106 protein-coding genes and 1 tRNA gene (1 of these 107 cut by a window edge) are annotated in these 113,647 nt (G+C 63.4%); 67 read left to right on the top strand and 40 right to left on the bottom strand.

Features of this window, described 5'->3' with window-relative positions; translation table 11 throughout:
• The 7 genes from sctE to BI343_RS19060 form a co-directional block, all read left to right on the top strand.
• Positions 1-655: the final stretch of a type III secretion system translocon subunit SseC family protein gene (gene sctE, locus BI343_RS19090; protein ID WP_083341080.1), read on the top strand. Its footprint begins 806 nt before the window's first position; the window shows 655 of its 1,461 coding nt (coding positions 807-1,461); its start codon lies beyond the left edge, outside the window; its stop codon occupies positions 653-655.
• A 17-nt stretch (positions 656-672) separates the two neighbouring features.
• Entirely contained in the window at positions 673-1,275 is a 603-nt protein-coding gene (gene sseD, locus BI343_RS19085; RefSeq protein ID WP_071110932.1) for a type III secretion system translocon protein SseD, read from the top strand.
• A gap of 12 nt (positions 1,276-1,287) precedes the next feature.
• Positions 1,288-1,671, top strand: coding sequence for a type III secretion system effector protein SseE (gene sseE, locus BI343_RS19080; protein WP_043628938.1), 384 nt, complete (start codon positions 1,288-1,290; stop codon positions 1,669-1,671).
• Positions 1,647-2,339: a GNAT family N-acetyltransferase gene (locus BI343_RS19075; protein ID WP_071110931.1), complete on the top strand. Its 693-nt coding sequence runs from the start codon at positions 1,647-1,649 to the stop codon at positions 2,337-2,339. The genes sseE and BI343_RS19075 overlap by 25 nt, the downstream gene beginning before the upstream one ends.
• A gap of 4 nt (positions 2,340-2,343) precedes the next feature.
• Entirely contained in the window at positions 2,344-2,850 is a 507-nt protein-coding gene (locus BI343_RS19070) for a SycD/LcrH family type III secretion system chaperone (RefSeq protein ID WP_071110930.1), read from the top strand.
• A 14-nt stretch (positions 2,851-2,864) separates the two neighbouring features.
• Positions 2,865-3,848, top strand: coding sequence for a hypothetical protein (locus BI343_RS19065; protein WP_071110929.1), 984 nt, complete (start codon positions 2,865-2,867; stop codon positions 3,846-3,848).
• 312 nt (positions 3,849-4,160) lie between these two features.
• Entirely contained in the window at positions 4,161-4,553 is a 393-nt protein-coding gene (locus BI343_RS19060) for a hypothetical protein (protein WP_071110928.1), read from the top strand.
• Positions 4,554-5,281: 728 nt separating this feature from the next.
• Here the strand turns inward: BI343_RS19060 and BI343_RS19055 are convergent.
• From BI343_RS19055 to BI343_RS19040, 4 genes are all read right to left on the bottom strand, one after another.
• Positions 5,282-8,515, bottom strand: coding sequence for a transglycosylase domain-containing protein (locus BI343_RS19055; RefSeq protein WP_071110927.1), 3,234 nt, complete (start codon positions 8,513-8,515; stop codon positions 5,282-5,284).
• A 240-nt stretch (positions 8,516-8,755) separates the two neighbouring features.
• The gene (locus BI343_RS19050) at positions 8,756-10,459 is read right to left on the bottom strand and encodes a putative 2-aminoethylphosphonate ABC transporter permease subunit (protein WP_071110926.1); all 1,704 of its coding nucleotides are present in this window, start codon (positions 10,457-10,459) and stop codon (positions 8,756-8,758) included.
• A complete protein-coding gene (locus BI343_RS19045; protein ID WP_071110925.1) occupies positions 10,453-11,553 on the bottom strand; it encodes a putative 2-aminoethylphosphonate ABC transporter ATP-binding protein in 1,101 nt (366 codons plus the stop codon). Before BI343_RS19045 ends, BI343_RS19050 begins: the two co-directional genes overlap by 7 nt.
• Positions 11,554-11,633: 80 nt before the next feature.
• Entirely contained in the window at positions 11,634-12,656 is a 1,023-nt protein-coding gene (locus BI343_RS19040; RefSeq protein WP_071110924.1) for a putative 2-aminoethylphosphonate ABC transporter substrate-binding protein, read from the bottom strand.
• Positions 12,657-13,019: 363 nt separating this feature from the next.
• On the opposite strand from BI343_RS19040, the gene BI343_RS19035 reads away from it, so the two are divergent.
• From BI343_RS19035 to BI343_RS19025, 3 genes are all read left to right on the top strand, one after another.
• Entirely contained in the window at positions 13,020-15,830 is a 2,811-nt protein-coding gene (locus tag BI343_RS19035) for an ATP-binding protein (protein WP_071110923.1), read from the top strand.
• Between the two features lie 58 nt (positions 15,831-15,888).
• Entirely contained in the window at positions 15,889-17,496 is a 1,608-nt protein-coding gene (locus BI343_RS19030) for a GGDEF domain-containing protein (protein ID WP_071110922.1), read from the top strand.
• A gap of 78 nt (positions 17,497-17,574) precedes the next feature.
• Positions 17,575-19,209, top strand: a complete 1,635-nt coding sequence (locus tag BI343_RS19025) for a methyl-accepting chemotaxis protein (RefSeq protein ID WP_083341079.1) — start codon at positions 17,575-17,577, stop codon at positions 19,207-19,209.
• Here BI343_RS19025 and phnN read toward each other — a convergent pair whose 3' ends face one another.
• Genes phnN through phnF form a run of 3 tightly spaced genes read right to left on the bottom strand, consistent with a single transcriptional unit; the run spans position 19,210 to position 21,174 of the window.
• Positions 19,210-19,767 carry a phosphonate metabolism protein/1,5-bisphosphokinase (PRPP-forming) PhnN gene (gene phnN, locus BI343_RS19020; protein WP_071110920.1) on the bottom strand — a complete coding sequence of 186 codons (558 nt, stop codon included), beginning with the start codon at positions 19,765-19,767 and terminating at the stop codon, positions 19,210-19,212. It lies immediately after the preceding gene.
• Positions 19,757-20,452: a DUF1045 domain-containing protein gene (locus BI343_RS19015; protein ID WP_071110919.1), complete on the bottom strand. Its 696-nt coding sequence runs from the start codon at positions 20,450-20,452 to the stop codon at positions 19,757-19,759. The genes phnN and BI343_RS19015 overlap by 11 nt, the downstream gene beginning before the upstream one ends.
• Positions 20,452-21,174: a phosphonate metabolism transcriptional regulator PhnF gene (gene phnF, locus BI343_RS19010; protein ID WP_071110918.1), complete on the bottom strand. Its 723-nt coding sequence runs from the start codon at positions 21,172-21,174 to the stop codon at positions 20,452-20,454. Before phnF ends, BI343_RS19015 begins: the two co-directional genes overlap by 1 nt.
• Positions 21,175-21,667: 493 nt before the next feature.
• Between phnF and phnG the strand changes: the two genes are divergently transcribed.
• The 8 genes from phnG to BI343_RS18970 all read left to right on the top strand — a co-directional run bounded on the left by phnG (position 21,668) and on the right by BI343_RS18970 (position 27,934).
• On the top strand, positions 21,668-22,102 hold the full coding sequence (phnG, locus tag BI343_RS19005) for a phosphonate C-P lyase system protein PhnG (RefSeq protein WP_071110939.1): 435 nt from the start codon (positions 21,668-21,670) through the stop codon (positions 22,100-22,102).
• 2 nt (positions 22,103-22,104) lie between these two features.
• Entirely contained in the window at positions 22,105-22,677 is a 573-nt protein-coding gene (phnH, locus tag BI343_RS19000; RefSeq protein ID WP_169829049.1) for a phosphonate C-P lyase system protein PhnH, read from the top strand.
• Position 22,678: 1 nt separating this feature from the next.
• Positions 22,679-23,761 carry a carbon-phosphorus lyase complex subunit gene (locus BI343_RS18995; protein WP_071110916.1) on the top strand — a complete coding sequence of 361 codons (1,083 nt, stop codon included), beginning with the start codon at positions 22,679-22,681 and terminating at the stop codon, positions 23,759-23,761.
• On the top strand, positions 23,754-24,602 hold the full coding sequence (locus BI343_RS18990) for an alpha-D-ribose 1-methylphosphonate 5-phosphate C-P-lyase PhnJ (protein ID WP_071110915.1): 849 nt from the start codon (positions 23,754-23,756) through the stop codon (positions 24,600-24,602). The genes BI343_RS18995 and BI343_RS18990 overlap by 8 nt, the downstream gene beginning before the upstream one ends.
• Positions 24,603-24,755: 153 nt before the next feature.
• Entirely contained in the window at positions 24,756-25,529 is a 774-nt protein-coding gene (gene phnK, locus BI343_RS18985) for a phosphonate C-P lyase system protein PhnK (RefSeq protein WP_071110914.1), read from the top strand.
• 4 nt (positions 25,530-25,533) lie between these two features.
• Entirely contained in the window at positions 25,534-26,244 is a 711-nt protein-coding gene (phnL, locus tag BI343_RS18980) for a phosphonate C-P lyase system protein PhnL (protein ID WP_071110913.1), read from the top strand.
• A complete protein-coding gene (locus BI343_RS18975) occupies positions 26,241-27,377 on the top strand; it encodes an alpha-D-ribose 1-methylphosphonate 5-triphosphate diphosphatase (protein WP_071110912.1) in 1,137 nt (378 codons plus the stop codon). Before phnL ends, BI343_RS18975 begins: the two co-directional genes overlap by 4 nt.
• Positions 27,377-27,934, top strand: a complete 558-nt coding sequence (locus BI343_RS18970) for a phosphonate degradation HD-domain oxygenase (protein ID WP_071110911.1) — start codon at positions 27,377-27,379, stop codon at positions 27,932-27,934. Before BI343_RS18975 ends, BI343_RS18970 begins: the two co-directional genes overlap by 1 nt.
• Before the next feature lie 77 nt (positions 27,935-28,011).
• Here BI343_RS18970 and BI343_RS18965 read toward each other — a convergent pair whose 3' ends face one another.
• The 3 genes from BI343_RS18965 to BI343_RS18960 are packed head-to-tail and all read right to left on the bottom strand — an operon-like array spanning position 28,012 to position 29,608.
• Positions 28,012-28,494, bottom strand: a complete 483-nt coding sequence (locus tag BI343_RS18965) for a GNAT family N-acetyltransferase (protein WP_244886695.1) — start codon at positions 28,492-28,494, stop codon at positions 28,012-28,014.
• The gene (locus BI343_RS19895) at positions 28,495-28,692 is read right to left on the bottom strand and encodes a hypothetical protein (RefSeq protein ID WP_139165792.1); all 198 of its coding nucleotides are present in this window, start codon (positions 28,690-28,692) and stop codon (positions 28,495-28,497) included. It abuts the gene before it with no gap.
• Between the two features lie 40 nt (positions 28,693-28,732).
• A complete protein-coding gene (locus BI343_RS18960) occupies positions 28,733-29,608 on the bottom strand; it encodes an EAL domain-containing protein (RefSeq protein WP_071110910.1) in 876 nt (291 codons plus the stop codon).
• 206 nt (positions 29,609-29,814) lie between these two features.
• On the opposite strand from BI343_RS18960, the gene BI343_RS18955 reads away from it, so the two are divergent.
• From BI343_RS18955 to BI343_RS18935, 5 genes are all read left to right on the top strand, one after another.
• Positions 29,815-30,810 (top strand): sulfate ABC transporter substrate-binding protein, encoded by a 996-nt coding sequence (locus tag BI343_RS18955; RefSeq protein WP_244886694.1) that lies wholly within the window; start codon positions 29,815-29,817, stop codon positions 30,808-30,810.
• A 512-nt stretch (positions 30,811-31,322) separates the two neighbouring features.
• Positions 31,323-32,180: a sulfate ABC transporter permease subunit CysT gene (gene cysT / locus BI343_RS18950; protein WP_071110908.1), complete on the top strand. Its 858-nt coding sequence runs from the start codon at positions 31,323-31,325 to the stop codon at positions 32,178-32,180.
• Entirely contained in the window at positions 32,180-33,058 is an 879-nt protein-coding gene (cysW, locus tag BI343_RS18945; protein WP_071110907.1) for a sulfate ABC transporter permease subunit CysW, read from the top strand. Before cysT ends, cysW begins: the two co-directional genes overlap by 1 nt.
• Before the next feature lies 1 nt (position 33,059).
• A complete protein-coding gene (locus BI343_RS18940; protein WP_071110906.1) occupies positions 33,060-34,133 on the top strand; it encodes a sulfate/molybdate ABC transporter ATP-binding protein in 1,074 nt (357 codons plus the stop codon).
• Positions 34,130-35,059: a CysB family HTH-type transcriptional regulator gene (locus BI343_RS18935; RefSeq protein ID WP_071110905.1), complete on the top strand. Its 930-nt coding sequence runs from the start codon at positions 34,130-34,132 to the stop codon at positions 35,057-35,059. The genes BI343_RS18940 and BI343_RS18935 overlap by 4 nt, the downstream gene beginning before the upstream one ends.
• A 64-nt stretch (positions 35,060-35,123) precedes the next feature.
• Here BI343_RS18935 and BI343_RS18930 read toward each other — a convergent pair whose 3' ends face one another.
• From BI343_RS18930 to BI343_RS18915, 4 genes are all read right to left on the bottom strand, one after another.
• On the bottom strand, positions 35,124-36,416 hold the full coding sequence (locus BI343_RS18930; RefSeq protein WP_211269472.1) for an L-cysteine desulfidase family protein: 1,293 nt from the start codon (positions 36,414-36,416) through the stop codon (positions 35,124-35,126).
• Positions 36,417-36,557: 141 nt separating this feature from the next.
• Entirely contained in the window at positions 36,558-37,160 is a 603-nt protein-coding gene (locus BI343_RS18925) for a phosphatase PAP2 family protein (protein WP_071110904.1), read from the bottom strand.
• A 184-nt stretch (positions 37,161-37,344) separates the two neighbouring features.
• A tRNA-Asn gene (locus BI343_RS18920) sits at positions 37,345-37,420 on the bottom strand.
• A gap of 96 nt (positions 37,421-37,516) precedes the next feature.
• On the bottom strand, positions 37,517-40,456 hold the full coding sequence (locus BI343_RS18915) for an Rne/Rng family ribonuclease (protein WP_071110903.1): 2,940 nt from the start codon (positions 40,454-40,456) through the stop codon (positions 37,517-37,519).
• 527 nt (positions 40,457-40,983) lie between these two features.
• Between BI343_RS18915 and BI343_RS18910 the strand changes: the two genes are divergently transcribed.
• The 8 genes from BI343_RS18910 (at position 40,984) to BI343_RS18875 (ending at position 46,877) form a co-directional block, all read left to right on the top strand.
• A complete protein-coding gene (locus BI343_RS18910) occupies positions 40,984-41,922 on the top strand; it encodes an RluA family pseudouridine synthase (protein ID WP_071110902.1) in 939 nt (312 codons plus the stop codon).
• Complete coding sequence (locus BI343_RS18905; protein WP_083341078.1) at positions 41,922-42,578, top strand: HAD family hydrolase; 657 nt, start codon at positions 41,922-41,924, stop codon at positions 42,576-42,578. Before BI343_RS18910 ends, BI343_RS18905 begins: the two co-directional genes overlap by 1 nt.
• Positions 42,554-42,913 carry a Rieske (2Fe-2S) protein gene (locus BI343_RS18900; protein ID WP_071110900.1) on the top strand — a complete coding sequence of 120 codons (360 nt, stop codon included), beginning with the start codon at positions 42,554-42,556 and terminating at the stop codon, positions 42,911-42,913. The genes BI343_RS18905 and BI343_RS18900 overlap by 25 nt, the downstream gene beginning before the upstream one ends.
• Positions 42,914-42,956: 43 nt before the next feature.
• Positions 42,957-43,895, top strand: a complete 939-nt coding sequence (locus BI343_RS18895) for a S49 family peptidase (RefSeq protein WP_071110899.1) — start codon at positions 42,957-42,959, stop codon at positions 43,893-43,895.
• A gap of 16 nt (positions 43,896-43,911) precedes the next feature.
• Complete coding sequence (gene motD, locus BI343_RS18890; RefSeq protein ID WP_071110898.1) at positions 43,912-44,709, top strand: flagellar motor protein MotD; 798 nt, start codon at positions 43,912-43,914, stop codon at positions 44,707-44,709.
• On the top strand, positions 44,706-45,296 hold the full coding sequence (locus tag BI343_RS18885) for a malonic semialdehyde reductase (protein WP_071110897.1): 591 nt from the start codon (positions 44,706-44,708) through the stop codon (positions 45,294-45,296). The genes motD and BI343_RS18885 overlap by 4 nt, the downstream gene beginning before the upstream one ends.
• Positions 45,297-45,360: 64 nt before the next feature.
• Positions 45,361-46,395, top strand: a complete 1,035-nt coding sequence (locus BI343_RS18880; protein ID WP_071110896.1) for a quinone-dependent dihydroorotate dehydrogenase — start codon at positions 45,361-45,363, stop codon at positions 46,393-46,395.
• 20 nt (positions 46,396-46,415) lie between these two features.
• Complete coding sequence (locus BI343_RS18875) at positions 46,416-46,877, top strand: outer membrane lipoprotein (RefSeq protein ID WP_043628472.1); 462 nt, start codon at positions 46,416-46,418, stop codon at positions 46,875-46,877.
• Between the two features lie 46 nt (positions 46,878-46,923).
• On the opposite strand, the gene BI343_RS18870 is transcribed toward BI343_RS18875, so the two are convergent.
• The 3 genes from BI343_RS18870 to fur are packed head-to-tail and all read right to left on the bottom strand — an operon-like array spanning position 46,924 to position 48,795.
• Complete coding sequence (locus tag BI343_RS18870) at positions 46,924-47,679, bottom strand: arginyltransferase (protein ID WP_071110895.1); 756 nt, start codon at positions 47,677-47,679, stop codon at positions 46,924-46,926.
• Complete coding sequence (gene aat, locus BI343_RS18865) at positions 47,666-48,367, bottom strand: leucyl/phenylalanyl-tRNA--protein transferase (protein WP_043628409.1); 702 nt, start codon at positions 48,365-48,367, stop codon at positions 47,666-47,668. The genes BI343_RS18870 and aat overlap by 14 nt, the downstream gene beginning before the upstream one ends.
• Positions 48,364-48,795, bottom strand: coding sequence for a ferric iron uptake transcriptional regulator (fur, locus tag BI343_RS18860; RefSeq protein ID WP_043628406.1), 432 nt, complete (start codon positions 48,793-48,795; stop codon positions 48,364-48,366). The genes aat and fur overlap by 4 nt, the downstream gene beginning before the upstream one ends.
• Positions 48,796-48,892: 97 nt before the next feature.
• Here fur and BI343_RS18855 point away from each other — a divergent pair, with 97 nt between their 5' ends.
• The 5 genes from BI343_RS18855 (at position 48,893) to BI343_RS18835 (ending at position 52,530) form a co-directional block, all read left to right on the top strand.
• Entirely contained in the window at positions 48,893-49,288 is a 396-nt protein-coding gene (locus BI343_RS18855) for an outer membrane protein assembly factor BamE (protein ID WP_043628403.1), read from the top strand.
• Positions 49,285-50,091 (top strand): 4-hydroxy-tetrahydrodipicolinate reductase, encoded by an 807-nt coding sequence (dapB, locus tag BI343_RS18850; RefSeq protein WP_043628400.1) that lies wholly within the window; start codon positions 49,285-49,287, stop codon positions 50,089-50,091. The genes BI343_RS18855 and dapB overlap by 4 nt, the downstream gene beginning before the upstream one ends.
• A gap of 60 nt (positions 50,092-50,151) precedes the next feature.
• Positions 50,152-51,090 (top strand): FecCD family ABC transporter permease, encoded by a 939-nt coding sequence (locus BI343_RS18845; RefSeq protein ID WP_161793038.1) that lies wholly within the window; start codon positions 50,152-50,154, stop codon positions 51,088-51,090.
• Positions 51,083-51,880, top strand: coding sequence for an ATP-binding cassette domain-containing protein (locus tag BI343_RS18840; protein WP_071110894.1), 798 nt, complete (start codon positions 51,083-51,085; stop codon positions 51,878-51,880). The genes BI343_RS18845 and BI343_RS18840 overlap by 8 nt, the downstream gene beginning before the upstream one ends.
• A 182-nt stretch (positions 51,881-52,062) precedes the next feature.
• Complete coding sequence (locus BI343_RS18835; RefSeq protein ID WP_043628397.1) at positions 52,063-52,530, top strand: hypothetical protein; 468 nt, start codon at positions 52,063-52,065, stop codon at positions 52,528-52,530.
• Positions 52,531-52,667: 137 nt separating this feature from the next.
• Here the strand turns inward: BI343_RS18835 and BI343_RS18830 are convergent, their stop codons facing one another.
• The 6 genes from BI343_RS18830 to BI343_RS18805 form a co-directional block, all read right to left on the bottom strand.
• Positions 52,668-54,209, bottom strand: coding sequence for a SpoVR family protein (locus BI343_RS18830; protein ID WP_223253523.1), 1,542 nt, complete (start codon positions 54,207-54,209; stop codon positions 52,668-52,670).
• Positions 54,206-55,483 (bottom strand): YeaH/YhbH family protein, encoded by a 1,278-nt coding sequence (locus BI343_RS18825; RefSeq protein ID WP_043628396.1) that lies wholly within the window; start codon positions 55,481-55,483, stop codon positions 54,206-54,208. The genes BI343_RS18830 and BI343_RS18825 overlap by 4 nt, the downstream gene beginning before the upstream one ends.
• Before the next feature lie 147 nt (positions 55,484-55,630).
• Entirely contained in the window at positions 55,631-57,559 is a 1,929-nt protein-coding gene (locus tag BI343_RS18820; RefSeq protein WP_043628395.1) for a PrkA family serine protein kinase, read from the bottom strand.
• A 307-nt stretch (positions 57,560-57,866) separates the two neighbouring features.
• The gene (locus BI343_RS18815; RefSeq protein ID WP_106077241.1) at positions 57,867-58,184 is read right to left on the bottom strand and encodes a PilZ domain-containing protein; all 318 of its coding nucleotides are present in this window, start codon (positions 58,182-58,184) and stop codon (positions 57,867-57,869) included.
• Positions 58,171-58,728, bottom strand: a complete 558-nt coding sequence (locus tag BI343_RS18810) for an NUDIX domain-containing protein (RefSeq protein ID WP_043628394.1) — start codon at positions 58,726-58,728, stop codon at positions 58,171-58,173. The genes BI343_RS18815 and BI343_RS18810 overlap by 14 nt, the downstream gene beginning before the upstream one ends.
• The gene (locus tag BI343_RS18805) at positions 58,715-59,272 is read right to left on the bottom strand and encodes a DUF2062 domain-containing protein (protein ID WP_071110893.1); all 558 of its coding nucleotides are present in this window, start codon (positions 59,270-59,272) and stop codon (positions 58,715-58,717) included. The genes BI343_RS18810 and BI343_RS18805 overlap by 14 nt, the downstream gene beginning before the upstream one ends.
• Positions 59,273-59,460: 188 nt before the next feature.
• Here BI343_RS18805 and BI343_RS18800 point away from each other — a divergent pair, with 188 nt between their 5' ends.
• The 3 genes from BI343_RS18800 to BI343_RS18790 all read left to right on the top strand — a co-directional run bounded on the left by BI343_RS18800 (position 59,461) and on the right by BI343_RS18790 (position 62,641).
• Complete coding sequence (locus BI343_RS18800) at positions 59,461-61,245, top strand: acyl-CoA dehydrogenase C-terminal domain-containing protein (protein ID WP_071110892.1); 1,785 nt, start codon at positions 59,461-59,463, stop codon at positions 61,243-61,245.
• A 197-nt stretch (positions 61,246-61,442) separates the two neighbouring features.
• Positions 61,443-62,099, top strand: a complete 657-nt coding sequence (locus BI343_RS18795; protein WP_106077245.1) for a DUF5610 domain-containing protein — start codon at positions 61,443-61,445, stop codon at positions 62,097-62,099.
• 26 nt (positions 62,100-62,125) lie between these two features.
• Complete coding sequence (locus tag BI343_RS18790) at positions 62,126-62,641, top strand: DUF5610 domain-containing protein (protein ID WP_071110890.1); 516 nt, start codon at positions 62,126-62,128, stop codon at positions 62,639-62,641.
• A 278-nt stretch (positions 62,642-62,919) separates the two neighbouring features.
• On the opposite strand, the gene dcuC is transcribed toward BI343_RS18790, so the two are convergent.
• The 3 genes from dcuC to BI343_RS18775 form a co-directional block, all read right to left on the bottom strand.
• Positions 62,920-64,269 (bottom strand): anaerobic C4-dicarboxylate transporter DcuC, encoded by a 1,350-nt coding sequence (gene dcuC / locus BI343_RS18785; RefSeq protein ID WP_071110889.1) that lies wholly within the window; start codon positions 64,267-64,269, stop codon positions 62,920-62,922.
• A gap of 325 nt (positions 64,270-64,594) precedes the next feature.
• Positions 64,595-65,275: a YecA family protein gene (locus tag BI343_RS18780; RefSeq protein WP_043629840.1), complete on the bottom strand. Its 681-nt coding sequence runs from the start codon at positions 65,273-65,275 to the stop codon at positions 64,595-64,597.
• A 92-nt stretch (positions 65,276-65,367) separates the two neighbouring features.
• Entirely contained in the window at positions 65,368-67,056 is a 1,689-nt protein-coding gene (locus BI343_RS18775; protein ID WP_071110888.1) for an AMP-binding protein, read from the bottom strand.
• Positions 67,057-67,174: 118 nt separating this feature from the next.
• On the opposite strand from BI343_RS18775, the gene BI343_RS18770 reads away from it, so the two are divergent.
• On the top strand, positions 67,175-67,567 hold the full coding sequence (locus tag BI343_RS18770) for a MerR family transcriptional regulator (protein ID WP_043629837.1): 393 nt from the start codon (positions 67,175-67,177) through the stop codon (positions 67,565-67,567).
• A gap of 66 nt (positions 67,568-67,633) precedes the next feature.
• On the top strand, positions 67,634-68,140 hold the full coding sequence (locus BI343_RS18765) for a GNAT family N-acetyltransferase (protein WP_071110887.1): 507 nt from the start codon (positions 67,634-67,636) through the stop codon (positions 68,138-68,140).
• On the opposite strand, the gene BI343_RS18760 is transcribed toward BI343_RS18765, so the two are convergent.
• Positions 68,133-69,038: an EamA family transporter gene (locus BI343_RS18760; RefSeq protein WP_071110886.1), complete on the bottom strand. Its 906-nt coding sequence runs from the start codon at positions 69,036-69,038 to the stop codon at positions 68,133-68,135. The genes BI343_RS18765 and BI343_RS18760 overlap by 8 nt on opposite strands.
• 110 nt (positions 69,039-69,148) lie before the next feature.
• Here BI343_RS18760 and BI343_RS18755 point away from each other — a divergent pair, with 110 nt between their 5' ends.
• The 7 genes from BI343_RS18755 (at position 69,149) to BI343_RS18725 (ending at position 77,538) form a co-directional block, all read left to right on the top strand.
• Entirely contained in the window at positions 69,149-69,661 is a 513-nt protein-coding gene (locus BI343_RS18755; protein ID WP_071110885.1) for a MarR family winged helix-turn-helix transcriptional regulator, read from the top strand.
• A 19-nt stretch (positions 69,662-69,680) separates the two neighbouring features.
• The gene (locus BI343_RS18750) at positions 69,681-71,678 is read left to right on the top strand and encodes a pyridoxamine 5'-phosphate oxidase family protein (RefSeq protein WP_071110884.1); all 1,998 of its coding nucleotides are present in this window, start codon (positions 69,681-69,683) and stop codon (positions 71,676-71,678) included.
• A 127-nt stretch (positions 71,679-71,805) separates the two neighbouring features.
• A complete protein-coding gene (locus BI343_RS18745; RefSeq protein ID WP_071110883.1) occupies positions 71,806-73,473 on the top strand; it encodes a sensor histidine kinase in 1,668 nt (555 codons plus the stop codon).
• On the top strand, positions 73,470-74,216 hold the full coding sequence (locus BI343_RS18740; protein ID WP_071110882.1) for a LytR/AlgR family response regulator transcription factor: 747 nt from the start codon (positions 73,470-73,472) through the stop codon (positions 74,214-74,216). The genes BI343_RS18745 and BI343_RS18740 overlap by 4 nt, the downstream gene beginning before the upstream one ends.
• A 106-nt stretch (positions 74,217-74,322) precedes the next feature.
• Positions 74,323-75,546, top strand: coding sequence for an L-lactate MFS transporter (locus BI343_RS18735; protein ID WP_071110881.1), 1,224 nt, complete (start codon positions 74,323-74,325; stop codon positions 75,544-75,546).
• A gap of 359 nt (positions 75,547-75,905) precedes the next feature.
• A complete protein-coding gene (locus BI343_RS18730) occupies positions 75,906-76,646 on the top strand; it encodes a helix-turn-helix transcriptional regulator (RefSeq protein WP_071110880.1) in 741 nt (246 codons plus the stop codon).
• Position 76,647: 1 nt separating this feature from the next.
• Positions 76,648-77,538, top strand: coding sequence for a DMT family transporter (locus BI343_RS18725; protein WP_071110879.1), 891 nt, complete (start codon positions 76,648-76,650; stop codon positions 77,536-77,538).
• A 162-nt stretch (positions 77,539-77,700) separates the two neighbouring features.
• On the opposite strand, the gene BI343_RS18720 is transcribed toward BI343_RS18725, so the two are convergent.
• On the bottom strand, positions 77,701-78,666 hold the full coding sequence (locus tag BI343_RS18720) for an IS5 family transposase (protein WP_083340712.1): 966 nt from the start codon (positions 78,664-78,666) through the stop codon (positions 77,701-77,703).
• A 137-nt stretch (positions 78,667-78,803) separates the two neighbouring features.
• On the opposite strand from BI343_RS18720, the gene BI343_RS18715 reads away from it, so the two are divergent.
• Entirely contained in the window at positions 78,804-79,262 is a 459-nt protein-coding gene (locus tag BI343_RS18715; protein WP_071110878.1) for a hypothetical protein, read from the top strand.
• Between the two features lie 16 nt (positions 79,263-79,278).
• Here the strand turns inward: BI343_RS18715 and BI343_RS18710 are convergent, their stop codons facing one another.
• Positions 79,279-79,728 carry a YaiI/YqxD family protein gene (locus tag BI343_RS18710; RefSeq protein WP_071110877.1) on the bottom strand — a complete coding sequence of 150 codons (450 nt, stop codon included), beginning with the start codon at positions 79,726-79,728 and terminating at the stop codon, positions 79,279-79,281.
• 104 nt (positions 79,729-79,832) lie between these two features.
• Between BI343_RS18710 and BI343_RS18705 the strand changes: the two genes are divergently transcribed.
• From BI343_RS18705 to BI343_RS18660, 11 genes are all read left to right on the top strand, one after another.
• The gene (locus BI343_RS18705; protein WP_169829048.1) at positions 79,833-80,303 is read left to right on the top strand and encodes an NUDIX hydrolase; all 471 of its coding nucleotides are present in this window, start codon (positions 79,833-79,835) and stop codon (positions 80,301-80,303) included.
• 121 nt (positions 80,304-80,424) lie between these two features.
• Complete coding sequence (locus BI343_RS18700; RefSeq protein WP_071110875.1) at positions 80,425-81,594, top strand: isovaleryl-CoA dehydrogenase; 1,170 nt, start codon at positions 80,425-80,427, stop codon at positions 81,592-81,594.
• Positions 81,595-81,724: 130 nt separating this feature from the next.
• On the top strand, positions 81,725-82,069 hold the full coding sequence (locus tag BI343_RS18695; protein ID WP_071110935.1) for a nuclear transport factor 2 family protein: 345 nt from the start codon (positions 81,725-81,727) through the stop codon (positions 82,067-82,069).
• A 14-nt stretch (positions 82,070-82,083) separates the two neighbouring features.
• Positions 82,084-83,682, top strand: coding sequence for a carboxyl transferase domain-containing protein (locus BI343_RS18690; protein ID WP_071110874.1), 1,599 nt, complete (start codon positions 82,084-82,086; stop codon positions 83,680-83,682).
• 157 nt (positions 83,683-83,839) lie between these two features.
• Positions 83,840-84,625, top strand: coding sequence for an enoyl-CoA hydratase/isomerase family protein (locus tag BI343_RS18685; RefSeq protein ID WP_071110873.1), 786 nt, complete (start codon positions 83,840-83,842; stop codon positions 84,623-84,625).
• 111 nt (positions 84,626-84,736) lie between these two features.
• Complete coding sequence (locus BI343_RS19890; RefSeq protein WP_158248732.1) at positions 84,737-84,877, top strand: hypothetical protein; 141 nt, start codon at positions 84,737-84,739, stop codon at positions 84,875-84,877.
• Positions 84,867-86,822: an acetyl/propionyl/methylcrotonyl-CoA carboxylase subunit alpha gene (locus tag BI343_RS18680; protein ID WP_071110872.1), complete on the top strand. Its 1,956-nt coding sequence runs from the start codon at positions 84,867-84,869 to the stop codon at positions 86,820-86,822. Before BI343_RS19890 ends, BI343_RS18680 begins: the two co-directional genes overlap by 11 nt.
• Positions 86,823-86,853: 31 nt before the next feature.
• On the top strand, positions 86,854-87,342 hold the full coding sequence (locus BI343_RS18675; protein WP_071110871.1) for a tetratricopeptide repeat protein: 489 nt from the start codon (positions 86,854-86,856) through the stop codon (positions 87,340-87,342).
• Between the two features lie 50 nt (positions 87,343-87,392).
• Complete coding sequence (locus BI343_RS18670; RefSeq protein WP_071110870.1) at positions 87,393-88,286, top strand: hydroxymethylglutaryl-CoA lyase; 894 nt, start codon at positions 87,393-87,395, stop codon at positions 88,284-88,286.
• 62 nt (positions 88,287-88,348) lie between these two features.
• Complete coding sequence (locus BI343_RS18665) at positions 88,349-90,310, top strand: acetoacetate--CoA ligase (protein WP_043628846.1); 1,962 nt, start codon at positions 88,349-88,351, stop codon at positions 90,308-90,310.
• 304 nt (positions 90,311-90,614) lie between these two features.
• Positions 90,615-91,433, top strand: coding sequence for an HDOD domain-containing protein (locus BI343_RS18660; protein ID WP_169829047.1), 819 nt, complete (start codon positions 90,615-90,617; stop codon positions 91,431-91,433).
• Between the two features lie 122 nt (positions 91,434-91,555).
• Here the strand turns inward: BI343_RS18660 and BI343_RS18655 are convergent, their stop codons facing one another.
• The 8 genes from BI343_RS18655 to kdoO all read right to left on the bottom strand — a co-directional run bounded on the left by BI343_RS18655 (position 91,556) and on the right by kdoO (position 102,029).
• Positions 91,556-93,217: an ArnT family glycosyltransferase gene (locus tag BI343_RS18655; protein ID WP_071110868.1), complete on the bottom strand. Its 1,662-nt coding sequence runs from the start codon at positions 93,215-93,217 to the stop codon at positions 91,556-91,558.
• A gap of 246 nt (positions 93,218-93,463) precedes the next feature.
• The gene (gene rpmE, locus BI343_RS18650; protein WP_043624491.1) at positions 93,464-93,679 is read right to left on the bottom strand and encodes a 50S ribosomal protein L31; all 216 of its coding nucleotides are present in this window, start codon (positions 93,677-93,679) and stop codon (positions 93,464-93,466) included.
• A 108-nt stretch (positions 93,680-93,787) separates the two neighbouring features.
• Positions 93,788-95,161: a cysteine--tRNA ligase gene (gene cysS / locus BI343_RS18645; protein ID WP_071110867.1), complete on the bottom strand. Its 1,374-nt coding sequence runs from the start codon at positions 95,159-95,161 to the stop codon at positions 93,788-93,790.
• A gap of 117 nt (positions 95,162-95,278) precedes the next feature.
• On the bottom strand, positions 95,279-96,496 hold the full coding sequence (locus tag BI343_RS18640) for a 6-phosphofructokinase (protein WP_071110866.1): 1,218 nt from the start codon (positions 96,494-96,496) through the stop codon (positions 95,279-95,281).
• Positions 96,497-96,750: 254 nt separating this feature from the next.
• Complete coding sequence (gene ushA, locus BI343_RS18635; RefSeq protein WP_071110865.1) at positions 96,751-98,394, bottom strand: bifunctional UDP-sugar hydrolase/5'-nucleotidase UshA; 1,644 nt, start codon at positions 98,392-98,394, stop codon at positions 96,751-96,753.
• Positions 98,395-98,486: 92 nt separating this feature from the next.
• The gene (locus BI343_RS18630) at positions 98,487-100,169 is read right to left on the bottom strand and encodes a glutamine--tRNA ligase/YqeY domain fusion protein (RefSeq protein WP_071110864.1); all 1,683 of its coding nucleotides are present in this window, start codon (positions 100,167-100,169) and stop codon (positions 98,487-98,489) included.
• Positions 100,170-100,317: 148 nt separating this feature from the next.
• Positions 100,318-100,926, bottom strand: coding sequence for a GNAT family N-acetyltransferase (locus BI343_RS18625; RefSeq protein ID WP_211269471.1), 609 nt, complete (start codon positions 100,924-100,926; stop codon positions 100,318-100,320).
• Between the two features lie 251 nt (positions 100,927-101,177).
• Positions 101,178-102,029, bottom strand: a complete 852-nt coding sequence (gene kdoO, locus BI343_RS18620) for a Kdo hydroxylase KdoO (RefSeq protein WP_071110862.1) — start codon at positions 102,027-102,029, stop codon at positions 101,178-101,180.
• Positions 102,030-102,303: 274 nt separating this feature from the next.
• Between kdoO and BI343_RS18615 the strand changes: the two genes are divergently transcribed.
• The 3 genes from BI343_RS18615 to BI343_RS18605 all read left to right on the top strand — a co-directional run bounded on the left by BI343_RS18615 (position 102,304) and on the right by BI343_RS18605 (position 106,819).
• Complete coding sequence (locus tag BI343_RS18615; RefSeq protein WP_071110861.1) at positions 102,304-104,571, top strand: YgiQ family radical SAM protein; 2,268 nt, start codon at positions 102,304-102,306, stop codon at positions 104,569-104,571.
• Positions 104,572-104,864: 293 nt separating this feature from the next.
• Positions 104,865-106,340: a protein adenylyltransferase SelO gene (locus tag BI343_RS18610; protein WP_071110860.1), complete on the top strand. Its 1,476-nt coding sequence runs from the start codon at positions 104,865-104,867 to the stop codon at positions 106,338-106,340.
• An 86-nt stretch (positions 106,341-106,426) separates the two neighbouring features.
• On the top strand, positions 106,427-106,819 hold the full coding sequence (locus BI343_RS18605; RefSeq protein WP_071110859.1) for a hypothetical protein: 393 nt from the start codon (positions 106,427-106,429) through the stop codon (positions 106,817-106,819).
• Positions 106,820-106,825: 6 nt separating this feature from the next.
• Here BI343_RS18605 and BI343_RS18600 read toward each other — a convergent pair whose 3' ends face one another.
• Positions 106,826-107,335 carry a GNAT family N-acetyltransferase gene (locus tag BI343_RS18600; protein ID WP_071110858.1) on the bottom strand — a complete coding sequence of 170 codons (510 nt, stop codon included), beginning with the start codon at positions 107,333-107,335 and terminating at the stop codon, positions 106,826-106,828.
• 157 nt (positions 107,336-107,492) lie between these two features.
• Between BI343_RS18600 and BI343_RS18595 the strand changes: the two genes are divergently transcribed.
• The 4 genes from BI343_RS18595 (at position 107,493) to BI343_RS18580 (ending at position 111,304) form a co-directional block, all read left to right on the top strand.
• Positions 107,493-108,860: an HD-GYP domain-containing protein gene (locus tag BI343_RS18595; RefSeq protein ID WP_071110857.1), complete on the top strand. Its 1,368-nt coding sequence runs from the start codon at positions 107,493-107,495 to the stop codon at positions 108,858-108,860.
• Between the two features lie 150 nt (positions 108,861-109,010).
• The gene (locus tag BI343_RS18590; RefSeq protein ID WP_071110856.1) at positions 109,011-109,472 is read left to right on the top strand and encodes a hypothetical protein; all 462 of its coding nucleotides are present in this window, start codon (positions 109,011-109,013) and stop codon (positions 109,470-109,472) included.
• Positions 109,473-109,557: 85 nt separating this feature from the next.
• Positions 109,558-110,325: an HAD-IIB family hydrolase gene (locus tag BI343_RS18585; RefSeq protein ID WP_071110855.1), complete on the top strand. Its 768-nt coding sequence runs from the start codon at positions 109,558-109,560 to the stop codon at positions 110,323-110,325.
• A gap of 52 nt (positions 110,326-110,377) precedes the next feature.
• Complete coding sequence (locus tag BI343_RS18580; RefSeq protein WP_139165790.1) at positions 110,378-111,304, top strand: 2-hydroxyacid dehydrogenase; 927 nt, start codon at positions 110,378-110,380, stop codon at positions 111,302-111,304.
• A 104-nt stretch (positions 111,305-111,408) separates the two neighbouring features.
• Here BI343_RS18580 and BI343_RS18575 read toward each other — a convergent pair whose 3' ends face one another.
• Complete coding sequence (locus BI343_RS18575; protein WP_071110854.1) at positions 111,409-113,076, bottom strand: SulP family inorganic anion transporter; 1,668 nt, start codon at positions 113,074-113,076, stop codon at positions 111,409-111,411.
• Between the two features lie 185 nt (positions 113,077-113,261).
• A partial coding sequence (locus tag BI343_RS18570; protein ID WP_211269470.1) for a LytTR family DNA-binding domain-containing protein occupies positions 113,262-113,647 on the bottom strand: 386 nt, incomplete at its 5' end.

Here is a 113,647-nt window from a genome sequence, read left to right as displayed (position 1 = left end):
AGGCGCCGGCGAGCTGCTGGAAAACACCATCAAGCAGACCAGCGGCGCGGCCGGCAAGGAAGTGGCGCAGGAAGTCATCAAGGATGTCGCCAAACAGGTGGCCTCCGATGTGGCGGCGGAAGTCTCGGAGCAAATCGCCAAGAACATCGCGGAGCAGACTACCCGCTTCCTGGGCCAGGGCCACTTGCTGGAAGCCTTCAGCAAACAGGCCATAGAACAGATGGTGGCCCGCGCCGTGGAAACCGTGGCGGAAAAGGCCCTCAAGACCGGCGCCGAAACCACGGCCAAGGAGTTGACGAAGTCAGTGGTCAAGGAGGTGCAGCGCGAAGTGGTGAAAGCCGCGGTCCACGCCAGCCTGATGAGCGCCGCCAACACCGCCAAGGCCGTGACGCGCGCCAGCCTGCAAGGCGCCAACGGCGTCTTCCAGGGCGAAATCGCCAAGGAGCGCGCCGAGCTGCAAAAAGTCGTGCAGCAACTGATGGCGGAAAGCAACTTCATGCAGTTCATGCTCGACGAGTTCGAAAAGCTGAAAAAACGGGCCAAGGAAGACATCGGCAATCTGATGGACGGCGCCGGCAAGGCCCTGGCAGCCGGTTCGGAAGCCCAGAACAAGACCGGCGCCGTGCTCAGCAGCATCGCCGCCAATATCGCCTGACTTTCAAGGAGAAGTCTATGAACACCATCGCAAACACCAACGCAGCCGCCATCAATAGCGGCACGCCCTTACTCAGCGTGGACGGCAATCAAGGCGGCGACGCCATCGGCCAACTGAACGAACTGATGGTGCAACTGGGCCAACTGTTCGGCAAGCTGCGCGACCTGCTGCGTCAATACAACCAGATTCAGCAGAACAACGCCTTCCAGATGCAGAAAACCTCGTTCGATACCCGGATGCAGGCCATCGAAACCGAATTCGACGCCAAGAACAAGCAGGCATGGGCGCAGATCGGCACCGGCATCGCCCAGGGGCTGGCCGGCGCGGCCTCCGCTTTCGGCGCGGCGCAGGGCAGCTGGCTGGCTCACTCCGGCGATATCGGCAAGGGCATCGGCAGCATCGTCGACGGCAGCGTCGGCGTCGCCGTCAATCCGGAACTGCGGGAGGCGCAGGAAAAACAGGCCGAGGCGGATTACCAGCACGGCCTGGCCGAGCAACAGCTCAAGCGCGCCGACGAGACGCTGGAGAAAGCGCTCAAAGTATCCAGCGACCTGCGCGAGATCCTCAGCACGCTGACGCAGGCGCACGAGCGCTTGTCCAGCAGCGTGCGCATGTCGTAAGGGGGTTGGATCATGGACGATGTCACCCGCTTTCTGCAGGCCGATGGCCTGAAGCCGGCGCCGCAGAGCTTCCTGGGCAGCGATTTCATGCTGGGGCAGCGCGTGGACACCGGGCGCTATGCCCTCACCTATCGGCAGGAAGGCGAGCGTCTGGTGCTGTGCGATTTTTCCGCCCAAGCGCCCGACGGACAGGCCGTTCTCGCGCTGATGGCGCTGCTGCGGCGGCTGATCAAAGCCGTGCCGGCGCTGCGCTACGTCGATGCCATGATCCTGCCCGCCCCGCGCGACCCGGCGCTGGACCGGACGCGCCGCCGGCTGACCGAACTGATGCTGGCGGAAGGCGCGCAGCCGGTGCGCCTGGACGACGAGCTATGGCTGCGCTACCGCTGCCGCTAGCCTGCGCGTTGCGGCCCACGCCCTTGGCGCACGCCGACTACCCGCGCTACCGCGCGCTCTATGCCGACCCGCGCGTGGCGGCCCCGACGGGTTTGCCCGCGCTGGCCGACGAGGCCGAGGCAAGACGCTGGTTCCATGCCGCGCTGGCCTTGACTCCCGAGCAAGGGCGGATCATGGCTTTGCGCCTGGGCGGCCAGGGCGCGCTGGCTGGCGTGCTGCGTCTCACCGACTGGGACCGCGGCGCCGGCGTGCTGACGCTGGGCTACGCCCTGAGTCCCGAATGGTGGGGACGGGGCCTGATGCGGGAATGCTTGGCCGAAGTGCTGCCCTGGCTGTTTGACGGCGGCCTGGGCGCGCCGCTGCACCGCATCCAAGGCTGGGTGCTGAGCGACAACCATCCTTCGCGCCGGCTGCTCGCCAAACTGGGTTTCACCCACGAGGGCACGCTGCGCGGGGTGTTTCGCCTCGGCGCAAGCCGCCACGATGTTTGCGCCTATGGCTTGCTGATCGGCGACCGATCCGCCGCAATGCCAGCCCATCAGACGGCATATGCGCCGGACGGAGGCGCATCGACGACGGAATCGCCAAAACCCGAGCCATTTTGCCAAAGCCGCTCCCACCCCCATCCATCACACTCTAGCCCCATGCAAGGTGCTCAAAGGTCTTAGCCGTATGACGTCACTGAACATTCCCTTAACTGCCACGCCTGCCGAACAGGCCGAGGCCGCCGCGCGACGCTGCCTGGAAGTGCTGGAAGGCCGCGCCACGCTGGGCAATATCACGGGCTACAGCGCGGCGGAGCTCGAAGCCATCTATGAACGCGCTTATCGCGCCTGGAGCGCCGGCGACCTGGACAGCGCCACCGCCGACTTCGCTTTTCTAGCGCTGCAGCAACCGCTGGACCGCCGTTTCCTGTTCGCTTTCGCCTGCGCGCTGAAGCGGCATGGCGAGTTCCGCCACGCGCTGACTTTCTTCGGCTACGCCGTGGCGATGCAGGCCAATGATCCCTTCGCCACTTTTCATATCGCGGAATGCCTGCTGGCGATAAACGAGGTAGACGCCGCGCGCGACGCCCTGGATACCACCATCGCGCTGTGCTATGGCCAGGCGGACGCGGACCCGCGCTACGCCCGGCTGCGGCAGCGGGCGGAGAACATGCTGGACGACCTAAACCACTGATCAGGAATCTCGACATGGAAAATCCATCAATCAGCAGGCTTTCCTCTTCATCCATCAGCCATCTGGATGGCAATGCGAAAATCGACAATTCTCCGGGCATGGTGCTGGACGCCCCTGAAGACTTGGGCATCGCGCAACCGAATACCCAGAACCGGCCGGAAGCGCTGAGCCTGGCGGAGCTGGAAGACAAGGCCAAAACGGCCGACGCCGAAGCCAAAAAATGCGGCGTAGACATCGCCAAACGCGGCTTCTTCGCCAAGCTGCTGACCCTGGCCGCCGCCAGCGCGGTGCTGGTGGCCGCGGCCCTGGTCACCGGACTGACGGGCGGCGCCGGCATCCCGCTGCTGGCGCTGGCCGGCGTCGGCTTCGCCATGGCGGTGGGCGATGTGGCCTGCGCCGGCTACGACTGGTATAACAAAGCGCATGGCGGCGAAGGCATGGCGATGGGCGGCGACTCGCTGGGCAACTTCATGAATTGGCTGGCCACGAAATGCGGCGCTTCCGCCGATGCCGCCAAGAAAGTCGCCACTTATGGCTCTTTGCTGACGCGCGGGACGCTTGCGGTCGGCACCATCGCGGTCGGCGGCTTCCTGCCGGTGGCCACCACGGGCGCGCTGCACAGCGCCGGATTGGGCATTTCGATAGGCAGCGCGGCCTTGACAACGGCAAGCGGCATCCCGACCGCCAGCGCCGGCTTGCGCGGTGCCGACAAGCAAAAGCATGAAATGGAGGCCGCGGAGGCCAAAGCCAAACTTGCCATGATCAAGGCCAAGCCTGAACAGAAAAATCAAGCCGTTCAGACCGAGACCGTGCCCGTCCAGGACATGGCCACGCAGACCCGCCCGACGCCGGCCTTGGTTTCAACCGCTACCCAGGCCGAGCGGGCGCAGACACGCGACGCGGAAACCGAAACGATCCATTTGATCAGCCAGACTGTGCGGGAGACGCTGGAGAACAGCGCGCGCCTGTTGCAACGCAGCCGGTCGGCCTCCTTCTGATCGCGCGGTGGCCGGCAAGGCCCGCTGCATCGTTTCAAAACTGGAGGGTTGCTCAGCAGGCCTTAACACTATCGAGGGCCGCCTTGCGCAACCCTTTTCGTATTCATCCGATATCGGATGATCGGAAGAGAAACTATGATCAAAGCTCTGGTAAGAGATTTTCTCCTCCTCACTTGCATCCCGCCGCGGCGGGATTTTTTTTGCCCGCGGCGCCCTGCCATTCAATCCCCCGCCGGCCCGGCGCCTCCGGCGCTGGCGGCGTATCCGTGTACAATGTGCGCGACTTCAACCCTGCCTTCCCGGAGCATTTCGATGAAATCCATTCTGCTGCCCGTTGCCGCGCTGCTCATCGCCAGCGCCGCTTTTGCCGATGAGCCGGCCAAGCCGGTGATCACCGGCCATATCCTGCGTTTCGATTCCGCCTGCGATTTCACCGAGAGCAATGTTCGCATTCAACGCGACGCCATCCTGGTGGAGGCCTCGCTCAAATCCGAAGCCGCCGCAAGGATGAAGCAGGCCTCGCGCGACTTTCTCGGCCAGCCGGTGGTGATTGTGATCAACAACGTGCCGATCAGCGCGCCGATGATGGCGGGCCAAGTGTCCGTCGACAAGGCACGATTCTCCGTCGCCCGCGATGCCGCCGCCAAATTGCTGCCGTCCCTGCTGGAAACCACCTGCCATCAGGTGCAGCCGCAAGCCAAATAACCGCCTCGCCAACCTAGGGGCTGTTGACGTTTGGAGAGTGGATCGCGTTTGAGCTTCGCCAAACCCGCAGGGCCGGGCGCCTTTAGCGCCGACTCTTCGTTGTTCCGCGCTGGCAGAGAATGACTATGCGGCGCGCGAAACGCCTCGATTCGTCGCAAAACGCATCCCGGCGCGACCGCCCACCAAACGTCAACAGCCCCCAGCCCCGCTCCGCCCTTGGGCCAAGGCTCGCCGACGCAAACGACTCCGGGCTTGGGTTGGAGGCTCTCCATCCGGCCCTTCGTTGCGGTTTGATGCATGCTGCGCGCTTGGCTAGCCCTTCTCGCCTGGCCCAGTCGCAACCGCCACGGACAGCCCGCCTTGTTTTGACATCGTCTGCGGTTATGGATTGGCCTGCCGCACCAGCGCGCGGGCAGGGAGCGCGGGACAAGGGCAAAAGAAAAAAGCCGCACGCAGCGGCCGCAAAGGGGGTAGTTGACTAGACTTCCCTGAAGTCAAAAATTCAACTTAGAAGAATTTTAGCATGACATATGCAACTGGAAAATAACTATTTTCAAATAATATTGATTTCACAGAAAACACATGAATAAAAAACATGCGTGAAATCCGCAAGAACGAGATATTGCGCAGCCCATTTGAAATCAGCAATGTCGGCAATGCATGCAAGGCCTGTCTCCAAAAACGCCACCCCGTGGCGGCCCCCACGGGCAGAGCGCGCGGCCGGAAAGCTAACCTGAGCGCAGCCTGCGGTCATCGCGCCAAACTTTGGCGTTGACCGGCGCATCCACATGCTGCGGCTTCAGCAACTTGCATACCCCGTCCAGATTAGGCACCAGACATAAGGGCGTGCCGGAAGGCAGGCCGGCATCCGTCATGCCCTCCGCCACGCTGTCCGCGCTATGGCTGACGGCGTGGGCGCTCAGGTCCAGCTTGGGCATCAGCGTCGGCGCCAGCACTTTCAGCACCTGTACCGGCAAGGCGCTAGTGAACTTGTAGTCCGCCGCCTTGGGGCCGGCCACATAGGCGACGATGGTGCCGAAGTAATGATCGCCGATATAGAAGACAAAAGCGCCGGAGCGGCTGACCACGCGCGCCGAGGCCAAGCCGCCGCCGCGCGAGAAGGTCTTGAAGCGGTTGTCGCCGGTGCCGGTCTTGCCGCCTATCAGCGTATGTTCGCCGTCATGATCGAAGGCGCCCGAAACACGGTGGGCCGTGCCTTTATCCACCACTTCGGACAATACCTGCCGCACAAGTTGAGGAATTTCGGGCGGCAGCACCCGCACGCCCTTGGCGGTCGGCCGATCCAGCGAAGTCTCGTACGGCGTGGCGGAAGCAAAATGCATCTTGTCGATGTATACCGTCGGCAAGCGCACGCCGTCATTGGAGATGATGCCCATCAGCTCCGCCAGCGCCGCCGGCCTGTCTGCCGACGCTCCCAGCGCCGAGGCGTAAGACGGCACCAGCGAATCGAACGGATAGCCCATCCGCTTCCAAGCCGCGTGAATCTGGCGGAACGCGTCGATCTCCTGGATCTCCTTGATCCGCGTATCCTGGCCGGCCTTGTGTTTGCTGTTGAACAGCCATTGGTAGACTTCCTGGCGTTGCGCCGTGCTGGCCTGGATCATTTCGCTCCAACCCGCATCGGGGTGCGCATGCAGATACGCCACCATCCACAACTCCAGCGGATGGATGCCCGCCAGATAGCCGCGGTCGGCCAGATTGAAACGGTCTGGCCCCAGCTCGTCGTACAGTTTGGCCACCGCGCCGTCCTCCAGTTTGGACGGCGGCGTCTGATACTTGGCGATGAAAGCGGCCATGGCAGTGCGGTCAGCCTCGGGATGCACGCTGCGGAAGATCACCGCCAGGCGCTTGGCGCTGCGGCGGGCCTTCTCCACCAGTATCTCGTCGATCTGCTCCGGCGTCTTGCCGCGATATTTGTGATAGAAGCCGGCCATGAAAGTTTTGCTCTCGCGGTCTGCAAAGCGCTGCAGATATTCTCTTCGGCGTGGATCTGTCTGGTCGTCCAGCACTTCGCGGTCGTACCCTGGCGGATACATGTAATAGCGGACGATATCGCGCATCAGCCGGATATAAACCAGATTGACCGAATGCTGCGTGGCGTCGCGCAGCGTCATGATGCGGTTGTTGTCGCTCTTTTCGAAATTCTCAAAAGTATGGCGCCCGCCGCCGGTAAAGAAGCTTTCCCCCGGATTGGCGCTGTACTGGCGCTCCATCGACGCCGCCAGCATCGTAGCCAGGGTGCGGTCATCGGCCTGCTTCAGATAGTCTATCGCCCAGCGCCGCAGCACCGGCTCATGCTCGGTCGGCTTGATCCGGGCCAGCTCCTCCCGGCTGAGGCCGGCATACTGGCGATGCAAGTCGGCGATGATCTCAAGATAGGTGACCAAGGTGCGCAACTTGGAGGTAGAACCCAAGTCCAGCTTGGTGCCCTCGTTGATGTCGAAGGGCTGGTCGAAGTTGTCGGCCTGCACCCTCACCTTGTTGCCGGTGGGCGTGCGTTCGATCAGCGTGAAGCTATAGGTCACGCCGCCCGGTTCGCCCTGCTGCAGCAGGAATTTGTCGCCGAGCCCCACCGACTTGGCGTAGTCCGGATCGCGCAGTTTCAGCAGCAGATCCGTCACCTGTTGCTGCAGCTGCGAATCCAGCGTGCTGTTGACCGTCAGGTCCAGGTGATCCAGATCATACATGCGCGGCATGCCCAACATGCCGGACAGCTTGACGCGCACCGCGTTGGCGCCCTTGCGCTCCACCAGGGACGACGAAGTCGGCCGCACCCGCTCGCGCTGCTGGCGCAAGGACACCTGCAAGGCGGCATCGCGCAGCTCCGGCGTGATCACTTTGTCGCGCGCCATCAGCCGCAGGTAGGAATCGGTGATTTCTTCCAGCACCCGCATGTCGCCGTTGAGGTAGTAAGACGGACTGCGCTGCGAAATCATCAGGCTCAGCGCTTCCTTGAACACGGTGGCCTGCTCATTGACCGAATGCGGCGTATTGCTGGCCAGCGTGCTGTTCACTTCGTCGAAGGGCCGGCCATACCATGCCCACATGCCGTCCCCAATGCCGGATATCTCGCCGAAGCCCGCGCGCGCCGCCAGCGGCACAGTATTCAGATATGCCACCACCAGCTGCCGCCTGGCCACGCTGGTATCGGCGCCCTGCATATAGGCGCGGGCGGAGGCGGACAGCATCTGCCGCAGTTTTTCCTTTGGCGAGCCGGTGCGCCCGCCTGGCGAATGGCGGAATTTCTCGATCTGGGTCGCCAGCGTGCTGCCGCCTGCCGAATGATAGCCGGGCCGGAACAGGTGCAATGACTCGTCCGCCAGCGCCTTGGCGAAACGGGACCACTCCACTGCCGGGTTCTGCTGCGGATTGTCTTCTTCCAGCAGAGTGTGGTTTTCGATGTACAGCAGGCCGCTCACCAAGAGCCGCGGCAAGGCGTCGAAGTTGGGATAAACGCGCTGCGGATAAGTCGATTGATAAATGGGGCGCCCATAGCCGTCATACAGCAGCAAGCCGGACTGATCCTTCTCGCGGTACTGCGGAAAGATGCCCAGCTGGAACCACGGCGAGGCGACGCCATGATCGATCAGATGTATGAACTGCGGCGACTGGCGCGCCTGCGCGGAAATCTCAAAGCCCCTATCCTGCAAGCGCTTCATATAACCGGGCAGGCCGGCATAACCCATGCGGATATCGTAAGGCCCGCCAGGCTCGGGAAACCGCATATCCTTGCTCTTGCCCGGTGCCATCTGGTAAGTGGCGCCGCTGACAGCGTGGCTGAAAAACCACGACTGAAACCGCGAGGTATGCACTTCGTTCAGAAACAGCGAAATCCCCAGCCCGCACAGGGCCAGGAACAAGCCCGCTAGCACCCACCATGTCGTCGTCGAAGAAGATTTGCTCTTGCCCAATCCGATTTTGGCTTCAGGAGTATCTATCATTTTCCGCCGGCCCCCTGGGCCGCCCCCCACGCATGTACTGGAGAAAACTACTGGCCAGACCGAACTTCACCAACATGCCCCGCCGCACCGGGGCTTTCTCTCAATATCGGATAGCCGACGCGCTTTAGAAAGGAAGGAAAAGCTTGTTAAAGAAACTCCCGACGCGCGGCGGCTTCGATCCGAGCGACGGCATGCGTTGGAGGCTGCCGATCAGGGCTGTTGACAGCCGCCAAGCGCGCATCAAACACCGCGCCAATGCTGGTGCCGGCGCGCCAAGACCCGCTCCAGCCAAAGAATCAGCAGGGAGGCGATGGCCGATGTCAATACGATCAGCGTCGACATCGCCGCGGCGGCCGCGGTGTCGCCTGCGTCATCCATGGTCACAATCGCCACCGCCGCCAAGCTGCGCGCAGGGCTGATGATGAAAATCAGCGCCGATAGCGTGGTCATCGCCGACACAAACAGAAAACGCGCCACATCCAGCAGCGCCGGCAGGCATACCGGCAGCGTCACTCGCCTCAGCGTAGTCCAGAACGGCACCTTCAGCGAGGCTGCCACGGCCTCGAATTCGCCATCGAGCTGATTCAAGGCGGTGGCGACGGTCAGATGCGCCGTGGTGTAGAAGTGGGCGACGGTGCACACCACCATCAGCGCCATGCCCCCGTACAGGAAGTTCAGCGGATTATCCGGATGATTGAAGAAGAACACATAACCCAAGCCCAGAACCAGGCCCGGCACCGCCATAGGCAACATGGCGAAGAAACGCAGCAGGCCGCGGCCCAGCGGCGCCGCTTTCAGCTTTTCGCAAGCGTAGGCACTCAGGAAAACCAGCGCGCAGCCAATCAGCGCCGTCGCCGCCGCCATTTGCAGGCTATTGCAATACGCGGTCCAGCCGCCGCCGTCGACATCGTCAAAACGATAATGCGCCAGCGTGAACGACATATTGTATGGCCAGTAGTGGATGAAGGAGGCCGCCACGCCCATGCCCAGCATGGCCAGCAGCGGCAGCGAGATCAGCAGCAGCATGAGCGTGGCCGCCGCGTCGCGCCGGATATCGGGGGCCGGCGCATAGAGCACGGCGCGCGCGGTCAAGGCCGCCTGCTGCCGACGCGACAAGACGCGCTCGATGAAAAACGACAACACGGCGGGCAGCAACAGCATCAGCCCGACCACCGCGCCGCGCGGAAAGTTCTGCTGGCCGACCACCTGCTTGAACGCCTCCACCGCCAGCACATTGCAATCGCCGCCCACCACTTTGGGCACGCCAAAATCGGTCATCACCAGCGTAAACACCACCAGCGCCGACGAAACCAGCCCATAGCGGGCGCCCGGCAGCGTAATGGTGAGAAACTGGCGCAGCGAGCCTGCGCCCATCGCCCTGCCCGCCTCGAACAGCCTCGCATCGGCCGCCGCCAGCGCCGCAGACAGAATCATGACGGCATACGGGAAGGTATAGAATGCCTCGCCCAGCGCCACGCCCCAGAAGCCGTAGATGCTGCCGCCGTGCAGCCAGCTTTTCAGCAGGCCCTGGTTGCCGAACAGATACACCAGCGAGATCGCCGGCATCAGCGACGGCGCCAACAAAGGCAGCAGCGCGATCTGGCGGAACAGGCCGCGCCCCCAGGCGTGGCTTCGGCACAGCGCCCAGGCAAAGGCGAAGGCCAGCGGCACCACGATGGCCGACACCGTCAGCGACAGCAGCAGGCTGTTGCCTGCCGCGCGCATCAGGCCCGGCGAGTCCAGCACCTCGGCAAAATTGTCCAGGCCGGCGAAATCGCCATTCATGGTCAGCACCGACTTGCCCAGGATGAACAGCAAGGGCAGGCCCAGCGCCAGGGCCAACAGCACAACCAGCCCCCACACCAGCGCCGTCGCCGCCCATTTTTCCCTGTCCACGCGCGCCAGGCCGGCGGGGCGGACGATTCTTTGCGCCAGGCTCAGCATGCGGCCTCCCTGGAATAGGCGCGCAACAGCGAGGCCGGCAGCTCCACCGGCACAGTCTCGCCCGGCACCAGCGGCTGGCGGTTCAGCATGGACGGGCAGACCTCGGCCCGCAGCGTCACCCCGGGCATGCCCTCCGGCAGCAGGCGCACATGGGTCATCGCGCCGCCGAAGCCCACATCTTCGACTCGCGCCAGCAAGGTATTCGGCGCGCGTTCCCAACGCGGCTTGATGATGATGTCTTCGGGTCGCAGAAACAGCGTCAGGGCATCTCCCGCCGGCAAGTCCCGCTCCAGCGACAGCGCGCAGCCGCCGACCAAGACTTCGCGCTCGCCGCGTCGTTCCGCCGGCAGCCAGTTGGCCTCGCCGACGAATTCCGCCACGAAGCGGCTGGCCGGACTGCGGTAGATCTCGGCCGGCGTGCCCGCCTGCTCGATCCGGCCGGCGTTCATCACCACCACGCGGTCGGCGATGGCCAGCGCCTCCTCCTGGTCATGCGTCACCATCAGCGTGGTGACGCCCAGACGCTTCTGCAGGCCTTTGAGTTCCTCGCGCAGCTTGTCGCGCCCCCTCGCGTCCAGCGCCGACAAGGGTTCGTCCAGCAGCAGCAGGCCCGGCGAGGTGGCCAGCGCCCGCGCCAGGGCCACCCGCTGCTGCTGGCCGCCGGACAGTTGCGCCGGATATTTGCGCTCGGCGCCGGGCAGGCCAACGATGTCCAGCAGCTCGCGCACGCGGCGCGCATGGGCTTCCCTGTCGCGGCGCGGGGTCAGGCCGTAGGAGATATTGTCGGCCACGCTCAGATTGGGAAACAGCGCATAGCTCTGGAACACGATGCCGTAATCGCGCTTGGCCGGCGCTTCGCGGGTGATGTCGCGCCCCGACAGATGAATGGCGCCAGCATCGGGCAAGTCCAGTCCGGCGATCAGCCGCAACAAGGTGGTCTTGCCGCAGCCGGACGGCCCCAGCAAGCAGACGAACTCGCCCTTGCGGATGGAAAGGGATACGGCGTCCAGCGCGGTAAAAGCGCCAAAACGGCGGGTCAAGGCATGCGCGGACAAATGCTCGGACAGGCCGGATAGGCTATCGACCGGTTTCATCGGGTGCTCCAAAGTGCCTGAGGCAGGATGCATGGACAAATCAAAGCCGCCCCGCATGGGGGCGGCTGCAAGACGAGCGCTTATTGTTTCGGGGCGGCCTTGCTTTCATAGCGGCTGGACCATTCCTTCAAGATGGCGTCGCGGTTCTGGGCGGCCCAGCCAAAGTTGTTCTTGGACAGACGCTGCGAGTAATCCACCGGAATGAACGGGTTCTGCTTGGCCACGCCCGGCATAGCCAGCACGGCGTAGTTCTGCTCGTACAGCTTCATCGCCGGCAGGCTGACGGAGAAATCGGCCAGTTTTCTGGCTGCGGCCAGGTTCTTGGTGCCCTTGATGATGGCGGTGGCTTCCAGATCCCACCCCAGGCCTTCCTTGGGATAGATCAGGTCGATAGGCGCGCCTTTTTCCTTCAACTGCGCGCCGCGGTATTCAAAAGAAATCCCGATCGGGTACTCGCCGGCGGCGGCCATCTTGCACGGTTTGGAGCCGGAGTGGACGTACTGCGCCATATTGACGTGCAGCTTGTCCATATACTCCCAGCCCTTCTTCTCGCCCATCATCTGCAGCCAGGCGGAAACATCCAGATAGCCGGTGCCGGACGAAGCCGGATGCGGCATGACGATCTGGCCCTTGTAGGCAGGCTTGGTCAGGTCCGCCCAGCTTTCCGGCTTGGGCAGATTCTTCTTGGCGGCTTCGACGGTATTGAAGCAGATGGTGGCGGCCCATACGTCCATGCCGGTCCACTTCGGCGGCTTGGCCTTGTCGACGAACTGCGGGCTCAGCTTCTCCACGCCCTTGGGCGCGTAGGCTTGCAGCATGCCTTGCTGATCCAGGATCATCAGGCTGGTGGCGGCCAGGCCCCACACCGCATCGGCCTGCGGATTGTTCTTTTCCGACAACAGCTTGGCCGTGATCACGCCGGTGGACTCGCGCACCCAACGGATTTCAATGTCCGGGTTGGCCTTTTCGAACGCGTCTTTGTAGTCCTTGACCTGATCCGCTTCCAGCGCGGTGTAAACCGTCAATACCGTCTTGGCCTGGGCCTGCGGGGCAAACAGGCCGCTCAGGGCCAGACAGGTTGCTACAGCCATCAGCTTCTTCATCGACAACGCTCCTTTGTTTAGACGTATAGACAACTATCCATACACCGGCCCACTAAGAAAACTGCGGCTACTATGCCGATCTGCAATGACAGGTCCGTGAACGGAAGATGAAGTTTGTTTTGCCCAACTAGACCCATGCGCCGCAACATTCTTACGCGCAAACGCATTACGCAGAAATATCTATATTGACAATCAAGATAGCGCCAAGGGTTTGATCTAGAAATGCCAGGCAACCTCGGAAAGGACAACATGGCCGCACGCTGTCCGCCACGCGAATCCCTGCCGCTTCAAGGGCAAGCGCCTCAGGGCCATCCTCAGTTTCCTCGGCGCGGCCCTGCCCTGCGCCTGGAAGGCGTTTGATTGATGTCGCTCCGGCTCAAGACCATACTGGGTATCGCGCTGATCGAAATGATCTTGCTGGGCATGCTGCTGCATTTCAGCCTGGGTTTGCCGCATGACGCGGATGCCGCCGGGCTGCTAATAGGACGATGGCTGGCTTGGGCCGCGTTGCTGTTCTCGGCGCTGATTTCATTGCTGCTCGGCGTCTACCTGACCCGCCATTTGAACGTTCTGCGGCAGGCCGCGCAGAAGATCGCCGGCAGCGAGTGGGGGTGCCAGATCCCGGTTTCAGGCAAGGATGAGCTGGCGCTCACCATCTCCCTATTCAACCAGATGTCGCGCCGGCTGGCGGAGGAGCATGGCCGGAAGGAAGATGCCTTGCGCCAGGCTGCTCGGTCAACCGAACGCCTGCGGCAGCAGGATCGCTTGCTTGATGCCATCAACTACCTGCAAAGCCTATTCATAGGCAAGGCCGATCCAGAAACCATGTTCGGCTACGCCCGCGACATCCTCCTGCCATGGTTTGGCGCGGAGGACGGCTTCTTGTGCGAGGTGCGCAATGCGTCGAGCAAGCCGCAGTTTCGTCCGCTCACGCAGGCGCGGCATCCGCAGCAGCGGATGGATACTGCCTCCCTGCTCGACATCTGCCTGTACCGCCAACAAGATTGCCTGCTGGGCTTGCAGCAAAGCACCAGCGCGACGCTGTGCGAGAACAGCCACTTCCTGAGCATTCCCATTCCGCTGGCCTCTCGCGTCGTCGGCACTTTCACCGTGTTTTTTCCCTATCCCGTCACGCCCGAGCGCGGCAACGACATGCCACACCCCTTGCTGAACACGCTGGGCCAACTGATCCTGGCCAACCAGGATCTGCAGATGCTGGAACAGGCACAGTTGCAGCTGTCGCGGCAACAAATGCACCTGTCGTCGGTCATCGAAACCTCGATCGACGGCATCGCGACGCTGGACATCCTTGGCATCGTCGCCAGCGCCAATGCGGTGGCGGAGCGGATGTTCCAGCTGCCGCGCGGCGGCATGGTGGGCATGGCAATTCAGGAGTTGATAGCCCAAGACGGCCAAAACACTGTGCAATCCTTGCTGCACGACAACGGCGTCGCGCTGGGCAGCCTGCTGCAACTCACCGCCATCCGCGCCGACGGCACGACCTTCCCGCTGGAGCTGGCGCTGACCCGCATGCCGGACAACGGCGACGCCTGTTTCAACCTGACCCTGCGCGACATTTCGGCCCGCCGCGCCGCAGAACAGGAACTGCAGCGCGCTAAAGAGCAGGCCGATGCCGCCAGCCAAGCCAAGAGCGCCTTCCTCGCCACCATCAGCCACGAGATACGCACGCCGATGAACGGCGTGCTGGGCATGCTGGAACTGCTGCGGATGAGCGAACTGGACGCGGAGCAGCGGGACACGCTGGACACCGCGCTGGATTCGGCCAGCACCTTGCTGCGGCTGATCGACGACATCCTCGATTTTTCTAAAATCGAGGCCGATCAGCTGGAACTGGTCAAAACGCCCACCGCCATCCGGTCCTTGCTACAGCGTCTGCTCAGCCTATATGGCCGCTCTGCGGAACAGAAAAACCTGCGCTTCGATCTGGAGATCGATCCAAGACTGGCGCCGACGCTGCTGCTGGATCCGCTACGGCTGCGGCAGATCCTGCAAAATTTTCTCAGCAACGCGGTAAAGTTCACCGCCACCGGCAGCATCACGTTGCGAGTGTCGGTGCGGCAAGAAGCCGGCGACAGGCAAACGCTGTCTTTCGATGTCATCGATACCGGCATAGGCATCGCGCCGGACAAACTGGAAAAGCTATTCCAGCCTTTTACCCAGGGCGATTCGCATACAACCCGCCGCTACGGCGGCGCCGGCTTGGGGCTGGCCATCTGCCGCCGCCTGGCCGTCCTGATGGGCGGCGAGGTGCTGCTGCGCAGCGAGCCTGGCCGCGGCACACAAGCGACCCTCCTTCTCGCCGCCGAGGCTGTCGACATGCCGGAACCGGCGGCCGACGAGCAGGAAAAAACCGCGCGCGTCAGCGACCCGTCGGAACGCATCCTGCTGGTGGAAGACAATCCCACCAATCTGAAGCTGGCGATACGCCAGCTGGAAAAACTCGGCTACCACCCCGATACCGCCGAGGACGGGCAGCAAGCCTTCGAAAAATGGCGGCACGACGCATACCACTTGGTATTGACCGACTGCCTGATGCCGAATATCAGCGGCTATGAATTGGCGCGGCTGATCCGCAGCTACGAAGCCGAGCATCCATCGCGCAGGCGCACCCTCATCATCGCCTGCACGGCCGGCGCCACGCCTGAAGAATTGCAAAAGATCCGCGACTCCGGCATGGACGACTGCCTGGTCAAACCGCTTGCGCTGGATGCTTTGGCCTGCATGCTGGAAAACTGGCTGAAAAAACCGTCGCCCACGGCATCGGACGCGACGCCTCACGCCACCGCTGGACAGGAATACCACGCTCCGGTCGATCTGTTTGTGCTCATCATGCAGAGCCGCGGCAATCTCAAAACAGAAAATGATCTGCTAGCCGACTTTCTAAAAGAGGCCAGACGCCATCTCGCCCGCATCCGCGACGCCATCATCAGCGACAATATGCAGCACATCGCCGCCGCCCGCGATCTGTCCGCCGCGGCAAAGCAGATAGGCGCCCGGGATATCGCCGCAACCGCAGAACACATGGAACAGGCGGCCAGCGCCCTGCGCTCCGAGGCGGCGCCGAGACTGATGCTGCAATTGGAGGCAAACTGCCAGGAGGTGGAACAATGGCACGCGCAACGCGGCGCCCCCAAGGCCTTGAATCTGGAATGACGGCGCGGCGCTCGCGGGATTGGCTAACATTGGAAAACCCAGCGTCCGATAGGTTCAGATGAATATTCGCCCCCTTCTAGACAGCATCGTCACCCGGCTGCTCGCGCTTGCCCTGTTGATCGTCCTCACCGGGTCGCTGACGCGCTACTATGCCTTGAGCGCTTTCCTGCGCGAAGACCTTGGCAAGGTGGTGGAGGCGCAGCAGCTGGCGCTAGCCAATTACGTCGCCCATGACATCGATGAAAAGGTGACGCAGCGCGAAATGCTGCTGAACCGGCTGGCCCGCGACGTGCCCCGCCCCTTGCTGAAGGATCCGGCTCGCTTGGAACAATGGCTGCGTGGGCATTACGACTACCAGCCGCTGTTCTCCATCGGCATGCTGGTGCTAGGACTGGATGGCATGGCGATCGCGGACTACCCCATTGCGCCGGGCCGCCGGCAAATTTCGTTTGCCGATCGAGATTACTTCCACGCCGCGCTGTCCGGACGGTCCTACATCGGCAAGGCAACTATCGGCCGCGCAACCAAGGTGCCGGTTTTGCCGATGAGCGTCCCCATCCGGGGGGCAGATGGCCGCGTCCAGGGTGTGCTGGTAGGCGTCACCGCGCTGGGCGCGCCAGGCTTTCTGGAGCTGATGCAGCATAGCCGCATCGGCAACCATCAAGACAGCTTCCTGCTGATTTCCCTGCGCGACGGTCAATTCGTCGCCGCCTCGGAACCGGACATGATCCTGAAAGCGCTTCCGCCGCCCGGCGCCAATCCGCTGCACGACAAGGCCATGAGCGGCTGGCGCGGCGCCGGCATCACCATCAACGCCAAGGGCGTGGAGGAAGTCTGCGGCGTCGCCTCTGTGCCCAGCACCGGCTGGTTCGTCGTGGCGCGGATTCCCAGCAAAGAGGCCTTCGCCACCGTGGATAGGGTCAAGCAATTCACGCTGCGCAATACCTTGCTCGCGCTGGGCGTATTCACCCTCATAACGTGCTGCGGCATGTACATCGTGCTGCGTCCGCTTTTCGTGACCGCCCGCCACGCCGACCGGATGACTCGCGGCGAGCTGCCGCTGGAGCCGCTGCCTATCCACCGCAACGACGAAGTGGGCCACCTGATCTCCGCTTTCAACCGCCTGCTGCACAAACTCGACCGCCATCAGGTGGAGCTGGCCAGGCTAGCCCACCACGATCCCTTGACCGGGCTGCCCAATCGCGCGCTGCTGACCGACCGCCTGCAAGTGGCCCAGGCCCAGGCCAAACGCAAAGGCAACGCGCTGGCCTTGCTGTTCATGGACTTGGACGGCTTCAAAACCATCAACGACAAGCATGGCCACAAGGCTGGGGACAAGGTGCTGTGGCTGGTGGCGCAGCGGCTGTCGGCGATTGTGCGACAGACCGATACGCTGGCGCGCATCGGCGGCGATGAATTCGTGCTGCTGTTGAGCGACCTGGATGATAATGCCGAAGACATAGCTCGCACCGTGGCGGCAAAGTGTCTGGAAGCCTTCGCCGAGCCATTCCCGGCCGGCGGGGCCGATTGCGCGCTGGGCATCTCCATCGGCATCGCCATCGGCAGCGGCTTGAGCACGCCGGACCAGTTGCTGCAGGCGGCGGACCAGGCCATGTACCGGGTCAAGAAAACCGGCCGCAGCGGCAGCGAAACCATACGCGTGTAGCCGGCGCTTGCCCATCGTCATATTTCCGACGCAGTCCCGACCAACCACTACAGTTTTCCAATCCGCGAGAGCGCCCCGATGAGGTTACTGCAAACAATCAAGGTAGGTCCCCGACTCGCCGTCTCCTTCATGGTACTGCTGGCTTTTTTGCTGGCGATTGCCGCCAGCGTGTGGGGCGGGCTGGCCCGCATCGAACAGTCCACCCGCGTCATCGTCAGCGAAGACGCCAGTAAGCAACAGGCGGCGGCGGACCTGGACCGCTATTCGCAAAGCGCCGCGCTGCTGCTGCTGCAAATTGTATCCACACCGGAACAATCGCAGCGCGTGCCGCTATACGCGGCGATGGACGACGCCAACCGCAAAAGCAAGGACGCGCTGCAAAGACTGCAGGCGCTGCCATGGAGCGCGGAACAGGCCGGCGCCCTGCAAAAGCTGGCCGATCTGCGCGCGGCTTACGCCAAGGCCTTCGGCGACACGGTGGACCTGGTGGAGGCCAATGACCCGACCGCCCTGGCCAAGCAATACGGCAACCAGACGCGGCCGGCGCTGCAGGCGCTGCTCAGCGCCACCGCCGACCTGGCGGCCACGCAGCAAAAACACATGAATGCGGAAATGGCCGATGTGCTGTCGCTGATGGGCGCCACCCGCGGCCTGCTGCTGGGATGCTGCGTCGCCGCCGCGCTGGCGGGCTTGTTGCTCGCCTGGAGCGTCACCCGCAGCATCACCCGGCCGCTGGCGCACAGCGTGGCGGTATTGGGGCTGATGGAGCAAGGCGACCTGCGCGGCGAAGTCCGCGCCGCCGGCAATGACGAAACGGCGCAGATGCTGCGTCGGATGGGCCGCATGCAAACGGAGTTGGCCACCCTGGTGCGCGAGCTGCGCGCCTCGGCCGATGTGGTGGCGGACACTGCCTGCTCCACCCGCGGCAGCGCAGCGGAAGTGGCCGGCGGCGTGGAGCGCCAGCAATTGGAGATCCATCAGATCAACGGCGTCGTCGGCGCCTTCGCCGCCAAGCTGGACCGCGCCGCCGCCACCGCAGATCAGGCCAGACAGCAAGCCCGCAAGGCCGCCGAACTGGCGGACCGCGGGCAAAGCCTGATTGAAACCGCATCGCGCGAAATCAGCCTGATTGCCGAACAGATCCAGGGCAGCGCCGAGTCGGTGGATGCGCTGCGCCAGCGCGCCAATTCGATGCACGACATGATTGAGTCGGTGACCGACATCGCCGAGCAAACCAATATGCTGGCGCTGAACGCCGCCATCGAGGCCGCCCGCGCCGGCGAAATGGGCCGCGGCTTCGCCGTGGTGGCGGACGAGGTGCGCAATCTGGCCGGGCGCACCGCCCAGGCCACGCGTGAAATCAATCATGTGATCGCCGCGATGGACAGCCAGACGTCCGAGGCGATGGCGCGCATCCAACAAGGGCACCGCGAGATGGCGCGCGGCGTGGCGCTGATCAGCGAGATCGTCCAACCGTTGACCGAGTTGAAACTCGGCGCCACCGCCACGGTGGGCGAGTTGGATCGGCTGGCCGTCGATATCGAGGAACAAGTGCGGGAAAGCCAGGCCATCGCCGGCAGCGTGTCGAAAATCGCCCGCTCGGCCGACGAAAGCCTCAAAGCCAGCCAGGATGCCAGTCTCAGCAGCGGCCGGCTGCAGGAAGTCAGCGCCACGCTGCAAACGCAGATGCGGCGCTTCGTGGTGGACAACTGATCAGGCCGGCTGGCGCGCCAGCAGGGCCAGCAAACGCGCGCCGGCCTCGGCCAACTCGCCGTCGTTCCACAGCACCTCGCATTCGGGAGGCGGCGCGAAGCTGCCCGCCTCCACCAGCCGGCGAGCGATTTCCGCGGCGGACTCCCGGCCGCGCCCGGCCAAGCGCGCCGCCAACACTTCCGGACTGGCGGTGATCCATAGCGGACGCAAGGTGGGGAAACGCTGCGCCGCCAGCGGCAGCATAGAACGCGAACCGTTGACCACGACATCCAAGCCCTGGGCCAGCCACATCGCCACCTCCACGCCCAGTCCATAAGCCAAGCCATGCCGCCGCCAGCACAGGGCGAAACAGCCGCTCGCCTCGCGCGCGGCAAATTCCTCGGCGCTCAGCGCCACGTGATTCTCGCCGCCGGCATCGGCCGGCCGGGTAATGTAGCGGTGGGCGAACATCACGCCCGCGCCTGGCGGCAAATGCTGTCGCGCATAAGACAGCAGGCTGTCCTTGCCCGCGCCGGACGGGCCGATCACATACCACAGCGTCCCCGGCTCAATCGCCATAACGCGTCACCTCGCCGTCAAAACCGCAGTAAGCCAGATAATAGAAGGGGCCGCCCTGCTCGCGCTCAACAAACACGGCGATGCCATCGACCGTATGCGCGTTCAAAACGCCGGCGAAATGGCGGCGCGCGCCCTGCTCCAAAGCCTTGGCCTGCGGCGATTCCCTGGGCAGCGTGTCCGATAGCGTCATGTGGAAGCGGAACTGTTCGAACACATAGGGATAGCCCCAGCGCCGATACAGCGCTTGCTGCCGCGGGTCCAGACCCGCGCGCGGCTTGAGCGGCGCGCCGCGGTCCGCCAAGGGTTCCAGCGCCACGGTGCAGGCCGCGGCCAGCTCGTCCAGTTCAGGCACCACGCCCACAGGGCGCAATGCCAGGAAACTATCCAGCCAATCCACTTGCAGACTCAACGCAAACGGCCGGAACGTGGCGGCCAACTCGGCCACATGCCGCAGCAGCACGTCTGCCCGGACATCGATCCGTAGCGGAAACGGCGCTTTCAAGGTGGCGTGCCAGCCATAGCGGGCGGCATCCCGGGTCAGCGTCGCCAAAACGCCGGCATCGATGCCGTCGATCTCAGGCTGCGCCAGCGCCTTGCCGCTGGCGGCATCGCCGCCCAGCCACTGGCAACCGGCGCGCCACAGCGGGCTGCCGGGTTTGGGCGCGTAATACACGGCGTAGCGCATCACTCCTGCTCCATCACCAGTTGCACCAGGTCGCCGTTGAAGCAGGTGACGCCGTATTGCACCGGCGCGCCGGCAGGATCGACGTTCAGCGATTTGACGTGCAGCACCGGCCGGTTCTTCGGGATGCCCAGATAATCCACCGTCTCCGCGTCCGGCAAGCGCGCGGTGACGCGAGTAAAGCGGCGGGTGTAATCGGGCACGCCGCACTCGTCCAGCGCGCGCGTCACCGAGCGGTGCCGCAGATAAGCCTGCGGCAAGTCCGGAAAGCGCGCGGCAGGGAAGAACATGATCGCGTAGTCCACCACCCGCTCTTCCACCCGGCTCAGTGTCTTGATCCGGTACAGCTTGTCGCCAACGGCGACCTGCAGCAGTTCGGCCAGCTCGGCATTGGCCGGCACCGTGTCGCTGTTCAGGATGTCGATGTCGGAGTTGAGATTCTGCCGCGCCATATTCTGCGAAAAACGCGTGCGCTTGCTGATGGCGTAGTCGATGGCGTTGTCCTGCACGAAAGTGCCGCGGCCCTGCTCCACTCGCAACAGGCCGCGCTCCACCAGCGTCGCCACCGCGCGGCGTATGGTGTGGCGGTTGACGGCGAATCGTTCCGCCAGTTGCAGCTCGGTAGGCAGCTGCTGGCCAGCCTGCAATACGCCGCCGGCGATGTCCGCCGCCAGCGTTTCTTCTATCTGTCGCCACACGGCGACGCCGGAACCTCTTTCTATCATTCCTATCCTTCCTATCCCTTAGCGTTTCTTAAACGACGTTTTCGCCTGGATCTGCAAATAGCAAACACGGGGGCCGACGCACCCAGGTCCCTTCAAGCCTGCCGTCGGGTGGCAGGCCCGAGGTTTTAAGCGGCTGCCTGTTTGAGCGATTTGACGTTAGCAAATCGCGAGTTCAGCCGCGCCTCGGGCCTGACGGGTCCCGGCGGGAAGCCGCAGGCCAGGCTTGCAGGGTGGCTTTTAGGGGTGGAGGGGATATTTGGCCACACAAATATCCCCTCCCTGCCAGCCGGGCAGCCCCGGCTATGAAAAGCATCATCCGCGCAGCGGATTCAAAAAACATGTTGATCACAGAGCGCTAAAGCAATCGTCTGCATCCGCCTTGAAAACGTCACAAAATCTTCATCGCCGCATGCTGTTAATCCATTCCATGCTGCCATTATCATGGATACGTCTATACGTTTATATGAATTTTTCTTGAACCATGAGGCAGATGATGGACACCTCCACCCGACAGCGCTGGCTCGCGTTGCTGGCCAACAGCCCAATCGATCGACTGCTGGAACTGTTGCCGCCGGCGCTGCCCGCCGCGCCGCGCTGGCTGCGCCGCGCCGAAACCGGCTTGATGATGCTGCAGGGCCGCAGCGGCGGCAGCGGCGCCCGCTTCAATCTGGGCGAAATCAGCGTCAGCCGCGCCAGTTGCCAGATAGGCGATCACGTCGGCCACGGCTGGGTGCGCGGCGGCGATGGCCGCCATGCCGAGCTGATCGCCCAGGCCGACGCGCTGCTGCAAGACCCGGCGCGCCACGGCGAACGGATGGCTTTGTGGATCGCGCCGCTGGAGGTGGAACTGGCCGAACGCCGCGCCGCCCGCTCGCGCGAAGCCGCCGCCAGCAAGGTCGAGTTTTTCACCATGGTGCGGGGGGAATGACCATGCGCAGCGCTTTTGCCCAGTCAGTGGACGACGCCCAGCAGACTTTCCGCGCCGTATTGAGCGCGATGGCCGAACCCTTGTCGCCGCGCGTGTTGCCGGCACTGCCGCCGGCCCTGCCAGAGCTGAAGGCCGCCACCGCAGCCCTGCTCTACACCCTGGCCGATCAGGACGTGCGCGTCTGGTTGCCGGCGCTGCCGGACGACACCGTCGCCAGCCTGCGCTTCCATACCGGGATGCGGCTGACCGACTTGCCGGAAGAAGCCGACTTCATCGTGCTGACTGGCAACATGCCCTTGCCCGATCTGATGAGCCTGAAGGCCGGCAGCGCCGAATACCCGGACCGCTCGGCCACGCTGTTGATCGAAGTGGATGACTTCAGCGCCGAGCAGGTCGAAGGCAGCGGCCCCGGCTTCGCCGCGCCGCGCCGCTTCGGCGCCGCCGGCCTGCCCCAAGGCTTCTGGCGCGCGTGGCAAGTCAACCACGCCCGCTTCCCGCTGGGCGTAGACGCCGTGCTGATTTCCGATACCGACGTCGCCGGCCTGCCGCGCAGCGTCCGCATCCGGGAGGGTTGAAATGTATGTAGCCGTCAAAGGCGGGGAAACCGCCATCGCCCGCTCCTGGGACCTGCTGGCCGCCGCGCGCCGCGGCGATGCCGACGTGCCGGAGCTCAGCATCGATCAAATCCGCCAGCAGTTGCGCCTGGCCGTGGCCCGCGTGATGCAGGAAGGCTCGCTGTACGACGAGGAGCTGGCCGCGCTGGCGCTAAAACAGGCCAGCGGCGACAGCATAGAAGCCGTGTTCCTGCTGCGCGCCTTCCGCACCACGCTGCCGCGCTTCGGCCAGACGCTGCCGCTCAACACCGCCACGATGCGCGTGCGCCGCCGCGTATCCGGCACCTTCAAGGACGTGCCGGGCGGCCAGATTCTCGGCCCCACCGCCGACTACACCCAGCGGCTGCTGGACTTCGGCCTGACGGCAGCCGCGCCGAAGGTCGAACTGGAACAGGCCGCCGCGCCGCTGCCGGACGCACTGCCCGGCGTGCTGCAGCTGCTGGACCGCGAAGGCTTGATTGAGGCCGACCTGCCGCCGGAAGGCGACCCGGAGCCGGTGGACCTGACGCGCGAGCCGCTGATGTTCCCCGCCGGGCGGCCAGCGCGGCTGCAGAACCTGGCGCGCGGCGACGAGGGCTGGCTATTGGGCCTCGCCTACTCCACCCAGCGCGGCTATGCCGAGAGCCACCCCTTCGCCGGCGAGATCCGCATGGGCGAAGTCAGCGTGATCATCTGCCCGGAAGAGCTGGGCTTCGAGATCGACATCGGCGAAATCACCGTGACCGAATGCCAGATGATCAACCAGTTCGCCGGCAGCAAGAGCGCGCCGCCGCAATTCACCCGCGGCTACGGCCTGAGCTTCGGCGAGGCCGAGCGCAAGGCGATGGCGATGGCGCTGGTGGACCGCAGCCTGCGCGCCGAAGAGCTGGGCGAAGCCGCCCACGCGCCGGCGCAGCAAGCCGAGTTCGCGCTGTGCCACAGCGACAATGTCGAGGCCTCCGGCTTCGTTCAACACCTGAAACTGCCGCATTACGTGGACTTCCAGGCCGAGCTGGCGCTGATCCGCCAGCTGCGCGCCACCGCCCAGGAGAAGACCGATGACTAAGGCCCGCGACGATCGCTACAACTTCGGCTTCCTCGACGAGAACACCAAGCGCATGCTGCGCCGCAGCCTGCTCAAGGCGGTGGCGATCCCCGGCTACCAGGTGCCGTTCGGCAGCCGCGAAATGCCGCTGCCCTACGGCTGGGGCACCGGCGGCATCCAGCTGACGGCCAGCGTGATCGGTCGCGACGACGTGCTGAAAGTGATAGACCAGGGCGCCGACGACACCACCAACGCCGTCAACATTCGCCGCTTCTTCGGCCGCGTGGCCGGCGTCGCCACCACCACTCGCACCGCCGACGCGACGCTGATCCAGACCCGCCACCGCATCCCGGAAACGCCGCTGAAACCGGGCCAGATCCTGATCTTCCAGGTGCCGGAGCCGGAACCGCTGCGCACGCTGGAGCCCAGCGAGGTGGAGACGCGCAAGCTGCACGCGCACCAGGAATACGGGCTGATGCACGTCAAGCTGTACGAGGACATCGCCCGCTTTGGCCATATCGCCACCAGCTACGACTACCCGGTGATGGTCAACGACAGGTATCTGGCCTCGCCGTCGCCGATTCCGAAATTCGACAACCCCAAGCTGGACATGAGCCCGGCCTTGCTGCTGTTCGGCGCTGGCCGCGAGAAGCGCCTGTACGCGATTCCGCCCTACACCAAGGTGGAAAGCCTGGCCTTCGACGATCACCCATTTACGGCCCAAACCTGGGAGCAAGGCTGCGCGCTGTGCGGCTCGCGCACGAGCTACCTGGACGAAATCGTCACCGACGACGCCGGCAGCCGGATGTTCGTCTGCTCCGATACCGACTATTGCCAGCAGCAGCAGGAGGCTTCGCAATGAAGCAGGGAAAAGCATTCAGCGCCGCGAAACACGCGAAATCACACGAAAGCATAGCGGCCTCCACGCACGTCCTCTCGCAATGGGCGGAGACCGCGGATGCATCAGACAACTTTCGCGTTCTTTCGTGGTTTTCGTGGCAAAAGAGGTTTTAACATGAATCAAGCCATCCTCAGCGTCAGCGGGCTAAGCAAGGACTACGGCAACGGCCAGGGCTGCTTCGACGTCAATTTCGAGCTGTACCCTGGCGAGGTGCTGTGCATCGTCGGCGAATCCGGCTCCGGCAAGTCCACGCTGCTGTCCACCCTGGCCGGCCGCCTGGCCGCCGACGCCGGCAGCGTGCGCTTTGCCGACCGCGACGGCGCGGCGCACGAGCTGACCTGCCTGCCCGAGGCCGAGCGCCGCCGGCTGGCGCGCAGCGAATGGGGCTTCGTCACCCAGCACGCCCGCGACGGCCTGCGCATGGGCGTCTCCGCCGGCGCCAACGTCAGCGAGCGGCTGATGGCGCTGGGCCAGCGCCATTACGGCCGGCTGCGGCAAACCGCCGGCGACTGGCTGGAAAAGGTCGAGATAGACCGCGCGCGGCTCGACGACAAGCCTTCGTCTTTTTCCGGCGGCATGCAGCAGCGGCTGCAGATCGCCCGCAATCTGGTCACGCAGCCGCGGCTGGTGTTCATGGACGAGCCGACCGGCGGCCTGGACGTGTCGGTTCAGGCGCGCTTTCTGGACCTGACCCGTCGCCTGGTGCGCGACGCCGGCATCGCCGTGATCATGGTGACGCATGATCTGGGCGTGGCGCGGCTGTTGGCGCAGCGCACGCTGGTGATGCAGAAGGGGCGCGTGGTGGAGGCCGGCCTGACCGACCAGATACTCGACGACCCGCAACACCCGTACAGCCAGTTGCTGGTGTCTTCCATCCTGCAGGCCTGAGATCATGAACACGCTATTGATAGACGCGAAAAACCTGAGCAAGACTTTCACCCTGCACCAGCAAGGCGGCTTGCGGCTGCCCGTGCTGACCGACGTTTCGCTGCAGGCGGCCGCCGGCGAGTGCGTGGCGCTGGCCGGCTCGTCCGGCGCCGGCAAGAGCACGCTGTTGAAGGCGCTGTACGCCAACTATCTGGTGGAGCGCGGCCGCATCGGCGTGTTCCACCAGGGCGAGTGGGTGGACATGGCCCGCGCGCTGCCGCATGAGATCGCCGCCGTGCGCCGCCACACGCTGGGTTATGTCAGCCAGTTCTTGCGGGTGATCCCCCGGGTGTCGGCGCTGGACATCGTGGCCGAACCGCTGCGCGAATGGGGCTCGACTGACGCCGAAGCGCGGCTGGCGGCCGGCGAATGGCTGGCGCGGCTGAACATCGCCGAGCGGCTGTGGAGCCTGCCGCCGGCCACCTTCTCCGGCGGCGAGCAGCAGCGCGTCAACATCGCGCGCGGCATGATCGCGCCGCGGCCGATACTGCTGCTGGACGAGCCGACCGCATCTCTCGACGCCGCCAACCGCGACGTGGTCATACAATTGATGCGCGAAGCGCTGGCCCGCGGCGCGGCGCTGATCGGCATCTTCCACGACGCGCCCACGCGCGACGCCATCGCCACCCGCATTTTCCAGGTTCCCCTGGCGCAACACATGGAAACAGCAGCATGAGACAGATTCTGAACCACGCCCGCATCGTGCTGGCCGACCGCGTCATCGACCACGGCGCGCTGGAAATTGAAGATGGCCGGATAGCCGCCATCCACGAGCAGCCTCTGCCGGATGGCGAAGACCTGGCCGGCGCCCTGCTGCTGCCCGGCCTGGTGGAGATCCATACCGACAATCTGGAAAAACACCTGATGCCGCGCAACGGCGTGCTGTGGCCGATTCTGCCAGCGGTGATCACCCACGACGCGCAATGCGTGGCCGCCGGCATCACCACGGTGCTGGACGCGCTGGCGGTGGGCGATCTGGAGGACGAAAGCGTGCGGCTGGACACCCTGCACAGCTCGTTCGACGCCATCAACCAGGGCATGGACGAAGGCGCGCTGCGCGCGGAACACTTCTTCCACCTGCGCTGCGAATTGGCCTATCCCGATCTGCTGGCCGAACTCGCGCCGCTGATCGCCCACCCGGCGGTGAAGCTGGTATCGGTGATGGACCACACGCCCGGCCAGCGCCAGTACCGCGACCTGGAGCAATACAAAAAATACTACGGCAAGAAAAAGGTAGGCTGGAACGAAGACACCTTCCTCGCCGCGGTGGCCGAACGCAAAACCAAGCAGGCGCAATACGCTGGCCGCCACAAACAGGCGGTAGTGGAGCTGGCTCAGGCGCGCGGCATCGCGCTAGCCAGCCATGACGACACCGACGCCGCCCACATAGACGAAGCGCTGCGCGACGGCGTGGCGATCTCGGAATTTCCCACCACATTGGAAGCGGCCCAAGCCGCCCGCGCGCACGGCCTGCAAACGGTGATGGGCGCGCCCAATGTGGTTCGCGGCGGCTCCCACTCCGGCAATGTGGCGGCATTGGAGCTGGCGCGGGCTGGCCTGCTGGACATTCTGTCGTCTGATTACGTGCCGGCCAGCCTGCTGCACGGCGCCTGGCTGCTGCACGCGCAGGCCGGCTGGAGCCTGCCGCGCGCCGTCGCCGCCGTCAGTCTGAACCCGGCGCGCTCTGTGGGCCTGGCCGATCGCGGCGACATCGCCGTCGGCCAGCGCGCCGATCTGGTGGCCATGATCGTTCATGGCGACGTGCCGCTAGTGCGGCAAGTCTGGAACAGCGGCAGGAGGGTATTCTGATGCGACAAGCGATCGCCAGGTTGCAACAACTGTACCGCGAACACGGCGCGCGCCATTACGGCGAGGCCGTCACCCAGTTCGACCACGCGATCCAGGCCGCCGCGCTGGCGCGCGACGCCGGCTGCGACGACGAACTGACGCTGGCCGCCTTCCTGCACGACGTCGGCCACCTGCTGGAGCACGACGGCGCGCCGGCCATGGGCGGCTATGGCGTGATGGCCCACGACAAGCTGGCGCGCGACTACCTGCTGCAGCTGGGTTTCTCGCCCCGGCTGGCGCGGCTGGTCGGCATGCACGTCGAAGCCAAGCGCTACCTGTGCGCCATCGATCCAGCGTATCTGGCGGCGCTGTCGCCGGCCAGCGCCGCCACGCTGGGCTACCAGGGCGGACCGATGCGCGCGGACGAGGCCGAAGCCTTCTCGCGCCTGCCTGACCTGGCCGACATCCTGGCGCTGAGGAGGCTGGACGAGGCGGCCAAGAACGGCGGCTGGAGCCTGGACGCGGCGGACTGGGTGTGGCCGCTGATGGCCGTGCATCTGTCCAGCAGTCGAGTTTGACTCGGAGCCTGCCGCGACCGCCGGCTCCTTTGGCTACGGCAACCGTGTCTGGATTCGGTCAGGTGGATCGCGATCCGCTAAGGCTGCTGGGCTGCGCGCTTGAACAACGCCATGCCTTCCGACCTCGGCGCGGTCGGCTTGAAGCCGAACTGCGCGTACAAATGCTTGGCGTCGCCGTCGGCGATCAGGCTGATGTAAGCGCTGGTTGGCGCCTCGCGCTCTATGTAGCCCGAAATGGCCGCCATGATGCGCTTGCCCAGTCCCAGGCCCTGATGCGCCGGCAGCACGGCGATGTCCACCACTTGATAGAAACAGCCGCCATCGCCTATCACCCGGCCCATGCCGACGGTTTCGCCGCCACAGCATATCTGCACGGCGAACAGCGTGCCGGCCAAGCCGCGGCGGGCGGCCTCTTCCGTCTTGGGGCTGAGGCCGGATTCGGCGCGCAGGCGGCAGTAGGCTTCCACATCGGGCACGGCCTCGATCAGCTGGTACAGCGGGCTGGCTTCGGCCGCCGGCATAGGCTGCATGGCTTGTTCATTCTCGTCCTGCGTCGGCATTTACTTCGCCGCCGCGTCGCCCGCCACGCAGGTAAAGCTGCTGTAGCTCACCGACTTGACCTTGCCCTGGCCGCAGGTTTTCACGGCCTGATCGGTCATGCGCTGCAATTGCGCCGCGTCGCGGTAACCATCGGTACTGCCGATCACGCAGGCCGACAGGCCCAGCGCGCACACCATTGCCCATGCCAGATGTTTCATCGCATCTCCCACCTAAACAATATGAAATAATGCAAACATCCTAACAGGCAATATCATATCCATCCAGCGCTCTTTCCGCCCGCTCACGCCGCAAGCGTTCCGACAGCAACGGGCCGGAACAGTAGTCCGCCCCCATCTTCAGCGCCAGCTCCAGCATGTTGTCGCAGACGATGTCCTCCACCGCCAGCGCAAAACCCTGCTCCGCCAACTGAGGCATCAGCGCCAGCAACTGGTCGCGCACTTTGGGATACATGATGGCGCGGCCCATGAAGCTGGGCGCCAGCGCCAGCATGTCCGGCTCCAGCCGCCATAGCCGCAGCAGATCCTGGCTGCCGGCGCCGAAGTCGCCCAGGCCAAGCCGATGGCCATGCTGGCGGTAGCGCCGCACCAGGCCCAAACCCAGCTCAGCGGTGCGCTGGTCCAGAAACAGCAGCATAGGCGCCTGGCTGGCCGGGAACTCCAGCGTGTCCAGCAGCCGGGCGGTGAAGTCGACGATGCGGTCGCTGTACGCATGGCAAATGCGCGGATCGACGTCTATGCGCAGTGGCAGATGGCGGCCATTGCGGCCCAGATGGTTCAGCACGTGCAGCACGCGAATCAGCTTGAGCAAAGCGACGGCCTTGGCCTCGCCGTAATTCATCGCGAACAGCCAGTTGGCCGGCAGCGTCTGCCCGAACTGGCCGAAAATGCGCAGCCGCGCCGCGTATTGCAGCAGCTGGCAGCAGCCTGCTCGCAAGCGGGTTTGCGGAATGAAGCCGCTGCACAGCCACCAGCCGTCGAAGCTGGCGAATACCTCCTGCTCGTTCCACTGCAAACGCGCCTGAACCCCTTCCTGCTGCAGCAACTGCTGACAGGCCGCCAGCATGGGAGGAGTGAAACCGGCGGGCAGCGACTTGGCGGGCTTGAATCGTTTCATGACCGTAACCAGGGAGTGGGTTTGGCGCCACTATAGCCCCGGATGTGACAACGTAATATACGATTTGACGATAAGCCTATCGGTTTTTACGAAATGGCCGCTTTTGCATTTTTTTGCATATAGACTGCATATTTTCTTGCTTCCCGCCTCAAGCCAGCCCCGCCTAAAGTGCATATCATCCTTTCGAAAACACCATGGGAACCAACATGCGCCCGCTGCAACGCCTCGCCCTCGCCCTGCTGTTCGCCGGCAGCGCCTCAGCCTTTGCCGACGTCACCCTGCTCAATGTCTCCTACGACCCGACGCGCGAGCTATACCAGGATTTCAACGCCTCCTTCGCCAAATACTGGAAAGCCAAGACTGGCGAAACCGTCACCATCAAACAATCGCATGGCGGCTCCGGCAAGCAGGCGCGCTCGGTCATCGACGGCCTGGACGCCGATGTAGTGACGCTGGCGCTGGCCTACGACATCGATGAAATCTCCAGCCAAGCCAAGTCCATCGCGCCCAACTGGCAGCAGCGCCTGCCCCACAATGCCTCGCCCTACTCGTCCACCATCGTGTTCCTGGTGCGCAAAGGCAATCCCAAGCACATCAATGACTGGAACGATCTGGTCAAATCCGGCGTGGAGGTGGTGACTCCGAATCCGAAGACCGGCGGCGGCGCGCGCTGGAACTATCTGGCGGCCTGGGGTTGCGCGCTGCAACAACCCGGCGGCAACGAGGCCAAGGCGCGCGACTTCGTGAAAAAGCTGTACGGCAACGTGAAGGTGCTGGACTCCGGCGCCCGCGGCTCGCTGATCACCTTTACCCAGCGCGGCATCGGCGACGTGCTGCTGTCGTGGGAAAACGAGGCCTATCTGGCCACCAAGGAGCTGGGGCCGGACAAGTTCGACATCGTCACGCCGTCGGTTTCCATCCTGGCGGAGCCGCCGGTCAGCGTGGTGGACAAGGTGGTGGACAAGCGCGGCACCCGCAAGGTGGCCGAGGCCTATCTGCAATATCTGTACACGCCAGAGGGACAGAACCTGGCCGCCAAGCACTACTACCGCCCGCGCGATCCGCAGGTGGCGGCCAAGTACGCCGGCCAGTTCAGCAAGGTCAAGCTGTTCACCATCGATCAGGTATTCGGCGGCTGGCAGAAGGCGCAGAAAACGCACTTTGCCGACGGCGGCGTGTTCGACCAGATCGTCGCGCGCTGAAACTCCGCGCTATTCAAAACCGCCCGGACGCAACGCCGGGCGGTTTGTTTTGGTTATCCCTGTCGCGTGTACATAAGCAAGCGAATGTGTCCGCTGCGCGGACAATGTTGTAGATGGCGGTTCCGCCCGCCGAACGGGTAAGAGGGCTGTGCGGCCAGCCCTCTTACAACTCCAGGCCGCCCCTACAGGCCGCGATCTCCCGTCCTAAAAGCCGAGGGCAAGGCGCTGGCTAACTCGGCGCGCGCTAACGTCCCGCGCCTCAAACAAAAGCCAGCTTAACACCTTGCCCTCGACTTTTCGGACGGCGCGTCCTGAAAGGGGAATTGGGGTACCTCGCAATCATCGAAACTTCGCGAATCCACACTTCTCCGCTTACGTAAACAAGATCCCCCCATACCCAGCACCCTCCGCCCGTTTTGCATAATATCGAATAAGCATTGAAGAAATACTTATTTTCAGAATAAGAGCCTCGCAGATATCGTTTATTCGGTTATATGAATTGAAATCCACCGATGTCCGCGACGCTCGCTCCTCCATCCCATCCTCCCCGCGTGTTGCCCGGCTTCAGCTTGTCGCTCGGCTTCGCCGTCAGCTACCTGTCGCTGCTGGTGCTGATTCCGCTCAGCGCCGTGGCCCTGCGCGCCGCCGGCCAGCCGCTGGAAAGCTTCTGGCAGGCCGCCGCCTCGCCGCGCGTGCTGGCGTCCTACCGGCTGAGCTTCGGCATGGCCTTGGCCGCCGCCGCCATCAACAGCGTGTTCGGCCTGTTGCTGGCTTGGTCGCTGGTGCGCTACCGCTTCCCCGGCAAGCGGCTGATCGATGCGCTGGTGGACCTGCCTTTCGCGCTGCCGACGGCGGTGGCCGGCATCGCCCTCACCGCGCTGTACGCCGGCAATGGCTGGATGGGCCGGTATCTGGAGCCGCTGGGCGTCAAGGTGGCCTTCGGCCCGCTCGGCGTGCTGGTGGCCTTGGTCTTCATCGGCCTGCCTTTCGTGGTGCGCACGGTGCAGCCGGTGCTGGAAGACCTGGAAACCGAGCTGGAAGAGGCCGCCGCCTGCCTGGGCGCGCGCCGCTGGCAGACTTTTCGCCACGTGATCCTGCCCACGCTGCAGCCGGCCCTGCTCACCGGCTTCGCGCTGGCCTTCGCCCGCGCGGTCGGCGAATACGGCTCGGTGATCTTCATCGCAGGCAATGTGCCCATGGTGTCGGAAATCACGCCCTTGATGATCATCAGCAAGCTGGAGCAGTTCGACTACGCCGGCGCCACCGCCATCGCCAGCGTGATGCTGGCGGCGTCTTTCCTGCTGCTATTGGCGATCAACGGCCTGCAATACTGGAGCGCGCGCCGTCACGGCCGCGCGGGAGGCCGCTGATGGCCGCCGCGCTGTCCAAACTGCATGCCGGCGCGGATAAGGCCGCGCTGCTGGAAAACCGCGCCGCCACCCGCGAATCGGGCGCGGTGAAATGGCTGATCCTGGCGCTGTCGCTGAGTTTCTTCGCGATATTCCTGTTGCTGCCGCTGCTCGTGGTGTTTGTGGAAGCCTTGGCCAAGGGCTGGCAGACCTACCTGTCCGCGCTGGCCGAGCCGGATGCGCTGGCCGCCGTGCGGCTGACCCTGCTGGCCGCCGTGATTTCCGTGCCGCTGAATCTGGTATTCGGCGTCGCCGCCGCCTGGGCGGTTACCCGCTTCGATTTTCGCGGCAAGCAGCTGCTGATCACGCTGATCGATGTGCCGTTTTCGGTATCGCCGGTCGTCGCCGGCCTGGTCTTCGTGCTGGTGTTCGGCCAGCGCGGTTGGCTGGGGCCCTGGTTGGCCGAGCATGGTTTCAAGATCATTTTCTCGGTGCCCGGCATCGTGCTGGCCACGCTGTTCGTCACCGTGCCCTTCGTCGCCCGCGAGCTGATCCCGCTGCTGGAAGCGCAAGGCCGCGAAGAAGAGGAAGCGGCCGTGGTGCTGGGCGCGCGCGGCTGGCAGGTGCTGTGGCACGTCACCCTGCCCAATGTGCGCTGGGCGCTTTTGTACGGCGTCATCCTCAGCAACGCGCGGGCGATGGGCGAATTCGGCGCGGTATCCGTGGTGTCCGGCCACATCCGCGGCGAAACCAATACCCTGCCCTTGCACGTGGAAATCCTCTACAACGAGTACAATTTCGCTGCGGCCTTCGCCGTGGCGTCCCTGCTGGCCTTGCTGGCCCTGGTCACGCTGGCGCTGAAGAGCTGGGTGGAATGGCGCGGCGTCAAGGAAAACTGAGATGAGCATACAAGTAGAAAACATCCGCAAGGCCTTCGGCGACTTCGTCGCCCTGAACGATGTCAGTTTGAACTTCCCCAGCGGCGAACTGGTGGCGCTGCTGGGTCCATCCGGCTGCGGCAAGACCACGCTGTTGCGCATCATCGCCGGCCTGGAGCAGGCCGATCGCGGCCGCGTGCTGCTGGATGGCGAGGACGCCTCCGCCACCCATGTGCGCGAGCGCCAGGTCGGTTTCGTGTTCCAACACTACGCGCTGTTTCGCCATATGAGCGTGTTCGACAACGTGGCATTCGGCCTGCGCATGAAGCCGCGCCGCGAACGCCCGTCCGAAGCCGAGATCGCCCGCCGCGTGCATGAGCTGCTGGACCTGGTGCAGCTGAACTGGCTGGCCGACCGCTTCCCCGCCCAGCTGTCCGGCGGCCAGCGCCAGCGCATCGCCCTGGCCCGCGCGCTGGCGGTGCAGCCGCGCGTGCTGTTGCTGGACGAACCGTTCGGCGCGCTGGACGCCAAGGTGCGCAAGGAGCTGCGCCGCTGGCTGCGCAAATTGCACGACGAGCTGCACATCACCTCCCTCTTCGTCACCCACGACCAGGAAGAGGCGCTGGAAGTGGCGGACCGGGTGGTGTTGATGAATCACGGCCAGGTGGAGCAGATAGGCTCGCCGGCCGAAGTGTACAGCCAGCCGGCCAGCGCCTTCGTCTATGGCTTCCTCGGCAGCGCCAACCGCATCCGCGGCGTCAGCGGCCCGGGCGCCATCGCGGTGGGCGGGCAGATGCTGGACGCCGACCATCAACAACCGCACGGCCAGCCGGTGGAAGCCTTCATCCGCCCGCACGAACTGACCATCGTCCCGGATCATGGGCCTGGGCTGCCGGCGCGGGTGCAACGCGTGCTGACCCTGGGCGGCCTGGCCCGCGTGGAGTTGGAAGGACGCGATGAACTGGCCGGCCAGACCTTCGACGCAGAACTGCCGGCCGATGCCCCGCTGCTGCAAACGCTGGCCGCCGGCCAGCCGGTGCGGCTGCAAGCGCGCGCCGCCCGCGTGTTTGCCGCCGCGCAAGGAGCCGAGGCATGAACTTCCAGCAACTGCGCATCATCCGCGAAACGGTGCGCCAAGGCTTCAATCTGACCGAAGTGGCCAACGCGCTGTATACCTCGCAATCCGGCGTCAGCAAACACATCAAGGACCTGGAGGACGAACTGGGCGTGGAGCTGTTCGTGCGCAAGGGCAAGCGCTTCCTCGGCTTGACCGACCCCGGCAAGGAGCTGCTGACCATTGTCGAACGCATGCTGCTGGACGCCGGCAACATCAAGCGGCTGGCGCAGCAGTTCAGCCTGCGCGACGAGGGCCAGCTGACCATCGCCACCACTCACACTCAGGCGCGCTACGCGCTGCCGCAGGTGGTCACCGCGTTCAAGCGCGCTTTTCCGCGCGTGCATCTGGTGCTGCATCAGGCCAGTCCGGCCGAGCTGGTCAAGCTGCTGCTGGAAGGCGAGGCTGATATCGGCATCGCCACCGAGGCCGTGCATGAGGTGCCGGAACTGGTGTCCTTCCCCTACTACAGCTGGCATCACTGCGTGATCGCGCCGCCCGATCATCCGCTGCACGACGCGCCGCTGACGCTGGAGGCATTGGCCGAGCACCCCATCGTCACCTACCACCACGGCTTCACCGGCCGCGCCAGGATAGACAATGCCTTCGCCGAAGCCGGCTTGGCGCCGGACATCGTGATGTCGGCGCTGGACGCCGACGTGATCAAAACCTATGTCGAACTGGAGCTGGGCGTCGGCATCGTCGCCTCCATGGCGGTGGACCCGCGCCGCGATACCAGCGTCAAGGTGGTGGAGGGCTCGCCGCTGTTCGGCCAGCAGACCAGCCGCATCGCCATCCGCCGCGGCCATTATCTGCGCAGCTACGCCTACCGCTTCATCGAACTGTGCGCGCCGGCGCTGAATGAACAGAGCGTGCGCCAGGCGCTGAGCCCGGCGACGCAGGATTAGTTCTCGAAACCTAAACAAACAGGCCCGGCAATACCGGGCCTGTTTCATGACGCGATGGGCTGGCTCAGCGCTTATCCATCATGATCTGCAGTATCTGGGTATCGGTCTGCGCCATGCCCTGCGTGGCCAGCTTGCCCAGATTGGCGATGGACACGTCCACGTCGTGGGCGACGATGCCTTCGTTGCCGGTGACGCGGGTGCCGTCCAGCGCCATCAGCACCGCCTTGTAGCCGGAACCGGCAGAGGTGGACACTTTCATCGCGCAGCTATTGGACGCGCCGTCGCAAATCATGCCGGCCAGGTCGCCTATCATGCTGGAAATCGCCATGCTGACCGCCTGATAGCCGCCGTTCAGCAACTGCGCCATGCCGGCCGCCGCCCCCATGGACGCGGTGGTGACGGCGCACAGCGCAGACAGCTTGGGCAGGCGGGTGTGAATGTAGACGGCGATCAGGTGCGACAAGGCCAGCGCGCGGATCAGGGTCTCGCGGTCGGCCTTGACGTGCTCGGCCACCACCACCACCGGCATGGTCGCGGCGATGCCCTGGTTGCCGGAGCCGGAATTGCTCATCGCCGGCAGCGTGGCGCCGCCCATGCGCGCGTCGGACGCGGCGGTAGTGCGGGTGAGGATGCGCGACAGCAGGCCTTCGGATAGCAAGCCGGCTTCGATCTGCCGCTGCAGCGTGGCGCCGATGTGCAGGCCGTACTTGCCGCTCATGCCCTCGTCGGCCAAAGCGCTGTTCAGCACCGCGGCGTCGTGGATGAAGTCGATCATTTCCAGCGGGGCCCGGGTGGCGAAGTCGTAGACGTCGCGCGCGGTGGCGTCGCCCAGATCGTAGTTTTCCACCGGCTTGGCGTCGGCGGCCTCGCGCTTGAGCAAGACCTCGCCGTTGCGTTCTACCCGGATCACATTGGTATGGGCGTCGGCGATGGCCACGCGGGCGCATTCGTCGCCGTGCCAGACGCAGGCCTCGGCGTACAGGATATTTGGCACTGCGGCCACGCCCAGCTTGACCTTGCCGTCGGCCAGCATCTGCTTGCCGGCGGCCACCTGCTCGACCGTCAGATTCTTCAACACTTCCAGCTTGGCGTCCGGGTCGCCGCCCAGCGCGCCGACGGCGGCGGCGATCGGCAGGCCGACGGTGCCGGTGCCCGGCACGGTCACGCCCATGCCGTTCTTCATCAGATTGGCCGACACCCAAGCGTCGATGCGCTGCGGCTCCTTGCCCAGTTCCCGCGCGGCCAGCGCGGCGGCCAGCGCCAGCGAGATCGGCTCGGTACAGCCCAAGGCCGGCACCACTTCCTGTTTCAGGGCCTTGACGAATTCCGGCCACAAGCTCATTTCGCGTTCAGACATGCTCATTCCCGACACCACTGCAATGGATATAAACAAATAACTTTTGTTTACTTTACCACCAAGCGGCTATCGCGTGTGCTTAAGAAATAGGCTATCCGAAGCAGTGCAGCATTCCGATCAAACAAAGGCCGGCGGCTACGCTCAGCGCCGGATCAGCCCCTGGGAGATGGGTTTGGCCAGCAAGCGCCGGTATAGAAGCTCGGCCATCCCGGTCAAGGCGGCGCCATACCGCGCCCACGCAGGCGACAACGCCGCATACCAGGCGATGGACACCAGCAAGGCCCCCAGCATGTCCAAGGGAAAATGCACGCCAAGATACACTCTGGACCAGGCCACAGCCGTACCGGCAACCGCCAACAGCCAGCCCCAGCCGCGCGCCGGGCTGAACCACCAGCACAGCGCCATCATCGCGAAAATCGTGCCGTGGTTGCTGGGAAACGATGGCGTGGCGTCATGCGCCAGAAAGGTATAGCCGATAGGCACGGCGAAGGGGCGCGGATGTGGCCATACCAGCCCGACCAACCAATTGCCCAGCAAGGCGGCGCCGGTAAACAGCAGGGCTTTCACTATGGTGTCGCGCAACGCAGGGTGCCCCCATAGCCACAATGCGAACAGCAGCACCGGCAGCAGACGCATCACATCACGGGCGATGAAAGTAGCCAGCTGGATGGAAAATGGGGCGCTAGCCGGTGTGGCGTTGATCAACAGAAACAGCGATTGATTGAAAGATTCGAGAAGTGCCATCGGTCACCGAACTGGCCGAAACGCGTCGCGGCCAGGAAAGTATTGAGATTGGAAGATTAGTCTTGAATATGACTGTTTTGTTCCATTTCCATGAAACGGAGCGCCATCCGCTCCCGGGCCGGGCCCGACAACAGGTTGAAGCAAAGCAAAAAGCCCGCATCAGCTGATGCGGGCTTTTAAATTCTGGCTCCCCGAGCAGGGCTCGAACCTGCGACCTGCGGATTAACAGTCCGTCGCTCTACCGACTGAGCTATCAGGGAACATTTAGAGAAAGGATGATAACCCACATCCCCCTCCCCGTCAATACATCAGTAATTTGAGCAGGGAAGACTTGCGCCCTCCCCCCCTCTGCGGGATCAACCCTGGCGGGTCTCTACCTGCATCAACTGCACCGGCTGCTCAACGTCGGCTTGCGCTTGGCCCACCACGTCGCGGCGGCGCGGGCCTTGCGGCAGCAGCGGCTCTTCTACCGCTTGCGGCTGCAGTTGCGCCGGCTTGGTCGAGACCATGACCAGCCCGCCGAGATCCAGCGGCTTGGCCTCGACAACGGTCTCAACCGCCCGCGGAGCCTGCTCGATGGGCGGTTGCGCTTCGACAAGCGCCTCCACCGCAACCGCCACGGCTACAGCTTGTTCCACCACTACCGCGGGAGCCGCCTCGGCAACCGGCTCAACCAGCTCAGCCGCTTGCGCTTCGACTTGCGCTTCAATCTCAAGCGCCGGCGTCACCACCACGGCCTCCGCTGCGGGTTCGGCCACTACTACCGGCGCCACGACCGGCTCGGCAACAGGCGCAACTTCCACCACAGCAACTTCGGCAACTTCAACGGACGCCGGAGCCGCCTCAAGCACTACTGCAGCGACTTCGCTCGCCGCCGCCTCGGCAGGCTTGGTTTCCACTTCCACCAGCTGGGCAGTAGGCGCTTCGCTTGCCACTTCTACCGCAGCCACCGCCACGATGGCTGCGGCGGCCACGCCGGCGGCTTCCGCCAACGGAGCTTCGGCGCCGGTTTCGGCGGCTACGCCCTCCACCTGGGCTTCCGGATTGTCGCGGCGACGATCGCGGCGGCTGCGGCGGCGGCGGCGCTCGCCGCGCTCCTGCTGCTCGGCCTGCTCGCCTTCGATGCCTTCGGCGCGCAATTCTTCCTGCGCCAGCGGCTTCTCAGCCTCAAGCGGAGCGACAACCGGCGCCTGACGGCGACGCGGCTCCTGCTGCGGCTTGTCCTGCTTTTCAGCCTTGTCGCTCACGCGCTCTTCGCGCGGCTGCTGCTCGCGGACTTCCTTCGCATCGCGCGGCTCGCGGCCCTCGCGCTCGCGGCGGCGATTGCCGCGCTCGCGCTGCTGCTCGTTGCGCTCTTCGCGTTCGCGAACAGGCTCCTTACGCTCCGCATCCTTGCGTTCCGGGCGCTCGGCATCCTTGCGCTCGTCTTGGCGACGCGGCTTCACCTCATCCTGAACGGTCTGGCGGCGCTGCTCGTGCTCGCGGCGAGCCTGGGCGCCGGTGCGGCGCTCCTGCTGACGCGAACGGTTGCCGCGCTGCTCGTTGCGGGCGGCTGCGGGAGCCGGCTTTTTCTTCTCCGGCTCGGCCACTTTCTCCGGCTCGGCGAACAGACCCTTGAGCCAGGACACGACGCCGGCGATCAAACCAGCCTGCTGCACCGGCTTGGGCGCCGCGGGCGCTACGGTCGGGGCCGGTTGCTGCGGGGTGATGCCCTTGACTGCGGCTTCCTGGCGCACCACCTTCGGCTTTTCCTGGCCGAAGTTGGTGATCACATCCTCTTCCTGCACTTCGACACGGGTGTAGCTCGCGGCTTCGCCCGCTTCGGCCAGGTCGTCGTGGCGCACGCGCACGATCTTGTAATGCGGCGTTTCCAGGTGGATGTTCGGGATCAGCACCACGTCCACATCGAGGCGTTCTTCGATGGAGTGGATCTCGGCGCGCTTCTCGTTCAGCAGGAAGGTGGCCACATCGACCGGCACCTGCGCGTGCACCGCGCCGGTGTTTTCCTTCATCGCCTCTTCCTGGATGATGCGCAGGATGTGCAGCGCGGACGATTCGGTGCCGCGGATGAAGCCGATGCCATGGCAACGCGGACATGGCTCGTGGCTGGTTTCGCCCAGAGACGGCTGCAGGCGCTGACGCGACAGCTCCAGCAGGCCGAAGCGGGACAGCTTGCCCATCTGCACGCGGGCGCGGTCATGCTTCAGAACGTCGCGCAGGCGGTTTTCCACGTCGCGCTGGTTCTTCGGGTTTTCCATGTCGATGAAGTCGATCACCACCAGGCCGCCCAAGTCGCGCAGACGCAGCTGGCGGGCGATCTCTTCGGCCGCTTCCAGGTTGGTGCGGACCGCGGTTTCCTCGATGTCGGCGCCCTTGGTGGCGCGAGCGGAGTTGACGTCGACCGATACCAGCGCTTCGGTGTGGTCGATCACGATGGCGCCGCCGGACGGCAGCTGCACGCTGCGCGAGAAGGCGGTTTCGATCTGGTGTTCGATCTGGAAACGGGAGAACAACGGCACATGGTCCTTGTACAGCTTCACACGCGACAGCATGTTCGGCATCACATGGCTCATGAACTGGCGGGCCTGGTCGTGGATTTCGTCGGTGTCGATCAGCACTTCGCCGATGTCCGGGTGGAAGTAGTCGCGGATCGCGCGGATTACCAGGCTGCCTTCCTGCAGGATCAGGAACGGCGCGGACTGCGCGCCGGCGGCGCCTTCGATGGCGCGCCACAGCTGCATCAGGTAACCCATGTCCCACTGCAGCTCTTCCAGATTGCGGCCGATGCCGGCGGTGCGGGCGATCAGGCTCATGCCGTGAGGCACTTCCAGCTGCGACAGCAGGTCTTTCAGCTCCTGGCGCTCCTCGCCCTCGATGCGGCGCGATACGCCGCCGCCGCGCGGGTTATTCGGCATCAGCACCAAGTAACGGCCGGCCAGGCTGATATAGGTGGTCAGCGCCGCGCCCTTGTTGCCGCGCTCGTCCTTCTCCACCTGCACCACCACTTCCATGCCTTCGCGCAGAACGTCCTGAATGCGCGGACGGCCGCCTTCATAGCCTTGGAAATAAGAGCGGGACACTTCCTTGAACGGCAGGAAGCCGTGGCGTTCCGTGCCGTAATCGACAAAGCAGGCTTCCAGCGAAGGTTCGATGCGGGTGATCACACCCTTGTAGATATTCCCCTTGCGCTGCTCTTTGCCTACGGTCTCGATATCGAGGTCGACGAGCTTTTGCCCATCGACAATGGCGACGCGCAGCTCTTCAGCTTGCGTCGCGTTGAACAACATACGTTTCATTTACATTCCTTGCGCAGCACTCACGCAAGGACGCAGCCAGTATTTGACGGCCCAGTGACTATAAATGGGCGCTTTCCGAAAGAAGTGTCGAGGTAAAGATCGAGAAAAACAGGTTTGCTTTGACAGCCTACTTCCTGAATTGAGTCACATGCAGCCCCGCTACTCTGTGCGCAACCGGCGCATCGGCGTTGTCGCCGATCCCGCCTACCAGGCGGGACAAACACAGCAGGACGGCTGGCATGCCGGGTCAAACTTCGCTGCGAAATCTCTCGACTGGCTTGGCATCGAAAGATGGAATACTCGTGAGTGCGTTATGCGTATAAATGCATTACCATCGCTACTTTTCGGTGAGCGAGTTAACCTTGGCTGCGGCTGTGACAAACGGCATCAGGTCAGGAGTTGGCCCCTGCCGGCCATTTCGGATCTCCGCAGCAGCATCACGCAAAACAACCCGTGATCGTGGTTTTCCGGCCGCCATCCGCTCTAGGGTGCCACGCACCACGGACAGCGCCACAAGTATAAGCAATATGACAGACATTCGCAAAGATTCCGTAACCTTCCTTGAAGTGACCGCTGAAGACGCCGGCCAGCGGCTGGACAACTACCTGCAGCGGCTGCTCAAGGGGGTGCCGAAGAGCCATATCTACCGCATCCTGCGCTCCGGCGAAGTGCGCGTGAACAAGGGCCGCGTCGACGCCAGCTACCGGGTGACGGAAGGCGACACGCTGCGCATCCCGCCGATCCGCATCGCCGAGCGCCCGGAAAAAGTCGTGCCGGCCGCCACCTTCCCTGTCATCTACGAGGACGACGCGCTGCTGGTGATCAACAAGCCGGCCGGCGTGGCCGTGCATGGCGGCAGCGGTGTGTCCTTCGGCGTGATCGAGCAACTGCGCCGCGCCCACCCGGAATGGCGCTACCTGGAGCTGGTGCACCGGCTGGACCGTGAAACTTCCGGCCTGCTGATGCTGGCCAAAAAACGCTCCGCGCTGACCAAGCTGCACGACATGATGCGCGACAATGTGCCGGACAAGCGTTATCTGGCGCTGGCCGCCGGCCACTGGCCGGAAAACATCAAACAGGTGAAGCTGCCGCTGTTCAAGTTCCACACGCCGGATGGCGAGCGCCGGGTGAAAGTGGCCGAAGGCGACGACGGCCAATACGCCCACACCAACTTCGCCATCCAGCAGCGCTACACGGAATTCACGCTGGTGGAAGCGCATCTGCGCACCGGCCGCACCCACCAGATCCGCGTGCACATGCAAGCCAACGGCTGCGCCATCGCCGGCGACGAGAAATACGGCGACTTCGCGCTGAACAAGGAACTGGCCAAGCGCGGCCTTAAGCGGATGTTCCTGCATGCCAGAAGCCTGACGCTGCCGCACCCGCTGACCGGCGCGCCTCTCAAGCTGGAAGCGCCGCTGCCGCCGGAGCTGGAAAAATTCCTGAAAACCCTGGAGCGGCGCTGATGCGTGAGTATGATCTGGTAGTGTTCGACTGGGATGGCACGCTGATGGACTCGACTGGCCATATCGTCCATGCCATCCAGCAAGCCTGCCGCGACCTCGCCCTCCCCGTTCCGGCACGCGAGGCCGCCAGCCACGTCATCGGCCTGCGGCTGGCCGATGCGATGCGACAGTTCTGCCCGGAGCAGCAAGCTGATCGCTTGCCGGATTTGATCGACGCATTCCGCCGCCACTACCAGGCCAATCTGGACCAAGTCACCCTGTTCGACGCCGCCCGCAAAACGCTGGAAGCCATCCGCGCCCACGGCGTTTTCGTCGCCATCGCCACCGGCAGCAGCCGCGCCGGCCTGGACCGCGCATTGGCCGCGGCCGGCATAGGCGAGCTGTTCGACGCCACCCGCACTGTGGACGAATGCCACTCCAAGCCGCATCCGGACATGCTGCTGCAGCTGACGGACTTCTTCGGCGTGGAGTGCCGCCGCGCGCTGATGGTCGGCGACAGCAGCCACGACCTTTTGATGGCGAACCATGCAGGTTGCCACGGCGTAGGCATCAGCCATGGCGCCCATGCCAGCGAGCATCTGCAGCGTTGCCAGCCGCTCGCCATCGTCCACTCGCTGCCCGAGCTGGCCTCATGGCTGCTGCCCCGGCTCTGCTGATCTGCGCATCGGCGCAACTTGAAGACGGCGGCCTGGCCTGCCGTTTTGAAATCGCGCAAGCCGACGGCAGCCGCCTGTCCGCCTTCGCCATCCGTTACCGCGGCCAGGTGCACGGCTATCTGAACCGTTGCTGCCACATCCCGATTGAGCTGGACCTGCAGGACGGCAAGCTGTTCGACCTGAGCGGCCACCATCTGGTCTGCAGCATGCACGGCGCGCTGTACCACCCCGCCACCGGCTATTGCAGCTGGGGGCCGTGTCGAGGCCAATCGCTGACCGCTCTCGACGTGATTGAAGAAAACGGCCAAGTCTGGCTCAATGTCATGCCCGGATGATTTTTGCTAGACTGCCGGGATTATCTCCGGAGCGAAATCGATCATGAGCGACACCCATAACTGGGAACGACAATTGCTGGAAAAACTGGCCTCCGCCGCCTTGGTGGAGCAACGCCGCAGCCGGCAATGGAAAATCTTCTTCCGGCTGATCTGGCTGGCCATCATCGGCTTCATCGCCGTCAGCCTGTTCATGCGCAATGAGGAAAAGGCCGGCGCCAGCCTGACCGGCAGCGGCCACAGCGCCGTGATCCAGCTGGACGGCGCCATCAGCAGCGAAAACGACACCGGCAAGAAAATGACCGAAGCGCTGGACGAAGCGTTCCGCGACCGCAACACCAAAGGCATCATCATCGACGCCAACAGCCCCGGCGGCAGCCCGGTGCTGTCCGGCATGGTCTACGATGAAATCCGGCGGCTGAAGAAGCTGCACGCCAATATTCCGGTCTACGTGGTGGTCAGCGAAGTCTGCGCGTCCGGTTGCTATTACATCGCCTCCGCCGCGGACAAGATTTATGTCGACAAGGCCAGCATCGTTGGCTCCATCGGCGTGCTGTCCGACGGCTTCGGCTTTACCGGCGCGCTGGAAAAACTCGGCGTGGAACGGCGGTTGAAGACCTCGGGCGAAAACAAGGCGATGGGCGATCCGTTCTCGCCGGTCAACCCCAAGCACGAGGCCATTCGCCAGCAGCTGCTGGACGACATCCACGCCCAGTTCATCCAGGCCGTGCAAGCCGGCCGCGGCCGCCGCCTGAAAAATGACCCGCAGCTGTTCAGCGGCATGGTGTGGCTGGGCGAAAAAGCCATCCCGCTGGGCCTGGCCGACGGCTACGGCACCGTTGCCTCGGTCGCGCGCGACGTGGTCAAGGCGGAAAAAACCGTGGACTACACTCAGCAAGACGACTTCTCCAGCCGCGTGGCGCGCCGCATCGGCGTGGAATTCGCCGGCGGCGTGAAGTCGCTGTTCGACACCAAACTGTTCTGATCCAACGGAGGTGGCCATGGCATCCCGACGCAAGCGGCACGAAGAAGAGCACGAAAACCACGAGCGGTGGCTGGTCTCCTACGCAGACTTCATCACCCTGCTATTTGCCTTCTTTGTGGTGATGTACGCCATCTCGTCGTTGAACGAGGGCAAATACCGCGTGATGTCGTCGGCCATCATGGACGCCTTCCGCAGCGGAACGATGGTCACGGTGCAAACCTCGCCGCCCACCGGCGGCGCCAACACTCTGATAGAAATTCCGCAGACCAAGCCCATAGGCAAAGCCATCAAGTCTGGCCATCCGGCCCAGGAAACCGCCAAGCTCAGCCAGCTGACGCAGAATCTGGCCAAAGTGCTGAACCCGCTGGTGCAGAGCGGCGAAGTCACCATCACTCAGAATGAGCAAGGCATCAACATCGAAGTGCGCGACAGCGCCCTGTTCGCAGTCGGCCAGGCCGTCCCCAGCACGCAATCGCTGCCGCTGATGTCCAGCATGGCGAGGCTGCTGGCCGGCGTGGACAACTCCATCAAGGTGGAAGGTTTTACCGACAACGTCCCGATCAGCACAGCCAACTTCCCGTCCAACTGGGAACTGTCCGCGGCGCGCGCCGGCGGCATCGTCCGGCTGTTCGAGGAAAACGGCGTGCTGCCGCAACGGCTGGTCGCGGTGGGCCACGGCGCCAACCTGCCCGCCGCCGACAACGCCACAGCCGAGGGCCGCGCCCGCAATCGCCGCGTGACGATATCCGTGCAGGCAAACAACACCGCCGGCGCGGCCGAGGCATCCCCCACCCCCAAAGAGGTCAAACCATGAGCACCCCCCTTTCGCACGCCACGCTGGAGCAACTATTCCTGAACGCCCGCACCCACAGCCACTGGCAGCCGCGGCCGGTGAACGATGAGTTGCTGCATCAGCTGTACGACCTGCTGAGGCAGGCGCCCACCAGCGCCAACTGCTCGCCGGCGCGCCTGGTGTTCGTCAAGAGCGCCGAGGCCAAGGCCAAGCTGAAACCGTGCCTGGCAGAAGGCAATGTCGAAAAAACCATGGCCGCGCCGGTTTGCGTGATCGTCGCCCACGACACGCGCTTTTATGAAGAACTGCCCAAGCTGTTCCCGCACGCCGACGCCAAGAGCTGGTTCGAGGGCAACCAGCCGCTGATCGATACCACCGCCTTCCGCAACGGCACGCTGCAAGGCGCCTACCTGATCCTGGCCGCGCGCTCGCTGGGCCTCGATTGCGGCCCGATGTCCGGCTTCGACAACGCAGCAGTGGACGCCGTCTTCTTCCCGGACGGCCGCTTCAAGTCTAACTTCCTGATCAACTTGGGCTACGGCGCGGCGGACAAGCTGTTCCCGCGCTCGCCGCGTTTCAGCTTCGAAGAAGCCTGCCGCATCCTGTAATTCCCGCTGGCCCCGCCGCCGTGCCCGGTTATAATGCCGGGCATTTGCCTGCCCGGAGAATGCCATGCTGTACCCGCTGCTGCGCCCGCTGCTGTTCAAGCTCGATGCGGAAACCGCCCATGAACACACGCTGAAGATGCTGGACCGCGCGCACCGGCTGCATCTGACCCCGCTGGCGGCGGCGCCGGCCATCCGCCAGCCGGTGGAGGCCATGGGCATCACCTTCCCCAATGCGGTGGGCCTGGCCGCCGGGCTGGACAAGAACGGCGACCATATCGACGCGCTGGCGGCGCTGGGCTTCGGCTTCATCGAAATCGGCACTGTCACCCCGCGTCCGCAAGACGGCAATCCCAAACCCCGGCTGTTCCGTCTGCCGGAGCACGAGGCCATCATCAATCGCATGGGTTTCAACAACCACGGCGTGGCGGCGCTGCTGGACAACGTGCGCCGCTGCCGATTCAAGGGCGTGCTGGGCATCAATATCGGCAAGAACGCGATCACGCCGATAGAAAACGCCGTGGACGACTATCTCGCCTGCCTGGACCAGGTCTACGCCGCCGCCAGCTACGTCACCGTGAATATTTCGTCCCCCAACACCAAGAATCTGCGCCAGCTGCAGCAAGGCGACGAACTCGGCAAGCTGCTGTCCGCCCTGAAACAACGCCAACAGGCGCTGGCCGATCGGCACGGCCGCTACGTGCCGCTGGCGGTGAAGATCGCCCCGGACCTGGACGATGAGCAGATCACGGAAATCGCCCGCCTGCTCACTGAGCAGGGCATAGACGGCGTCATCGCCACCAATACCACGCTGTCTCGCGCCGAAGTGGCCGGCCACCCGCACGAACACGAGGCCGGCGGCCTGTCCGGCGCCCCGGTGCGCAGCCGCTCCACCGCGGTGATCCGCAAGCTGGCGCGGGAACTTGACGGCGCATTGCCTATCATAGGTGTTGGCGGCATCCTGTCCGGCAACGACGCCGTCGAAAAACTGGATGCCGGCGCCACGCTGGTGCAACTCTACAGCGGCCTGATCTACCGCGGACCAGAATTGGTGGGAGAATGCAGCAAAGCCGTGGCACAATACCTAAAAGCTCGCAATTGAACCAAAGAATGGAGCAGGACATGATCTCTACCCTTTCTCGCGCCACCCTGGTTGCCCTGCTCGGCGCAGGCATCCTCAGCGGCTGCTCGACTTCGGACTCCGCCGCCGTTTATTCCAAGAGCCAGATGCGCCAAGCGCAGACCGTGCAATTCGGCACCGTGGTTTCGGTGCAGAACGTGAAGATGGAAGGCGATAACAACGAACTGCTGACTCTGGGCGGTGCCGCGCTGGGCGGCCTGGCAGGCAGCAATATCGGCGGCGGCAAGGGCCAAGCGGCCGGCGCCATCGTCGGCGCGCTGGCTGGCGGCTTCGGCACCCAGGCCGCGCAACGCGCCATGACCAAGAACGCGCTGGAAATCACCGTGAAGCTGGATACCGGCCGCACCGTATCCATCGTGCAGGAAGCCGACATCCCGTTTGTGGCCAATCAGCGCGTGAAAGTGCTGAGCGGCGGCGGCAACGACCGCGTCGTGCCGTACTGATCAGGCAAACTAGGCAGCAAAGCAAACAGGCCCTTCCGGGCCTGTTTCATTTTCCGCTCGCCAGCGCGTCGCGAGCGTGCTCCGGCAGCCACTGCCAACGCCCGCCGCGCAATATCTGCAAGGGACGGTAGGCCGACTTGTACGACATCTTGCGACATTCGGCGATCCAGTAACCCAGATAAACGTACTCCAGCCCCATCTCCCTAGCCTGCTCCACCTGCCACAGCACGTTGTACACGCCCAGGCTCATTTGGGTGTCTTCCGGATCGTAAAAGGTGTACACCGCGGACAAGCCGTCGATCAACTTATCCACCAGGCTGACCATCTTCAGCGCGCCATCTTGCCGAAATTCCACCAGATGGCTGTCCACCCCGCTTTTCAGGATGAACTCGCTGTATTGCTGGGCATCGTCCTCCGACATGCCGCCGCCGGCGTGCCGGGTCTGCTGATACAGACGGTACAAGGCGTAGTGCTCGGCATCGAAGCGCAGCGGCAGCCAATGCGCGCTGAGCGACGAAGCCCGTTTCCATACCCGGCGCTGCGTCCTGCTGGGCTGAAACTCGCTCACCGGCAACCTCACGGGAATGCATGCCTGGCAAGAATCGCAATAAGGGCGATAGGTATACAGGCCGCTGCGGCGAAAACCCAGCCGCACCAATTGACTGTAAACGCCGCTGTCTATCGCCTCGGCCGGGATGGCCACCTGCGAACGCGCTTGCCGCTCCGGCAGATAGCTGCAGGGATAAGGCGCCGTGGCATAGAAATGGATGGCCGCAACTTGGCCGGCTTCACGATGGCTCATGGCGATAATGGTATTCCCACATCCGGTCAGGCTGGGATTGCCCGACCCGCTCCTTCAGCGTAGCAAGAAAAACATCGCGCGGCACCAGCCGGGCGCCCAGGCTCGCCAGATGCGCGGTATGCATCTGGCAGTCGATCATGCCCACCCCCTGCCCAGCCAGATGGCGGACCATGTGGACGAAGGCCAGCTTGGAGGCATCCGCGCGGCGGGAAAACATAGACTCGCCATAGAACATCCGCCCGATGGCCACGCCATACAAGCCGCCGACCAGTTCGCCGCCTATCCAGGTCTCGAAACTGTGGGCATAGCCCAGCTGATGCAGCCGGCAATAGGCCGCCACCATCTCGGGCACGATCCAGGTGCCGTCCTGGCCTGCGCGCGGCTCGGCGCAGGCCCGCATCACCTCGTCAAAGGCGCTGTCGACGCGTATCTCATAATCGAGATTGCGCAGGGTCTTGGCCAGCGAACGGCTGACTTTCAGCTCTTCGGGATACAGCACCATACGCGGCGCCGGCGACCACCACAAAATGGGTTCGCCTTCGGAAAACCAGGGGAAAATGCCCTCTGAATAGGCGCAGAGAATGCGCCTCGGGGACAGATCGCCGCCGGCGGCCAACAGGCCGTTGGGATGACCCAGCGCCTGCGTCACCGGCGGGAAGACAGGCTCGGGTCCGAGCCAGGGAATCATCCGCGCTGACCGCCCTTGCCCAGGCAGTCGGGGCACTCGCCATACATGTACAGCGCGTGGTCGACGATGCGGTAGCCATGCTGCTCGGCGATGCGGTTCTGCAGCGCCTCGATCTCGGGATCGAAGAACTCGACCACCTTGCCGCAGCTGACGCACACCATATGATCATGGTGGCCGCCCTGGTTCAATTCGTACACGGCCTTGCCGGTTTCGAAATGATGGCGCACCAGAATGCCGGCCTGCTCGAACTGCGTCAGCACGCGGTAGATGGTGGCGAGACCGATGTCGATGTTTTCCGCTAGCAGCTTGCGGTAGACATCTTCGGCCGACATATGCCCGGCGTCGGTCTGTTCGAACAGATCCAGGATTTTCAGGCGCGGTCCGGTGGCTTTCAGGCCGATATCTTTGAGGTGACTGGCTTTGCTCATCGTGATATAAAGTGTGTCGGTTTTCGAATCATGATAAAGCCTTTTGACGGCTTTGCCTAATTACAGCCTCATAAACATTCGAGTCAATCGGAGTATCATGCGCGCCCTGATTTTCGCCGCTGTCATCGCCGTCTCTGGCTGCAGTTCCCTGAATCCGCTGGACTGGACCCACAAGGTGGAAGTTCAGCAAGGCAATTATGTCACCGCCGACGCCGTGGCCAAACTCAAACCAGGCATGACCCGCGCCCAGGTTCGTTTCGTGCTCGGCACGCCGCTGCTGACCGACGCCTTCCATGCCAATCGCTGGGACTACAAGTATAGCGAGGCCAAGGGCGGCAAAGTGGACCCGAAGAGCGATAAGCTGCTGACCGTCTATTTCAAAGGCGATGCGCTGGACCGCGTAGAGGGCCAATCGCAGCCTGCGCCGCCGCCCAAGCAACTGGATGCATCGGCCCCGCTGGCCGTACCCGCCGAACAAGTGAAAAAGCCATGAATCCGCAGAATATCGTGATCGTCGGCGCGTCTGGCCGCATGGGCCGGGTGCTGATCGAATCGGTGCTGAACACGCCCGGCACACGCCTGCACGCCGCCATCGACCGCGCCGACTCCGGCTTCATCGGCCAGGATGCCGGCCTGTTCTGCGGTCGCAACAGCGGCGTCGCCATCAGTTCGGACTTCATCGCCGCGCTGGACGGCGCCGACGTGGTGATCGACTTCACCCGCCCCGAAGGCACGCTGGAACACATGCTGGCCTGCGTCGAACGCGGCGTGCGCATGGTGATCGGCACCACCGGCTTCGACGATGCCGGCAAAGCCGCCATCCGCGAAGCGGCGGACAAGATCGGCATCGTATTCGCCGCCAACTTCAGCGTGGGCGTGAACCTGACCTTCAAGCTTCTGGACATGGCTGCCCGCGTGCTGGATGAAGGCTACGATATCGAAATCATCGAGGCCCACCACCGCTTCAAGGTGGATGCGCCGTCCGGCACCGCGCTGCGCATGGGCGAAGTCATCGCCGACGCGCTGGGCCGCGACCTGAAGCAGTGCGCCGTTTACGGCCGCGAGGGCGTCACCGGCGAGCGCGATCCGCAAACCATAGGCTTCGCCACCGTGCGCGGCGGCGACGTGGTGGGCGACCATACCGCGCTGTTCGCCACGCTGGGCGAGCGGGTGGAAATCAGCCACAAAGCCTCCAGCCGCGCCACCTTCGCCAACGGCGCCGTGCGCGCCGCGCGCTGGCTGTCCGACAAACCGCACGGCCTGTTCGATATGCAGGATGTGCTTGGCCTGCGTTGATACGCGGAGGGGCTAAGCCCCTCCTCCCCCTCCATGCGCCTCTCGACGCTGATTCCCCTGTTGCTGTTTCTGTTAGGCGCCACCGCCTGCGCCTCCCTGCTGCACCACAGCCATCTGCAGCCTGCCAGCCTGCTGCGGCTGGCGCCGCAACCGCTTCTGGAATGGCAATTGCTGATGGAGTTGCGGCTGCCGCGGCTGCTGGCCGCGGCCAGCGCCGGCATCTTGCTGGCCAGCGCCGGGACCGCCGTGCAGGCGCGCTTTCGCAATCCGCTGGCCGAACCCGGCCTGATAGGCATCAATAGCGGCGCCGCGCTGGCCGCCGCATTGGCATTGAGCCTGGGCGTCGGCCTGTATGGCGTGGCGGCGGCGGGCTTCTTCGGCGGATTCGCCGCCTTGCTTTTGGTGCGCCTGCTGGGCAGCGACCGCGACGGCAAGCAGCTGATACTCAGCGGACTGGCCGTCAGCACCCTGCTCGGCAGCCTGCTGACGCTGCTGATCACCACCCTGCCCGACGGCTCGCTGCGCACCGTGACTTTCTGGCTGATGGGCAGCTTCGCCAGCGTAGAGTGGCCGCAAACCCTGGTCTTGCTGCTCGCGGCGCCTTTGATCTGGCTGGGCCTATACCAGCGCTGGCGTTTCCTCAATGCCTTGCAGCTGGGCGAGAGCGCGGCCTTCTATCTCGGCTTTCCCGTGCGCCGCCAGGAGTGGGCCATCATCCTGCTGGCGGCGTTGGCGGCCGGCCTGGTGGTATCGAATTGCGGCATGATAGGCTTCGTCGGCCTGATGGCGCCGCACCTGGCGCGGCAATTGATCGGCAGCGACTCGCGCCGCCTTTTGCTGGCGGCCCCGCTGTTGGGCGCCTGGCTCAGCGTCGGCGCTGATTGGCTGGCACGTTCGCTACTGGCGCCGGCGGAGCTGCCGGTGGGCGTGATCACCAGCCTGCTGGGCGCGCCGTTCTTCCTGTGGCTGCTTAAACGCCAGGAGGGCCGCGATGCTTGAGGCGCGCCATCTCTCGCTGACCCGCAACGGCAGACTGGTGCTGGACGACATCAGCCTGATGCTGCAAGCGGGCGAGCTGCTGGTCGCGCTGGGACCGAATGGCGCCGGCAAAAGCTCCTTGCTGAAGCTGCTCTCCGGCCTGTGGCAGCCCGACCAAGGCGACATCCTGCTGGACGGCCAGCCATTGTCGACGCTGAGCAAGCGCCAGCTGGCGGCACGTCGCGCCGTCATGGAGCAGGCCCCGCCCATGCCGGAAGACTGGACCGCAGAACAGCTGGTCGCGGCCGGGGCCTACCCGCTCGCCGGCGCCGCCCGCGCGCAAAGCCATGCCGCCATCGATCAGGCGCTGGCCTTGACTCATGCGACGGCGCTGCGCAAGCGCCGGCTGTCGCAGCTGTCCGGCGGCGAAAAACAGCGCTTGCAGCTGGCCCGCGCGCTGTGCCAGCTTTTATTGTCCGATCAGCCGCAGCGTTATCTGCTGCTGGACGAGCCGACCGCGGCGCTGGATTTCGCGCTATCCGACGCCTTAATGGCAGAGGCCCGCGCGCTATGCCGCCAGCTGGGCATCGGCGTCTTGGCCGTGGTGCACGATCTCAATCTCGCCTTGCGCCATGCCGACCAAGTGCTGCTGCTGAACGACGGCCGCGCCGCCGGCCATGGCGACACCGCCGAAATGATGCAGCTCGACAGGCTGGAGCAAGTTTACGGCGTGCGGCTGGCCGAACTGACGCATCCTGACCAGCCGTGGCGCGCCTTCATCCCCCTGTCAGACCACGCTCCCAGGAACTGAGAGCCATTGACAAGACTGCGAAGAGCACCTGAGCCTAGGCGTGCCGACGCACGCGGCACAAGCCATGCGGCAAGGACGCGCACGCAGGATCAGGGCTTGTATTGGCGGCCTTAAGACGTATTGCGCGCCGCTGTCAAACCTGCCATCCTGATTACCTCTCCCATGCAACCGGAAGGTTAGCCATGCCTCTGCTTGCCGCTTTGCAATCGTTGCCCAATCAGTTTTGTGGCGAGGGCATCAATCACGATGACCAGACCTTCACCGGTTGCCTGCAGTGGCAAGCGCTGCCCGGCCAGAGGGCCTTGCTGCTGCACTACACCGCCAACGGCACCAATGGCGAAGTCCTGCACCGTGAAACCACCCTGCTCGGCTACCAGCCGGACGGCACCCTGTGTCTGTGGCCAGTGATGGACGAGCTGCCCTTCGTGCTGCCTCACCCGGCCATTCGCCTGGCCGAGAGCGGCCACGGCGTGCTGGAGGTGGTATTCGCCAGCGGCCCGCGCAGCCTGAGCGAGCAGTTCCGCCAGGAAATCACCATCCGCATAGAGGCCAGCGGCCAGATGCACTACGCCCACGCCTGGGGCCTGCCCAATGGCAGCTTCGAGGACCGCTCGCTTTGCCGGCTCTCCCCTGTGGGCGGCACCGCCTGAGCGAGGCGATTCCCTGTAATGCCCCAGCCCTTCCTCTGCGCCGGCTTGAACGCAGCCGCGCCATATGAAAACAGGCAACGCGCGCGTTGCCTGTTTCTTTGTCGGGCGCCTCTCGGCGCCGCCTGTCACGCCTAGGTTCAGATCATCGCCGGATCCTTGTTGGCCTGCACTTCGAACAGCTGCTTGACTTCGCCGTTGCCATCCACGCTTTCCAGGCGAACATCGAAGCCCCACAGCCGGCACACATGCTTCAACACCTCCTGTGCGCTTTGCTCTTCCAGCGGACGGCGGTTATGCATGGTGTGGCGCAGCGTCAGGCTGCGGTCCCCGCGGACATTGACCGACCAGACCTGGATATTCGGCTCGCGCGAACCAAGATTGTATTGATCGGCAAGACGATTGCGGATTTCCCGATAGCCTTCTTCGTCGTGGATGCACGAGATTTCCAGCTTGTCGTCCCTGTCGTCGTCGCGGATCGCAAACAAGCGGAAATCGCGAATCAACTTGGGCGACAGGTACTGCGAGATGAAGCTCTCGTCCTTGAAATTGCGCATCGCGAACTCCAGGGACTCGCGCCAATCCGTGCCGGCCAGATCCGGGAACCAAGCCCGGTCTTCGTCGGTTGGCTCCTGACAGATCCGCTTGATGTCCTGATACATCGAGAAACCCAAGGCATAGGGGTTGATCCCGCTGTACCAGCGCGCCGTCACCGGCGGCTGCGTCACCACATTGGTGTGGCTCTGCAGGAACTCCAGCATGGCGCCGTCGGTGATCATGCCCTTGTCGTATAGGCGATTCATGATGGTGTAATGCCAGAAGGTGGCCCAACCCTCGTTCATCACCTGGGTCTGACGCTGCGGGTAAAAATATTGCGCCACCTTGCGCACGATGCGCACCACCTCGCGCTGCCAAGGCTCCAGCAGCGGCGCGGATTTCTCGATGAAATACAGCAGGTTCTCCTGCGGTTCCGTCGGGAAGCGCGGCGCGGATTTGCCGGAATCGTCCTTGTCGCGCTTGGGAATGGTGCGCCACAAGTCGTTGACCTGCATCTGGAGATACTGCTCGCGTTCTTCCTGCCGCGCCTGCTCCTGCGCCAGCGACAGCTTCTGCGGCCGCTTGTAGCGATCCACGCCATAGTTCATCAGCGCATGGCAGGAATCCAGCAGCTCCTCCACCTCGTCGATGCCGTAGCGCTCTTCGCACTTCATGATGTAGCTCTTGGCGAACACCAGGTAATCGATGATGGCGGAAGCGTCGGTCCAGGAGCGGAACAGGTAGTTGCCCTTGAAGAAACTGTTGTGGCCGTAGGCGGCGTGCGCGATCACCAGCGCCTGCATCGTCATGGAGTTTTCTTCCATCAGATAGGCGATGCAGGGGTTGGAGTTGATCACGATCTCATAAGCCAGCCCCATCTGGCCGCGCTTGTAGCTTTTCTCCGTGGAGACGAAGTGCTTGCCATAGCTCCAGTGGTGGTAATTGACCGGCATGCCCACCGAGGCGTAGGCATCCATCATCTGCTCGGCCGTGATGATTTCCAGCTGGTTGGGGTAAACATCCAGCTTGAATTCGTCTACCGCGATCTCGCGGATGGCGCGGTCGTATTCGCCGACCAATTCGAAGGTCCATTCGGATCCGGTGGAAATCGGTTTCATGCTTTCCCCCTTCTTTTCCCGCTTCATGCGCCACTCCTTCCCGCCGGCTGGCGCTTGAACAATTCGCGGAATACGGGATAGATGTCCGACGCCGAGCGGATCTTCTGCATGGCGAACTGCGGGCATTGCGCCTTGACCTTCAGGTACTCGTACCACAGGTTCTGCGGCTCGCCCTCGGTGATTTCGATGTAGGCGAAGTACTGGCAGTACGGCAGCAGCTCCTCTTCCAGAATGCGGCCGCAATTGGCCGAATCGCTGTCCCAGTTGTCGCCATCCGAGGCCTGGGCGGCGTAGATGTTCCATTCGCTGCTGGCGTAACGCTTCTTGACGATGTCGCTCATCAGGTTCAGCGCCGACGACACCACGGTGCCGCCGCTCTCGCGCGAGTGGAAAAAGTCCTGCTCATTAACCTCCACCGCGCTGGTATGGTGGCGGATGAAAACGACTTCGATCTTCTCGTAATTCCGCTGCAGGAACATGTACAGCAGGATGAAGAAGCGCTTGGCCATGTCCTTCTTTTGCTCGTCCATCGAGCCGGACACGTCCATGATGCAGAACATCACCGCCTGGCTGGTCGGCTTGGGCTGCTTCACCCGGTTGTTGTAGCGCAGGTCGAACGGGTCTATCCACGGAATGCAGGCCAAGCGCTCCCGCATCTGGTGGATTTTCTGCCGCTTCTCGCGCACCTCGATGGCGTTGTCGTCGTCGGACTCGATCAGCGTGTCGAGCTCTTCCTCGGCGTCATCCAGGCTGGCCAGCGTCGGCGCGGACATCGCCACCCGGCGCGCCAGCGCGCCGCGCAAGGAGCGGACGATATTGATGTTGGCCGGCGTGCCGTCGTTGGTATAGCCGGCGCGCACCGTCTTCAGCTCTTCAATCCCCATGAGCTGGGTCTTGATCAGGTTGGGCAGGGCCAGATCGTCGAAGAACACATTCATGAACTCCTCGCGCGACAGCTGGAAGACGAAATCGTCCTCGCCCTCGCCGTCCTGGCTGGCCTTGCTGCCGCCGCCGCCCGCTCCGCCCTGCGGCCTGGGGATGCGGTCGCCCTTGATGAACTCCTCGTTGCCGGGATGGACGTTTTCCCAAACGCCGCCCTTGCCATGATGGAAATGCGGCTCGGAAATATCCTTGACCGGAATGGATACCTTTTCCCCGCTTTCGATATCGGTGATGCTCCGTCCCTTGATCGCCTTGGAGACGGCTTCTTTGATTTGCGCCTTGAAACGGCGAAGAAAGCGTTCGCGATTGACCGCCGACTTGTTCTTGCCGTTGAGGCGTCTGTCTATGATGTGGGACATGGCCACCTCTCTAGCGCGCAATCGCGGCCGGCAGGCCCCGCCTGGAAACCTGCCGCCCAACCCCGCGCGCGGTTGACTCTCCTCGTCGCCTGGCCGTCCCGGCCCGGCGCCTGCCGCCCCCGCCGCAAGCGGCGGGGGCTTGGCGGCTTAGGATGACTTGCGCACACGCAGATACCATTCGCACAACAGACGCACCTGCTTGGCGGTGTAACCCTTTTCCACCATGCGGTTGACAAAGTCCTCGTGTTTCTTGGCATCCTCGGCACTGGCCTTGGCATTGAAGGAAATGACCGGAAGCAGCTCTTCGGTGTTGGAGAACATCTTCTTCTCGATCACCGTGCGCAGCTTCTCGTAGCTGGTCCAGGCCGGATTCTTGCCGCCATTGTTGGCGCGGGCCCGCAGCACGAAGTTGACAATCTCGTTGCGGAAGTCCTTGGGATTGGAAATCCCGGCAGGTTTCTCGATCTTTTCCAGCTCGGCATTCAGCGACGTGCGGTCGAAAATCTCGCCGGTATCCTGATCGCGGTATTCCTGATCCTGAATCCAGTAATCGGCGAATGTCACGTAGCGGTCGAAAATGTTCTGGCCGTATTCGGAATAACTTTCCAGATAAGCGGTCTGGATTTCCTTGCCGATGAACTCGACATATTTAGGCGCCAGATACTCCTTCAGGAAAGTCAGGTACTTCTGTTCCGTCTCGGCCGGGAACTGCTCGCGCTCCACCTGCTGCTCGATCACGTACAGCAGATGCACCGGGTTGGCGGCCACTTCGCTATGGTCGAAGTTGAACACTTTGGACAGGATCTTGTAAGCGAAACGAGTGGACAGGCCCGCCATCCCCTCATCCACGCCGGCGTAGTCGCGGTATTCCTGCAGCGACTTGGCCTTGGGATCCGTGTCTTTCAGGTTCTCGCCGTCATACACCTGCATCTTGCTGTACAAGCTGGAGTTTTCCGGCTCCTTCAGCCGCGACAGCACGGCAAACTGGGCCATCATCTTCAAGGTGCCGGGCGCGCAAGGCGCCTTGCCCAGCGAGGAGTTGCGGATCAGCTTGTCGTAGATCTTGATTTCCTCGGTCACGCGCAGGCAATACGGCACCTTGACGATGTAGATGCGGTCGAGGAAGGCTTCGTTGTTCTTGTTGTTGCGGAACTGTTTCCACTCGCTCTCGTTGGAGTGGGCCAGGATGATGCCCTCGAATGGAATCGCGCCGAAACCTTCCGTGCCCTTGAAGTTGCCTTCCTGGGTGGCGGTCAAGAGCGGGTGCAGCACCTTGATCGGCGCCTTGAACATTTCCACGAATTCCAGCAAGCCCTGGTTGGCCAGGCACAAACCGCCGGAGTAGCTGTAAGCGTCCGGATCGTCCTGAGCGTATTTCTCCAGCTTGCGGATATCGACCTTGCCCACCAGCGAGCTGATGTCCTGGTTGTTTTCGTCGCCCGGTTCGGTCTTGGCCACGGCGATCTGCTTCAGCACCGATGGGTAGCGCTTGACCACGCGGAACTGGCCGATGTCGCCATTGAACTCGTGCAGGCGCTTCACCGCCCACGGGCTGGGGATGCCTTTGAGGTAACGGCGCGGAATGCCGTACTGCTCCTCCAGGATGGGGCCGTCTTCGTCATAGTTGAACAGAGCCAGCGGAGACTCGTTGACCGGGCTGCCCTTCAGGCTATAGAACGGCACCAGCTCCATCAGCTCCTTCAGCTTCTCGGCGATGGAAGACTTGCCGCCGCCTACCGGACCCAGCAGATAGAGAATCTGCTTCTTCTCTTCCAGGCCTTGAGCCGCGTGGCGGAAATACGCGACCACCTGCTCGATGACTTCCTCGGTGCCGTAGAAGTCGCGGAAGGCGGGATAGACCTTGATGACCTTGTTGGAAAAAATGCGTGACAGCCGCGAATCGTGGCGGGTGTCCACCAACTCGGGTTCCCCGATGGCTGCCAGCATGCGTTCTGCGGCAGTGGCGTAGGCGCCCGGGTCCTGTTTGCACAGTTCCAGGTACTCTTGGATGGTGTACTCTTCTTCGCGGGTTTTATCGTAGCGCACTGCGTAGTGGCTGAAGATATCCGGGTGCATGACTCTCTCCTGGCTGGTAGCAGGTGGTTGCGGCTAGGGCTGAGTCGCCTTCGTCGTCCCCCTTGCTGAATTAGAGTACTGACTTTGTCTCCGGTTCTTTTTTTGGGTATAGCATAGCAGCACGGAATGGCCGGAAAAAACAGGTATAAGCGGTTTCTTGGTCTTGCCGGAAGCCGTAAAACAGAAAAGCTATTGAATCGATAAGCGTTTTTTAAATTCAGATTTTTGTAACAACAAATGAAGCTTAGTAAAAGCTTGTAATTTCAACCGGGATAATTTCCATATATTTATTTAAAACAATAGTTTGTCAGCTTTTACGCAAAACAATGCGGACGCCAATCTCATAAATCGTTCCACGCTGCACCTCGTTGCAGCGCTTGACTTCCACCTCGGCCTCAAACGGCTTGCCCGGCGCGCCGCCCACCCCTGGCACCAGCACGATCACGTTCAAGCGTTCGCCGTATTGCGGCACGAAGACCGAGCGCAAGGCCATGCCATCCACAGACAGGTCAACGCACTCGCCGTAGTAGGTCTGCCCGTTGGTCAGGCACTTGATGCGCGCCTTGCACCCCATGCTGATGCGCCGGCCGCGCCGGCGATCGTAGTACGCGTCAAATCGGGACACCTCGCATCCTCCCGCTCAGATAGGCCGCCAGCCAGTGCAGGCCGACAATCGACTTGCTGTCGCAGATTTCGCCGGTCAACACCATTTCCATGGCTGCGTCGAGCGGTCGGGTCAACACTTCCAGAAACTCGCCCTCGTCCAATTGCCGCTCGCTGAGCACAAGGTCCTGTGCCAGATAGTAGCTGATCTTTTCATTGGAATAACCAATACATGGGTGGGCTGTACCCAAATATATCCATTTGTCGGAACGATAGCCGGTTTCTTCCAATAATTCCCGACGCGCGGTGATTTCCGGCGCTTCGCCCGGATCGATTTTGCCGGCGGGAATCTCGATGAACTCGCGGCCCGCCGGATAGCGGAATTGACGCTCCAGCACCAGCTCCTGCCGCGGCGTCAGCGCCAGTATGGCCACCGCGCCAGGGTGGACGATATATTCGCGCGGCGCCTGCCTGCCGTCTGGCAGTTCCACCATGTCCTTGTGCACCGACAGGAAGCCCCCTTGGTAGACCCGTTCCGAAGACAGTTGTTTCTCAAGCAGATTCACATTTCGCCTTTCTATTGTTCCATGCGCTGACTACCGCCCAGCGCCATACGACGCGGGTGGCCAGATAGCCCGCAGCGCCCAACGTCAACCCCAGGGCAGGCATGCCCACCAGCAAGGGCCAGCCCAGCTCCGCCAGCCAAGCCAGCATCCGCCCCAGCCAGGCCATCGGCCCCAGTCCCAAAAAGCTGGGCGGCGCAGTCATTGTAGCCGGCCCGGTCTCGCCCAGTAAGCAGCGGCCATAACGATAGGCCAAGTAATACAGGGGCAGCACGGTGAAGGGATTGCTGTATAGCGAGACTACCATCGCCGCAGGCAGATTGACCCGCAACAGCAGTGTCAGCGCCAGCGCGGTGGCCTTCTGCGTAAAGCCGGGCATCACGCCCGAATACAAACCCACCGCCACGCCCATCGCCACCTTGCGGCGGTTGAAGGCCCAGAGCGCCGGATGGTCCAGATACGGCGCCAGCCAGCGCAAGGCGGGATGGGCGAACCATTCATGCCGGCACTCGGAAAACGCGCGGATTTTTCGTTTCAATAATGTCATTCAGCATTCAAATCATCACGTTGCCGTTAAGCCACAGTTTACCGGGCACTCGCGCGCAATTTGGTTGTCAAAAGCATGGGAATAATTTAAACAAGCGTTTGAATGAAACCACGCCTCAGATCAGGGGCATCATAAAACGCATCGCCCTGGCACACACCAGGCCGCACCAACCGAACTGGAGAAACCGAATGCCTGCTTACCAAGCCCCGCTGCGCGACTTTGATTTCGTTCTCAACGAACTGATCAAGGTACAGGACATCATCCCCACGTTGCCAGGTTATGAAGAAGCGACGCAGGACATCTTCCAGGCCTACTTGGAGCAGGCCGCCCAGTTCTGTGAATCGGAACTCGCGCCGTTGAACCGTCTGGGCGATGAGGAAGGCTGCCAGTTCGACAGCGCGACCAAATCCGTCACCACGCCGGCAGGCTTCAAGGAAGCTTACAAGCAGTATTGCGAGCTGGGTTTCCCGGCGCTGGATTGCGATCCCGCCTTCGGCGGCCAGGGCATGCCCAAGAGCATGGCCTTCCCCATCATGGAAATGCAGTGCTCCGCCAACGTGGCCTGGTCGATGTACCCCGGCCTGTCGCATGGCGCGTATTCTGCCATTCACGCCCACGGCACTGAGCAACAAAAAGCGCAGTACCTGCCCAAACTGGTGGACGGCAGCTGGACCGGCACCATGTGCCTGACCGAGCCGCACTGCGGCACCGACCTCGGCCTGCTCAAAGCCAGGGCCGAGCCGAATGACGATGGCAGCTACCGCGTCACCGGCACCAAGATCTTCATTTCCGCTGGCGAACACGATCTGTCCGACAACATCATCCATCTGGTGCTGGCCCGCCTGCCGGACGCGCCCAAGGACGTGAAGGGCATCTCGCTGTTCATCGTGCCCAAGTTCCTTGACAAGGGCGTGCGCAATGCCGTTTCCTGCGGCAGCCTGGAGCACAAGATGGGCATCAAGGCCAATGCCACCGCCGTGATCAACCTGGATGGCGCGCAGGGCTGGCTGATCGGCGAACCGAACAAGGGCCTGGCCTGCATGTTCACCATGATGAACGCCGCCCGCCTCGGCTGCGGCATGCAGGGTCTGGGCATAGGCGAGGCCTCGTTCCAGGGCGCGCTGGCCTACGCCCGCGAACGGCTGCAGATGCGCGCGCTGAACGGCGCCAAATATCCGGACAAGGCCGCCGATCCCATCATCGTCCACCCCGACGTGCGCCGCATGCTGCTGACGCAGAAAGCCTACACCGAGGCCGGGCGCGCCTTGGCCGCCATGCTGGCGCTGCAACTGGACATCGAGGACAAACACCCGGACGCCGCCGCCCGCGCCGACGCCGCCGATCTGGTGGCGCTGCTGACTCCGGTGGCCAAGGCCTTCATGACCGACAACGGCTATGCCGCCGCCAACCTGGGCATGCAAGTCTTCGGCGGCCACGGCTTCATCCGCGAATGGGGCATGGAGCAACTGGTGCGCGACTGCCGCATCTCGCAAATCTACGAAGGCACCAACGGCATCCAGGCGATAGACCTGCTGGGCCGCAAAGTGTTGCTGGACCAGGGCGCCAAGCTGCGCAAGTTCACCAAGCTGATCCACAAGTTCTGCCAGCAGTACGAAGGCCATGCGCAGCTGGGCGAATTTGTCGGCCCGCTGTCCAAGCTGATGAAGGAAGTGGGCGAAATCACCATGGGCATCGGCATGGCCAGCCTGTCGGACAAAGATGAAGCCGGCGCCGCCGCCACCGACTACCTGCGCCTGGTGGGCCACCTGACCTACGCCTGGCTGTGGGCGCGCATGGCGGAAGTCTCTTACGCCAAGCTCGGCAACGGCGACGACGCCTTCTACCAGGCCAAGATCGCCACTGCCCGCTTCTACTACGCCAAGCTGTTGCCGGAAGTGGAAGCGCTGAAGGCAAGCATCAAGTCCGGCGCCAAGCCGCTGATGGCATTGGCAGACGAGCACTTCGCTTTCTAAAGCAGGCTCAACGCGTCCATGACAGGCCGCTCACCGCGAGGGAGCGGCCTGTTGCGTTTTCATCGCAAAACTACTTAAGCCCTCCCGCCAAGCCACAAGTTTTCCATGCCGCGGCCGAAATAAAGTCATACTTAAAGTCATTCCCCTCCACCCTTAGCGAGCGCCAAGCGGCAACCATGCGCCGATAGGAGTCTGTGATGTCAATCTCGTCATTGAACAACAACCAGCCCAGCCAAACCGGCGGCGCGTCGCAAACGCAAAACAGCGCCTACAGCGCCCAGACCGCACGCAACCAACTGAATCAGCTGCTGGTTGAATCGCTCAGCGTATCCATCAGCAGCGGAAAACAGTCTCAATCTCTGCTGCTCAAGGCCTCGATCACCAACATCAACCAGGTTCTGAACGCCGACTTCGCCAATGGCAACAACCAGAGCGGAAGCCAGGGCAGCGCCAGTCTCCAGATCAGCAGCACGCAGCTGAGCATTTCGATCCAGCAACAGGACAGCAGCGGCGCCAGCAACAGCGCCAGCGACGATGACATGTCTCCCGACGCCACGTCCAAGCGCATCCTCGACGGCGCGCTGGGCTTGTTTGGCCTGTATCAGCAGCAGCATCCGGACCAGAACGCGAGCGATCAGGCCCAGAGCTTCATCAAGCTTGTGCGCCAGGGTTTTGAGCAGGGCTATCAAGAAGCCACGGATATCCTGAAAAACCTGAACGTGTTCAATGGCGATGTCTCCGCCAACGCGCAGAAAACCTACAACCTGGTGGAGCAAGGCTTTAATAATTTCCTGTCGCAATATCAAGACAGCAGCAAAACGCAAGCCGCGTCCAACCAAGGCAGCGGCAGCTGATCGGCTGAAGCGGCGGAGTCCCTGCCATGGCCATCGACGACGACATCATCATCTCTCCGATCAGCCCGGTGCATCCGCGCCAGGGCAACCGCGTAAGCAGCGAGGGATGGCGCGCCGGCGGCCATGGCGAACAACAGCCAGAACAGGACGATAGCGCCGACATCGGCCTGAGCCGCGGCCATCAGGCCGCAGAGTTGCTGTACAGCGCGACCATGGATCAAGTGGCGCATCTGGCTGGACTCGATCACGCCCCGGGGCCGCGGCCGGAGGGGGAATTGCCCGGCACCAGCCACAGCCAGCATCTGCTGCTGGGCATCGCCATGCTGTTCGAACGCTACTGCCAGTCCCATCCCCACTTATCTATCCGCGAAGCCGGCCTCGCCTTCGCGCCGCTGGCGCGCCAGGGCCTGGACCGCGGCTTGCAGGAAACCTGCCAGGTGCTGATCCAATTGAATGCCCTGCCCCCTGCCACCCAAGCCCAATTGCAAGGCTTGCATCAGTTGACCAGCAAGCTGCTGGATGAGCGATTCGGCATAGCCTGAACCCTAGGAGCTGTTGACGTTTGGTGAGAGGTCGCGCCGGGATGCGTTTTGCGCCAAATCGAGGCATTTCGCGCTCCGCATAGTCATTCTCTGCCAGCGCGGAACAACGAAGAGTCGGCGCGAAAGGCGCCCGGCCATGCGGGTTTGGCCGCTTTGTGCCGGAAGCCACGTTGCCCAGCCCTTGCATAGAATGACTATGCGGCGGACTGTGCGCCTTGCTTCCGGCACAAATCGGCGCAAACGCGATCCACCCACCAAACGTCAACAGCCCCCAGCCATCAGGCCGGCACCAGCACGCAGGTACCCGCGATCACCACCGCCAGCCCCACCGCTATCGGCAAGGACGTGCGCTTGACGATCTCGAAAGGCGACACCTGGCTCATGCCGGAACAGGCCACCACCACGCCGGACACCGGCGACACCGTGCGCCCCAGATTGGACGCCTGCAGCATGGGGATGGCCAGGAAGGCCGGATTGATGCCGGACTGCGCCGCCAGTTTGGGAATCAGCTCGACAAAAGCGTAGAACGGCGCATTGCCGGAACCGGTGGTCAGCGCGGCGATGGTGGTGATCGCCACCAACACCAGCATCAGCACCACGGCGCCGGAGCCGAATGACTGCGCCAACGCGATCAACTGGCTGATGAAACCCAGCGTGGACAGCCCCTGCGCGAACACGCCGGCGGCGACGATCAACATGACCACGCTGGTGAACGCGTCGCCCATGCCCTTATAAACCGTGTCCAGCCCGGCGAACACCGGCTTGGCATGGCGATAGCGGATGAATTCGAGGCAAGACGTCAGCAGAATGCAGATGATCAGGATGGTGACGATGTGCAGCTCAGGCGCGATCTTGCCGTTGAACACCAGCACGCCGACGATGGGAGTGAACGGCAGCAGCGCATAAAACGCCGGCGCCTGGGTCTGGATCTCCTTCACATCCTGGCGGCTCAGCGCCACGCCGGCCCTGCGGTCCAGATAGCGTTGCCAGAAGAAATGCGTGGCGCCCATGCACAGGATGGCCGCGATGGAGATGGGCAGCGTGGTCTTGAAAGCGAAATCGATCAAGGGCATCTGCGAAGCCTGGGCCGCGATCACCACGTCGCCGGAAGTGGGCGACAGGATCACCGCCGCCGGCGAGGCGCAAATCGCCGCCGCGGCGCCGCGGCTGATGCCCATATTCACCATCAAGGGAAACAGCGTGGCCATCAGCAACACGCCCAGGCCGGTGGCTGAAGACACCGCCAGCGACAGCACGCAGGCGACAAAATACGCCGCCACCATCAGCACATACGGCGAATGTATCTTGCTCAAGGGACGAGACGCGAGCTTGACCACCATGTCGTTGGCGCCAATATGCGTGGTGTAACTGGCAAAGCCGCACAGGGCCATCACCATCAGGCCCAGATCGGCAGCGCGATTGCTGAGCAAGAACTTGACGTATTCCGGAATATCTGCAAAAGGATGACCCGTGCTCGCCACATTCTTGGGCAGAATGGCATGCCCCAGCAGCACGGAAACCAGCAGCAGAAACAGACCGCCGACCAGCAAGACCCCAGTGGCGGAATAACCCTTGAAAATATAGCGTCCCACCAGAATGGTGACGATAAGGCCAAGCAGCAGCTCCATGACCTGATCCTTAATGTAAATTAACCATTGCTAATTTACAGGCTTATCGTTTGTCGCGCCGCGGCAGTCGGACCTCTCTTGATTTGAAACAAATTTGATGGCGGCCATGCTCCGCAACGGATGGCGGCGGCGCTTAGCGTAGCGGGAAAAGGCCGCCGCCAAAACAGAGGCGGGGCGAATGATGGTGACCCAAACGGATGGCGGCGGCCATCGCTGGCTCCGGAACGGCGCGGCAAGCAATCCATGCCCTTATCGCCAACCTAGGCCAGGCCCATGAAAAAAGCGGACTCGCGTCCGCTTTCTGAACCCAGCCAGCCGATCAGGTTTAGTTGGCGCCGCAGCAGGCCTTGTACTTCTTGCCGCTGCCGCACGGGCACATATCATTGCGGCCGACTTTGTCGCCTTCGCGGCGAACCGTGGTCGGCGCCTGTTCCTTGGCGCGCCAGTAGCCGAACACGGCCACCAGGGCGTCGGTCAGCTCTTCCTTATAGCCTTCGACTTCCTCATCGGTGAAGGTCAGCAGGTCTTCGCCGCCGTCCTCGTCCTCAAAGGCGCCGCCCAGCACCAGCATCGGCATCATCAGGCTTTCGAAGCCTTCGTCCTCTTCCGCCACTTCGAACCAGTCAGTGTCGACCAGATCCAGCGCGTACAGGTAGGCGTTGGCCCACGGCCAGTAGTCCGGCTCGCCCTCCTCTTCGCTGCCTTCTTCGGCGTACAGGATCATGTCCAGCTCGTCGCCTTCGGCCAGCGTTTCGCGGATGCTGTCGAACAGCTTCTGCAGCAGAGCCTTCAGTTCGGTTTCGTCCGCCGCGTTTTCAAAGGCCGGCGCGTCGCCCAGCACTTCCGGCAGCCAGAACGCGGCGTCCACCTTGTCCGGACCGCTGGCCAGCGCGGCGAAGAAGCCCTGCACTTCGTCCGGGCGCATGGTGCTGCCGCTGGCGGACAACGGCGTCAGCAGCGTTTCAAGACGGGTCAGGTCTGCATCGTTGAATTCGGTCACGGTCATGGTGTCATTCCTCAAGGTGAATCGGTTTGGCGGCATTGTAAGCCAAAAGCGTGGCTCTGGCGGCGCATTTTGCTGTCATCGCTTGTCCGATATCATGCGGTTTTCACATCGTCCAGCCCCAGCTTCTCCAGCACCTGCCGCCGCATCAAGTACTTCTGTATCTTGCCGGTGACCGTCATCGGGAAGCTGTCCACAAATTCGATGTAACGCGGAATCTTGTAATGCGCGATCTGCCCCTGGCAAAAAGCGCGGATCTCCTCGGCGCTGGCCTGTTCGCCATCGCGCAGGCGGATCCAGGCGCATAGCTCCTCGCCATAGCGGACATCCGGCACCCCTATCACCTGCACCTCCTGGATCTTGGGATGGCGGTACAGAAACTCTTCTATCTCGCGCGGATAGACGTTCTCGCCGCCGCGGATCACCATGTCCTTGACTCGCCCCACGATATTGACCGAGCCGTCCTCGTTCATCGCGGCCAGGTCGCCGCTATGCATCCAGCCGGCGCCATCGATGGCGGCGCGCGTCATCTCTTCGTCGCCCCAATAGCCCAGCATCACCGAATAGCCGCGCACGCACAGCTCGCCGCTGACGCCACGCGGCACAATACGGCCTTCGGCATCGACGATCTTCACCTCGACATGCGGGTGAACGAAGCCCACGGTGCTGACGCGCTGCGCCAGCGGCGTGTCCGTGGCGCTCTGCAGGCTGACCGGGCTGGTTTCCGTCATGCCGTAACAAATCGTCACCTCGGCCATGTCCATACGCTCTATCACCCGGCGCATCACCTCCACCGGGCACGGGCTGCCCGCCATGATGCCGGTGCGCAGGCTGCTCAGGTCGAATTCGCCGAAGCGCGGATGATCGAGCAGGGAAATAAACATGGTCGGCACGCCATGCAAGGCGGTGCAGCGCTCCTGCTGCACCGCCTCCAGCACCGCCTCGGCATCAAAGCCCTCGGCCGGGAACACCATGGCCGCGCCGTGGCAGACGCAGCACAGGCTGCCCATCACCATGCCGAAGCAGTGATAAAGCGGCACCGGAATGCACAGCCTGTCGCCCGGCCCCAGCTTCATGGCTGCGCCGACGAACCAGGCGTTGTTGAGGATATTGTGGTGCGACAGCGTGGCGCCCTTGGGGTGGCCAGTGGTGCCTGACGTGAACTGGATATTGACCGCCTCGTCGAACTGCAGCGTGTCGCCCAAAGCTCGCAATTCGGCCAGTTCTTGTTCCGACGGCTCGGCCAGCAACTGGGAAAAAGCCAGCATGCCCGGCAATGCCTGCTGCCCCATCCGCACCACCCAACGCAGATCCGGCAGCCTAGCCGCGCTCAGTTCCCCGGGCTGGCAGTGGTCCAGCTCCGGCGCCAGATCGCGGATCATGGCGACGTAATCGCTGCTCTTGAAGCTGGGCGACAAGACCAGCGCGCGGCACTGCACCTTGTTCAGCGCATATTCCAGCTCGGCGCGGCGATAGCCGGGATTGATGTTGACCAGCACCAGCCCCGCCTTGGCGGCGGCGAATTGCATCAGCACCCACTCGGCCCGGTTCTGCGACCAGATGCCCACCCGTTCGCCGGGCTGCAGGCCCAAACGGCGCAGGCCGCAAGCCAGGCTGTCCACCTGCCGCCTCAGTTCGGCATAGCTCCAGCGGATATCCTGATGCCGCACGCGCAGCGCCAATCTGTCGCCATGGCGCTCGCAGGCCTCGTCGAAAAAACGCCCTATGGTCTGTCCCAGCAGCGGCTGCGCGACGGCGCCGTTGGCATAGCTGAACTGCGGCATCAAGCCCTCCCGTTGAAGTCGTTTGCGAATGACAGATTGACGATTACGTAAACGTAAATCAAGCTTTGCGCTGCTGCGTTGGGAAAAACGCTACAATCGCCGCCTCAAGGAAGACTTTATGAACCAAGCCGAATTTTTCACCATCTCCGACCTGGCGCGCGAATTCGATGTCACGCTGCGCACCATACGCTTCTATGAAGAACAAGGCCTGATCGAGCCGCAACGCGATGGCCGCCAGCGCCTGTTCACCCGGCGCGACCGCGCGCGGCTCAAGCTGATCCTGCGCGGCAAGCGCATCGGCCTGTCCTTGGCCGAGATTCGCGAGATCATAGACATGTACCAGCTGGCGCGCGACGAGGCCAGCCAGTCGCAAAAATTGCTGGACCTGCTGCAGGCGCGCCGCCGCCAGCTGGAAGAGCAGCGGCGCGACATCGACGCCGTATTGGACGAAATCGGCACGCTGGAAGCGCACTGCCGCAAGGTGATCGCCAGCGACGGCGCGGCCGCCTGACTTCAATAAAATTGCATCGTCATTTCAAAGCAGACAAAATAAACAAATCTGCATTGGAGATGCCGCATGCCCAGCCCCTATACCACGCCTTACTCGCTGCAAGCGCTGACCGCCGATCGGGCTGAAGACTTCTGGCGCGTGACCGACAGCGTGGCGCGCGAACGCCGCTACCTATCGTTTCTGGAAATTTCGCAGCAGTTGTCGGCGCAATATGTGGCGCGGCAACTGGCCGCGAACGCCCCGCACCTGTTGCTGCTGTACGGCGATCAGGTGGTGGGCTGGTGCGACGTTTCTCCCCACGAGTGGCCCATTCACCGCCACCGCGGCACCCTGGGCATGGGCATGCTGCCGGCGCATCGCGGCCTAGGCCTGGGCGGCTGGCTGCTGGAGCAAACACTGGCGCTCGCCGCCAAGCGCGGCCTTCATCGCGTGGAGCTGACAGTGCACGCCGACAACCGCCGCGCCATTCAGCTGTATCGCCGCCATGGCTTCCAGCAGGAGGGTCATCTGCGCGACGCCATCCGCATCGACGGCCGCTTTGGCGACGCGCTGCTGATGGCGCGGATCAATTGAAGCGGACGGCGACGCCCTCCTTGGGAGCGGGCGGCGCCATCATGCTGCGTTGCACCGCCAGCACGCTGCCCAACACCACCGCCATGCCCAGCAGCGATTGCGCGGAAAGCGCCTGGCCCAGCAGGGCCCAACCCAACACCACGGCCGTCATTGGGCTGAGCAGGCCCAGCGACGACACCGCCACCGGCGACAGCCGCGCGATGCCGCGGAACCACAAAAGATAGGCAAGCAGCGCGCCAAACAGGGTCAGGTAGCCATAGCCGGCAAATTGCGCCCACCCCAGACGCGGCAGAGGCGGATCGATGGCCAGGGCCAGCGGCAGCAGCATCAGTCCGCCCAGCGACAGCTGCCAGCCTGTCAGCGCGGTGACCGGCGCCGACAATTTCCAGCGCCGCGTCAGATAGGTGCCGCAAGCCATCACCACCGCGCCGCCAAAGGCCGCCAACATGCCCAACCCATCCCAGCGCGTGCCTGGCGACAGCAGCAGCAAGGCCATGCCGGCCACGCCGGCCAGGCTGGCCCACAAGGCCATCGCCGCCGGACGCCGGCTGTCCAGCCGCCAGGCCAGCGTCATCACCAGCAAGGGCTGGCAAGCGCCGACGACCGCCGCCAGCCCGCCCGGCAAGCGATAGGCGGCGACGAACAACAGCGCCTGGAACGCGCCGATATTCAGCGCGGACAACATCAGCAGCTTGCCCCACTCCCCTGTCCGCGGACGCCAGCCGCCCATCATCACCAGCAAGAGTCCGGCCGGCAGCACGCGCAGCAAGGCCGCGGTGAACGGCCGATCGGGCGGCAGCAGCTCGGTGGTGACGATATAAGTCGAACCCCAGATCACCGGCGTGAGCGCGGTCAACAACACATCCCGCCACTGGCCGATTCCCGTATTCGCCGTCATGGGCAATCCTCTCGTTTACGTTTATAATCGAAGCGCATTTAGCTTGAATTCAAGATAACATTTATCTCGAATTCAAGGCAAATTAATCTTGAGATCAAGACAGATTTCATATGACGAAAAGCGAAAACGGCGACGCGGTGGACCGCATTCTGGAACAATGGGCCAGAGAGCGGCCGGATCTGGACGTCAGCCCCATGGGGCTGATCGGCAGGCTGGGCCGCTGTGCGGCGCTGCTGGAGCACAGGCTGGATGTGGTATTCCAGCAATATGGCCTCAGCGCCTGGGAGTTCGACATGCTGGCCACGCTGCGCCGGGCCGGCGCGCCGTATCGGCTGGCGCCCACCGAATTGTTCTCGACGATGATGGTCACCTCCGGCACCATGACGCACCGGCTGAAAGTTCTGGAAGGCAAGGGCTGGATCGTGCGCGAAGCCTGCAGCCAGGACGCGCGCAGCACGCTGGTCAGACTCAGCGACGCGGGCTTCGCGCTGATCGAGCGCGCGGTGGAGGCGCATGTCGCCAACGAGCACGCCATTCTGTCCGCGCTGCCGGCGCGCAGCGTGGAGGCGCTGCAAAAGCGGCTGGCGGAACTGCTGGCGGCGCTGGAACCCGAAAACCACTGATCGCCCCACGGAGCGTCCCATGAGCGAGCATCGTTCTCCCCTGCAGCCCTGGCATTCCGGCGAACTGGAAATGCAGCGCCGCGCCGGCAGCCTGGAGCAAATGGCCGTGGTCGGGCCGCGCAATCTGCGCGACCACATGCCGGATCAGCATCGCGCTTTCTTCCGCCAGCTCCCTTTCGTGGTGCTGGCGGCGCTGGACGATGCCGGCAGGCCGTGGGCGGGCGTGGTGGAGGGCGCGCCCGGTTTTGTTGATTCGCCCGATCCGCGCGAATTGCGCCTCGCCGCCCTGCCCAGCCCTGCCGACCCGCTGCGCGATTGCCTGCGTTCCGGCGCGGCGGTGGGCCTGCTCGGCATCGAACTGCACACGCGCCGCCGCAACCGCATGAACGGCCAACTGATTGCGCTGGACAAGGCCGGTTGCGCGCTGGCGGTGCGCCAGTCATTCGGCAACTGCCCCAAGTACATCCAGCTGCGCGAATTTGAATTTGCCCGCGAACCGGGGCCGCGCATCGTGGGCACGGTGGAATGGATGGACGAGCTGGACGAGGACGCCCGCGCAGCCATCGCCTCCGCCGACACCTTCTTCGTCGCCAGCGCCTTCCCCGGCGACGATGGCCAACCCGGCTGGCAGGTCGATGTATCGCATCGCGGCGGCAAGCCCGGCTTCGTCAGAGTCGACGGCGACACACTGACCATTCCGGATTTTCCGGGGAACGGCTACTTCAACACCCTGGGCAATCTGCTGCGCCATCCGCGCGCCGGCCTCTTGTTCATCGACTTCTCCAGCGGCGACACGCTGCAGCTGGCTGGCCGCGCCGAGGTGCGGGATGGCGACGCCGCGTCCGTTTTCCATGGCGCCGAGCGGCTGTGGTCTTTCCGAGTCGAGCGGGTGGTGCGCCGCCGCAACGCCCTGGCGCTGCGCTGGACGCTGCGCGAATATTCGCCGTTCGCCCTGGCCACCGGTGCCTGGCCGCAGCCGGCCCCCGCCCGGCAATGGCTGCCGCTGCGGGTAACCCATGTGGCCGACGAGAGCGATGTCGTGCGGTCGATCTATCTGGAACCGGCGGACGGCTCGCCCCCGCCGCCCTTCCTGCCTGGCCAGCACCTGAGCCTCAAGGTGATGGGCGTGGACGGCGCGCGCTTGCGCAATTACACGCTTTCTCAGACCGGCGCTTACCGCATCAGCGTCAAGCGCCAGGGCAAGGCATCCGCCCGGCTGCACCAGCTGGCGCCGGGCGACATCGTGGAGGCGCTGCCGCCGCGCGGCGACTTCACCGTATCCAGCCTGGAAAGGCCCATTACGCTGCTGGCAGGCGGCATCGGCATCACGCCGCTGCTGGCCATGCTGCACCAGTTGACGGAACAAGCCGCCGCGATGCCGCCCACGCTGCTGGTCTACGCCACCAAAACCGTGGCCGAACGCGCGTTCGACGCAGAGCTGGACGCCTTGCAAGCCAGGGCGGCAGGCAAGCTGCGCGTCGTCAAGGCGGCAAGCCAGCCGGAAACAAACCGTCGCCCAGGCCAGGACTACCAGCACGCCGGACGCGTCGACATCAAGCTATTGCGCCGGTTTGGCGCGGATCTGGCCGGAGACTTCTACCTGTGCGGCCCCGCCGGCTTCATGCAGGCCTTGTACGATCAGCTGATTGGCGCAGTCGTGGCAGACAGCCGCATCCACGCCGAGGCCTTCGGTCCGGCAGGTCTGCAACGCATCGGCCGCGCCGGGCCAACCCTGCCGCCGATGGCCGACCACGCCGTCGCGGTCCGCTTCAGCGATGCCGAGCTGGACGCGGCGTGGCAACCCGGCCAGGGCAGCCTGCTGGAGCTGGCGGAAGCCTGCGGCCTGAACCCGGACTTCAGCTGCCGCGGCGGCACCTGCGGCAGCTGCCGCGCCGCCCTGCTGGCGGGCCAAGCCACCTATCTGCAGCCGCCGGACTATGAAACCGCGCCGGGCGAAATCCTGCTGTGCTGCGCCTACCCGGCAGAAGGAACGGACAAACTGGAAATCCGCCTGTAGCGACAGAACGTCTCGGCATGTCAGCGGTCTTTTATCGCGCGAATGTCTGACCCAGGCCCAACCATGCCTTAAAATACTGTCAACTGTTTTGGCTCCCATCCCGCCGCCGCGCGCGGCCAGGCCCCGAATGATAGACAATCCCAATATGCTGCTACTGGCGGTTTTTGAACGCGCCGCGCTGATGCTGATGGCGCTGTTCTTCCTCACCCGCATCCGGCCGTTCCAAGACCTGTTGCGCCAGCAGAAGCACAGCCCGGCGGAACTGGCCGGCGTCTCGCTGCTGTTCTGCCTGTTCGCCGTGTTCAGCACCTATACCGGCATTCCGGTGGACGGCTCGCTGGTCAATGTCCGCACCATCGCCATCCTGGCCGGCGGCATTCTGTTCGGCCCCTGGGTGGGCATTCCGGCCGGCATCGTTTCCGGCCTGCACCGCTACCTGATAGACATCCACGGCTACACCTCGCTGCCCTGCCTGATCTCCAGCATCTGCGCCGGCCTGCTGTCCACCTTCATTCACTACCGCGCCGGCCGCCAGCGCTTGTGGCTGTACGGCATCGCCGCCGGCGTCGGCTGCGAAAGCCTGACCATGGCCTTGATTCTATGGTTCACCGAGCCTAAGGTAGGCCACGCCATCGTCAGCCACATCGCCTACCCGATGATCACCGGCACCGTCTGCATCGGCTTGATCATCCGGCTGGTGCAGGATCTGGACGACGAAAAAGAGCTGCTGGCGGCTCGCCAGGCCAAGCTGGCGCTGACCATCGCCAACCGCACCCTGCCCTATTTCCAGAACGTGGACCGCGACGCGCTGGTGGAAGTGTGCACGGTGATCCGCAACCACATCGGCGCCGACGCGGTGGCCATCACCGATACCCGCGACGTGCTGGCCTACGTGGGGCTGGGCAAGGACTACTACGAACCGGCCGCCCACTCCGCCATCGGCGAGATCACCCGCCGCGCGGTGGAGCAGGACCAGATCATCATCGAAAACGACCTGCGCCAGTACCGGGTGGCGGATTTCCACTCGGTGATCATCATCCCGCTGCGCGAAAACGGCCGCGTCACCGGCACGCTGAAAATCTTCTTCCGCCAGAGCGGCGGCATCACCGGCTCGCTGCGCGAGCTGGGGCTGGGCCTGTCGCAGCTGATCTCCACCCAGATGGAGGCGTCGCGCATCAAGCAGCTGCAGGAGATGGCGCGCAAAGCCGAGTTCGCCGCGCTGCAGAGCAAGATCAACCCGCACTTCCTGTTCAACGCGCTGAACGCCATCTCGTCCTTGATCCGCATCCAGCCGTCGGAGGCGCGGCAGCTGATCGCCAAGCTGGCCGACTACCTGCGCTACAACCTATCGCTGGGCGACACCCTGATCGACATCCAGGAAGAACTGAAGCAGGTGCGCGACTACGTGGCCATCGAGCAGGCGCGCTTCGGCAGCAAGCTGTCCGTCGTATTCGACGTGGACGAGGTCCATGCGCGCGTGCCCAGCCTGCTGCTGCAGCCGCTGGTGGAAAATGCCATCCTGCATGGCATCCAGCCGCGCAAGGAGCCGGGCGAGGTGCGCATCTCGGTGAAGAAGCTGGACGACCGCATCCATGTGTCGGTGCGCGACACCGGCTACGGCATCAGCCAGGAAGTGATGGACGGCATCGCCAGAGGCAAAGTGGAAAGCCGCAGCATCGGCCTATCCAACGTCAACGAGCGCATCAAGCTCTTGTACGGCGAGGGCCTGCGGCTTACCCGGCTGGAGCCGGGCACCGAAGTGAGTTTTGAGCTGCCGCTGGAGGAAGTCGCATGAAGGCGCTGATTGTGGAAGACGAATACCTGGCGCGCCAGGAACTGGCCTATTTGATACAGGAACACAGCGCCATCGAGATCGCCGCCAGCGTGGAGGACGGGCTGGAAGCGTTCAAATTCCTGCAGGAGCAAGTCGTGGACGTGGTGTTTCTGGACATCAACATCCCGTCCATCGACGGCCTGTTGCTGGCCAAGAACCTGCATAAAGCAGCCAAACCGCCGCGCATCGTCTTCGTCACCGCCTACAAGGAGTTCGCGGTGGAGGCGTTTGAAGTGGAAGCCTTCGATTACATACTCAAGCCGTATAACGAGACGCGCATCATCAGCCTGCTGGCCAAGCTGGAAGCGCTGGAACAGGCGCCGCCGGCCACAGCGCCGCACATAGCGGCGCCCCTCCCCGAATCCGCGCCCGTCAGCCGCACCGTCAACCTGGCCAAGGGCGACAGCATCATCGTCACGCCCTGCGACGACATCTATTACGTCGAGGCGGACGAGAAAGTCACCCTGGTCTACACCGCGCGCGACCGCTACGTGATGGCGATGAGCATCAGCGAATTCGTGTCCCGTCTCCCAGCAGACAGCTTCTTCCGCTGCCACCGCTCGTATTGCGTCAACATCCACAAGATCCGTGAAATCGCGCCGTGGCAGAACAGCACTTACATCATCAAGCTGTACGACCTGAAGGCGGAAATCCCGGTCAGCCGCAGCAACATCAAGGCGTTCAGGCAACTGATGCACCTCTGATTGCAGTTCATTCCGCGCCGCCTGCATTTCATTCCCGCGCTGCGCCGTCTCTATAAGCGCGGGCTTATAGTCATGCCAACAGTAATGACTTTAAGCGAGCAGCGCCATGAATGCCTCTCTCAATGCCATCCGCTACCGTACCCTGGCCGGCACCGTTCTCACCCAGTTCGCCCTGGGTTCCGTTTACACCTGGAGCCTGTTCAACGCCCAACTGTCGCACAAGCTCTCCGAACCGGTCAGCCAGGTGGCCTTCGCCTTCGGCCTGCTGAGCCTGGCCCTGGCTGTCGCCTCTTCCCTGGCTGGCAAGCTACAGGAGCGCTTCGGCGTGCGCAAGGTGGCCATCGCCTCCGGCCTGATGCTCGGCCTGGGCTTCTATCTGACCTCGCAAGCCAACAACCTGGTCATGCTCTACCTGTGCGCCGGCCTGCTGGTGGGCTTCGCCGACGGCGCAGGCTATTTGATGTCGCTGTCCAACTGCGTGAAATGGTTCCCGGAACGCAAGGGCCTGATCTCGGCCTGCGCCATCGGCGCTTACGGCCTGGGCAGCCTGGGCTTCAAGTTCATCAATCTGGCGCTGCTGTCGCACTTTAGCCTGGAAGCCACTTTCCAGCTGTGGGGGCTGATCGCCATGTCCATGGTGCTGGCCGGCGCGCTGCTGATGACCGATGCGCCCCAACAGCCGATCGCCGCGCAAACCAGCGGCAGCCGAGACTTCACGCTGGCCGAATCGATGCGCCAGCCGCAATACTGGATGCTGGCCATGATGTTCCTGACTGTATGCATGAGCGGCCTGTATGTGATCGGCGTGGCCAAGGACATCGGCGAAAGCTTCGTTCACCTGCCGGCGCTGACCGCCGCCAATGCCGTCGCCGTGATCGCGGTGGCCAATCTGTCCGGCCGCCTGGTGCTGGGCATCCTGTCCGACAAGATGCCGCGCATCCGCGTCATCACCCTCGCCCAGATCGCCGCCTTGGCCGGCATGCTGACCCTGCTGTTTGTGCCGCTGAACGTCACGCTGTTCTTCGCCGCCATCGCCTGCATCGCCTTCAGCTTCGGCGGCACCATCACCGTCTACCCGTCGCTGGTCAGCGATTTCTTCGGCCTGAACAACCTGACCAAGAACTACGGCGTGATCTACCTGGGCTTCGGCATCGGCAGCATCGTCGGCTCCATCGTGGCCTCGCTGTTCGGCGGCTTCCTGGCTACCTTCCACCTGATCCTGGCGCTGCTGATCGTATCGTTGCTGTTCTCGCTGATCATCCGCCAGCCGGGCGCAGCGAAGGCCGCAGAAGAAAACTTCCACGCCGAGCCGCATCTGGGCAAGGCCTGATCCTCCCGCCCGCAACGACAAAGCCCCCGACCTTGGGGTAATGCCGTTCACTTAAGAGAAAAGCACCGTCTCCATGCATGTGAAACGGTGCTTTTTTTGTGGATTCCTGTGCTCTCAAGGCCAGAAAAGTCGCCCGAAAATCCTTAAGTGAACGGCATTACCGACCTTGGGGGCTTTTTGCATTGATGACGCCCATCCATGCAAGACCTGGTCTTGGGATCTTGGCCAGCCAGGGAACCGTCCCGTATTTCCATCGGCTTTGTTTACTGTCTTCCCATAAGCCTATCATGCGATTGGAATATGTATAATGTATATTATATATATTTGTACTTATTTTAATCATATCGATCGAGACAAAAATGCACCCCATCTATTCATTCAAGAGTTTTGCGGAACTGGAGACCTTCATCGATCAACTGGAAAGCGTTGGACAAATGGCTGGCGCCAAAGACCTCCAGCACAATTTCCTGTACGTTAACGCCAGCTATGCAGACTTTCATGGTTTGCCGCGGGAACAAATCATTGGCAAGAAGTCTGGGGACATGCCCAATGGGATTTCCGTTCTGTCCCAGCTCATGTATGAACAAGATCAAATGGTGCTGCTCCAGAAAAAAAAGATCATCATGGGAAGCATTCACCCTCATCGCAACGGCGATCCGCGCGCCTACAAGTTCCGCAAGTACCCCGCCCTGCTCAACGGCAAAGATCCGCTTATTCTATTTACCGGCGAGGACTTGACTTGCGATACCACTTTCTGGAGCGACATTCTGTGGGGAATCGAACCGGCTATCAAAGTGGAAAAACTAGTTGCGGCTTCTTATGCGCAGCTGCTGGAGTCCAAGGAACTCAAAATCCCGCTTAACGAAAATGAATTGTCAGTCCTGACGCTGCTGCTCCGTGGCGTGCCGGTCAAGCGCATCGCCTCCATCTACGATTTATCCACGCGCACGATTGAAAATAGAATTGAGTCTTTAAAAGATAAATTTGGCGCACTGAACCAACAAAACCTGATTGATACCGCCCGAAAAATGGGTTACCAGTCAGTCATATCACGCGCAATATTCAAAGACCACATGACATACAACCTGCTGGTGGAATGACATGAAAAACAGTAAAACCATTCTTATCATTCTGCTATCCACCAGCATCTTCGGCTTTAATTACGTTGCGGCAAAGATCAGCGGAATCAAAATCGACCCCGCCGAGACCGCAATGTTGCGCGTCATGTTCGCAGCGCTGCCGGCCTGCTTGTTCTTGCGAGTCAAGCGCGCCGACTTTCCTTACGTCTTGCTGTATGGACTGGCTTTTTCTTTTGGTCTGTTTCTGTTTTTCAAGGGATTGAAAACCGGCATCGATACCGGCATCTCGTCGGTCATCATGCAAGCCGGCTCTCTCTTCACCGCCATTGGCGGAATCATGGTTCTCAAGGAAAAATGGAATAAGTTCAATGTCATTGGATGCCTGATCGCATTCGTGGGAATTTACTCTATTTCCAGAATAAAAGAGGGAGGCATCAATACCGCAGGCATCGCCTTGGTTTTAGGTTCCGCCTTTAGCTGGACTTTCGCCAATCTTGCGGTGAGGCTTTCCCGCACCGAACGCCCGATCAGCTTTGTCGCATGGGGCAGTCTGGTATCTGCCCTGTTTTTATTGCTGATCAACTTGAGCAATGGCATGACCATCATCCACACCATTGAACAGATCGACAATCAAGCCTGGCTAGCCATCGCCTTCCAAGGGTACATTACCACATTGGTGGGATATGGATTGTGGACCCTATTGCTAAGCAATAATCAATTGATACTGAGCGCACCCAGCTACCTGCTGGTTCCAGCTTTTGCTCTGCTATTCTCTCATCTTGTACTAGGAGAGATCATAACCATGCAAAAAGTCTTCTTCTCGTGCATTGTCATCATAGGCGTGATCATCAATGCCAGCGCGCCTCAGCTTGCCGAGTGGAGGCCTGCCAAAAAATCGCTGATTTTATCATGATCATTTAAAATAAATAAGGCGGTTTTCTCCCCTAGGGAAGGTCTGAACAACCTGCCACGCAAACAGAAATGCAATTTCTCGCGGGGCTTCGGTTGCATTTCACCCACCAATTCCAGATCGCCCGCCATGAGGATGACCGGGTGCTTCCGGTCATCCGGCCTTTTAACTCGCCGCCAGCAAGGCCTTTCGCGCCAGCCAGATGTTGGCCAGCCCAAACAGCGTCATCAGTTGCGCGGTGTTCTTCTTCAAACCGCGGTAGCGTGTTTTCAGGTAGCCAAACTGCTGCTTGATGACCCGAAACGGATGCTCCACTTTGGCCCGAATCTTGGCTTTGACCATTTCGCCCAGCTGGATCTGCCGGTCGTCGGCTGAATCGGTCAGCGCTTTGCGCTGGCCGGGCCTCATCGCAATCCACCAACGCACCGCTCGCGATTGGTGTTCGGCTCGCTTGTGCACGCCAGCAAAGCCGGCGTCGCCAAACACATCGATTTCCTCGCCGTGCAACAACTGATCGACCATCGTGACATCCGCCACATTGGCGGGGGTGCCGGCCACGTGATGCACCAAGCCGGACTGGGCGTCGACGCCGATATGGGCCTTCATGCCGAAGTACCACTGATTGCCCTTCTTGGTTTGATGCATGTCCGGATCGCGCTCGCCCTGAGCGTTTTTGGTGGAGCTGGGCGCGTGGATCAGGGTGGCATCGACGATGGTGCCTTGCTTCAACATCAGCCCTTTGTCGCAGAGATGCTGGTGGATGGCGGTAAACAGAGCGTGGGTCAGCTGGTGCTTTTCCAGCAGATGGCGGAAGTTCAGCAGGGTGGTTTCGTCCGGGACGGCGTCCAGGGAGAGGCCGGCGAACTGGCGCATGGAGGCGATCTCGTACAGGCTTTCTTCCATGGCGGGATCGGACAGGCTGTACCAGTGCTGCAGGCAGTAGACGCGCAGCATGGCGGACAACGGGTAGGGGCGGCGACCGTTGCCAGGCTTGGGATACACTGGATCGATGACGGCTTCGAGCTGCGCCCAAGGCATGACCTGATCCATCTCTGTCAGAAAGATTTCGCGGCGGGTGCGCTTCTTCTTAGCGGCGAGTTCGAGATCGGTGAAGGTCATCTGCTGTCGCATGCTGGCGTCCTGGATCTGACTGAGGGGGAGTCAGTTTACGGGAAGATTGGAGACTTGTTCAGACCTTCCCTAGCTGGCATTGGGGAGAAAACTATAATGGTCGTATCGCCCTCTTTCATCACTGCATCGAGGCAGACATGACCAGCATGCACCTTCCCAAGCTGCAATGTTTCTTTGAAGACTTTATCCAAGGCGTCTCACAACACATCAGCAATCAACTTGCGCCTTCGGAATGGCAACGGCTGCTAGCGCTGGCCCAAAGCACGCCATCGCACGATCCCGAGCTGCAATTCACCGCGTTCGATTCGATTGAAGGCCGCATCCGCCATTACGCGTATGAAGAACAGATTTCGCCGCTTGAAATACTGTCGGCGCCATATTTTTATCAGCAACTGGAAATTATCGGCCGCATAGCAGAAAGCCCGCTCTGCTATTTCAGAGAAAGCGGCATCTATCTTTGGAGCCCCGCTCCCGATTGCGACTCGCTATGCTTTTGGCTCACCTATCCAGCCTACCCTCCGGGCTGGCCGGACGATCACAATGGTCTGCTCCAGCCAAATGAGCCATGTCTTCAAGCGCCGCTTTTGATCATGTGAGAAAAGCAGGTTTTTCTTAAATTGCGCGTTTGGCCAACCAGATATCCAACTGGCGGGCAAAGGCCTGCCGATCCGCCTGGCTCAAGGGCGGCGGCCCCTCGGTCTGCACGCCGCTGGCGCGCAGATTGTCCATGAAATCGCGCATCGTCAGTTGGGCGGCGATGGTCTCCTTGGAGAAGGCGTCGCCTCGCCAGTTCAGCGCCTGCGCGCCCTTGCTTAACACTTCGGCCGCCAGCGGAATGTCGCCGGTGATCAGCAGGTCGGTCGGCTCGATGCGGCGGGCGATCTCGTTGTCGGCCACGTCGAAGCCCTTGGGCACCTGCAGCGCGCGGATATTCGGCGCCTTCGGCACCGTCAGCAGCTGGTTGGCGACCAACACCAGCTCCACGCCGGTGCGCTGCGCCGCGCGGCACAGCACTTCCCGTATCACCTTGGGACAGGCGTCGGCGTCTACCCAGATCGTCATCGCGTTTCTTTCTCTATCCATAGGCCGCCATGATACCCGCCCTTGTCCATGACGGGAGAAAGCGCTATGCTGCGCGCCCGCCAAAAATGCCAAGGAGATATCAAGTGATCAGCGTCGACATTGCTGGCACCCGTTTCAATCTGCGCGCCGCCGCCATCATCGAGCATGAAGGGAAGGTGCTCTTGCACCGCGCGCTCAGCGACGACTTCTGGACCTTGCCCGGCGGACGCGTGGAGCCAGGCGAGCATGCCGCCGCCACGGTGGAGCGGGAAATGCGCGAAGAGCTGGACGAACAGGTGGCATGCGGCCCGCTGCTGCTGTTGGCCGAGAACTTCTTCAACTACTGCGGCAAGCCTAATCATGAAATCGGCCTGTATTTCGAGACCCGCCTCGCGGCAAACTCGACACTGCCGCTGCGCGCGTCTCCCTTCGTCGTCCACGATGCCGGCGCGCCGCTGGAATTTGTCTGGTTCGACCGCGGGCAGTTAGCTGACTTACGCGTGCTGCCTGTGGAAGTGAAAGACCTGCTGCTGAACGATAAGCGCAACCTGCGCCACGTAGTCAACCGCGGCTAAGCGCCCGGCCGCCCTTTGCGGCGGCCATCATGTCGACATATTGACGTTTACGTAAACGTAAGTAATGATACGATCATCAGGCGCCGCCAGCCGCGCCGCACGCTTAAACGAGGAGAACCCCATGTACAGCAGCCTGCGCTTCGCCTTCGGCGAGACTTACGACCTCCTGCGCGAATCGGTGCGCGACTTCGCCGAACGCGAAATCGCCCCGCGCGCCGCCGCCATCGACCAGGACAATCTGTTTCCTGCCGACCTGTGGCGCAAGTTCGGCGAGCTGGGCTTGCTCGGCATCACCGTCAGCGAGCAGTACGGCGGCGTGGACATGGGCTACCTCGCCCACATGATCGCCATGGAAGAAATCAGCCGCGCCAGCGCCTCGGTGGGCCTGTCCTACGGCGCGCACTCCAATCTGTGCGTCAACCAGATCTACAAGAACGGCAATGACGAGCAGCGCGCCAAATATCTGCCCAAGCTGATTTCCGGTGAGCATGTCGGCGCGCTGGCGATGTCCGAGCCCAACGCCGGCTCCGACGTGGTCAGCATGAAGCTGAAGGCCGACAAGACCGATGGCGGCTACCTGCTGAACGGCAGCAAGATGTGGATCACCAACGGCGGCGACGCCGACACCCTGGTGGTCTACGCCAAGACCGACGTCAACGCCGGCCCCAAGGGCATCACCGCCTTCATCGTCGAGAAAAGCTTTGCCGGCTTCAGCCACGGCAGCAAGCTGGACAAGCTGGGCATGCGCGGCTCCAACACCTACCCCATCTTCTTCGACAACTGTTTCGTGCCGGACGAAAACGTGCTGGGCGGCGAAGGCAATGGCGTGAAAGTGCTGATGAGCGGCCTGGACTACGAGCGCTCGGTGCTGGCCGCCGGCCCCTTGGGCATTATGCAGGCCAGCCTGGACATCGTCGTGCCGTATCTGAACGAGCGCAGCCAATTCGGCCAGCCGATAGGCGACTTCCAGCTGATGCAGGGCAAGCTGGCCGATATGTACGTCAAGCTGTCCGCCAGCCGCGCCTACGTCTACGCCGTCGGCCAGGCGCTGGACCGCGGCGAGACTGGCCGCCAGACGCGCAAGGACGCCGCCGGCTCCATCCTCTACGCCGCCGAGAACGCCACCCAGCTGGCGCTGGACGCCATCCAGTGCCTGGGCGGCAACGGCTACATTAACGAATACGCCACCGGCCGCCTGCTGCGCGACGCCAAACTGTACGAGATCGGCGCCGGCACCAGCGAGATCCGCCGCTGGCTAATAGGCCGTGAGTTAATGTCCGAAACTCGATAAAACATTAGCCACGGAAGCACACGGAAGGCACGGAAGAAACAAGGCAAAAGCAGTCTGCTACCAATATGGGGCCGCGATTTCCGTGTGTTTCCGTGGCAAAACACTCTAGTTCCACATAGCCGCTATGCACATGACCGCCGCCGAACGCATCGTCCAGGCCCAGCTTGACGCCTACAACGCCCGCGACCTGGACGCCTTCGCCGCCTGCTACGCCGAGGACGTCAAGGTCTACCGCTTGCCGTCCATGGCGCTGAGCCTGGACGGCCGCGCCGCGCTGGCCGACCACTACGCCAGCAAGCGTTTCCATCTGCCCAAGCTGCACGCCGCGCTGCTGCACCGCATCGTGCAGGGCAGCCGCGTCATCGATCACGAAGACGTGACGCTGGACGGCGAAAAACGCCTGCGCGCCGTCGCCATTTACGACGTCAACGCCGACGGATTGATCGCCGCCGTCTGGTTCGTCGACGCTGACTGACAAGGTAAAACAATATGCCCATTCTCGAATCCAAACTGTCGCCGCGCGCCGCGGACTTCGTCGCCAACGCCGACAAGATGCGCGCGCTGGTGGATGATCTGAAAGACAAGGTCGCCCAGGCGGCATTGGGCGGCGGCGAGAAAGCCCGCGCCAAACACACCGCGCGCGGCAAGCTGTTGCCGCGCGAGCGCATCGACCTGCTGCTCGACTCTGGCGCGCCGTTCCTCGAGCTGTCCCAGCTGGCCGCCTACGGCATGTACGGCGGCGACGCGCCCGGCGCCGGCATGATCGCCGGCATCGGCCGCATTTCGGGCATCGACTGCCTGATCATCGCCAACGACGCCACGGTCAAGGGCGGCACCTACTATCCGATGACGGTGAAAAAGCATTTGCGCGCGCAGGAGATCGCCCGCGACAACCGCTTGCCCTGCGTCTACCTGGTGGACTCCGGCGGCGCCTTCCTGCCGCTGCAGGACGAGGTGTTCCCGGACAAGGAGCACTTCGGCCGCATTTTCTACAACCAGGCCAATCTGTCCGCCGCCGGGATTCCGCAGATCGCGGTGGTGATGGGCAGCTGCACCGCCGGCGGCGCCTACGTGCCGGCGATGAGCGACGAAACCGTCATCGTCAAGGAACAGGGCACCATCTTCCTGGGCGGCCCGCCGCTGGTGCGCGCCGCCACCGGCGAGGTGGTCAGCGCCGAGGAATTGGGCGGCGGCGATGTGCACACAAAAATCTCCGGCGTGGCCGACCACCTGGCCCAAACGGACGCCCACGCGCTGGCCATCGCCCGCCGCATCGTGGCGGACCTGAACTGGAAGAAACAGGGCGAGCTGGACCGCGCCGAGCCCAAGCCGCCGCGCTATGCCGCGGAAGAAATCTACGGCGTGATCCCGGCCGATCCGAAAAAACCGTTCGACGTGCGCGAGATCATCGCCCGGCTGGTGGACGATTCGGACTTCGACGAATTCAAGCAAAACTACGGAACGACTTTGGTGACGGGCTTCGCCCGCTTGAATGGGTACCGCGTCGGTATCCTGGCCAACAACGGCATCCTGTTCAGCGAATCGGCGCTCAAGGGCGCGCACTTCGTCGAGCTGTGCTGCCAGCGCGGCATCCCGCTGATCTTCCTGCAGAACATCACCGGCTTCATGGTGGGCAAGAAATACGAGAACGGCGGCATCGCCAAGGACGGCGCCAAGCTGGTGACGGCGGTGGCCTGCGCCAAGGTGCCCAAGTTCACCGTGCTGATAGGAGGCAGCTTCGGCGCCGGGAACTACGGCATGTGCGGCCGCGCCTACTCGCCCCGCTTCCTGTGGATGTGGCCGAACAGCCGCATCTCGGTGATGGGAGGCGAACAAGCTGCCGGCGTGCTGGCCCAGGTGAAGAAGGAACAACTGGGCGACGCCTTCACGCCAGAGCAGGAAGAAGCCTTGAAAGCCCCGGTACGCCAGCAATACGAGGAACAGGGCCACCCCTACTACGCCAGCGCGCGGCTGTGGGACGACGGCGTGATCGACCCGGCCCAGACCCGCGACGTGCTGGCGCTGGCGCTGGACGCCGCGCTGTCCGCCCCGGTTGAAGCCACGCGCTTCGGCGTGTTCCGGATGTAGTTTTTATCAGCCACGGAACCACACAGAAAGCACGGAAAACTGAATCGGGTTCAACTAGACACCTACGGGAGAAAAAGAAAATGGGCGCTCTTGACCTTCTTGGATTTAAAAAATTCCGTGCCTTTCCGTGTGCTTCCGTGGCAAAAAGGGCTTTCATATGAGCTACACCACGCTGCAAATCGAACAAACCGGCAAGGTGGCCACCGTCTGGCTGAACCGTCCGGAGCTGCACAACGCGCTGAACGAGGTGCTGATCGCCGAGCTGACCGAGGCGATGCGCCAGCTGAACCGCAACGAGGCCGTTCGCGTCATCGTGCTGGCCGGCCGCGGCAAGAGCTTCTGCGCCGGCGCCGACCTGGACTGGATGCGTCGCGCCGCCGGCTACAGCGAGGCGGAAAACCTGGCCGACGCGCAAAAACTGGCGGCGATGCTGAAGGGCGTCTACCGCAGCGCCAAGCCGGTGATCGCCCGCATCCATGGCGCGGCCATGGCCGGGGGCACCGGGCTGGCGGCGGTGTGCGACATCGCCATCGCCACCGATGCCGCCAAGTTCGCGCTGACCGAAGTGCGGCTGGGCCTGATACCGGCCACCATCGGCCCCTATGTCGCCGACGCCATCGGCCCGCGCCAGGCGCGCCGCTACTTCCTGTCGGCCGAGCGCATCACCGCCGGCACCGCGCTGAAGCTGGGCCTGATCCACGAGCTGGTCAGCGACGAACTGCTGGACGCGCGCGTGGCCGAAATCGCCGAAGAACTGGCCAAGGGCGCGCCCGGCGCGCTGCGCGAAGCCAAACTGCTGCTGGCCGAGCTGCGCGAAGGCTCGCCGTGGGACGACCAGCTGCTGGAACGCACAGCCGGCCGAATCGCCGCCATCCGTGCCGGCGACGAAGCCCGCGAGGGGCTGGCGTCGTTCTTCGAGAAACGCCCACCTAACTGGCTATGAACTTTTAGCCACGAAATCCACGAAAGAACACAAAAAATGGCACACCGACCCGTCCCACAGGCAGCTGCAGATCGTCCGTGTCGTTTCGTGGTTTTCGTGGCAAAAACCAGGTTGAAAATCATGTTCAATAAAATCCTGGTCGCCAACCGCGGCGACCAGCAGCCGCAAGGCTGCGCAGCTGCGAAGCAAAATCGTCTGCCGGCGCGCCAGCGCCGGGGCGGTTTCGCCGCAGGAGACCGCCATGTTCAATAAGATACTGATCGCCAACCGCGGCGAAATCGCCTGTCGCGTCATCAAGACCGCCAAGGCCCTGGGCATCGCCACCGTCGCGGTTTATTCGGACGCCGACGCCAGCGCCCGCTTCGTCAAGCTGGCCGACGAGGCCTATCGCCTCGGCCCGGCGCCGGCCGCCGAATCCTATCTGCGCGCCGACCTGATCCTGGCCATCGCCAAACAGAGCGGCGCCCAGGCGGTGCATCCCGGCTACGGCTTTTTGTCCGAGAACGAAGACTTCGCCGCAGCCTGCGAAGCCGCCGGCATCGCCTTCATCGGCCCGCCGGCTTCCGCCATCGCCGCCATGGGCAGCAAGTCCGCCGCCAAGGCGCTGATGGAAAAAGCCGGCGTGCCGCTGGTGCCCGGCTACCACGGCGACGAGCAAGACCCGGCGCTGCTGCAGCAGCAGGCCGACGCCATCGGCTACCCGGTGCTGATCAAGGCCAGCGCCGGCGGCGGCGGCAAGGGCATGCGCATCGTCGGGCAGGCGGCCGACTTTTCCGCCGCCCTCGCCTCCTGCCAGCGCGAGGCGCGCGCGAGCTTCGGCGACGACAAGGTGCTGGTGGAGAAATATCTGACCAAGCCACGCCACGTTGAAATTCAGGTGTTCGCCGACCAGCATGGCAGCTGCGTCTACCTGTTCGAACGCGATTGCTCGGTGCAGCGCCGCCATCAAAAAGTGCTGGAAGAAGCGCCGGCACCGCACCTGCCGCAGGCCACCCGCGAAGCGATGGGCCAAGCCGCGGTGGCCGCCGCGCGCGCGGTCGGCTATGTCGGCGCCGGCACCGTCGAGTTCATCATGGACGTCGACTCCGGCAAGTTCTACTTCATGGAAATGAACACCCGGCTGCAGGTGGAGCACCCGGTGACGGAAATGATCACCGGCCAGGACCTGGTGGCCTGGCAGCTGGCGGTGGCCGCGGGCAGCGCGCTGCCGCTGGCTCAGGAACAGCTAGCGATCCGCGGCCACGCCATCGAGGCGCGCATCTACGCCGAAGACCCCGACAAAGGCTTCCTGCCGTCCACCGGCACCCTGGTCCACCTGGCCACGCCCGTAGAGTCTGCCCATGTGCGCATCGACACCGGCGTGGAGCCGGGCGACGCCATCTCGCCGTTCTATGACCCGATGATCGCCAAGCTGATCGTCTGGGGCGAAACCCGCGAAGCGGCGCTGCGGCAGATGGACGCCGCGCTGGCGCAGTACCGGATCGTCGGCCTGTCCAGCAATGTGTCCTTCCTGCGCCGCATCGTGAACCACCCCAGCTTCGCCAGCGGCCAGGTCGACACCGGCCTAATTGCGCGCCACCACGACGCGCTGCTGCCGCCGCCCGCCGCGCCTTCCGCCAGACAGCTGGCCTTGCTGGCGCTGGCCGAAGCCTTGTACCACAAGCATGACTACCCTGCCCCCGCCGGCTGGCGGTTGAACGGCGCGCTGACCCGCCGCCTCGCTTTCCTATTGAATGATCAAAACTACGAGGCGTCCTTGCAGCACCATGGCGACGGCTTCATTGTCCATGCGGGCGGCGCCTCGCTCCCCGCCCGCGCCAGCCTGAGGGACACGCAGCTGGAAGCCGTGTTGGACGGCATCAGCATCAAGGCCACCGTGGTGCGCCACGGCGCGCAGCGGGCCTTGTTCGACGGCGGCGAACGTCTGACCGTCGAGCTGGTCGATCCCTATGCCTACACCGAAACCGGCGTGCACGGCGAAACCCACCTTAAAGCGCCGATGCCGGGCCGGGTGGTGGCGCTGTTGGCCGAGATCGGCAAGAAGGTGGCCAAGGGTTCGCCGCTGTTGATACTGGAAGCGATGAAGATGGAACACACCATCACCGCCCCCGGCGACGGCATCGTTCAGGACTTTTATTTCGCCGCGGGGGAACAAGTCAACGATGGTGACGAACTGGTCGACTTTGCCGCAGAATGACCAAGTCATAAAAACAGCAAAAGGACGCGCTATGCACATCGCCTTGGAAAACATCCGCAAACTGCAGCACAACGGCCAACCGGAGCAAGCGCTGCAACAGGCTCAGGAGCTGCTGCGCCAGCAACCGCAGCATGCCGATCTGCATTACCTGGCCGCCAGCCTGCACGATGGGCGCGGCGAAGAAGCCGCCGCCATACCGCATTATCTGCAGGCGCTGGAATTGGGCCTCAGCGGCCACGACGCCGCCAGCGCCTGGCTGGGACTGGGCAGCAGCCACCGCGCGCTGGGCCAGTACCGCGAGGCCGAGCAGGCCTTGCTGGAAGGACTGCATCACTTTCCCGAAGACAAGGCGCTGCAAACCTTCCTGGCGATGGTCCAATACAACCTTGGCAAAAGCAAACCAGCGGTGGCGTCCTTGCTGAAACTGCTCGCTCAGACCAGCGGCGACGAAGACATCCGCCGCTATGAGCAAGCCATCCGCTTCTACGCGCAGGACCTGGACAAAACCTGGATCCCCTAGCCAACCCGCCGCCGCCCTCGCGCGGCGGCATCCGTATGCAAGGCTGAAGCATGGAACACGTAAAGATCGTGGAGGTCGGCCCGCGCGATGGGCTGCAGAACGAAAAGCAAGCGGTGGACACAGCCGTCAAGCTGGAACTGATCCGCCGCCTGGCAGGCAGCGGGCTAAGCGCGATAGAGGCCGGCGCCTTCGTTTCGCCCAAGTGGGTGCCGCAGATGGCCGGCAGCGCCGATGTGCTGGCTGGATTGGACCTGGCCGGCCCCATCGCCTACCCGGTGCTGGTGCCCAACGACAAGGGCCTGGACGCGGCGCTGGAAGCCGGCGTCAGGGAAATCGCCGTATTCGGCGCCGCCAGCGAGAGCTTCAGCCAGAAAAACATCAATGCCAGCATCGCAGAAAGCCTGCAGCGCTTTGAAAACGTGACGCGGCGAGCGCTGGATGCCGGCATCAAGGTGCGCGGCTATGTTTCCTGCGTGGCGGGCTGCCCGTATGAAGGCAAGATCGCTCCGCAAAAAGTGGCGGACGTGGCCAAAGCCCTGTCCGATCTGGGCTGCTATGAGATTTCGCTGGGCGATACCATAGGCGTGGGCACGCCGGCCTCGGTGCGCGAGATGCTGGACGCCGTACTACGCGCGCTGCCGGCGGAACGCCTGGCCGGCCACTACCACGACACCTACGGCATGGCCGTCGCCAATATCCGCGCCTCGCTGGACGCCGGCCTGCGGGTATTCGACGCCTCCGTCGCCGGCCTGGGCGGCTGTCCCTACGCCAAAGGCGCTTCCGGCAACGTGGCGACGGAAGACGTGGCGTACCTGCTCCATGGCGAGGGCTACCACACTGGCATCGATCTGACTAAACTGGTGAACGCCGCCTGGTATATCGCCGACGCGCTGGGCAAAGCCCCCGCCTCCAAGCTGGCGCACGCGCTCGGCCGCCAGGGCTGAACAAACCGGCACGCCCGCCCACCTCAAAATCAATAATGACGGGCCGCGCCACAGGAGAAACCATGCAAGCAAGCAACACCCCGATCTGGACCCCGTCGGCCGAACGGCTGGCGGGCTGCCACCTCACCGCCTTCACCCGCCTGGCCGAAACCGCCTGGGGCCGCCCCCTGCCCGACTACCACAGCCTGTGGCGCGCCAGCGTGGACGATCCCGGCCGTTTCTGGTCTCTGGTCTGGGACTACTGCGGCGTGATCGGCGACAAGGGGAGCGCGGCCTTGGTCCACGGCGAGGATATCCGCGCCGCCCGCTTCTTCCCGGAGGCGCGGCTCAATTACGCGGAAAACCTGCTGCGCCGCAACGACGACACGCTGGCCGTGGTATTCCGCGGCGAGGATAAAATCGAAACCAAGCTCACCTGGCGCGAGCTGAACCAACTGGTCTCGCGCCTGCAGCAGGCCATGCGCGCGGGCGGCATCCAGCCCGGCGACCGTGTCGCCGGCTTCATGCCGAACATGCCGGAAACCCTGGCCGCCATGCTGGCAGCCAGCAGCCTGGGCGCGGTGTGGACCAGCGGCTCGCCGGACTTCGGCCTGGACGGCGCGCTGGACCGCTTCGGCCAAACCGAACCCAAGCTGCTATTCTGCCCGGACGGCTACTGGTACAACGGCAAGGCGGTGGACATCCGCGGCAAAATGATCCAGCTGGCCGAACAGCTCCCCAGCGTCGGCCGCGTGGTGGTGGTGCCGTATATCGGCGATGGCGAAAACTTCGCCGCCGCGGTGCCCAAGGCGCAGACGCTGGCGCATTTCCTGGCGGCGTACGACGCCCGCCCGGTGGAATACGAACGGCTGCCGTTCAACCACCCGCTGTTCATCCTGTACTCTAGCGGCACCACCGGCAAGCCCAAATGCATCGTGCACGGCGCGGGCGGCACCCTGCTGCAGCACATGAAAGAACACCAGCTGCATGCCGACATCCACGCCGGCGACCACTTCTTCTACTTCACCACCTGCGGCTGGATGATGTGGAACTGGCTGATGAGCGGCTTGGCCTCCGGCGCGGCGCTGATGCTGTACGACGGCTCGCCGTTTGCCGACGAGGGCCGCGTGCAGTGGGACTACGCCGCCGAGCACGGCTTCACCCATTTCGGCACTTCGGCCAAATACATAGACAGCTTGCGCAAAACCAGCATCGTGCCGGCGCGCGACTGGCAGCTGCCGCGGCTGCGCTCGCTGTTCTCCACCGGCTCGCCGCTGGTGGCGGAAAGCTACGACTGGGTCTACGCCAACATCAAGCCGGACCTGAACCTGGCTTCCATCTCCGGCGGCACCGACATTGTCTCCTGCTTCGCCCTGGGCGCCCCCACGCTGCCGGTTTACCGCGGCGAGCTGCAATGCCGCGGCCTGGGCATGGCGGTGGACATCTTCGATGAATTGGGTCGGCCGATCTGGCAGGAAAAAGGCGAGCTGGTCTGCACCAAGCCCTTCCCGTCCATGCCGATAGGCTTCTGGAACGATCCGAGCGGCGAAAAATACCATCAAGCCTACTTCGGCCGCTTCCCCGGCATCTGGTGCCACGGCGACTACGCCGAAATCACCGCCCATGGCGGCGTGATCATCTACGGCCGCTCCGACGCGGTGCTGAATCCCGGCGGCGTGCGCATCGGCACCGCCGAGATCTACCGCCAGGTGGAAGCCTTTCCGGAAATCCTGGAAAGCCTGGCAGTGGGCCAGTTATGGCAGGACGATGAACGCGTGGTGTTGTTTGTCAAACTGCGGGAAGGCGTAGCCTTGGACGAAGACCTGATCAGCCGCGTCAAGACGCAAATCAAAAACGGCGCCAGTCCCCGCCATGTCCCCGCCCGCATCATCGCCGTGGCCGACATCCCCAAGACCGTCAGCGGCAAGATCGTGGAACTGGCGGTCAAGAACATCATCCACGGACGCCCGGTCAGCAACGTCAGCGCGCTTGCCAATCCAGAGGCCTTGAAGCTCTTCGAAAATCTTAAAGAGCTGGGCGAATAAATCGTTCCCATCGGGCATGAGCAAACGAGAACCGCGGTTCTCGTTTTTTTTGCGCGCGCATTGAATGAAACGGCTTGGAATCCGCAACCATAAAATATTTTGGCGCAACCGCGCCGGCGCCATGAACAGCGGTTTATCCCCTGCTTGCGGCGAACTGAATTATCATGAACTCATGGGTGAGATATTTTCCAAGCCGCAACAGGCGGGCATAGTCAGGCGATATTCATCAACAACATAAGAAAACGGAAAACAGGGGTTTTCGGGGCAGAGAGACATGTTGAGTCGGCATCAGCGCAGCTGGGATATGGAACATTGGGCGGTTTATCTGAAAGACAGGGATATCCCTGTGCTCTCCGCGACCCGCGATTTGTTCCAGTCGCTGAAATCCCAAGGCCAGGACGCGCCGGAATTCGCGCCCAAAGACCTCGCCGAAAAGGTGCAAGACGATCCGTATCTGGCCCTCAAATTACTGATAGAGGCCGAACGGCATCGATCCAGGCGGCTAGGCAAAGAAACCACTACCCCGCTGGCCACCATCCTCCAGCTGGGCAGCGATGAATTGTATACTCTGATCGCCCATAGCCCGGTGGTGGAAGTGGATCACCCTGGCTGGAGAAACGCGGTTTCAACCGCCGTCCTGGCTTCCGGCATCGCCCGGGCGTGGTCGAATTTCCGCGCAGACACCTCTCCCGAAGAAATTTCCCTGGCCACGCTGCTTTCCGAAACAGGCGAATTGCTGCTGTGGCATTTCGCGCCGGAATTGCCGATAGAGGCGATCGCCGAATTCGAAGCAGGACGCGCCAACAGAACAGGCCTTGCCCAGTTGAATACCGCGGGATTCACATTCCGGCAACTGACCTTGCAACTGGCGGATGCCTGGCAACTGCCGCAAATGATCAGCCAGCTTATCCGGGGAGTAGACAAGCCGCGCACGCATATCGCGCAAATCGCCATCGATTGCGCGCGGCATCTGATGCAAAACCGCGACAATCCCGCCCTGCCTTCCGACATCGGCAACATCGCCCAATACCTCCCAGGCGTCGCCAAAGAGAAACTGATCTCCGTCCTGCCGCTTTCCGAGGCTCAGCAAGCCCATCTTCTTGCCTGTCTGCCAGAGAAATGAGCTGACGGACAGGCTCGCCATGGGATAAGCGGCCGCGCGGACGGCATGCGCGCAGCCGCCATGGCCTTAAAGTCAAAAAGCCGCCTCTGCCTGCAGAGACGGCTTGGCTCAACTCATGGCCATTAATTGGATGGCTGCGTCGGCGGCAAACGCTGCAGCAAGGCAAAAGTCATATTGTCCTCGCGCGGACGATGGCCAGTCCATAGCACCTGCCACCCTGGCTCGGCCATGCCTTGTTGCCTGTCCCGGACGACCAACCAGTAATCGCAAGGCGGCGTCTCGCCAGCGGGAAATGGCAGCAAATCCATACCGGCGTAGTAGCGCCAGCTGATCAGGGCCAGGCGATTATGACTTTCCGCGGCGACGCACGACACTCCGCCAGCCGGCAGCTTGCGCAACATGCTCTGCACTACCGGGCGGTAACTCTTGGCGGCGTCAAACCATGGCAGCCATAAAGTCATGCCCAGACCCCACAGCAACGTCAGTCCTGCGGCCCAATTGGTGATGGCCTGGCGGCCGCGCAGATGGGGCCGGGTCAGCGCCCACAGCCAGACCAGCGTGGCCACCAGCGCGCCCACCGCATGCCACCATGACACATGCGGCTGGTAGAACGGACTGAAATACTGGGCGCGTCCGGCCAAGCCGGCCGGCCAGCCGTAGTTCATCGCCGCCCAGCCCAGCCATACCAAAAGACCGAACAGGCCGAAGGTCATCAGCGCGAACCAATTCAGGAAGGCCGCCGCGCCGCGGCGCAGCGTATCCAGCTCCACTGCCGCCAAGATGGACAGCGGCAATAGCAAGGGCATGGCGTCGGTAATGCTGGCGCGGTCGGACAGTGTCAGCAACAGCGCGATCATCAAAGCGAACAGCAGCGGCAGCTGCAGCTTGGGCGAGAGCGGCTGGCGCTGGCGGTACAGGGTCCACAAGGCCAGCGGCCAAGCCGGGAAGGCGAACCACAACACGTTGACGGTGTAGTAGCCGAAATCGTGGAACATCCTGATGTGCTTGAAGCCGCTGGTCTGGCCCAAGCAGTAATTGGCCCACCAATCGGCGAAGACGGCTGGGTACTCGCGCAACAGCAACATCGGCCATACCAGGATGGCGGGCAGCGCCACCATCAGCGCCAGCAGCAGCGTCAGCGCATAGTTCTTGCAGCGCCAGGCGCTGAACGCCGGCAACATCAGCGCGGTCAGCCAGATCAGCATCAGGTCGGTGAGACTGCCGCCCAGGAAGGTGGCGACACTGGCAGCGCCGAGCAGCGCGCCGGCCAGGCCTGGCGAGCGCAGCGTCAGCGACAAGGCGTAGAAGGCGGCGGCAAAACCGGTAAAACTGGCGATGACCGGCGTCAGTTGATGGCCGGATTCGACCAAGCCCAGGCAGCCGATCAGGATCATCACCACGCTGCGGCCATGGCGGCGGCCTATCAGGTCGCGGCCGGCCATGCCCGCCAGCAACAAGGCCAGCGCCATCAACAGCGGCGTGGACAGGCGGGCGGCGTCATGCGCCGGCAGCAGCCAGGGCGAAAACAGCTTGACGCAACCCGCAGCCAGCCAATAGTAAAGCGGCGGGTTCTCCAGATACGGGGCGCCCTGCAGCGTCGGCAGCAGCCAGTTGCCGCTGTGCAGCATGCCCTGGACAACCGCCAGCACATACGGCTCGTCCGGCTTCCATGGATCGTGCCCCAGAATACCCGGCCACAGCCAGATGAAGCACAGCAGGAGCAGCACCCAGGGTTTTTCGGTCGGCTTGGCCAGCTGGCTGGCCTGAGCGGAATAAGTGAGCATGTTTAATTCGAATCGGTTTTGTGCGGCTAAGGGCCGTTGACTTCGCGCAGTTGAAGCAAGCTTATCGCTTCTAGCCGTGCCCATGCCACTGCCTATCGGCACATCCGCACCGCATGCAACATGGCATAGATACAGAGCCATGGCAGAGACCATCGTTCACATCACGCATGGAGCCATCGCACCATTTTCATCCGCGCAGCAAAAAAGGCAGCCGGGGCTGCCTTTTTTCCAGATACGGCGTAGCGCTTAGCGCTTGAAGAAGCTGCCGAACTTCTGGTTGAACTTGTCCACGCGACCAGCGGTGTCCACGATCTTTTGCTTGCCGGTGTAGAACGGGTGGCAGCTGGAGCACACTTCGATGGAGAAGGCGTCCTTGGACATGGTGGACTTGGTCACGAACTGGTTGCCGCAGGAGCAGGTAACGGACAGTTCTTTGTAGTTCGGGTGAATATCGGTTTTCATCTCTCTACCTTTCTAATCGGGTACAGGGGTTTTGCCTGTACTGCTTGCTAAACGCGGCATTATCCGCCGTTTGCCCGCCCTTGACAAGCCAAGCGGGGCAAATAACGGTCAGGCGCGGCGCCAGGTGGTGCCGGCAGCGCTGTCTTCCAGCACAATGCCCTTGGCGGTCAGCTCGTCGCGGATGCGGTCGGACTCGGCCCAGTTCTTGGCGGCGCGCGCGTCCTTGCGGGCCTGGATCAGCGCTTCCACTTGCTCGGCGGAGAGTTCGCCCTCGCTGGCGCCGCCCTTCAGGAAGGCGTCCGGATCGCGCGTGAGCAGGCCCAGCACGCCGGCCAGATCCTTCAGCAGCCGCGCCTGTTGCGGATCGCGGCTCTTGTTGACCTCGCCTGCCAGGTCAAACAGCACGGCCACGGCCTCGGAAGAATTGAAGTCATCGTCCATCGCCGCCTTGAAGCGCGCGGCGTAGGCGTTGTTCCAATCAATGCCCTGCGACGCCGGCAAGTCGATGCCGCGCAACGCGGTATACAGACGGGTCAGGCCCTGCTTGGCGTCGTTCAGGATGCTGTCGGTGTAGTTGACCGGGCTGCGATAGTGACTGCGCACGATGAAGAAGCGGATCACTTCGCCGTCGAAATGCTCAAGCACATCGCGGATGGTGAAGAAATTGCCCAGGCTCTTGGACATTTTCTCGCCGTCTACATTGATGAAGCCGTTGTGCAGCCAGTAATTGACGTACTGATGGCCGTGGGCGCCCTCGGACTGGGCGATTTCGTTTTCATGATGCGGGAACTGCAAGTCTTCGCCGCCGCCGTGGATGTCGAAATGCTCGCCCAAATGGTGGCAGCTCATCACGGAGCACTCGATGTGCCAGCCCGGACGGCCCTTGCCCCACGGGCTGTCCCAAGACGGTTCGCCCGGCTTGGCGGCCTTCCACAGCACGAAGTCCAGCGGATCGCGCTTGTTCGGGTCCACTTCCACGCGCTCGCCGGCGCGCAGCTTGTCCAGCGTGCGGCCGGACAGCTTGCCGTAGCCTTCAAACTCGCGCACCGCGTAGTAAACGTCGCCATTGGCGGCCGGGTAGGCTTTGCCATTGGCGATCAGCTGTTCGATCAGCGCGATCATGCCGCCGACGTGGTGCGTGGCGCGCGGTTCGAAAGTAGGTGGCAGCAGGCCCAGCGCGGCGGCATCCTGGTGCATGTCGGCGATGGTTTCTTCCACCAGCTGCTCCGGCGTGATGCCGCGCTCCAGCGCGCGCTTGATGATCTTGTCTTCGATGTCGGTGATGTTGCGCACATAGGTGACGTCGTAGCCGGAGGCTTTCAGCCAGCGGTAGATCACGTCGAAGGCGGCCAGCATGCGCGCGTGGCCGATGTGACAGAGGTCGTAGACGGTCATGCCGCAGACGTACATGCGCACTTTGCCGGGTTCGATGGGTTTGAACGCTTCCTTCTGGCGGGTCAGTGTGTTGTACAAGCTGAGCATGTCTGAAACCTATTGTGATCGGTCAAAAAGAGGGTGATTGTAACAGATGCGCGGCGCGCGCTGCAGCCGCAAAGCAAAACCGCCGGCAAAGCCGGCGGTTGGCGACATCAAACTGCCTTATACCTTGGGCCAGGCGATGGGGCGGTAATCCGGCAGACCGTCCTTGAACGGCGGAATGCGCTCGCCCTCCATCAGCGGCTTGACGTAATCGAGGAAGGCCTGGGTGACGCAGAAACCATCCTCGCCGATGAATTCCGGCGGCAGCCGCTTTTCCTTGTCGCCCACTTCCGACAGCGGCACCTCGACCACGTCCCAACAGTAAGGGTGGTCATTCAGGCGCTTGATGCCGGCCATCAAGCCGGTCTTGCCGGCCAGCAGCCACTCCACCGCGCGCTCGCCCATCACATAGGCCTGGCGGACGTCGGTAGTGGAAGCCAGGTGGCCGCCGGCGCGCTGCAGATAATCCACTTGCGCCACGTGGGCGGAGATGCCGCGCTCGCGCAGGATCAGCTGCGCCAGCCAGTGTCCGGCGCCGCCCAGTTGCTCGTGGCCGTAGGTTTCCGACTTCTTGGCCTCGGCGACAAAACGGCCGTCCTTGCCGGTGATGCCCTCGGCCACCGCGATGGCGCACTGGCCATACTTGGCCAGACTGGCATCCAGCGCGGCGAGGAAGCGCTGCTCGTCGAACGGCACCTCCGGCAGCAACAGGAGATGCGGCGCCTCCTGCGGGCTGCGCGAAGACGCGGCGCAGGCGGCGGCCAGCCAGCCGGTGTGGCGGCCCATGGTTTCCATGATGAAGACGCGGCCCCAGCCCATGCTGGTCATGTCCAGGCCCACCTCGCGCATGGCGCTGGCCAGAAACTTGGCGGACGAGCCGTAGCCCGGGCTGTTGTCGGTGCCGACCAAGTCGTTGTCAATGGTTTTGGGCACGCCGATCACGCCCAGCTTGTAGCCGGTATGCTTTTCAAAATCGACCAGCCGCTCGGCGCAGCCCAGCGAACCGTTGCCGCCATTGATCAGCAAATAGTGGATGTCGTGCTTGGCCAGCACGTCGCGCAGGCGCAGCCAGTCTTCCGGCGCTTCTTCGAACGTGCCTATCATGCGGCGGCTGACGCCGAAGCTGCCGCCGGGCATGAAGGCCAATTGCGCGATGGCGGTGTCGGATACGCCGTCGGTATCGCACAGGCGCCCTTCCAGCAGGCCCGCCAGTCCGTCAAAGGCGGCATACAGGGACAGGCCCAGCCGGCGCGCGGTCTCGATGGCGCCCTGGGCGGAAGCGTTCAGAACGGCGGTAGGTCCGCCGGATTGCAGATATACGGCTCTTGGCTTGGTCATGATCGCAACCTGAAATAGTGGACAGTCCGGGCAGCGCAAGACCAGACAGCCTGCCTACGCTGCTAACACCACCACCATACCACCGGCGCGAGAGTCGCCTCAAGCCGGTTAGCCGCGCCAAGAAATGCTTCCTTGACCGGCAGCAAACCGGCGCAAAAGTAGCGTCGGCACTACACACGCAAACGGCCCCGTCGGCAGGAAAAAGGAAAACCCCGCCAAGGCGGGGCTGCATGGGTGACATCAAGCAGGCAGACTTAACGCCGCAGCACCGCGTCGCCTGGAACGTAGCGGGCCGCCTGGATGGGAGAGTGCTTGGCGACAAAGTCCTTCAGGATCTCGGCATCGACAAAGCCGGTATTGACGTAACCCGGATGCTGATTCAGCTTGGGATAACCGTCGCCGCCCGCCGCCATGAAGCTGTTGATCGCCATGCGGTAGGTTTTGGCCGGATCAATCGGCTGGCCGCCTATCAGCGCCTGCCGCAGCTCGCCTCCCTCTATCCTGAGCCTCACTCCGGCAAACTGGGCGAAAGCGCCGGCGCCCGGCGTCATCCTGGCCGCCGCCTTCAGGTAATCCAGCGCCTCACCCCCAGGCAGGTCGACATACGCCAGCGTACTGCCAAATGGGAACACCTTGAGCACGTCGCGGTAGCTGACCGGGCCGGTCGGCAGCGAATCGCGGATGCCGCCGGAATTGATCACGGCGAAGTCGGCCTGGGTCTTGTCCATCATGGCCATGCCGACGAACACGCCCAGATTGGTGGGGCGGCTGCGCACCACCTCGCGGTCGCCCTCCAGCTTGGCGGACAGCTCTCCCACCTTGACGCCCAGCTCTTGCTGGCCTTTATCTTGGTAAGCCTTGAGAAAGGTCCGGAGCTTGCCGTCCTCCGGAATCAGCTCGGCATACGGCACTTTTTCGGTCTTGCCATCCGCCGTGGCGACGGTTTTTTTCAGATTGACCGGAATCAGCTGATACTTCACCAGCTTGAACTTGCCGTTGTTGAATTCGAAATCGGCGCGGCCGACATACTTGCCCCACTCGTGCGCCTGCACAATCCAGGCGCCGTTCTGGCGGTCCGGCGCGCAAGGCTGGCCCGGCACATAGGCGTCGTCGCGCACGTTTTCCGCCTTCATGCACACCGGGTTCTGGCTGTGGCCGCCGACGATCAGATCGATCCCCTTGACCGCGCGCGCCATCTCCACATCGCCCGGCGCGTTGACGCCATGCTGGCCGTCCGGGTAGTGGCCCATATGGGTGGCGGCGATGACGATGTCGGCCTTCTGGCGCAATTCCGGCACCAGTTTAGCGGCCTCCGCGATCGGGCTCTTGAACTCGATGCCTTGGATTTGCGCCGGATTGACCATCTTGGCCGTATCGTCCGTGGTCAGGCCCAGCACCGCCACCTTGACCCCGCCCAGGTTGAACATGGCGTAAGGATCGAACATCCGGCGGCCATCCTGGTAGATATTGGCCGACAACATGGGGAAGCTGGCCCAGCCGCGCTGCTTCATCAGCACCGGCACCGGCTTGTCGAACTCGTGATTGCCTACCGCCATCGCGTCGTAGCCGATGCGGCTCATCGCGCGGAAATCCGGCTCCGCGTCCTGCAGGTCAGACTCCGGCACGCCGGTGTTGACGTCGCCGCCGGACAACAACAAGGTGTAGCCGCCCTCCGCCTTCACCTCGGCGCGCACCTTGTCCACCACCGTTTTCTGCGCCGCCAGGCCATACTCGCCGTCGGCGTTGGGCCAGAAGCGGCCGTGATGGTCGTTGGTGTGCAGGATGGTGATCTTGTAGGTCTTGTCGAGGTAGTTGTTCTTGCCAGGCGGCGTAGTGCAGGCGGTCAGCAGGCCCGCGGCCAGCAGCGACAGGGAAACGGACTTGAGCGCGATATGCATTTTTTCTCCTTGTTCCGGGCGGCCGGAGCAGCCGCCTTTGCACGCAAAAATGGCGAACCCGGAGGTTCGCCATTGATGGATGGCCAAACAGCTTACTTCCAGCTGTCCTTCAGGCCCACGGTGCGGTTGAACACCGCCTTGACGCCGGGCTGGTGCTCGTAGCGGTCGGTCACGAAGTAACCCAAACGCTCGAACTGGAAGCGCGTTTCCGGCGCGGCCTGCAGCACCGAAGCCTCCACATAGGCCGGAACCAGCTTTAACGATTCCGGGTTCAGGAACTGGCGGAAGTCGACATATTCGCCATCCTCGCCGCGCACCGCATCGGGGCGCGACTCGGTGAACAGGCGATCATACCAGCGCACATCGGCCTGGATGGCGTGCTCGGCCGACACCCAGTGGATCACGCCCTTGACCTTGCGGCCTTCCGGATTCTTGCCCAGGGTATCGTGGTCGATCGAGCACTTCAACTCGACGATCTCGCCATTGGCGTCCTTGACCACTTCCTCGCACTTGATCACGTAGGAGTAGCGCAGGCGCACTTCGCCGCCGGCGGTCAGGCGCTGCCACTTCGGCGGCGGCGTTTCGGCGAAGTCGTCTCGCTCGATCCAGATCTCGCGGGCGATGGGCACGTCGCGCTCGCCGAATTCCGGATGGTGCGGGTGGAACGGCGCGCTGCGGCTGGCGGTGACGGCGGCGTCGTAATTGGTCAGCGTCACTTTGATCGGATTGACCACGGCCATCACGCGCGGCGAGTCGTTTTCCAGCGTCTCGCGCACCGCGCCTTCCAGAATGGCCATGTCGATGATGTTTTCGCTCTTCGACACGCCGATGCGTTGGGCGAACAGCTTGATGCCGGCCGGGCTGTAGCCGCGGCGGCGCATGCCGGCGATGGTGGGCATGCGCGGATCGTCCCAGCCCGTCACCACGCCATCGTTCACCAGCGCCTGCAGCTTGCGCTTGGAGGTCAGCGCGTACAACAGCTCCAGACGCGAGAATTCGATCTGCTGCGGATGGTGATCGATGCTGATGTTGTCCAGCACCCAGTCGTACAGCGGGCGGTGGTCTTCAAACTCCAACGAGCACAGCGAATGGGTGATGCCCTCGATCGCGTCGGAGATGCAATGCGTGTAGTCGTACATCGGGTAGATGCACCACTTGTCGCCAGTGCGGTGATGATGCACGCGGCGAATGCGGTAGATGGCCGGATCGCGCAGATTGATATTGGGCGAAGCCATATCGATCTTCAGACGCAGCGTCTTGCTGCCGTCCGGGAATTCGCCATTGCGCATCCGGGTGAACAGGTCCAGGTTCTCTTCCGGCGTGCGGTCGCGGTACGGGCTGTTCTTGCCCGGCTCGGTCAGGCTGCCGCGGTACTGGCGCATTTCCTCGGCGGACAGGTCGTCCACGTAGGCTTTGCCGGCCTGGATCAGCTCGACGGCGTAATCGTACAGGCGGTCGAAATAGTCCGAAGCGAAACGGACTTCGCCGTTCCACTTGAAGCCCAGCCAGCTGATGTCTTGCTTGAACGCCTCGACGAACTCGTCTGACTCTTTCTCCGGATTGGTATCGTCCATGCGCAGATTGCACTGGCCCTGATAATCCTCAGCCAGGCCGAAGTTGATGCAGATGGCCTTGGCGTGGCCGATGTGGGCGAAGCCGTTCGGTTCCGGCGGGAAGCGCGTCACCACCGAGCTGCGGCGGCCCGAGGCCAAGTCCTCGTCGATGATGCTGCGAATGAAGTTGTTGACAACCGGCGCGTTGTTTTCCGTGCTCATGTTCTGGCTGTGGGTAAGGATAGCGAATCGGCCATTGTAACCGATTTTTTCCGCATTTTCCGCGAGTGGGCGGATTCGCGCCGTGTGCCGGCCAAACCCGCCCTTGCCGGGTCGAACCAAAGCTCTCTGACACCGCCACTCGATGCGCTCACGCCAATGCGCAATCCTTCGCCATAAAGCGGCCCAAAGAATGCAGCTGCCGCCCCTCAGCGTCGAAATTGTCATCGGCCAGATAGGCTTCGTACGCCTGGCACAGCCCATCCCATTCGCCGTCCAGTATCGAGAACAGCAGCGTATCTCGATTGCGCCCCTTCACCACCATGGCCTGGCGCAGCATGCCTTCAAATTGAAAACCCAAACGGCGCGCGGCCTTGGCCGACGCGGCATTGCGGGAGTCGCAACGCCATTCGCAGCGGCGATAGCCCAATTCAAAAGCCGTTTTCAGCAATAAATACATGGCTTCGCTCGCCATGCGGGTTTGACGCAGCGCCTGAGAAAAATTGACATGCCCAATCTCCAACGTGCCATGCGCCTGAACGATCTGTCGATAGCCCAGGAAACCCAGCGCCTGATTGGAATCCTTCTTGAACACCGCATAAAGCGCGGCATCGGCGGCGGATACGGTCAGCGCCAGCCAGGACATGAAGCTTTCCGCATCGGCAAACGGCCCATATGGCAAATGCGCCCAATGCGCCTCGTCATTGGCAAACAGCTTGAATAGCGCTTCGCCATGCCGCGGCGGATCCAGCGGCAGCAAAAATACTGACTGTCCCTGAATGGGTGCGTTAGGCGCTTTCCCGGCCGAGCGCCAATTTGGCAAGCGTTGCGAGGACGGCGTGGAATGGGGAGTGACTTGAGGGGAGTTCATGCGTGGACACCCATTTCTATATCGGCTAACGGCGAGGAACCATGAAAACGGCGCTTCAGTGAAGCGCCGGCTAGAGGATTCCAGTATTTTGCAATGAAACGACGCCTCACCAACCCCATCCTAAAGTACAGGTAATTCGCTTAAACCAGCGCCCGCCCCGTCAGCCGCTCCAGCTGCCGCAACGGCGACTTGCTCGGGTCGTCCATCTTCTCAAGCGGCAGCCACAAAGTCTGCTCCAGCATGAACTGGCCGGACATCACCGCGTGAGAGGCGTGGTCGGAGAAACAGATCCAAGCCCCGCCGGGCGCGAACGGGACCGTCTGCTGCGGACAGGTCTTCTGGTATTCCAGGTCGGCCTTCATCGCGTCGCGCAGATGCAGCATGATGTGGTCGTAGGCGCTGCGCTTGCGCTTGGTGATTTTCAGCGCCGCCAGCAGGGCCGCCGAGCCCGGCCATTGCGCCGGCACCCGCGGCAGCATCCTCTTCGCCATATCCTCGAACGGCTCGCCGACTCGCCACACCCGCGGCTCGCCGGCCGGGTTGACGTTGCAGAACACGCGCAGAATGCGCTCGCCATAGGTGGGACGGGATGGGAAGGCATCCACGTGCAGCCTGCTGTCGTCCTTGCGCCAGGAGGTTCTGCGGTCTTCCACCCGCACCAGCCGCAGACTGGTGGGCGCGGCCCGCGTCTTGCCCTGATACTCCGGCAGCACTTGCGCCAACAACTGCGCCGCCGCTTGCTGATAACGCGAAATCAAGGCGCGCACGGCTTGCTGAGTGTCGTCTCCGCCTTGCACGCCGTGCAGGGTGCCGTTGTTCGGCTCCAGGCTGATGTTCTTGCGCTTGGGATCGGCGATGGACGGGTTGAGCAAGGCCTGTTCCGCAGCATTGAGGCTGAAGCGGAAATCCGGCACATGCAGCACAACGCCCGCCTCCAGCCTTTGCACTAAGCCCTGCTCTCCGCCCCGCACGCTGACGATGCGCTCAACCATAACCTTCCCCCTATCCAGACTCAACGACGGCAACCATGGCTGCCTTGCCGCTGGCCCTTTGCGCCGATTAAAGGCCAAAGGGTACACCCAAATCTATGACAAAGGCAGCCCGCCGCCAGGACAGCCTCGTCAGCGCCTTGATTTGCCTAATAATTCCCGACTCGCAAAACCCCTACAGGCAGTCAGGCGATTCATGACATTAAACAATTGTTTATGCTGATTTTTTTACCGGATTGAGGCATAATGGCCGGCTGCCAGAAATAGACGTGAACGCATGACGACTCCGCAAGCCGCTAAACCGATCGATTCCTACCGCAAGTACTGGGCCAGCCGTTTCGGCACCGCCCCGTTCCTGCCGATGACCCGCGCCGAGATGGACCAACTGGGTTGGGACTCCTGCGACATCATCCTGGTCACCGGGGATTGCTACATCGACCATCCGAGCTTCGGCATGGCGCTGGTGGGCCGCTTGCTGGAGGCGCAGGGTTTCCGCGTCGGCATCATCGCCCAGCCGGATTGGCACAGCGCGGACGCGTTCCGCGAACTGGGCCGGCCCAATCTGTTCTTCGGCGTCACCGCCGGCAATATGGATTCGATGATCAACCGCTACACCGCGGACCGCAAGCCGCGCTCGGACGACGCCTACACGCCGCATGCGGCGCCGAACAAGCGCCCGGACCGCGCCGTCACCGTCTACGCCCAGCGCTGCCGCGAGGCCTATCCCGGCGTCGGCGTGATGATAGGCTCCATCGAAGCCAGCCTGCGCCGCATCGCCCATTACGACTACTGGAGCGACAAAGTTCGCCAGTCGGTGCTGATCACCTCCAAGGCGGACATCCTGCTGTTCGGCAACGCCGAGCGCGCGCTGGTGGAAATCGCCCACCGCGCGGCAAAGGGCGAAAAACTGTCCGAAATGCGCGACATCCGCGGCACCGCCTTCATCGTGCCGCATTGCTGGAAACCGGATGAGGAATGGCAGGAGATGGACTCCAGCGTGGTGGACGAGCCTGGCCGCGTCGATCCGCACCTGAATCCGTATCAGGCAATCCCGAAACAGGCGGCCGAGGCCACCAAGGACATTGATCCGTCCAAGCCGCAAGTCATCCGGATCGAATCGCGCGAGGAGCGCCTGGCCAAGCGCCGCGCCGAGCGCGCCAAAACCGTGCTGCGCATCCCGGCCTACGAAGCCGTGGCGCACGACCCGGTGCTGTACGCCCACGCCAGCCGCACGCTGCACCTGGAATCCAACCCCGGCAACGCCCGCGCGCTGGTGCAGCTGCACGGCGAGCGCGACGTGTGGCTGAACCCGCCGCCGATTCCGCTCAGCACGGAAGAGATGGACTTCGTCTACGGCCTGCCCTACGCCCGCAATCCGCACCCCAGCTATGGCGACGCCCACATCCCGGCCTGGGAAATGATCAAGTATTCGGTCAACATCATGCGCGGCTGTTTCGGCGGCTGTACTTTCTGCTCCATCACCGAGCACGAAGGCCGCATCATCCAGAGCCGCTCGGAAGAATCCATCCTGCGCGAGATCGAAGAAATCCGCGACAAAACGCCGGGCTTCAAAGGCCACATCTCCGACCTGGGCGGCCCGACGGCCAATATGTACCGGCTGGCCTGCAAGGACCCGAAGATCGAATCGTCCTGTAGAAAGCTGTCCTGCGTGTTTCCGGGCATCTGCGAGAACCTGAACACCGACCACAGCCACCTGATCCAGCTGTACCGCAAGGCGCGCGCGCTGCCGGGCGTGAAGAAGATCAACATTCAATCCGGCCTGCGCTACGACCTGGCCGTGCGCTCGCCCGAATACATCAAGGAACTGGTGCAGCACCATGTGGGCGGCTACCTGAAGATCGCCCCTGAGCACACCGAGGACGGCCCGCTGTCCAAGATGATGAAGCCGGGCATGGGCGCCTACGACAAGTTCAAGGAACTGTTCGAGCGCTTCAGCCGCCAGGCCGGCAAGGAACAGTACCTGATCCCCTATTTCATCGCCGCCCACCCGGGCACCAGCGATGAAGACATGATGAATCTGGCGCTGTGGCTGAAAAAGAACAACTTCCGCCTGGACCAGGTGCAAACCTTCACTCCGACGCCGATGGCGCTGGCCACCACCATGTGGCACACGCGCCGCAACCCGCTGAAGCGGCTGGGCCGCAGCTCGGAAAAAGTGGACGTGGTGCGCGACGGCTACCGCCGCAAGCTGCACAAGGCCTTCTTGCGCTACCACCATCCGGACAACTGGCAGATCATCCACGACGCGCTGATCAATATGGGCCGCAGCGACCTGATCGGCCACAGCAAGCACTGCCTGATCCCGCCGACGCCGCCGGGCGACAAGGCCGCCGCCGTGCGCCACAAGATGGGCGCGACCATGAGCCGCGGCAAGGCCACCGGCGCAAGACAAGCCCCGCAGGGGCAGCGCGGCAAGCCGGCAACCGTCGGCGCGCGCGGCACAGGCGGCAAGCCTGGCTCCAGCAAACCGCAGGCTGGCCGCTCGCCGGCCAAGCCTGGCGGCAAAACCGGCCGCAACCGCTGATCCAGCAGGAAAAACGCCGCGCCTCTCAAAAGCGTGGCGTTTTTTCAGCCGAGAAGCATCAACGGCGACTTGGCGCGAATTATGCCATTGAGCTATCCATTAGCTCGTCGAACAGGCAAAATGACGCCGTGCATGCCGCCATCGACATACCGCTTGTGAGCGCACAATATAGCAACACGCCCCGCCTAAACTGGTGAACGCTTGAACGCGCTTGGCGCGGCTCATGCTCGCCGGCAAACCGGATGGAAAACAGCGCGGCAAGAACCTAAACGACAGACCCCACGAGGCCAGCCATGATCCACATCGCCTTCGACCACAGCTATGCCCGCGACCTGCCCGGCGCATGGCAAGCCGCGCAGCCGGACATGCCGCCCGCGCCGGCGCTGCTGTTCTGGAATGCCGAACTGGCGGACGAACTGGGTCTGGACACGGCGCAAGCCAGCGCCGCCGAGCTGGCGCGTCTGTTTTCCGGCGCCAGCCTGCCGCCGGGCGCGCACCCCATCGCCCAGGCCTATGCCGGCCATCAGTTCGGCGGCTTGTCGCCGTCGTTGGGCGATGGCCGCGCGCTGCTGCTGGGCGAAGTGATCGATCGCCATGGCCAGCGCCGCGACATCGCCCTCAAGGGCAGCGGCCGCACGCCCTTCTCCCGCCGCGGCGACGGCAAGGCGGCGGTCGGGCCGATGCTGCGCGAACTGATCCTGGGCGAGGCGATGCAGGCGCTGGGCATCCCCACTACCCGCGCGCTGGCGGTGGTGGCCACCGGCGAGCCTGTCCAGCGCGAGCGCCAGTTGCCCGGCGCGGTGCTGACCCGCGTCGCCGCCAGCCATCTGCGCGTCGGCACCTTCCAGTATTTCGCCATCCACGGCGAAAGCGAGACGTTGAAAAAACTGGCCGATTACACCATCGCCCGCCATTACCCAGAACTGGCAAACCAAGACCATCGCTACCTGAGCCTGTTGAGCGCGGTGGCGGAGCGCCAGGCCGAGCTGATCGCCCGCTGGATGCACGCCGGCTTCATCCACGGCGTGATGAATACCGACAATATGGCGCTGTCCGGCGAAACCATAGACTTCGGTCCCTGCGCCTTCATGGACGCCCACCACCCGGATACCGTGTTCAGCTCCATCGACCACACCGGCCGCTACGCTTACGGCAACCAGCCGGCCATCGCGCAATGGAATCTGGCGCGCTTTGCCGAAACCCTGCTGCCGCTGATCGCGCCGGACGATCCAGCTTCCGCCGTGCCGGCCGCCACCGAGATCATCGAAAGCTTCCCCGAACGCTATCAAGCCCACTGGCTGGATCAGGCGCGCCGCAAGTTCGGCCTGCTGGACGCCAAGGCGACGGACAAGCAACTGCTGCAAGACTGGCTGGCGCTGCTGGCGGCCTATGGCGTGGATCACACCCTGGCCTGGCGCTATCTGGCCGACGAGGCCGAAGGCAAGCCGGACAGGCTGGCCGCGCTGTTTCCCTCCGCATCGGTATTGGAACCGTGGCTCAAACAATGGCAAAACCGCCATGTGCCGCGCACCCGCCGCCCGCCCGACATCGCCGCCGCGATGCGTCGCGAAAACCCGCTGTACATCCCGCGCAATCACTTGGTGGAAGAAGCGCTGACCGCAGCCAGCGAGCATGGCGATATGGGACCAACTCGAAAACTATTGGAAGTCTTGCGCGACCCATTCAACGAGCGCGAGGGCCTGCAACGCTACGCGCTGCCGGCCGCGCCGGAGGTGGCGGAGGGGTACCGGACCTTCTGCGGGACGTGATGCGCACCGCGACACGGAACCTATTTCTCATCAAAATAGTCTTCTCTCAGACCATTGCCGAATTTAACGAAAGCCAGATACTCCGCATGAGTCCGCGCTACCAATTCCATCACATGGGCATCCCGACTACCGAGCCCAAGCCGAACGAACGCTACAGCGCCAAATACCGGATGTACACCGCCGATGCCGATAGCGTGGATTTCCGCATCCAGTGGCACCGCTTCGAACCCGGCTGTCCGCTGCATCCGCTGATCCAGACCGTGCCGCATCCGGCATTCAAGGTGCCCTGCCTCGCCATGGCCATCGCGGATAAAAACGTGCTGCTGGGGCCCTACGAACCGCTGCCGGGCTTTCACGTCGCCATCATCGAGGAAGGCGGCGTGCCGATCGAGTTCATCGAGACCATCCTGAGCGACGAGGAAATCTGGGGCCGCGCCCAACAGGGGACGTCCGAGCTTTATTCAGGGAGCCAAGACTGACGCCACTCAGCCCAGCCTCTTCTCCATCACATAATCATCCATCACAAAACCGTTGCCGATATCGGCCACCACCTGCTCCCGCACGGTGAAGCCGCGCCTCTCGTACACGGCGATGGAGCCGGCGTTACGGCGGTTGACGGTCAGCATCAGCGTGGCGCAGCCCTTGGCGCGCGCGGCGGCTTCCACTTCGTCCATCATGCGGCCGCCCAGGCCCTGGCCGCGCAGCGCTTCCAATAGGTACAGCTGCTCCAGCTTCATCTCCTCGGGCGTGGCCGTCAACGCGTAGCTGCAATAGCCAGACGGCTTGCCGTCCACGCGCAACACACGGAACCAGCGATCAGGGGCGTCAAGGTAGCGGCTCAGTTTTTCCGGGGTGTAACGGCTGGCCAGCATGTAGTCGATTTGCTCGCGCGTGATCATGCTGATGAAGTGCTGGCGCCAGATGGCTGCGCCCAGCTCGGCGATGGCGTGGAAATCATGGGTGGTCAGAAAATCCAATGTGGCATGGCGCTTCATAGCAGCGGGCTCCTGTATCGATCGCTTGGTCGAGAGGCTATCGTCGTAGACATTTTTCCCACTCTATTTCAATTCTGTCGCGCGCAGCCATCATCATGGCCAAACGGCCATGCTCAGCGACTAAAATGGTATTTTCTCTCCCCGTAACGGACACGCCATGACGCAAGCCCTGAAGCTATCGCAACTGATAGGCGCCCTCAGTTACGCGCTGGACATCACCGAAGGCCAGCCGGAAGGCCATTGCGTGCGCAGTTGTTGGATAGGCATGCATATTGGCCGCGCCATCGGGCTGTCGCCGCAGGAGCTGTGGGATCTGTACTACACCATCCTGCTGAAAGACCTGGGCTGCAGCAGCAATGCCGCGCGGATTTGCGAGCTTTACCTCACCGACGACCGCGATTTCAAGCAGGACTTCAAACGGGTGGGCGCCAGCCTGCCGCAAATGCTGGGCTTTGTGTTCGCCAATACCGGCACCCATGCCGCTGGCTGGCGGCAACGCGCCGCGTCCATTCTCAACGTGCTGCGCCGCGGCAAGGAAATGGCGGATGAGTTGATCAACACCCGCTGCCACCGTGGCGCGGACATCGCCCGCCAGCTGCGTTTCAATGAAAACGTGGCGCGCGGCATCCAATATCTGGACGAGCACTGGGACGGCTCCGGCCGGCCATTGGGCCTGAGCGGCCAGGCGATTCCGCTGAACGCGCGCATCGCCCTGCTATCCCAGGTGATCGACGTCTTCAATGTCACGCACGGCCGCCACGCCGCGCTGGACGAGGCGGTGAGCCGCGGCGGCGGCTGGTTCGACCCGGAGCTGGTGGCGGCCTTCCGCGGCGCGGCAAGCGACGATGGTTTCTGGCGCCAATTGGAATCCGACGACATCGAGCAGGCGGTGCTGGCGCTGGAGCCCGCCCAATTCACCGTCCCCCTGGACGAAGACTATATGGACGAAATCGCCGAAGGCTTCGGCCAGGTGGTGGACTCCAAGAGCCCGTTCACCGCCGGCCACAGCCACCGGGTAGGACACTACGCCGACCGCATCGGCATGGAGCTGGGGCTGGATCCGCAACGCCGCCGCTGGCTGAAGCGCGGCGCGCTGTTGCACGATGTGGGCAAACTCGGCGTCAGCAACACCATACTGGACAAGCCAGGCAAGCTGACGCCGGAAGAGTGGGAAGCGGTGAAACGCCACGCAGCCTACACCGAAACCATCCTGGCGCGGATCGAGTCGTTCGCCGAACTGGCCCGCGTCGCCGGCGCCCACCACGAACGGCTGGATGGCACCGGCTATCCGCGCGGCCTGGTGGCAGACCAGATTGCCTTGGAAACCCGCATCATCACGGTGGCCGACGTCTTCGACGCCATCCACGCCGCCCGTCCCTACCACCCGGAAAACCCGGTGCCCGTCACGCTGGACATCATGCGGCAAAGCCTGGGCAGCACGCTGGACCCGCGCTGCTTTGCCGCGCTGGAGGGCGTGCTGCGCGAAGAGGACGCGCTGGAGAGCGATCTCATCTGCTTGACCTGAGGGGCTGTTGACATTTGGTGAGCGGTTGCGCCGGGATGCGTTTTGCGGCGAATCGAGGCGTTTCGCGCGCCGCATTCCATTCTCTGCCAGCGCGGAACAACCAAGAGTCGGCACCAAAGGCACCCGGCCCTGCCATGGAAACCTTGGACCATGAACGAGAAGCTTGACGCGCTGGCCGCCTCGCTCCAACTGGACGCCCCGTCGCGGGAAACGCTGCGCCTGCGTTTCGGACTGGCCTGCGCCCAGCGGGTCGCCCATTTGCTGGAAAATCCTGAAGTCGCCGGCTGCCTGAGCGGGCTGGAACGCTATCTGGCCGGCGGGATAGACCGCGCGGCGCTGAACGTCTTGGCCTTGCGCGCGGCCGAATTGGCCCGCTCCCACCCCGGTTCGGCGTCGCTGGACGGCTGCGGCCACGCGGCGGTATCGGCCAGCCATGCGGTGGCGATGGCGCTGGCCGGACGCGCCAGGCAAGCGGCGGATTACGCGGCCTATGCCGCCGTTTACGGCCAGGGCGGCTACGGCGCGGCGGCGGATCCGTCCGCGTTCGAGCCGGAATGGGATTGGCAGGTCCGTTGTCTGAAGCAACTGGCCAGTCCAAGCTCGGAAATCTAGCCGTCCAGCTAGAACTTACACAACCCGGCTACCGGCCATTACAATCACACTCCCATCAGAAAACCTGGCCTCCACCGGACTGCGCATGCACTTCATCTTCGACATAGACGGCACCCTTTGCTTCGACGGCCACACCATCAGCCCGGCCATACAAGACGCGCTGAGCGAACTGGAAAAACAGGGACACCAGATCGGCTTCGCCTCCGCCCGCCCCTATCGCGACATGCTGCACTTGCTGGATGAGCGCTTTCACCATGGCCTGTTCGTCGGCTCCAACGGCGCCATGACCTACCATCAAGGCGAGCTTTGCGACATCCAGCCGCTGGCCAAGCGCACGCTGGACCAATTGTGCGCGCTGGCGGAACGCTTGGAAGCCTCCTATCTGGTTGATCTGCCCTGGCACTATCACTACCGCGGCGATCCCGCTCACCCGTTCATGGGCTGGGTCGATCCGGCACGCCGGGCCAACCAGGTGGCTCGCGACGACATCCGGCTGCCGGTCAAGCTATTGGTCACTGAATGCGCGGACGGCCCTGCCCTGCAGCTGGCGCTGGCCGAGCGCGACGATATCGCCGTCCATCACCACTCGGACCAACAGATCGTCGACATCACCGCCCGCGGCGTAAGCAAGATGAGCGCCTTGCTGCGCCATGGCATCACCGCCGACCAAGTGGTGTGTTTCGGCAACGACAGCAACGACCTGTCGATGTTTGCCGCCGCACGCCATCCAGTGCTGGTGGGCAGCCACCCGCAACTGTTGCCGCACGCCGCCGAACAGGTGGAGCGCGATGAGCAAGTCGAGCAAAACCTGCTTGCCGCCATCGAGCAACTTGGGCGGACCATGCCCTGCTGAATGGTCTGGACGCGGTATACTGCAAGCACACCCTCTTACAGAAGACGCTACGATGATCCTGGTCCACACCCCGAATCCCAAGGAGGTCGCCGCCTATCTGGAACTGTTCCGCGCCGCCATGCCGGAGCGGCAGTTCGTCGATCTGGAGCATGCCGAACTGTCCGCCATCCGCCACCTCGTCACCTGGGGGCTGCCGGACGGCCTGCTGGCCGAGATGCCCAGCCTGGAAGCATTGTTCGCATTGGGCGCGGGCGTGGACAAGCTGCTGGCCCGCCCGGACCTGCCGGCCGACCTGCCCGTCTACCGCCTGCTGGATGGCGGCATGGCGGCGCAGATGACCGAATACATACGCTATGGCGTGCTGGGTTATCAGCGCAACATGGACCTTTACCGCCGCCAGCAGGCCACGGGCCAGTGGCGCATGCTGGCGCCGCGGCTGCCAAGCGACATCCGCGTCGGCGTGCTGGGCCTGGGCGAGATCGGCGCAGCGGTTGCGCGTTCGCTGGCTGCGGACGGCTACCAGGTAAGCGGCTGGAGCCGCAGCCCCAAGGACATCCGCGCGATCCGCTGCCTGCATGGCGAGAGCGGCCTGACGCAACTGCTGGTCGACAGCCAGGTGCTGGCTTGCGTGCTGCCGTCCACGCCGGACACCCGCGGCCTGCTCAATCGCCAGCGACTGGAGACGCTGCCGCAAGGCTCCATGCTGATCAACGCCGGCCGCGGCGACCTGCTGGATCAGGATGCGCTGCTAGCCTTGCTGGACAATGGCCATCTGCGCTGCGCGCAGCTGGACGTGTTTACCGAGGAGCCGCTGCCGGCCGACCATCCGCTGTGGCGCCACCCGGCGGTTGCCATTACCCCGCACGTTGCCGCCATCACGCTGCGCCAACCCTCTGTGGAGCAAATCGTCCGCCGCTTGCGCCAGCTGGCTGCAGGACAAACCGCCGACGGCTTGGTTGAACGCGCGCAAGGTTATTGAGGAGCGGACCTTCGCCACGCGGGGGGCGAAGCAGCCGGATCGACTTTCTGATCGGCCTGATCATGCGTCCCTTGCCGCCGCGCCAACGCAACCGGACGCCCCCGCTAAGCCCAAACCACGCCATCGGTCAGCGCCTCCTCCGCGCGCAGCAAGGCAGCGGCCAGATCAGGCTGCAGATTATCCTCGCCCAAGCGCTCCATCAGCCGGGAGCCCTCCAGCATGTCCATCACCTCATCCGTCGCGCCGCACAGGATCAGCGTCCTGCCCTGCTCCGCCATCCGCGCGCGCAGGGCTTCCAGCGCCAACAGGCCGGAGGTGTCGAGCAGAACCAGCCTATGCAGCTGCAGGATGATCACGCGCGCGCGCGGCGCTTCCTTCAGGATGATGTCCACGCTGTCCGCCGCGCCGAAAAACAGCGCGCCCTCGATGCGGAAGGCCGCGCAGCCGTCCGGCACGCTCTTGCCGGCGATGCTGTGGCGCTCGAACAGTTGCGCATGCTCCGGCAACAGCTGATGGATGGCGGTATGGCTGGCCATGCTGCGGATGAAGAACACCGCGGCCAGCAGCAGGCCGATTTCCACCGCCACGGTGAGATCGAAAGCGACCGTCAACACGAAGGTCACCAGCAGCACCAAGGTGTCGTGCGGCGGAAACTGGCGCGCCTTGCGGATGTCCCAGTCGCCCATCTTCAGCGCCACCGACACTAGAATCGCCGCCAGCGCCGCCAGCGGCACATGGGCGGCCAGCGGCGCGGCCAACAGCAGCACCATCAGCAACAGCGCGGCATGGAACACAGCCGCCAGCGGCGTGCGCGCGCCATTGCCGATATTGGTGACCGAACGCACCACCGCGCCGGTGGCCGGAATGCCGCCGAAGAACGGCACCACCATATTGGCGATGCCCTGCCCTATCAGCTCCTGATTGGCGTCGTGCTTGTCGGCCGTGAGGCTGTCCACCACCACCGCGCACAGCAGGGATTCGATCGCGCCGAGCAAGGCGATGGTGAACGCCGGCGCCAGCAAATCGGACAGATGGACAGGGTTCAGGTCCAGTCCGGCCGGCGACGGCATCCCTTGCGGAATGCCGCCGAAGCGGCTGCCCAGCGTCGCCACCGGCAAATCGAACAATACGGTCGCCAGCGTGGCCAGCACCAGGGCGACAAAGGGCGACGGCAGCAGCCGGTTCAAGCGCTTGGGCCATAGCAGAATCAGCAGCAGCAGGCTGGACGACAGCAGCGTGGAGGGGCCGTCCAGGCCGGAGAAATGCGCGCGCAGCGTCGCCATCACGGCGAAAAAGCCGGACGGCATCTTGGCGATGGGCAGGCCGAAGAAGTCCTTCAACTGGGTCAGAAAGATCAATACCGCGATGCCGTTGGTGAAGCCTGTGATCAGCGGCATGGGGAAAAAACGTATCACCTGCCCCAGCCGGAACACCCCCATCAGCACCAGCATGATCCCCGCCATGAAGGTACAGATCAGCAGATTGGCCACGCCGTATTTTGTGACGATGCCATACAGGATGACGATAAAGGCGCCGGTGGGTCCGGTGACGCACAGCCGGGTGCCGCCCAGCGCGGCCGCCAGCGCGCCGGCGATGATGGCGGTGACGATGCCGGCCTGCGGCGGCACGCCGCTGGCGATCGCGAACGCCATCGCCAGCGGCAGCGCGACGATGCCGACGGTGACGCCGGCCATCAGGTCGGCCCGCAGTTGCTTGACATTGTAGTGGCGAAGGGCATCGAGCAGGCGGGGGCGGAAAACGAGGGCGGACATCGCGCGTGCTTTCTGATTTTGAGCTGAGTATGCTGTCAGCGTAGTTCATCGCCATCCGCGCCGCCTTATCGATGGCGCGGCGGGTCGGCAGTTCAACGCGGCCACTCAGCACCGCCATTCCGCCTGCCGAGCATCAAGCTGCCCACCCTGGCAGCGGCGGAATGCCCGCCTAGCGGGCTTCCGCCCTACATGGCCTTGAACTGCGCGGCGAAGCTGCGGCTCAGCGGCAGCTTGCCGCCGCCGTGTTTCAACAGCACAAAGCTGCGGCCCAGCAGGTCCTGCTCTATGCCCTGCACCGCCGCCAACCGCACGATCAGGCCGCGGTGGATTTGGGCAAACTGCCTGGGGTCCAGCCGCGTCGCCAGCTCCTTCAGCGGCGCGCGGATCAGCTGTGTCTCGCCGGCCAACACCAGCTCGGTGTACTTGTCGCAGGCCTTGAAATACTGCACTTCATCCACCGCGATCAAGCGCTTGCTGTTGCCCAGACCGGCGGTGATCCAGCTCAGGTATGCCGGCTGCGCCTCGGCCGGCGCCGCCGCGATGGGCTGAACCAGCGGCGCGGTCTGCTGCA

This window comes from Chromobacterium amazonense (genome assembly GCF_001855565.1).
GTDB classification, from domain to species: Bacteria; Pseudomonadota; Gammaproteobacteria; order Burkholderiales; family Chromobacteriaceae; genus Chromobacterium; species Chromobacterium amazonense.
The sequence above is the reverse complement of the archived record's forward strand: the minus strand, read 5'-3'. Positions and strand labels throughout refer to the sequence as shown.

Bases quoted from the DNA above. Each gene is read 5' to 3' on its own strand.
- BI343_RS18590 (WP_071110856.1), top strand. From the start codon at position 109,011: ATGAACGAGAAGCTTGACGCGCTGGCCGCCTCGCTCCAACTGGACGCC.
- BI343_RS18675 (WP_071110871.1), top strand. From the start codon at position 86,854: ATGCACATCGCCTTGGAAAACATCCGCAAACTGCAGCACAACGGCCAA.
- BI343_RS18825 (WP_043628396.1), bottom strand. From the start codon at position 55,483: ATGTCCCACATCATAGACAGACGCCTCAACGGCAAGAACAAGTCGGCG.
- BI343_RS18670 (WP_071110870.1), top strand. From the start codon at position 87,393: ATGGAACACGTAAAGATCGTGGAGGTCGGCCCGCGCGATGGGCTGCAG.
- BI343_RS18855 (WP_043628403.1), top strand. From the start codon at position 48,893: ATGCGCGCCCTGATTTTCGCCGCTGTCATCGCCGTCTCTGGCTGCAGT.
- BI343_RS18655 (WP_071110868.1), bottom strand. From the start codon at position 93,217: ATGCTCACTTATTCCGCTCAGGCCAGCCAGCTGGCCAAGCCGACCGAA.
- BI343_RS19050 (WP_071110926.1), bottom strand. From the start codon at position 10,459: ATGCTGAGCCTGGCGCAAAGAATCGTCCGCCCCGCCGGCCTGGCGCGC.
- BI343_RS18745 (WP_071110883.1), top strand. From the start codon at position 71,806: ATGATAGACAATCCCAATATGCTGCTACTGGCGGTTTTTGAACGCGCC.
- BI343_RS18755 (WP_071110885.1), top strand. From the start codon at position 69,149: ATGACGAAAAGCGAAAACGGCGACGCGGTGGACCGCATTCTGGAACAA.
- BI343_RS18690 (WP_071110874.1), top strand. From the start codon at position 82,084: ATGCCCATTCTCGAATCCAAACTGTCGCCGCGCGCCGCGGACTTCGTC.
- BI343_RS18875 (WP_043628472.1), top strand. From the start codon at position 46,416: ATGATCTCTACCCTTTCTCGCGCCACCCTGGTTGCCCTGCTCGGCGCA.
- BI343_RS18880 (WP_071110896.1), top strand. From the start codon at position 45,361: ATGCTGTACCCGCTGCTGCGCCCGCTGCTGTTCAAGCTCGATGCGGAA.
- BI343_RS18965 (WP_244886695.1), bottom strand. From the start codon at position 28,494: ATGCCGACGCAGGACGAGAATGAACAAGCCATGCAGCCTATGCCGGCG.
- BI343_RS18830 (WP_223253523.1), bottom strand. From the start codon at position 54,209: ATGAAGCGGGAAAAGAAGGGGGAAAGCATGAAACCGATTTCCACCGGA.
- fur (WP_043628406.1), bottom strand. From the start codon at position 48,795: ATGAGCAAAGCCAGTCACCTCAAAGATATCGGCCTGAAAGCCACCGGA.
- BI343_RS19060 (WP_071110928.1), top strand. From the start codon at position 4,161: ATGAAATCCATTCTGCTGCCCGTTGCCGCGCTGCTCATCGCCAGCGCC.
- BI343_RS18680 (WP_071110872.1), top strand. From the start codon at position 84,867: ATGTTCAATAAGATACTGATCGCCAACCGCGGCGAAATCGCCTGTCGC.
- BI343_RS18960 (WP_071110910.1), bottom strand. From the start codon at position 29,608: ATGAAACGATTCAAGCCCGCCAAGTCGCTGCCCGCCGGTTTCACTCCT.
- BI343_RS18770 (WP_043629837.1), top strand. From the start codon at position 67,175: ATGAACCAAGCCGAATTTTTCACCATCTCCGACCTGGCGCGCGAATTC.
- BI343_RS18710 (WP_071110877.1), bottom strand. From the start codon at position 79,728: ATGACGATCTGGGTAGACGCCGACGCCTGTCCCAAGGTGATACGGGAA.
- BI343_RS18900 (WP_071110900.1), top strand. From the start codon at position 42,554: ATGGCTGCTGCCCCGGCTCTGCTGATCTGCGCATCGGCGCAACTTGAA.
- BI343_RS18600 (WP_071110858.1), bottom strand. From the start codon at position 107,335: ATGAAGCGCCATGCCACATTGGATTTTCTGACCACCCATGATTTCCAC.
- BI343_RS18725 (WP_071110879.1), top strand. From the start codon at position 76,648: ATGAAAAACAGTAAAACCATTCTTATCATTCTGCTATCCACCAGCATC.
- BI343_RS18930 (WP_211269472.1), bottom strand. From the start codon at position 36,416: ATGTCTGAACGCGAAATGAGCTTGTGGCCGGAATTCGTCAAGGCCCTG.
- BI343_RS18595 (WP_071110857.1), top strand. From the start codon at position 107,493: ATGACGCAAGCCCTGAAGCTATCGCAACTGATAGGCGCCCTCAGTTAC.
- BI343_RS18870 (WP_071110895.1), bottom strand. From the start codon at position 47,679: ATGAGCCATCGTGAAGCCGGCCAAGTTGCGGCCATCCATTTCTATGCC.
- BI343_RS18660 (WP_169829047.1), top strand. From the start codon at position 90,615: ATGGAACATTGGGCGGTTTATCTGAAAGACAGGGATATCCCTGTGCTC.
- BI343_RS18840 (WP_071110894.1), top strand. From the start codon at position 51,083: ATGCTTGAGGCGCGCCATCTCTCGCTGACCCGCAACGGCAGACTGGTG.
- BI343_RS18885 (WP_071110897.1), top strand. From the start codon at position 44,706: ATGAGCACCCCCCTTTCGCACGCCACGCTGGAGCAACTATTCCTGAAC.
- BI343_RS18975 (WP_071110912.1), top strand. From the start codon at position 26,241: ATGAGACAGATTCTGAACCACGCCCGCATCGTGCTGGCCGACCGCGTC.
- BI343_RS19045 (WP_071110925.1), bottom strand. From the start codon at position 11,553: ATGAAACCGGTCGATAGCCTATCCGGCCTGTCCGAGCATTTGTCCGCG.
- BI343_RS18795 (WP_106077245.1), top strand. From the start codon at position 61,443: ATGTCAATCTCGTCATTGAACAACAACCAGCCCAGCCAAACCGGCGGC.
- BI343_RS18800 (WP_071110892.1), top strand. From the start codon at position 59,461: ATGCCTGCTTACCAAGCCCCGCTGCGCGACTTTGATTTCGTTCTCAAC.
- BI343_RS18925 (WP_071110904.1), bottom strand. From the start codon at position 37,160: ATGGCACTTCTCGAATCTTTCAATCAATCGCTGTTTCTGTTGATCAAC.
- phnF (WP_071110918.1), bottom strand. From the start codon at position 21,174: ATGATAGAAAGAGGTTCCGGCGTCGCCGTGTGGCGACAGATAGAAGAA.
- BI343_RS18820 (WP_043628395.1), bottom strand. From the start codon at position 57,559: ATGCACCCGGATATCTTCAGCCACTACGCAGTGCGCTACGATAAAACC.
- BI343_RS18955 (WP_244886694.1), top strand. From the start codon at position 29,815: ATGCGCCCGCTGCAACGCCTCGCCCTCGCCCTGCTGTTCGCCGGCAGC.
- aat (WP_043628409.1), bottom strand. From the start codon at position 48,367: ATGATTCCCTGGCTCGGACCCGAGCCTGTCTTCCCGCCGGTGACGCAG.
- BI343_RS18575 (WP_071110854.1), bottom strand. From the start codon at position 113,076: ATGTCCGCCCTCGTTTTCCGCCCCCGCCTGCTCGATGCCCTTCGCCAC.
- BI343_RS18805 (WP_071110893.1), bottom strand. From the start codon at position 59,272: ATGACATTATTGAAACGAAAAATCCGCGCGTTTTCCGAGTGCCGGCAT.
- BI343_RS18695 (WP_071110935.1), top strand. From the start codon at position 81,725: ATGACCGCCGCCGAACGCATCGTCCAGGCCCAGCTTGACGCCTACAAC.
- BI343_RS18605 (WP_071110859.1), top strand. From the start codon at position 106,427: ATGAGTCCGCGCTACCAATTCCATCACATGGGCATCCCGACTACCGAG.
- BI343_RS18700 (WP_071110875.1), top strand. From the start codon at position 80,425: ATGTACAGCAGCCTGCGCTTCGCCTTCGGCGAGACTTACGACCTCCTG.
- sseD (WP_071110932.1), top strand. From the start codon at position 673: ATGAACACCATCGCAAACACCAACGCAGCCGCCATCAATAGCGGCACG.
- BI343_RS19055 (WP_071110927.1), bottom strand. From the start codon at position 8,515: ATGATAGATACTCCTGAAGCCAAAATCGGATTGGGCAAGAGCAAATCT.
- BI343_RS18615 (WP_071110861.1), top strand. From the start codon at position 102,304: ATGACGACTCCGCAAGCCGCTAAACCGATCGATTCCTACCGCAAGTAC.
- BI343_RS18750 (WP_071110884.1), top strand. From the start codon at position 69,681: ATGAGCGAGCATCGTTCTCCCCTGCAGCCCTGGCATTCCGGCGAACTG.
- BI343_RS18970 (WP_071110911.1), top strand. From the start codon at position 27,377: ATGCGACAAGCGATCGCCAGGTTGCAACAACTGTACCGCGAACACGGC.
- BI343_RS19035 (WP_071110923.1), top strand. From the start codon at position 13,020: ATGTCGCTCCGGCTCAAGACCATACTGGGTATCGCGCTGATCGAAATG.
- phnK (WP_071110914.1), top strand. From the start codon at position 24,756: ATGAATCAAGCCATCCTCAGCGTCAGCGGGCTAAGCAAGGACTACGGC.
- rpmE (WP_043624491.1), bottom strand. From the start codon at position 93,679: ATGAAAACCGATATTCACCCGAACTACAAAGAACTGTCCGTTACCTGC.
- BI343_RS18835 (WP_043628397.1), top strand. From the start codon at position 52,063: ATGCCTCTGCTTGCCGCTTTGCAATCGTTGCCCAATCAGTTTTGTGGC.
- BI343_RS18765 (WP_071110887.1), top strand. From the start codon at position 67,634: ATGCCCAGCCCCTATACCACGCCTTACTCGCTGCAAGCGCTGACCGCC.
- cysS (WP_071110867.1), bottom strand. From the start codon at position 95,161: ATGCTCAGCTTGTACAACACACTGACCCGCCAGAAGGAAGCGTTCAAA.
- cysT (WP_071110908.1), top strand. From the start codon at position 31,323: ATGTCCGCGACGCTCGCTCCTCCATCCCATCCTCCCCGCGTGTTGCCC.
- BI343_RS18780 (WP_043629840.1), bottom strand. From the start codon at position 65,275: ATGACCGTGACCGAATTCAACGATGCAGACCTGACCCGTCTTGAAACG.
- BI343_RS18580 (WP_139165790.1), top strand. From the start codon at position 110,378: ATGATCCTGGTCCACACCCCGAATCCCAAGGAGGTCGCCGCCTATCTG.
- BI343_RS18915 (WP_071110903.1), bottom strand. From the start codon at position 40,456: ATGAAACGTATGTTGTTCAACGCGACGCAAGCTGAAGAGCTGCGCGTC.
- BI343_RS19895 (WP_139165792.1), bottom strand. From the start codon at position 28,692: ATGAAACATCTGGCATGGGCAATGGTGTGCGCGCTGGGCCTGTCGGCC.
- BI343_RS18995 (WP_071110916.1), top strand. From the start codon at position 22,679: ATGTATGTAGCCGTCAAAGGCGGGGAAACCGCCATCGCCCGCTCCTGG.
- BI343_RS19015 (WP_071110919.1), bottom strand. From the start codon at position 20,452: ATGCGCTACGCCGTGTATTACGCGCCCAAACCCGGCAGCCCGCTGTGG.
- BI343_RS18740 (WP_071110882.1), top strand. From the start codon at position 73,470: ATGAAGGCGCTGATTGTGGAAGACGAATACCTGGCGCGCCAGGAACTG.
- BI343_RS19075 (WP_071110931.1), top strand. From the start codon at position 1,647: ATGGCTGCGCTACCGCTGCCGCTAGCCTGCGCGTTGCGGCCCACGCCC.
- sseE (WP_043628938.1), top strand. From the start codon at position 1,288: ATGGACGATGTCACCCGCTTTCTGCAGGCCGATGGCCTGAAGCCGGCG.
- BI343_RS19030 (WP_071110922.1), top strand. From the start codon at position 15,889: ATGAATATTCGCCCCCTTCTAGACAGCATCGTCACCCGGCTGCTCGCG.
- BI343_RS18775 (WP_071110888.1), bottom strand. From the start codon at position 67,056: ATGCCGCAGTTCAGCTATGCCAACGGCGCCGTCGCGCAGCCGCTGCTG.
- BI343_RS18990 (WP_071110915.1), top strand. From the start codon at position 23,754: ATGACTAAGGCCCGCGACGATCGCTACAACTTCGGCTTCCTCGACGAG.
- phnL (WP_071110913.1), top strand. From the start codon at position 25,534: ATGAACACGCTATTGATAGACGCGAAAAACCTGAGCAAGACTTTCACC.
- dapB (WP_043628400.1), top strand. From the start codon at position 49,285: ATGAATCCGCAGAATATCGTGATCGTCGGCGCGTCTGGCCGCATGGGC.
- BI343_RS18685 (WP_071110873.1), top strand. From the start codon at position 83,840: ATGAGCTACACCACGCTGCAAATCGAACAAACCGGCAAGGTGGCCACC.
- BI343_RS18610 (WP_071110860.1), top strand. From the start codon at position 104,865: ATGATCCACATCGCCTTCGACCACAGCTATGCCCGCGACCTGCCCGGC.
- BI343_RS18940 (WP_071110906.1), top strand. From the start codon at position 33,060: ATGAGCATACAAGTAGAAAACATCCGCAAGGCCTTCGGCGACTTCGTC.
- BI343_RS18640 (WP_071110866.1), bottom strand. From the start codon at position 96,496: ATGACCAAGCCAAGAGCCGTATATCTGCAATCCGGCGGACCTACCGCC.
- BI343_RS18585 (WP_071110855.1), top strand. From the start codon at position 109,558: ATGCACTTCATCTTCGACATAGACGGCACCCTTTGCTTCGACGGCCAC.
- BI343_RS18790 (WP_071110890.1), top strand. From the start codon at position 62,126: ATGGCCATCGACGACGACATCATCATCTCTCCGATCAGCCCGGTGCAT.
- BI343_RS18730 (WP_071110880.1), top strand. From the start codon at position 75,906: ATGCACCCCATCTATTCATTCAAGAGTTTTGCGGAACTGGAGACCTTC.
- phnH (WP_169829049.1), top strand. From the start codon at position 22,105: ATGCGCAGCGCTTTTGCCCAGTCAGTGGACGACGCCCAGCAGACTTTC.
- BI343_RS19070 (WP_071110930.1), top strand. From the start codon at position 2,344: ATGACGTCACTGAACATTCCCTTAACTGCCACGCCTGCCGAACAGGCC.
- ushA (WP_071110865.1), bottom strand. From the start codon at position 98,394: ATGCATATCGCGCTCAAGTCCGTTTCCCTGTCGCTGCTGGCCGCGGGC.
- dcuC (WP_071110889.1), bottom strand. From the start codon at position 64,269: ATGGAGCTGCTGCTTGGCCTTATCGTCACCATTCTGGTGGGACGCTAT.
- BI343_RS18715 (WP_071110878.1), top strand. From the start codon at position 78,804: ATGACCAGCATGCACCTTCCCAAGCTGCAATGTTTCTTTGAAGACTTT.
- BI343_RS18630 (WP_071110864.1), bottom strand. From the start codon at position 100,169: ATGAGCACGGAAAACAACGCGCCGGTTGTCAACAACTTCATTCGCAGC.
- BI343_RS18735 (WP_071110881.1), top strand. From the start codon at position 74,323: ATGAATGCCTCTCTCAATGCCATCCGCTACCGTACCCTGGCCGGCACC.
- BI343_RS19025 (WP_083341079.1), top strand. From the start codon at position 17,575: ATGAGGTTACTGCAAACAATCAAGGTAGGTCCCCGACTCGCCGTCTCC.
- kdoO (WP_071110862.1), bottom strand. From the start codon at position 102,029: ATGGTTGAGCGCATCGTCAGCGTGCGGGGCGGAGAGCAGGGCTTAGTG.
- BI343_RS19040 (WP_071110924.1), bottom strand. From the start codon at position 12,656: ATGAAGAAGCTGATGGCTGTAGCAACCTGTCTGGCCCTGAGCGGCCTG.
- BI343_RS18760 (WP_071110886.1), bottom strand. From the start codon at position 69,038: ATGACGGCGAATACGGGAATCGGCCAGTGGCGGGATGTGTTGTTGACC.
- BI343_RS18665 (WP_043628846.1), top strand. From the start codon at position 88,349: ATGCAAGCAAGCAACACCCCGATCTGGACCCCGTCGGCCGAACGGCTG.
- BI343_RS18895 (WP_071110899.1), top strand. From the start codon at position 42,957: ATGAGCGACACCCATAACTGGGAACGACAATTGCTGGAAAAACTGGCC.
- cysW (WP_071110907.1), top strand. From the start codon at position 32,180: ATGGCCGCCGCGCTGTCCAAACTGCATGCCGGCGCGGATAAGGCCGCG.
- BI343_RS18910 (WP_071110902.1), top strand. From the start codon at position 40,984: ATGACAGACATTCGCAAAGATTCCGTAACCTTCCTTGAAGTGACCGCT.
- phnN (WP_071110920.1), bottom strand. From the start codon at position 19,767: ATGGCGATTGAGCCGGGGACGCTGTGGTATGTGATCGGCCCGTCCGGC.
- phnG (WP_071110939.1), top strand. From the start codon at position 21,668: ATGGACACCTCCACCCGACAGCGCTGGCTCGCGTTGCTGGCCAACAGC.
- BI343_RS18905 (WP_083341078.1), top strand. From the start codon at position 41,922: ATGCGTGAGTATGATCTGGTAGTGTTCGACTGGGATGGCACGCTGATG.
- BI343_RS18720 (WP_083340712.1), bottom strand. From the start codon at position 78,666: ATGCGACAGCAGATGACCTTCACCGATCTCGAACTCGCCGCTAAGAAG.
- BI343_RS18935 (WP_071110905.1), top strand. From the start codon at position 34,130: ATGAACTTCCAGCAACTGCGCATCATCCGCGAAACGGTGCGCCAAGGC.
- motD (WP_071110898.1), top strand. From the start codon at position 43,912: ATGGCATCCCGACGCAAGCGGCACGAAGAAGAGCACGAAAACCACGAG.
- BI343_RS19065 (WP_071110929.1), top strand. From the start codon at position 2,865: ATGGAAAATCCATCAATCAGCAGGCTTTCCTCTTCATCCATCAGCCAT.